The organism is Candidatus Methylomirabilota bacterium (genome assembly GCA_035709005.1).
GTDB lineage: Bacteria > Methylomirabilota > Methylomirabilia > Rokubacteriales > CSP1-6 > 40CM-4-69-5.
Genome location: DASTFB010000087.1, coordinates 224211 through 336420 on the forward strand (window position 1 = coordinate 224211; position 112210 = coordinate 336420).

The window sequence follows — 112210 nt, forward strand, 5'->3', positions numbered from 1 at the left end:
CGGTCCGGTTCGGGTTGCTGAGCGAGTATCTCGGTCGCACACCGTCGCACCGCGGCGGCGGCCCGTGATCGCTCCGCCGGGCGAGCGCCGCACCTCCCCGGGGGCGGGGCCACGATGGTACTCGCATCCCTACAACCGCGCCGAGCTGTATCGGCTGGCCGGGGCGCTGGGCCGGCTGCCACGCCGGCTACGGCTGCGTCTGGCCCGGGGGCTCGGCTCGCTCGCCTCCCGGCTGCTGCCCGCAGAGCGCCGGGTCGTCCGCCGCACGCTCGCGACGGTGACCGGCGCGAGCGGCTCCCGGCTGGACGCCCTCGCGCTCGGCGTCTTCCGGGAGTTCGCCATGTGCTTCAGCGACCTCGTCTCCACGAATCGCCAGCCGGCTGACCGGCTGGCCACGCTCGTGGGCTCGGTCAGCGGAACGGATGGCTTCGTCGATCACCGCGGGGGGCTCATCTCGCTCACCGCCCACGTGGGCAACTGGGAGCTCGCCGGCCGCCTGCTGGCGCGACGTGCGGCGCGGGCCACGCACGTCGTCGTGGCCCAGGAGGAAGGGCCTCAGCTCGAGCACTGGCTCCGACGCAACGGGGACGGCGTGCGCTTCGTGACGCGGTCCCGACCGACGGTCTCGCTCGGGCTGGTCGCCGCGCTCCGTCGCGGCGAGGTGGTGGCCCTACAGGGGGACCGCGCGCTCGGGACCCGCGGCGACGCGCTCGTGCCGTTCTTCGGGCGTCCTGCGCCCTTCCCGCTCGGCCCATTCCTGCTCGCCGGCGCCGTCGGCGTTCCGATCGTGCCGGCATTCTGCGTCCTGGACCCGAGCTTCCGGTATCGGGTCGTCTTGCCGGAGCCGCTCCACGTCACCCCGGGAAGCGAGCGCGAGGCGTTGACAGCCTGGGTGGAGCATCTGGAATCGATCGTGCGCGCTCACCCGACTCATTGGTTCAATTTTTTCGACATTTGGGATCCATTCAGTACGTGATCACATGAGCATTCGGGCCCCGGCGGTGGCAGGGCAAGCGGAAGCCGAGCGAGTAGCCTCGGCGCTCGCTCGCCTCCTGCCTGCCAGCCTGGTGCCCCTGTTCGACGCCTCGTTCTGTCGCTCCGGGAGCCTCTACGAGGAGTACGCCCACCGCTTGACCATCGACGTCTTCCGTCGCGCCGGACTTGAAGAGGCGGCGCGAGCGCCCGGGGACGCGGCCGAGATCTCCGCCCGGGCGGGCCTGGCTGGCGGAGCGTCCCTGACCGCAGTCGACTGGCTGCTCCGGCACCTGGCCGCGCGTGGATTGCTCGAGAGCATCGACGCTGACGGCTTCCGACGCTTTCGGCTCCGCCGGGCGTTGCCCGACCTCGATCCCGCCGATGTGGCCAGGGAGCAGCAGGCGCACGACGCGTCCTGGCTGCCCTCCTACGTGCTCGCGGAAGCGGTCGCCCACGATTATCCGGCCTTCCTGCAGGGCGAGCGAACCGGCGAGGAAATCCTGTTCTCCCCGGCGCGCTTTCCACTCTGGGTGGCGTACTTCTCCAACGACAACGGGCTGTACGCCATCAACAACCGCGTGGGCGCCGCCGCGGTGGAAGCATGGCTGCCCGCGGGCGGAGGCGCGATCCTGGAGCTGGGCGGCGGCCTGGCCAGCGGGGCCATCGCCGTGCTCGAGGCGCTCGAGCGCGCCGGGCGGCTGCCGGAGGTTCGCACGTATCAGTTCACGGAACTGGTGCCGCACTTCCTGCGGCGCGGCCAGCGCGCCCTGCAGTCCCGGTTTCCCGAGGCCGCGTTCCTGACCTTCGGCCGTCTGGACATGAACGCTTCGTTCCGCGAGCAAGGCGTGCCGCCCGGCGGCCTCACCGTGGTGTACGCCGTCAACACGCTGCACGTCGCGTACGACCTCGAGGCCACCCTGGGCCAAGTGCGCGAGGCCCTGGCGCCCGGCGGGCGTCTGGTCGTTTCCGAGTGCGTGCGCCCCCGGGCCGGGCAGCCGATCTATCCGGAGTTCGTGTTCAATCTCATGGAGACGTTCCGCGCCCCCCTCCTCCGCCAGCCCCACCGGCCCAACGGCGGATTCCTCACGCCGGAGCAGTGGACGGGGGCGCTCGAGGCCTCCGGCTTCCGCGACGTCTGCTGGCTGCCCGACCTCGTCCGCCTCCGCGACGAGTTCCCGGGCTTCTACGTCGCCGCCATCGGCGCGACACGGAGTTGAGACGGCGACTGCCGTCGCACCCCGCGTGAACGCGTGGTGTGCAGGGGTGCGTTGTGACACCCCGCGCGGATGGGGAGGTTTGGAGGGGGCGGTCTCCGCCCCCTCCAAGCTGAAGTCACTCGGCCGGAGGCAGCTCGTCGGCCCGCACGTACCCATCCAGGGCGGAGGGCCTGGGCCGGACCCGCAAGCGCGCGACCACGGGCAGATGATCGGAAGCCAGGCGGGCCCGCCGGCTCCGGTGCACATGGAATGTCTCGCCTTCCAGCTCCAGGTCCCAGTAGATTCGGTCGAGCCGGAACAGTGGGAACAGCGCGGGATGGGTCCGGCGCATCCGCCGCATCGGCGAGGAAAACTCGTGGCGCAGGCCTCGGGTCACCGGTCCCCGATGCCACTCGTTGAAGTCCCCCATCAGGATGCGAGGCCCTTCCAGCCGGGACGAGGCCCGGATGAAGTCGGCCAGGAGCGTGAGCTGGTCCCGGCGCTCGCGCAGGCTCAGGCCGAAGTGGCAATTGAAGACGTGCACGGTGCGCCCGCTGGCGGTCAGGTCGACCCGCAGGCAGGCCCGCGGCTCCCGGCGGCTGCATGACAGATCGCAACCGGCCCAGCCGAGCACCGGCAACCGCGTGAGCACCGCGTTCCCGAACGTGCCGTCGCGGTGTGGCCGGGTGACGCCCATGACCAGCGTGAGGCCGAGGCGTGAAGCCAGGTGCGCCGCCTGGTCGGCCCAGCCCGTCCCCGGTCGCCGGATGACCTCCTGGAGACCGATCAGGTCCGGGGAGATCTCGTCGATGACGTCGGCGATGCGGTCGATATCCAGGCGGCGATCGAGCCCGACCCCCCGGTGAATGTTGTAGCTGGCGACGACCAGTTGCACGGGCTAGCCCTCGTAGTAGGTCATGAAGTGCGAATAGAGCTGCACGGGGTGAGTGATGCCGGCGGGCACCGACGCGCCGGGCGGGCTGACGATGAAGGTGTGGAGCTCGTCGGCCGATGGTCCGGCGTGCGCTCCGGCCTCGGGGATGTAGCTGATAGTCCCGTCGGGCGCGTCGTTGCCGTAGATCACCAGGTCCCCGGCGCAGGGCATGGCCATGAGGTCGCGGATCCCCTGAGCAGCCAGGGCCCAGTCCTCTCGGCCCGCCAGCGGCCCCACCGGCTCATCGCCCACCAGATAGCGTTTCCCTCGCCACAGACACACCGGCCCCGCCGCGCTCCGGGCCAGCACGAAGCCGACGCCACGGTGGCGTGAGAGCTCTTCGGCCAGCGCCGGGAAGCGTTGCTCGACCATCTCCAGGCTGAGGGGCTGGTCGTCGTCGAGGAAATAGACGAAGGCGTTGGGGCCGGCGGCGATGACCCGCACCCCGCCTTGCTGGCGGGCTTCCGGAGTCTCCCCCAACGTCCACGGGAAGTCCTGCTCGAGGTAGTTCATGAACCGCTGGAAGATGCCCGGAGCCCTCTGGGTCCGGAAAGTCTTGAGGCCGGTGGCCAGCCGCCGGCGGCCCCGACGGACCGGGGCGGTGTCGATGGCGTCCCCGGGCAGGAGCTCGTCGAAGAACACGCGCTCGAAGGCACGGCCGCGGGAGAGGTTCTGGTAGGGGATCGAGGCGACCTGCCCGTGGTCGGACAGCACATACAGATGATACCGGTGCTCGGGGACGCGGCGGACGACCCGCCACAGCTGGTGGATCGAGCGGTCGACACGACGCAGCGCGTGCAGGGCGCGACGATGCCGTGGCCCGAAGGAGTGGGCAAAGACGTCGTAGTCGACGTAGTTGACATAGATCGCCCGGACGCCGGCGTAGAGGTCGCGCGCGGTCACCAGCGTGAAGAGCTCGCGCACCCAGACCGATAGCGCGATCTTCAGGCCCAGCCACCTCCAGCCCCGGGCCGTCTCGCCCACCGGGTCGGCGATCAGGCGCAACACGGCCCGGACGATCTCCAGGCTGGTCAACGTCACGCACTTGACGATCACCCACAAGAGGACGACGAAGGCCGACACCACCCGGAGCAGCCCGCTGCCGGTGGGGCGCTTCAGCATGGCGAAGTTGAACACGTTGTTGACGGCGCTGCCCGTGAAGACGCATCCGTACGCGCTGCCCTCGGCCAGGATCCCGAGCCGCCCCCGGGCGTGAGCGTCTTCGACGAGCGCGGCGTCGCCCCCGCGAGGGAAGTAGACGTCGGCGTGCCGGCGCTTGTCGTGGTAGTGAAAGCCGGGGATGTCCGGCCGGACTCCGTACATGGCAGCCATCTGAAACGCCGGTGTCGAGGTGGGCAGACCCACGGACATCGGCGTGAGGCGGTGGCCGTGGCGCTGGAGCAGCCGTCTCAGGAACGGCATGCGCCCCTGGGCCAGCGCCTGCTCCAGCACGGCACGAGACAGTCCGTCGATCTGGACGATGAGGAGACGCTGGCGGGGACTGGCCGCGGGCGCGGCACCGAGCCGCAAGCGCCGCACCAGACGATCCACCAGGCGCTGCAGTCTCAGGACCGGCTCGTCCAGCGACATCGTTTCCATTGTAAACTCCCCAGGAAGCAATGATCCCGCCCGCTGGTGAGATAATTCGTGGTAGATCGTCCGCGAGGTCACGGGGGAGCATCACCATGGCCGAGCACCCACTGCCAACTGGGGACGTCGAGGACATCGTCGAGGGGGCGGCCGCACCACCCTGGATGACGATCCTGCACAACTGCGACTGTCACACCTTCGATCAGGTCGTCAAGCAGCTGCAAAAGGCGATCGGCTGCTCGGAGGCCGAGGGCTGGGACATCGCCTGGCGCGTGCACAACACCGGTAAGGCCGTGGTCAAGATCGGGCCGGAACCGGAGTGTGTGCGGGTGGGCAACGTCCTGGCCGCCATCGGGCTGGTGGTCACCGTCGTCCAGTCCTGAGCCTGGGGCATCACACCCCCGTCGGCCGCTTGATGCGCAGCGCCACCCCGGGATCCTTCTCGAGCTGGATCGTGGTGTGATCGATGCCGAAGCGCGCGTGGAGCACCGCGTGAAGCTCGTCGAGCAGGCGCTCGCTCTCGGCCAGATCCTCGACCACCACGTGAGCGCTCATGGCTTCCCGCCCCGACGTCAACGTCCACACGTGCAGGTCGTGGATGCGCCGGACCCCGGCCACCTGCGTCATGGCCGCGCCGATCTCGTCCAGCTGCAGGTGGGGCGGCGTTCCCTCCAGCAGGACGTTGACGGCCTGCACCAGCAGGCGCCACGTCCGGGGCACGATGAACACCGCGATGGCGGCACTGACGAGGGGATCCACCAGCGTCCAGCCGGTGAGCAAGATCACGAACCCGGCAACCAGCACGCCCACCGAGGCCAGAGCGTCGGCCACCACTTCCAGATAGGCCCCCCGGATGTTCAGGCTCTCCCGGGCCCCCCGGCGTAGCAGCCAGGCCGAGAACAGGTTGACGCCCAGCCCCACCGTCGCGATGGCCAGCATGGGGACGGCCATGATGGCCGGCGGCGCGAACAGCCGCCGGTACGCCTCGGTCAGGATGACGCCCGCGATCACGAGCAAGATCAGCGCGTTGACGAGAGCGGCCAGGATCTCCACCCGGTAGTAGCCGAACGTCTTGGCCGGCGTCGGCGGCCGCCCGGCGATCCACACGGCGAAGAGCGCCAGGGCCAGCCCGCCGACATCGGTGAGCATGTGGCCGGCGTCCGCAGCCAGCGCCAGGCTGCTGGTCCAGATCGCGCCGACGGTCTCGACGAGCATGAACGCTCCGGTCAGAACCAGCACGGCCACGAGCCGGCGGCGCGAGCGGCCGGCGGCGGTCTCTCGGTGTTCGTGCATCATCGAACCGATCCTAACAGGCCGCTGAGAAGGCCCGGCGGGATCCTAGCACCGGCGCGGCCCGAGCCTCGCGGAGAGATCCCCTGCATCGTGCTGGGGCTGGTGGTGCTGACCGGCGCCGCGATCATCCGCTGGTGGGTGATCCGGACTCGACCCGACTGCTGTAGCGAGCTGGCGGCGCTCGCGCAGCCGACGCGCCGCCTCAAACCGCCGCGCGGGATCCACGTCGTTCATCCGTCGTGCCCGCCACATCTCGAAAATCAGCCGGGCCGTGCGCGGTCCACTATACAATAGCGGTCGGACCGGGGCCGCGGGCGGGGTTGCCGGCGTCCTGCTCGCGGTCTGGGAAAAAGGACAGGGCATGAACGGGGAACGAAAGCTGGCGTTGTTCATCGACTTCGAGAACATCGCCCGCGGGGTCAAGGAGGCGCAGTACAAGCAGTTCGAGATCAAGCTGGTGCTGGAGCGGCTACTCGAGAAGGGCAAGATCATCGTGCGCCGCGCCTATGCCGACTGGAGCCGCTTCACCGAGTACAAGCGCCCGTTTCACGAGTGGGCCATCGAGCTCATCGACGTCCCCCAGAGCCGCTACAGCGGCAAGAACTCCGCCGACATCCGCATGGTCGTGGACGCGCTGGACCTGGCCTACGGCAAGTCGCACATCGACGCCTTCGCCCTGGTCTCCGGCGACTCCGACTTCTCGCCGCTGGTCTCCAAGCTGCGCGAGAACGACCGCTACGTGATCGGGCTCGGAGTCAAGTCGTCCTCATCCGACCTGCTGGTGGCCAACTGCGACGAGTTCATCTTCTACGAGGACCTCATCCGGGACACCAAGAAGACGAACCTGTTGCGGGGCCTGCCCGAGAAGAAGGCCGAGGCCATGGCGCAGCTCATCGACGCCATCCAGGCGCTCCTGCGCGAGAACAAAGAAACGTTGTGGGGATCCATGGTCAAACAGACCATGATCCGCAAGAACCCCGCCTTCAACGAGTCCTATTACGGATACTCCACGTTCTCGAAGCTACTGGAGGATGCCGCCAAGCAGAAAATCGTCACCCTGGAGCGCGACGAGAAGAGCGGCACCTACGTCATCACTTCACTCACCGAGGAGAGCGGGCGGGCGGCCTAGGGGCGTTGCGCGATATTCGGGGCCAGCGTATTCTTGGCCCGCATGAACGACAGGGCGTGCGAATTCCGTTGTGGTCCCGAATCCGCTGTAGGTTCCGGCCGCTCTGCTCGGCGCCATCCGATCCCCGACCCATGGCCTTCGTAAGCGTCGCCACCCCCGACGAGATTCCCATCGGTCACGGTCTCCTGGTCGAGCGCAACGACCGCACGGTGGCCATCTTCAACGCCGGCGCCGGGCGCTTCTTCGCCTGCGCGGCTTCCTGTCCCCACGAGGACGGACCGCTCGCCGAAGGCTGGCTGGAAGGTGACGCGGTGGTGTGCCCCTGGCACGGCTTCGACTTCGATCTGGCCACCGGTCGCTGTCGCGTGGACGCCGACCTGGCGATTCCCGTCTATCCGGTCCGGGTATCGGCCGGCGCCGTGGAGGTCGACCTGCCGTGAGCCCGCCGGCGAGCAGTCTCTACGTTCAGGCCGCCGACCACCCGTGGGTCGAACGGCGGCCCGCGTGTTCTGGAAGATCCTCCGGGAGGAGGGCGACCGGCGAACGGTGCTCACCCGCTACGCGCCCGGCGCCACGATCCCCCGCCACCGGCACCTCGGCGAGGAGCAGATCTACGTGCTGGAGGGCAGCGTCGCCGACGATACCGGTACGTGCACAAACGGCAACTACGCCCGGCGACCGCCGGGCTGTATCCACACCGTGACCAGCCGCGCGGGCGCGCTGGTGCTCGCCGTGATGTCCGGCGGTACCGAGCGATGCTAGCTTCGCCCGGGGCGGCATCGAGGGAAACCGTGGCCGAACGCGCCGTCCCACACGTGCGAAAGTTTCTCGGGCAACGACTGCGCGCCCTGCGCAAGCAGCGGGGCCTGAGCCAGGAACGCTTGGGGCGAAAGTCCGCGCTCAGCGGGAAGTTCATCGGTGAAGTGGAGCGCGGCGAGAAATCGATCTCTGTCGACAGTCTGTATCACGTGGCGGTGGCGCTCGAGGTGCCGCTACGCCACCTGACCGACGTGCGGCCGGGCCGGCGGACTCCGGTGCCCAGCGAAGAGGCCGAGCGCCTCTTCGCGATGGTGTGCGCGCACCGGCGCCCCGGCGAGGTGCGCAAGGCCCTCGAGGTCGTCCGGGCCATGCTGGGAGGCGCCGCGTGATGGCCGTCAGCGGCGCCGAGGTGGATGAATGCTGACCAGCGAACACGTATGGGTCGGCATCGGGCTGCTCGGCCAAGCGCTGTTCTCGGCGCGCTTCGTGGTGCAATGGCTCGCCACCGAGCGCAAGCGGCGCAGCGTGGTGCCCCGTCAATTTTGGTACTTTTCGATCGGCGGCGGCCTCACGCTTCTGGCCTACGCGATCTATCGCGTCGACCCCGTGTTCATTCTCGGGCAAGCCGCCGGGCTTCTGGTGTACTCTCGCAATCTCTATTTCATTCACCGCTACGGCGGGCAGGCGGCCGAGGCCTGACGTGGCGGAAGGACAAGGAGCGGCAGCAACTATGATTTGGGCCCAGTGTCAGACCCGTCCGGTGCTGATGATTCCCGGCCCCACCGAGCTTCCCCCGCCCGTGATCCAGGCCCTCAACCGCCCGCCGGCGATCCACTACGACGACTCGTTCGACGTCGGCATGCTGGAGCCCACCACGCTGGCGCTCCGCGAGGTGTTCCGGACCCGCAACGAAGTGCTCCTCCTGCCGGGCTCGGGCCGGACGGCGCTGGAAGCGGGAGCCACCTCGCTCATCGAGCCGGGCGACCGCGTCCTCGTCGTCGGCGCCGGCCAGTTCGGCGTCCTGATGCGGGACATCATGAACCGGGCGGGCGCGGCCTGGTCCGAGTTCAACGTCGAGCTGGGCCGCCCGCTCGACCTGACGGCGCTGGCCGCGGAGGCCGAGCGGTTGCGGCCCAAGGCCATCACGCTGGTGCACAACGAGACCTCCACGGGCACCACCTACCCGGCCGCGCAGGTCGGGGAGATCGCGCGGCGCGTGGGCGCGTTGTTCATGCTCGACACCGTGTCGGCCCTGGCCGGCATCGACGTGCGCACCGACGAGTGGGGCGTCGACCTCAACATGACCGGCTCCCAGAAATGTCTGGCCGCCCCGCTCGGGCTGGCCCTGGTGTCGGTGAGCGCCCGGGCCTGGGAGGCCATGGAGCGACGGCGGCGGCCGTCCCACAGCTGGTCCTACGACCTGCTCCGGTGGCGCGAGCACTGGATCCCCGAATCGCGAGGCGGCCGGCTCAGCGAGGGCGCCCCCCGGCGGCAACCCGTCTCCATCCCCACGCACCTCACCGCCGCCATGCAGGCGGCCGTCCGGCTCATCCTCGAGGAAGGGCTGGGCCAGCGCTTCCGCCGTCACGAGGTGGCCGCCACCGCGCTGCGGGCCGGCGTGCAGGCCATGGGGCTCGACCTGTTTCCCGATCCGTCGCTGTGGTCGAACACCGTGTCGTGCATCAAGGTGCCCAAGGCGGTGGAGCCCGCGGCCGTCGTCGCCCACATGCGCGATCGGCACGGCATCCTCATCGGCACCGGGCTCGACAAGCTTCGGACCAGTACGCTCCGCATCGGGACGATGGGGATCACGGCCAGTCCGCTCTTCGTGCTGCCGACGCTTTCGGCGCTGGAGCTGGCGTTGCGGGACCTGGGCCACAAGAGCGACCCGGGCGCCGGCCTCGCCGCCGCCCAGCGCGTCTTCGCCGACGCCTGAGCAGAAACGCGCCTGAGGAACGGGCGTGACGCAGCCACACGCACCTAGAGCAGCCCACCCTCGGCCTGAACCGAGCTCGCGGCCCCCGCTACAAATAGTCATTCCCGACGACTTCCCGTCGGTATTCGAGGGAACCGTCGCGCACGACCGGGCCCGGCAACTGGGTGAGGTGCACGTCTACACCGCTCACGGCGCCGAGGACGAAGCCGAGCTGATCCGCCGTATCGGCCGCGCCCGGGTGGCGATCAACATCCGGGCTCACGCCCGGTTCACCGAGCCGGTCTTCGCGGCCTGCCGGAACCTCAAGATGGTCTCCATCTGGGGAACGGGCACCGACAACATCGACCTGGATGCCGCCGGCCGGCACGGCGTGACGGTCTGCAACACGCCGGGGATCAATGCGCGGGCCGTCGCCGAGCACACGCTGGCCCTCATGCTGGCGGTGGCCCGGCGGATCCCCCGGATCGATCACGAGGTCCGGGAAGGCCGCTGGCCGCGCGATCTGCTGACCCAGCTGCTCGGCAAGACCCTGGGCGTGTTCGGAACGGGGACGATCGGCGCCCGCGTCATCGAGCTGGGCCGTGCGATCGGCATGACGGTGCTGGCCTGGAGCCTGCGCGGCGAGCCGGACCGCATCGCGGCCCTGGGCGCCCGGGCCGCGGGTAAGGAGGAGATCCTGCGCGAGGCCGACGTCATCTCGCTGCACCTGCGCCTGGTCCCCGAGACCCGCGCCTTCCTCACCCGCAAGGAGTTCGGCCTTGTGAAGCGCAGCGCGATTCTCATCAATACCGCGCGGGGGGCGTTGGTGGAGCGCGACGCCCTGCTCGATGCGCTGAGCCAGGGCAAGATCGCCGGCGCCGGCCTCGACGTCTTCCACGACGAGCCCCTGCGGCCCACCGATCCCGTCCTCAAGCTGGACAACGTCGTGCTCTCGCCGCACAACGCCGGTCAGACGCCCGAGGTCATCCGGGACGGCTTGCTCCGCGCGGTGGAAAACATCGAGCACTTCCTCGAGGGCCGTCCCACCGACGTCGTGGTGGCTCCCGCCCGCTGAGTCCGGCCTACCAGCCGTGTGACGCGTACCAGTCGTAGATCTCTTCGCCGGTGGTAAGCCAGACGCCCTTGTGCTTCTTGATGTAGTCGTAGACCGCCTCGAAGTACTTGATGCGATGCGGGACGCCGGAGATGTAGGGATGCACGGCGATGGCCATCACCCGCGGGTTCCGGGCGCCCTCCGCGTAGAGCCGGTCGAACTGGTCTCGGCACCGCTGGAGCCACTCCGACGACGAGTGGTGCTGGATGATCATCATGGGGATGTCGTTCAGCTCGACGGTATAGGGTACCGACACGAGCCGCCGCGCCGTCGTGCGGATCTCGTAGGGCTGGTCGTCGTTGACCCAATCCGAGACGTACTCGATCCCTTCTTCAGCGAGCAGATCGAGGGTCTCCCACGTCTCGGTCAGCCCCGGGCCCAGCCAGCCTTTGGGCTTGCGGCCCGTGAACTTCTCGAGCGTCTGGACCGTGTCGCGGATGACGGCGCGCTGATCGGGCAGCAGGTGCATGGCTCCCTGGACCATCCCGTGGCCCATGAACTCCCACTTGGCGTCGAGCATAGCCTGGGCCACCGCCGGATAGGACTCGCAGACGTGGGCGTTGATCGCCGTGGTGGCCCGGATCTTCCGCTTGCCCAGCGCCTCCAGGAATCGCCAGAACCCGACCCGCATCCCGTAATCGTGCCAGGCCCAGTTCGGCACATCCGGGACGACGGCCACGCCCTGGGGCGTCGTGAGGTATTGGCGCGGCATCGGCTTTTCCGGGCTCCACTCCTCCACGTTGACGATGGTCCAGACGGCGATCCGGGCCCCTTTGGGGAGCTTCCAGGGACGGCGGTGGGCGATGGGAGAGTACGGAAAGCGCTCCGATGGCAGTTTCACAGGCCCCTCCTCGCGAGGCTTTTCGATCGACCGGGCCGCGCGGGCCTATAGTACAATCACGACCCGTGACTCCGCCCCTGGGCATCGACATCCACTCGCACTTCTACCCGGAGAGCTACCTCAGACTGATCGAGCAGGAAGGGGCGGCCGCCGGCGCCCGGATCGACCGCAGCCGCGGTGACGGCCCGGCCATCGTGCTACCCGGAGTCAGCACCCCGCCGCTCTCGCCCGCCTACTGGGATCTCGACCTGCGCATCAAGGCCATGAACCGGACGGGCATCGCGGTACAGGCCCTGTCGCTCACCAGCCCCATGACGTACTTCGCCAGCCCCAGCCTGGGCCGGCGCCTGGCCCAGGTCTTCAACGACGCCCTGGCCCAAGCGCATACGGCCTACCCCGATCGCTTCGTGGGCTGCGCCACGTTGCCGATGCAGGATCCCGCGGCCGCCGTCGCCGAGCTGGAGCGGTCGGCTCGGCTGTCGGGCGTCCGCGCCGTCTACCTGGGCACCAACATCGGGGGGCGGGAGCTCTCGGACCAGGCGTTCTCCGCGCTGTTCGAGCGCTGCCAGGAGTACGAGCTGCCGATCTTCCTGCATCCCCTCAACGTCGTCGGCAGCGCGCGCCTGGGGCCCTTCTACCTCAGCAACCTGCTGGGCAACCCGTTCGACACGGCGATCGCCGCGGCCCATCTCGTCCTGGGCGGGGTGATGGACAAGTTTCCCCGGCTGCAGATATGTCTGCCGCACGCCGGCGGAGCCCTGCCCTACCTCTTCGGACGGCTTCAGCACGGGCAGCGCGTACGTCCCGAGGCCCGCGATCGGGCCCGGCGTCCCTTCGGCGCCTATCTCCGGCGCTTCACCTACGACACGATCAGCCACTCGCCGGAGGCGCTGCGCTACCTCATCGGCCTCGTGGGCGCCGACCGGGTCATGATCGGGAGCGATTTCTGCTTCGACATGGGCTACGAGCGGCCGCGAGACATCGTCACCAAGCGGCTGGGGCTCAAGGCGGTGGACCAGGCGCGGATCCTGCGCGGGAACGCCGCCCGCCTGCTGGGCCTGGGGACGGGGTGAGGGGGCGCGCGGCCGGCGCCGGCCGCCGCCTGCCGGCGTTCCTGCCCATCAGGTTCCATCTCCACCGCAATATCCGGAAGTACCCGGAGCTCTTCGCGCGGGCTCGCTCCGTCCTGGACGCGGTCGGCCTGGCCGGCGAAGCCGACGAGGCGGTGCGCAACCTGTCCCACGGCGACCGGATCACCTGGCAGTGACGCCCCTGTGAAAGCCATGGTGCTGCGCAAGCTGGGTGGCCCGCTCGAGCTGGCCGACGTGCCCGTTCCCCGTATCGGCCCCAACGACGCGCTCCTCCGCGTGCGCGCCACCGGTGTGGGGCTCACCGTGGTCATCATGGTCGGCGTCCCTGGCCGGGTGACGTCCTTCCCGCGGATCCCCGGCCACGAGGTGGCCGGAGAGGTCGTCGAGGTCGGCTCCGAGGTGACCACCGTGCGGCCGAGGGACCGGGTCACCTGCCACTTCTATCTGACATGCCACGCCTGCGCCTACTGCCGGAGCGGGCGGGAAACGCTGTGCACGGCGTTTCGGGGCAACGTCGGGATGGCGTGCGACGGCGGCTATGCCGAGTACATGGCCATTCCCGCCGCCAACCTCGTGCGAATCCCCGACGGGGTGTCGGACGTCGAGGCGGCCCTGGCCGCCGACGCCATCTGCACGCCGTACCACGCCTGCCGCGAGGAAGCGCGGGTGGGCCCGGGCGACGTGGTCCTGGTCATCGGGGCCGGAGGCGGGGTGGGTATCCACATGGTGCAGATGGCCAAGCTCTGCGGAGGCTGGGTGATCGGCGTCGACGTGTCGGACGCCAAGCTGGAGATGGCCCGCAGCCTGGGCGCCGACGCCGTCGTGGACGCCCGCCGGGACAGCCTGGCCCGGCAGGTGCTGGCCTTGACCGACGGCCGGGGCGTCGACGCGGCGATCGACACGGTGGGATCGACGGAAACCCTGGAGGGTTCGCTGGCCTCGCTGGCCCGGGCCGGCCGCCTGGTCATCATCGGTCACCGCCCTCCCGAGGTCTTCGGGGTGGAGGCGACGTTCCGGGTCGATCCCGGGCTGGTCCTCACCCGCATGCTGGAGATCCACGGCTCGCGATACGTCTCGCTGGCCGAGATCGGCCAGACCCTCGAGCTGCTCCGCCAGCGCCGCATCAAGGCCATCGTGAGCCGAACGTTCCCCCTGGAAGGCGCCCAGGAAGCCCACGAGCTCCTTCGCCGGAACGCCCTGGTGGGCCGGGCCGCCCTGCTTCTGGATCGGTGATGCTCGAGGTGCGCGACATCCACACCTGTCAAGGACTGGAACGTGACCGGCTCAGCTGTGGGAGAACGAACCCGATCAAGTCCCGCTACCCGGGACTGGGAGGAGCGACGACATGAAGCGCGTCGGCATCATCGGCGTGGGCTTGCTCGGCACGGCGGTCGCCTCGCGCCTGCTGGAGGGCGGGTTCGACGTCGTCGGCTACGACACGCGGCCAGCGCAGCCGGCGGCGCTGGCGGCGCGGGGTCTCCGGCCGGCGGCCAGCCTGCTGGAAGCCGCGGCCGAGGCCGACGTGGTGTTCACCATCCTGCCCTCACTGGAAGCGGTGGACGCGGCGATACGAGGTCCCGGCGGGTTGCTGGAGACGGCCCCGCCCACCGCCACCATCGTGCAGATGAGCACGATCTCGCCGACCCTCACCCGGGCGCTGGGGGCCGCCGCCGCCCAGCGGGGTATCGGATTCCTGGACGCGCCGATGAGCGGGACCAGCGCTATGGTCGCCCGGGGGGATTGCACGATCTTCGTGGCCGGCGACCGCCCGCGGGCCGATGCCTGCCGGTCCGTCTTCGACGCCATCGCGCGCAAGACGATCTACGTCGGCGCTATCGGTCTGGCCACGCTGGCCAAGCTGGCCACCAATCTCCTCGTCGGCCTCAACACGGCGGCGGTCGCCGAAGCGCTGGTGCTGGGGGCCAAGGGCGGTCTCGACCCCGCTCAGCTCCTGGCCATTCTCAAGGAGAGCGCAGCGGGATCGCGCATGCTCGAGGTACGGGGTCCCCTGATGGTCAGCCACCGCTTCGAGCCCCAGATGAAGGCCGAGCTCTTCTTGAAGGACTTCAAGCTCATGCTCGAGGAAGGCCTGCGCGTGGGGGCCCCGCTACCGCTCACGAGCCTGACCGAACAGCTCACGGTGGCCACGGTGGCCGCCGGGCACGGCGGCGAGGACATCGCGGCGATCATCACGGCCCTGGAGCGAATGGCCGGCCTGGAGCGGTAAGGCTTCGCCGGCTACGCCCGGTCGCGATGATCGCCGGTGAAGCCAGCCTCGGGCGCCGCCGGCGTCCCGGGCTCCGGGATCGAGCTCAGGATGCGTCCCAGCCGCCGGGTCAGGGCCCGGCGGACCAGCGGCGAGAGCAGCATCAGCACGGCCAGCCCCAGGAGCGTGGCCGCGATGGGTCGCTCGACGAACACCATGAACTCCCCGTGGGAGTAGATGAGCGACCGCCGCAGGTTGGCTTCGAGCTGCGGTCCCAGGATCATGGCCAGCACGAGCGGAGCCGGCTCGAACTGGAACTTCCGCATCAGATACCCCAGGAGTCCGAAAATGACGGTGAAGCCCACATCCGTGGCATTGTTGTTGACGCTGTAGGCGCCCACCAGGACGAACATCACGATCAACGGAGCCAGCAGGGGGTAGGGAACCTGAAGCAGGCTCACCCAGAGCCGGATGAGGGGCAGATTCAGGATGAGCAGCATGAAGTTGCCGAGGTACATCGAGACGATCAGGCCCCAGAAGATCTCGGGCCGCTCCTGGATGAGGAGTGGGCCGGGCCGGATGCCGTGGATGAGAAGGGCGGCGAAGATCAGGGCGATGGAGGCGTTGCCGGGAATGCCGAGCGTCAGCAGGGGAATGAACGAGCTGGTGGCCGCCGCGTTGTTGCCGGCTTCCGGCGCGGCCACTCCCTCGAGCGCGCCCCTTCCGAATTGCTCGGGATGGCGGCTGAGCTTCTTTTCCAGGGCGTAGATCAGGAACGACGAAATGGTGGCTCCCCCGCCGGGCAGCACCCCGATCAGGAACCCGATCAGCGAGCCGCGGGCGATGGGCGCGGAGGCGGATCGCCACTCCTCGCGGCTGCCTAGCAGGCCGCTGATCTTGGCCTTGAGGATCTCGGGCTTGACGCTGCGCTCGATGTTGACGAGCGCCTCGCCGATGCCGAACAGCCCCATGGCCACGATGACGAACTCGAACCCCTCGGAGAGCTTGAAGAAGCCGTAGGTGAAGCGGGGGCTGCCCATGATCGGGTCCAGGCCCACCGTGCCGAGCAGGAGTCCCAGCGCCGCCATGCTGAGACCCTTGGCCATCGAGCCGCCGCCCAGATAGCCGACCATCATCAAGCCCAGGATCAGCAGCGCGCTGTTCTCGGGGGCTCCGAACCTGAGGGCGAACTCGGCGAGCGGCGGGGCCAGCAGCATCAGGCCCACGATGGCCAGCGAACCGGCCACGAACGATCCGATGGCGGAGATGGCCAGGGCCAGCCCGGCCCGGCCCTGACGGGCCATCTGATACCCGTCGATGCACGTCACGACCGAGGCGGCCTCGCCCGGGATGTTGAGCAGGATCGAGGTGGTGGAGCCGCCGTACATGGCGCCGTAGAAGATACCGGCGAGCAGGATGACGGCCGAGGTGGGCGGCATGCCGTAGGTGACGGGCAGCAGCAGCGCGATCGTGGCCGGCGGCCCCAGCCCCGGCAACACGCCGACGGCGGTGCCCACCAGCGCCCCCAGGAAGCAGTAGAAGAGATTGACGGGCGTGACGGCGACCGCGAAGCCGTGAGCCAGGCTGCCCAGGATCTCCACGACGGCTCAGCGCGCGAGGAAGCCGGCGGGCAGCGGGACGCCGAGCCACAGCCCGAAGAGCACGTACGATCCGCCGGCGGCGAGCAGGGCCATGCCCAGGGCCACCGGCCAGCGATGCGGCTCGGTCACCCGCAGCATGAAGAGGACGAGGCCGAAGGTGGCGAGGGGATAGCCGACGGTGTCGAGCGTCAGGGCGTAGACGGTGAGCAGCGCGAGCACGCCGACGACCTTGCCGAACCGACCGCCCTCGCTCTGCCGCGGCTCCCGGGCCTTCAAGAGAGAGTGGCCGAGCAGCACGATCGCGAGCGACCCCAGGGCCAGACTCACCCACCAGGGATAAAAGCCGGGCCCGGGGTTGCGGACCACGCCGTAGGGCAGAAGTCGCGCAGACTCCGCCACCCCGATGGCCGCGAACACCAGCAACGCCGAGGCCGCGACCGCGTCGCGTCCGGCCATCGTCACGAGGAACCGCCTACTTGGCGGCCTCGACGAGCTTGGAATGCTGCTCCCACTCCTCGCGCCAGGTCTTCGCGAAATCCTTGCCGGACTGGAAGCTGACCTCGTCGCCCAGGCTCTTGATCAGTCCCTTGAAGGACCGATCCTCGCTGAGCTTCCTGAACGCGGTCTCGAGCTTGTCCATGATCGGCTGCGGGGTGCCCTTGGGGGCCAGCACCGCCCGCCACATCGTGAAGACGACGTCGAGGCCCTGCTCCTTCATGGTAGGGACATCGGGGAAGCTCGGATGCCGCTTGACGTCGGTGTTGGCGAGGAGCCGCATCTTGCCCGCCGCGACCTGGGGCGTGAGCTGGGCGGTGAAGCCGAAGGTGGCGTCGGCGTGGCCGCCCAGGACGGCCAGTAGCGCGGGTCCACCGCCGTCGTGGGGGATATTGTTGTATTCGAAACCGGCAGCCTTGCCCAGCATCCGCATGGGCAGGTCGGCGGCGCCCCAGGGGCCGCTGTTGGCGAAGTTCAGCTTGCCGGGATTCTTCTTCGCGTACTCGACCATCTCGCCCAACGTCTTCCAGGGCGCGTCGCTCCGGACCGCGATGAAGGGCGCGCTGTAGTTGATCCGGCACACCGGCTGGAACTGGTCAGGGCCGATCGGCGCCTTCTGCACGAGGGCGAACGTGGTGTTGGGCCCCGTGCCACCGAACAGCAGCGTGTAGCCGTCGGGCTTGGCGCGGATCACGTGCCGCGAACCGACGGCGCCACCGCCACCCGGCCTGAGGACGACCAGCAACGGCTGGCCGAGGTGCTCGTGGGCGACGCTGGCCACGGCCCGGGCGGTGAGGTCGTGCGAGCCGCCGGGACCGAAGGGGAGCACCAGCTCGACCGGCTTGGTCGGGAACTCCTGGGCAGAGGCCGAGAGCCCCGAACCCAGAACCGCCACCAGCGCCATCAGCGCCAGCGTCAACGCGCGCTTGTGGGCCATGAACGCCTCCTATCACCGAGCAGGCTTTCCGCGTACGTGCGCATCAAGATAGTGGGCGCCGCCGTAGAATGCAATAAGGCTTGAGCGGGCCCACACGCTCGTATAGAGTGCCTGGCGCCTTGCCCAGAGGAGGTCGCCCCATGAACCGGATCGAGGTGGGCATCATCGGCACCGGCTGGATCGGCGAGATCCGGGCTCACACCTGCGCCCGTCACCCGCTGGTCGCCGGGCTCCACCTGGCGGAGATCGACGAGGCCAGACTGCGGCGGGTGGCGAGCGAGACGGGCGCCCGCACCGCCACCACGGACTACCGCGAGCTGCTCAAGCGCGAGGAGATCGACGCCATCATCGTCTCCACCACGCCGGAGACCACCCACTACCCGTTCACCCGCGATTGTCTGCTCGCGCGCAAGCACACCTTCCTGGAGAAGCCCATGGGGCTGGAGCTCAAGGAGGCCGACGAGCTCATGAGCCTGGCCCGGGAGCACGATCTCAAGCTCACCATCGGCTACACCCAGCGCTTCAACCCCAAGTACGCGTACGTCAAGAAGTGCCTGGACGACGGCACGCTGGGCCGGCCCGTCACCGCGCTGGTGAGCCGCAACGTCTCTCGCTCCATCGGCAACAAGATCGGCGGGCGCATCCGGCTGTCGCCCGCCGTGATGGAAGCCACCCACGACATCGACTTCATCCTCTGGTGTCTGCAGGGCGCGCGCCCGGTGCGGGTCTTCTCCCAGACCGTGTACCGCATCATGGAGCGCGCGCACGGCGTGCCCGACTGTCAGTGGATCGTCGTCACCATGGACGACGGCACCGTGTTCACCATCGGCGCCGGCTGGGCGCTGCCCCCCGGCTACCCGCACTTCTCCTCGGCCACCATCGAGTTCGTGGCCACCGAGGGGGCCCTGCTCATCGACGACAGTCACCGGGACATCGTGCTCAACACGATGAAGAAGGGCATGGTGCTGCCGCTCAGCACGATGCCAGGGGAGCAGGTCGGGCACGTGTACCAGGGCCCCATGGAGGCGGAGACGATCCACTTCATCGAAGCCGTGACCCTGAACCGGCCGCTGCTGGTCACGCCCGAGCAGGCACGCCAGGTGATGGAGGTGACGCTGGCTGCGGACCTCTCCGCGGAGCGTCACGCGCCGGTCAGCTTGCCGCTCGATAAGTAGGCGGCGACGACCTGGGATCGTTAGCTTGGAGGGGGGCGCTCGACGCGCCCCCCTCCAAACCTCCCCCGTTCACGCGGGGTGCGACCACCGTCGCCGTCTCCCCTCCAAACCTCCCCCATTCACACGGGGTGCGACCACCGTCGCCGTCTCCCCTCCAAACCTCCCCCGTTCACGCGGGGTGCGACACGGTCGCCGTTTCCGCAGGCCTAGTCTTTCCCCAGCTCGAAGGCGTCGTGGGCGTCGGCGTGCAGGTGCATGCCGGCGAGGCCGGCCGACTGCACGTCACCGCTGACCAGGTGCAGGCGGTTGCCGATGACGCCGCCGGCCAGGCCGTGGCGGGGCATCGGCATGCGCGGCAGCATGATCCAGCGGTTGGTGGCCGGCTCGTACGCTTCCAGGGCGCGAAACGCGGCCATCAGGCGGTCGTCCTGAAACTCGCCGCCGGCCACGTAGATCCGGTCGCTGTGGACGCCCCACGCCACCGCACTGCGGGCGGTCGGCATCCGGGCCCGGATGCCTCCCCACTGGTCGGTCGCCGGATCGTACTCCTCGACGATGTCCGTGTTGCTGGCCACGCTGATAAAGGCGGCGCCGATACGGCCGCCGATGACGTAGATCTTGTTGTTCACCACCCCGACGGCGGCGTGGTTGCGCGCCGTCGGCATGGGGCTGCGACCCCGCCAGGTGTTCGTGGCCGGATCGTACTCCTCCACCGTCCCCACCGAGCGATGGGGCCGCGCCGGATGCACGGCGGGCTCCGAAGAGCCGGGATGTGTGCTGGCGCCGCCGATCACGTAGACCTTCCCGCCCACGGTGGCCGCGACCGGCGATCCCCGCTTGCTGGGCATGGGCGCCAGCGCCTTCCACGAATCGTTGGCGGGGTCGTATTCCCAGGCGTTGTCGACCGGCACCCAGGCTGGCCGGCCAGCCTTCGGAGGCACGAACCCTCCGAACACATAGACCTTGCCGTTGAGCTCGGTGACCGCCACGTGATGCGAAGGCAGGGCCATCGGCTTTTTCTTGGTCCACTTGTTCTCGGCCGGGTCGTACTCGAAGACCAGCCCCCGGGGCTGCCAGCCCGGCGCCAGGCCGCCGAAGACGTAGAGCTTGCCGCCAGCGCTGACACCGTAGAGCTCCTCGGCGGGCTCGGGGAACGGGGCCAGCTTCACCCACCGGCTGGGCGCCTGGGCTTCCAGGGAAACGGCCCCTGTCACCGCGACGACGAAAACGAGGATTCCCACCAGTCGCACCATCATGGTTCCTCCCTGCCCGAAGCTCCGGCTGCCGCGCAGATCCGACAAGCGTACTCGTCCAGCGTGCGCGTGGTCACGCCGACCGCCCCGTGCTGGCGCCGGTTGTACTCCTCGGGCTCGAGCTCGGTCCGGAAGGCGTCGTTGAGCCGGTTGATCATGTTGAACAGCGCCGAGGCCATCGAGATCTCGACGATCTCGGCGTCGGAGAAGCGACGGCGCATCTCCCCCCAGGCCGCCTCGTCGTACCGGGCCGTGTTGCGGGTGAGGGCTTCGGCCCAGCGCAGCACCGCCCGCTCCCGGGCGTCGAAGATCGGGCCGCCGGCATCGTCACTCTGCAGGGCGGTGAACTCCGCATCGGTGAGGCCCAGGGCTTGACCAAGCACCCGGTTGTGCTCCGTTCAATAGTGACACCCGTTGAGGATGGACGTCTTGAGCACCGCCAGATTGCGCAGGCGAGCCGCCGAGACCGCGCCGGCCTGCGGTTGCCGCACCGCCGCGACCAGGGGAAGGAACCACCGGGCGAGGCCCGGACTGTGGGCAAGGATACGGAGCAGATTGGCCACTCGCCCCAGCATGGCCTCCGCCGCGTCGTACACGGCGCGCACGCCGGCCGTCGCTTCATCGTTGGCGATACCGCGGATGCGCTGGGTCATCGCGAGCGCAGGGAGGGGCTGCTCACGGCCGAGACAATAGCATAGACTAAGAGCGCGATGAACCAGGACCTCCGCAGCTTCATCGGCGATTACCAGCGGGCGTTCCCCGGCGAGGTGGTCCGCGTCACCGACCCGGTCGGCCTCGAGCACGACGTGATGGCCGTCGTCCTCGAATACGAGCGACGCCGGCGCTGGCCCATTCTGCTCTTCGAACACGTCCGTGGTCACACCATTCCCATTGTGGCCAACGTCGTGGCCAGTCGCCAGGCGCTGGCCTTCGCGCTCGGCGTCGCCCCCGGTGAGCTGGCCGCCGAGTACGCCCGCCGCATCAAAGAGCGCATCAAGCCCGTCGTCACCCCCGAGGCGCCCTTCCGTCACCATGTCGTCACCGGCGAGGCCGTGAATCTCGAGGCCCTACCCGTCCCGCTCTACTTCCCGGGCGACGTCGGACGCTACCTCACCGCCGGGATGTTGGTGGCGCGGGACCCGGACACGGGCGTGGAGACGGAGGGGTACCACCGCTTCCAGGTCAAGGGCCGCAACCGGATGGGCCTGAGTCTGCACTCGCGGCGCCGCATGTTCGAGTACCAGCGGCGGGCCGAAGCTCGCGGCGAGGCCCTGCCCTGCGCCGTCGTGCTCGGCCTGCACCCGCTGGTGTCGATGGGCTCCCTGGCCTACCCCCCACCCGACGTCGGCAAGTTCGAGGTCGTGGGCGGCCTGCTGGGCGAGCCGCTGCACGTCGCGCCTTGCGCGACGATCGACTTGCAGGTGCCGGCGACGGCCGAGATCGTCATCGAGGGCGAGATCCTGCCCGGAGTCCGGGAGCGCGAGGGCCCCTTCGGGGAATTCACCGGATACTTCTCGCAGCGCTCGACCGAGCACGTGTTCGTGGCCGGCGCCATCGCCATGCGCGAACGCCCCTGGTTCCAGTCCATCGGCTCCGGCCGGGCCGGCGACCACATCACGACGCTCGGGTTGGTTCGCGAAGCCGAGATCCTCAACGCGCTGAGCCGGGTCATCCCCAACGTGACGGCCGTGCATGTGCCTCTGTCGGGGACGTCCTCGTTCAGCGCCTACGTCGCCATCAAACAAGGCCGACCCGGTGAGGCCAAGCACGTGATCCCCATCGTGTTGGGGGTGGACCATTACCTCAAGTTCGTCATCGTCGTCGACGACGACATCGACGTTTTCGACGAAGCCGAGGTGTTGTGGGCGGTGGCCACCCGGATGCAGGCCGACCGCGACCTGGTGGTGATCTCGGGGAGCCTGGGCGCGCTGCTGGATCCCAGTGCCGACGACCGCGGCGTGACGGCCAAGCTCGGAATCGATGCGACCAGGCCGTTCGGCCGGCCCTTCGCCGAGAAGCTGCGCATGAGCCCGGACCGGATGGCCTGGGCCCGGGCGCTGGTCGACCGACTCTCCTCCTGACCCCTAGCGACCGACGCCCAGGCGCTGGGACATCGCCTGCGTGTTGCTGATGGCCCCCGCCAGCTCGTCCTCGCTCATGCCGCTGGCCCGGGCATCGTCGATGAACCGCCACAACCGCTCGCACAGCGCCTGCGCTTCGTGGCGGCTCCCCTCATGCGCCAGCCGATCGACCGGCGCGTGCCACGCATCGACGAGGTTCTCGAGCGCACGGGTCAGCGGCCGCCGGGTCTCCTCCAGACGATTGGGGCCTACGCTACCGAAGCGGAGCGCGCGCAGTAACGGCGGGATGGCCTCCTCGTACATGCCGCTCTCCAGCCACCGCATCCCGACCTTCGTATAGCTCCACCACAGTCGGCGCTCGAGCTCCTGCCGTCGCCGCTCGGGCAGCCCCTCCTCGGGGATGACCGCCAGGATCTCCTCGGCTCGCTCCAGCGTGGCCAGCGCCTCGGCCTCCTTACCATCCCGCATGCGGCGGAGGGCTTCGGCAGTGAGCTGCCCCACCTCGCCCCCGTAGGTTCCCGACAGCAGTTCCCTCAGGTTGGACTCGAGGTCGGCCGGCGGGGCGGGGATCGCGGCGAGCGCCTGCTTCATGACCTGCCGGGCCCGCTCGTACTCCTGCCGTTGGATCAGCTCCAGCGCCACGCGCTCGTAGGCCGGCCAGAGGGCGTCGCGGGCGGCGGCCTGAGCCGCTCCCAGGTCCTCGTCCCCGGGCACGATCTCCAGGCCCCGGTCGAGCCAGCCGAGCGCCTCGCGGATGGCAGCCAGGCGCTCCTGACCATCGGCCAGGCTGGGATTCTGCGCCCACGCGCTCCGCTCGCGGCCCATGCGCAACGCCAGCGTAGCCAGATGGCGCTCCCAGGTGGGACGCTCGGCGCCGGGGGCCGCGGCGATCGCCGCCTCGAACGCCACCCGGGCCGCGGCGGGCTCGCCCAGGGCCAGCCGGGCCAGGCCGAGCACACCCCACAAGCGCGCGGTGTCTTCGCCAGCTGCGCCGCCCTCCAGCGCGCCTGTGGCCTCGGTCACGACGTCGCTGAACTGCTGGCCCTCGTACAACGCATAGCAGCGCTCGACGGGTGGCCGGGCCGGCGGCGGCGGGGCGGCGGCGACGTCGGGCTCCGGCGCGACCTCCATCGGCGCCGCCGGGCTCAGGACGGGTTCAGGGGCAGCCGCCTCGGCGGCCACGGGGACGGCGTCGACCACGGGCAGGGCCTGGAATCCGCCGTCTGCAGCCGGGGCAGCCGCCGGCACGACCGGTTGCCCGGGCCGCGGGCCGGGCGGCACAGCGCCGAACGGCTCGGGGCGGTCGCTGAAGATGGGCCGCCGCGCGAGAACCTCGCGCACGGGATCGGTAGCGCGCGGCCGCAAGGGCACAGCACCGGTTCGGGCACGCCGCCAGGGGTCCCGCTCCGGCGCCCCGCGGCGGCCAGGATAGCGAGAGCGTGTCGGGGCGATCAACTCCAGCACCCCGAGGATCAGCAGGCCCACCGCCACCGCCGCTCCGATCAGGATGAGCGCTTCTTCGCTCAGCATGCCGGCTCGACGGGGCGGCCTTCCGCGATGGAGCGGTAAGCGGCCAGCACAACCGCCAGGTCGGCGCGGCCGGCGGCTCCGTCCATTTCCTCGGCCTTGCCCCGGACCGTGGCCTCCGCGAAGGCGGACAGCATCGCCTCGTAGCCGCGGACGTCACCCCGGGTCAGCCAGAGCCGGGAGCGTCGGCCGCCGCGGAGGGCCAGCCATCGCCCGCGATTGTCGGCGAAGCAGGTCGCCTGAGAGCCTGTCACCGTCGACCATTGAAACTTCGGAAGGCCTGGCGCTGCAAGTGAATTTGACAGGAGGCCAACGCCGCCTTCGTCGAGCTCGGCGAGCAGGCTGACCGCGTCCTCGCCGCCGAAGCCGACGAGCGTCTGCGGCGGCCGCAGGGCGAAGACCCGACGCACGCCCCCGCCCCACCAGCGCAGGGCGTGGACGTAGTGGATTCCCCCGTCGATCAGGGCGCCGCCGCCGGTCTGCTCGGCCTGCAGGCGCCACCCGGAGCGACGGTGGAGGCCGCGGGCCACCAGTTGGATCTCGCGTAGCGCACCGAGGACGCCACCGTCGAGGAGCGCCTTGAGCCGCCGGAAGGCCGGCATGAAGTGGAACTGCTCGGCGACCATGACGACCCGGCGGCTAGCCTCGGCGGCTGCGATGAGCTCGTCGGCCTCCTCCAGCGTCCGGGCGATCGGCTTCTCCACCAGCACGTGCTTGCCGGCGGCGAAGGCCAGCCGGGCATCGCTGAGGTGGCGATCGTGCGGCGTGCAAATCACGGCGCCGGCCGCGCGGGGATCGGCCAGGGCCGCTTCGTAGGATCCGTACGCCGCCACGGCTCGAAACCGGCGCGCGTATGCCCGGGCGCGCTCGAGGTCGCGGCTGGCGAAGATGATCGGCAGACCGAGCCGCCGGGCGGCGGCGGCGTGGCGCAGCGCGATCCACCCGCATCCCAGGATGACCAGCCCGGGCCCCGCCATGGGCCGAATGCTATCATTGGACCACGCACAAGGAGGGGGTATGCGCCGAGTTGCGGTGATCGGAGTCGGAGTGACGAAGTTCGGGAAGCACGAGCGCACGTCGGCGGAGCTCTTCGCCGAGGCCGCCCGTGACGCGCTGGCCGACGCCGAGCTGACGCCGGGCGCGGTGCAGGCCATCTACTACGGCAACGTCGTGGGTGGCGAGACCGAAAAGCAGCTCCACACGGGGCCTCAGGCCGCTTCGGTCCTGGGCATTCCGACCGTGCCGACCACGCGATTCGAGACCGCCTGCGCCTCCTCGCATGCGGCCTTCCGCCACGCCGTGATGGAGATCGGCGCTGGCCTGGCCGACATCGTCCTGGTCGGGGGCGCCGAGCGCGTGCTCAACGTGTCGACCGCGGAATCCACGGAGTACTTCGCTTACGCTTCCGACGCCGTGTGGGAGCAGCCGGCCGGCCTCACGTTCCCGGGCGTGTTCGCGCTCATCGCCCGCGCCCACATGACGAAGTACGGCACCACCGAGGAGCAGATGGCGCACGTGGCCGTCAAGAACCACCGACACGGGACGCTGAATCCCAAGGCCCAGTTCCAGAAGGAGATCACCCTGGAGCAGGTCATGAAGTCGGCGTACGTCGCCGACCCCCTCAAGCTCTACGACTGCTGCCCGTTCACCGACGGCGGCGCGGCGGTCGTGCTGGCCGCCGAGGACATCGCGCGCCAACGCCGGCGCGCGATCTGGGTGCTGGCCTCTGCGGCGGCCTCCGACTCTATGCTGATGCAGGACAAGCGTGACCTGGCCCGCGTGCCTGCCACCGAGCGCGCGGCCGCCGGGGCGTACCGCCAGGCCGGGCTCGGTCCCGAAGACGTGGACGTCGTCGAGCTGCACGACTGTTTCACCATCGCCGAGATCGTGGCCACGGAAGGCCTGGGCCTCTTCGAGCCGGGGACCGGTGGCATGGCGGCCGAGAAGGGCTGGACCAGCCTGAGCGGCCGGGTGCCCGTGAATACCTCCGGCGGTCTCAAGGCCAAGGGCCACCCGATCGGCGCCACCGGCGCCGCCCAGGTCGTGGAGATCGTCACCCAGCTCCGCGGCGAGGCGGGTTCACGGCAGGTCGAGGATGCGCGCGTGGGCCTGACCCACACGCTGGGCGGTAACACGGCCACCGTGCTCGTGAGCCTGTTCGGCCGTGAGTGAGTCCGGCATCACGATCAAGACCTTCTTCGACGGCGTCCGCGCCGGCACGCTCACCGGCATCCGCTGCGGCACCTGCGGCGAGCTGGCGATCCCGCCCAAGGAGTTCTGCCCGGCGTGCGGGGCGCGGCAGTGGCAGGCGGTGCCGCTGTCCGGCGAAGGCACGATCGCGTCGTACACGATCATCCGGGTCGCCCCGAGCCGGCACGCCGTCGACGCCCCCTATGCCATCGCCGTCGTCCGGCTCAAGGAAGGTGTCCAGTTGCTCGGACGCGTGGTCGATATCCCATTGGAGCACGTGGCCGTCGGCCTGCCCGTCTCCTTCCGCCCGCTCACGCGGAACGGCCACACCATCATCGCGTTCGGCCCCGCCTGACCGGCCCGGCCGGGGCGCGCACTCTTTTCCGAGGGCAGGCTGCCCAACCGGCCTTGCACTCTGTCGGCAGGCGATGTCCTTCGCCTGCGTCACCGAGCCTCGCGAACCAAATGCTCGGCTAAGCACTCAGCGCTCACGCCCGCCGCCGCAGCGGGTTTGGCCGGCTCCTTGCCCTCTCCGGGTGTGCATGAGCAGCTCGGCTGGCCGGGTCGGTCCCCTTTCGGCGTCGGTCGTCGTCGGCCTGTTGCTGGCTTGCCCCATCTCCGCTCACGCGTTCAGCCCGGTGTTCACCAGGCACTACGTCCGCGCGGCGGGCCCGCCGGTTGTCGTGGCCGACGTCTTCTCCGTCTGCGACCCCGGCGGCGCCTTCCATAATCGAGAACGCCCAGCGCACGAGGGCCGGATCAGCAGCGGCTCGATCGTCCTCGATGGACTCGAGGTCGTCGGAGAGAACGACTTCAATGCCCGCTTCTTTCGCCATTTCCACGATCCGCTCCAACCCTGGGGAGACCGCGGGTCTGACCACGCTCTTGCGGTTCGACTCCTCCGTCCACTGGATGCAGCGAGCCGATCAAGCCTGGTCGTGGCAGAACGCGCGTGATCGCTATTACGCCGCCCTGGTGTCGACGGTCACCAGTGCGGCAAGCCAGGGGCAGCGGGTGAAGGCATTCGCCGATACCTTCCGCGCCCTCGGCCAGGTCATGCACCTGGTCGTGGATGCCTCCGTGGCCGAGCACACCCGCAATGACATTCATCCCCTGGGCCCGCTCTACGGCAGCTATGAATACTGGGTCGAGGCTCAGCATGGGCTTCAGGCTCGGCGGCCGAGAGCACGTTCATCAACGACTTCCTCGTATTTCTGATCGGGTCCACGCCAGCCACTCTCCAACAACCCACTAACGACCCCCTGGCCCACGTGCCGATCGCCCGATTGATCGACACCGATACGTACACCGGTGCCGACCCATCCGTCACGGTTGGCCCGGCGATCGGCATTGCCGAGCGCCAATTTCTTCAGCGAGGACACGGGGACGGGCGCGCCCCTGGGTCGCCGCCATCCGTTTCTCTCCCTCGACCTGCTCGAGGCCTCGACCCACCCCGCCCCGCTCACCGGGCGGACGCGCAGCTATCGCAAGAAACAGGTCGATCGGCGAGCGGCCGCGCCGCCGACGGCGGAATCCCGGTGGATCCCGTCCTGGCCGAGTGCGTGCTGGAGGAGGCGGCGCGACAGGCGGGGATCCTGGAGCCACAGGCCGTGGCCTGCACCGACGAAGCCGTCTGGGCCGCCACCGCCCCGGAGATGCTGCCCCGGGCCGTCGTCTATCGGGGGCCGCTGGGCCTCGAAGCCGCCGCCGTCGTGCTCGGCACCGACGGTGATTTCCGGCCGGCGCGCCCGCCGGCATCTTGCCGGGCTGGCACGCGGGAACTCGGAGCGTGTCACCGGCGTTCGCCATCCGGCGCGAACACGACGAGAAGGCTGATGCTTTCCGCCCACTTGGCCCGTAAGCTACGGGCACTAGGGGTCTGGCCCACCCCTTGCTCCCTCGCGCGCGCGTGGATCCCCTCGCGCTTCCCTCACGCCCGATCGCCGCCGGGGAGGGCGAGCAAGCCGCGGCGGGGCTCGTTCAGTGAGCGTTACGCTGCAGCAGTCACCCCCGGCGGCGGGGCCGCGAGTCGCCGGAACCCACCGCCTGGTCTTCCGCGGCCGCGCCGGATCGCTGCTGGGCATTCACATCGTCAACGTCTTCCTCACCTTGCTGACCTTCGGGGTGTACTCCTTCTGGGCCAAGACCCGCGTCCGGCGCTACCTCTTCGCCCAGACCGAGCTCGATCACGATCGCTTCGCCTTCCACGGACGTGGTCTCGAAATGCTGATCGGCTTCGTCAAGGCCGTGATCCTGTTCGGCCTGCCGCTGGCCGCCCTCCAGTACGTGCCGCAGATCCTCGACGCCGGGCGCGCGACCACCGTGGCCGCCACGCTGGCCGCCTACGCGTTCGTGAGCGTGGTCATTCCCGTGGCCCGTACCGGCGCGCGCCGCTACCGGTTGAGTCGCACGTCGTGGCGCGGCATCCGGTTCTCCTTCCGGGGACGCACCGTGGACTTCGTCCGCATCTACGTGGCAGGCGCTCTGTTGAGCGGGCTGAGCCTCGGTCTCTACTACCCAGTGTTCGCCACGCGCAATCACGCATTTCTCGTCCAGCACTCGCACTTCGGCAATGCCCGCTTCGATTTCGACGGCCGGGGAACCGACCTCCTGGCCGACTTTCTTTACGCCCTGCTTCTGACCCTGCCCACCCTCGGTCTCGTCTGGTTCTGGTACGTGGCCCGGCAGCGGCGGTTCTTCTGGAATCACACGACCCTCCTCACCGCCCGCTTCCGCGCGACGGTGACCGGGTGGCGCCTGTTCCGGCTCAAGCTCGGCAATCTCCTGCTGATCCTGCTCACGCTCGGGCTGGGCTGGCCGTGGGCGACCGTTCGCATCGCCCGGTTCTGGTGCCGACACTTGACCCTCGAGGGGGCCGTCGATCTGGCCGCCATCCAGCAAGAGACCCAGGCCGCCTCGGCCACCGGCGAGGGCCTCCTCGGCCTCCTCGAGGCCGACCTCGACATCGGATGAGCTGGCGCGGCCACTACCTCGACGGCCGCCGGGCCAACCGCCGCGCCGCGACGGTCTGGGTGAGCCGGCGTGGCCTGGACATCACCACCGACGACGGGGCGAAGTACCACTGGCCGTTCGAGGAGATCCGGCAGACCCAGGGCGCCTACGCCGGTGAACCGGTGCGGCTGGAGCGCGGAGGCGATGCCGCCGAGACCTTGATCGTCGAAGACCTCACCATGCTCACCGCGCTGCGGGCGGCGGCGCCGAGCGGCCGGCGGTTTCACGATCCGCGCCGGCGCGGGCGTAGGGGCGTGCTCACGCTCGTCGCGGGAGTGGCGGCACTCGGGCTCGCCGGCGGCCTCTACACGTGGGGGATCCCCGTCATGGCCGGAGTGGCAACGCACCTCGTCCCCGTCACCTGGGAGACGAGGCTCGGCGACGAAGTGTTCACCCGTATCGTACGGCCTGAATCGCGGTGTACCGACGCGAAGCGGCAGCAGGCCATCGACGGCATCGTGGCCCGGCTGACCACTCCCCAGGGGACGGGGCCCTATCACGTGCGGGTCACGGTGGTCGACTGGGCCGAAGTCAACGCGCTCGCCCTGCCAGGGGGCAACATCATCATCCTGCGGGGCCTCCTGGAACGCACGGACACCCCGGAGATGCTGGCCGGGGTCCTGGCCCACGAGATGCAGCACATCCTGAGGCGGCACACCACGCGGGCGATCATTCAGCACGCCTCCACCGGTCTCATGGTCGCCGCCGTGGCGGGCGACGTGAGCGGCATGGTGACCTTCGCCCTCGAGGGAGCACGCGTAGTGGCCGCGCTGGGATACAGCCGGCGCGCCGAGGAGGAGGCCGACGTCGAAGGCTTCTACATGCTGCAGCAGGCGGGCATCGATCCCGCCGGCATGGTGGCCTTCTTCGAACGAGTGCTCGGCGCCGGCCGCGACGCGGAATCCGACGAAGACACCTGGCAGTATCTGTCCACCCACCCGGCGACGCGCTCCCGGATCGACCGCCTGCGGAATCTCCAGGCCACCGCGCCCCCGTCCACGCCGCGGCGCCTCGGCATTCGCGACTGGGCCGACATCAAGCGGATATGCGCCGGCGCCTGAGCGTCCTGCTGCTCGCCATCGCGATCATGGCGCTGTGGGGCGTCGCCTATCAGCGGCTGAGCGCGATGAGCAGCGCCTTCTTCCGGGTCTCGGGACCGGGCCTGCGCGGGCTCGCCCTGTACCTGCACGGCGACTGGGCGGCGGCCGCGCGCGCCTACCGCGATGGACTCCAGGCCTGGCGCCGTATCGAGTACGCCGACGATCCCTCGGGCGCGTTTGCGCTCACCGCCGGCGATCTGAGTGGCGCCGAGCGACGAGCCCGCACCACGCTGCGTCTGCTGCCCGCGGCCCTGGGACCCCGCACGACGCTCGGTGAGATCGCCCTCGATCGCAAACAGTACGCGGTCGCGCTTCGCCATTTTCAGGAGGTGCTGGACCGCGATCCGGACAATGTCGACGCGCTCCTGTTGTCCGCCATCGCTCGGGCCCGTCAGAGTGATGCCGGTGGCGCGATCGCCAGTCTGAGCCGGGGTCTGCGCCTGGGCAGCGCCGGCTCTCGCGCCACGCTCATGTTCCGCGTGCTGGAGCTGGCCGGCGACCTGGCGCCCCGACAGGGCTCTGCCCGGTCGCTGTGCCTGCTGGCTCATCTGCACCGCTATCTCCGCATCTTCGACGAGGCCCACGGCGAGATGGCCGTGGCCTACGCGACCCAGGCCATCGCCGCCGGCGACCGCCCCGCCGACGCCTACATGGCCCTGGGAATCGTGCACGACAAGCGCGGCCGCTACCGTGAGGCCCTGGCCGCCTTCGAGCGGGCGGTGACTGTCGACCCCCAGCACGCCGAGGCCTACCGCTGGGGGGCCCTGGAGGCCCAGCGGCTGCAGGAACCGATGCGCCAGTACCGCATGATCCGGGCGGCGTTCGAGGCGGCTCCCGATGATCCCTTCTATCTCGACCCACTCGAGGACGTTTTGCTGCGCAAGTTCGGCGATGCCCGCACCATGCTCGTGCTCATGCAGCGCGCGGTGGCGATCGACCCGGGCAACGCCTCGGCTCACGAGCGGCTGGCCCGCGCGGCCCAGGTCCTCGGCGAGCGTGAGCAGGCGGCCCAGCACGGCAAGCGCGCCGTCGATCTGCGGCGTCAGCGGAAGGACACGTGAGGCTCTCGGGCCCGATGCGTCAGCTGCTGGGTCGGCGGGTCTTGATGGCCGTGATCCTGGTCGTCCTGAGTGAGCACGGCCGGCGCGCCATGACCGCCTACCGGTTACCGGGTGAGTGGTTCGCGCTCGCCGCCGCCGCCGGGCTCGGATTGCTCGTCCTCGGTGTGCTGCTCGTCGTGGAGCGCGTGGTGACGGCCACGCCGTCCCGTGAGCTGCGCCCTCTGGCTGCCCATGCCGACACCTACGTCCTGCTGCTCGTCATCAACATGATCATCATCAGCTTCTTGTCCCCGGTCTTCCTGACCGCCGCCGAGACACCACTGCCGAGCCCCGTCGTGCAGCACGCCCTGGCCACGGCCGGCGCGTTGTCGGCGCGGGCGCTCCGCCTCGTGTTTCTCATGGGGGCCGGCGTTCTCGCCTTCGTCGCCCTGCTCGTCGTGCTGGAGCGGACGCTCGGCCGGCTGGCGCTGTTCCGCGCGGCTGGCCGGCTGCTGGATCGTCTGACCGCGACACTGCTGCTCCTCCTGTTCCTGGCCGGCGTGGCCCTCACGTACAACGGCATGTTCGACGCCTCGGCGCCCCAGGTCCGACGAGCCGAGATCGTCGCCTTCGGCGGTACGCAGTTGCCGTTCCCGCTGGGCCAATTCGCCTGGGCCGAGGTGCGCGATCGTCAGTCCCGAGGCCCGGCGGAGCGGATCGTCCTGGCTCCGGGTCGCGACGGGCTCTCGCTCGAGACCACACACCCGGGGCAGCCGATCCTCATCACCATGGGAACAGGCTGGTTGGGCATGCCGTGGGTCCGCACGATCACCGTGGATCACGAGGAGCACGCGCGGCAGGTGCTGGCCGCCCTGCCAACGGCGGCGGCGCTGCGCAAGACCGTCATCGCGACGCTCCGGCGGGAGCGGCGCTGGCAGGAGCTCCTGGCCCACGCTCGCGCGCACCTGCAGGAGTATCCGCGTGACCGCGACTACGTGCTGGCGCTCGCCAGTGAGCTTCAGGCCCACGGCCAGACCGCGGAGAGCGCCGCGCTTGCCCGTCTGGCGCGGCCATGATGCGAGCCCTGGGGCTGGCGCTGCTCGCCGTGCTCGTGGCGGCTCCGGTCTATGGTCAGCCCTACCGCTGGGTCGACGAGCAGGGCGGCGTTCATTACGCCGACCGCCCCCCCCACCCGGCGCCGCCCGGTCTCGAGAACCTGAATCCCGCCGCGCGGCGGCGGCAACCAAATCCCCCCGCAGCAGCAGCGCCCGCGCCTCCCGAGCCTGCGCCGGCGCCCGTGGCGATGCCAACTCACCGCACGCCGACGCTGCCGACCGCCCGGACGCTCCCCCCTGTGGTCGAGGCGAAACCGGAGCCGGCGAGCCCAGCCCCGGGGCCCCCGGCGCGGGAGGTGGGGGGCCCGGACAATCGTGACGTCGTCCGCGAGATCATGGATCTCGCCGGGATCGATCGGTACGTGGACAGTCTCGCGCGAGGCGCTCAGGGCGACCTCGCTCGACTGGCCTGGTCGACCCGCGAACCGGACGCGGCCTGGGAAGCCCTGGTTCCCGTCGTACGCCGCGACGTGCTGGCCGCGGCCACGGCCGCCGCGCTGGCCCGCCGGCTCGCCGGGGAGAGCGAGCACCTGGCCGGGCTGCTCGCCTGGCTGCGCTCGTCCGAGCACTCGAGGATCCGACAGGCCGAGATCGAGGCCGCCAAGCCGGCCAGCCACTCTCCTTACCGCCGGTTCGTCACCAGCCTGGTGGAGAACAACGTCAAGCTGCCGCATCTCTCCCTCATCCAGCAGCTGGAGCGGGCCGGACCGGGGGCCGATCGCCACCTCGCTCTGGAGCGCTCGCTGCGGCACGCCATGCAACGGGCGGTCGCCCCTCTCGCACTGCGCGCGGTCAACGACGGCGAGGACGACACCGACGCTCAGGCTGCCGAGCGCGCCCGCTTCTGGCGCGTGACCCGGAGCCTGTTCGCGTATCGTGGTCTGGGCAGCTCGCAGATCGAGGCCGCCGTTCGCTTCGAGCGCTCGCCGGCCGGCGTCTGGTTCACCAGGATCGCTTGGGAAAGCCTGGAAGAGGCGATTGTCGAGGTGGAGCAGCGAGCCACCCGGGCGATCACCTCGGTCGCGACGCGGTCACTGCCCCGGCCCTAGCCAGCAGGCGGAAGAGCCGCTCGCCGGTGACGGGCAGCTCGCTGATGGCGATGCCCATCGGCGCCAGAGCGTCTGCCACGGCGTTGGCGACGGCTGCCGGGGCACCGATCGTCCCGCCCTCGCCCACGCCCTTGAACCCGCCCAGCGTCGTCGGCGACGGGATCTCCAGGTGCACCACCTCCACCGAGGGCAGCTCGGCGGCAGTCGGGATCGGGTAGTCCATGAGGCTGCCGGTGAGTAGCTGCCCGTTGTCGGCGTACACGACCTCCTCCAGCAACGCGGCGCCGATGCCCTGGACGACCCCGCCGACAGCCTGACCTTCCACGATCAACGGGTTGATGATGCGGCCGCAATCCTCGACTACGAGATAGCGGAGTACGCGGGCCGCGCAGGTCGCCGCGTCCACCTCCACCACCGCCAGGTGCGTGGCGTTGGAGGCCGTGCCGAAGTACGGGTCGTAGAAGCGTGTGGCCTCGAGACCGGGCTCCAGGCCCGGCGGCAAGCGTTTACCCCCGGCGTACGCCGCCGCCGCGACCTGGGCCAGGCCCACCGCCCGATCAGCCACGCCGCGTACGGCGATGACGCCGTCCATGAGCTGCAGGTCGTGGGGCGCCACTTCGAGCTGGTGGGCCGCGATGGTCAGGGCTTTGTCGCGCAGGGCCCGCGCCGCGAGGATGGCGGCGCCGCCGCCGAGCACCGCGCTGCGGCTCGCGTAAGTGCCCGTGCCGTGCGGGCTCAGCGCCGTGTCGCCGAGCATGACGCGTACGTCCTCCACCCGGACGCCCAGCTCGGCGGACACCACCTGGGCCAGCGCGGTCTCGTGCCCCTGCCCGTGACAGGCCAGACCGAAGACGGCGGTGACGCCACCGCCGGGATCTATCCGCACCGTCACCCCTTCCGTCCCGGTGGCGATGTCGGCGCCGGGGGAGACCGGGATGGCCGAGCCCACGCCGGTCAGCTCCACGTACGAGGCGAGCCCGATGCCGAGGTGGCGCCCGGCGGCCCGCCCCCGCGCCTGCTCCAGGCGGAGGCTCTCGTAATCGGCCGCGGCGCAGGCGCGCTCGAGGGATTCCCGAAAGGCCCCGCTGTCCCAGACGATGCCCGAGGGCGAGCGATAGGGCAGCTCGTCGGCGCCGATCAGATTGCGCCGACGCATCTCCACGGGATCCATTCCGAGCCGGCGCGCAGCCCGGTCGAGCAGCGCCTCCATGACGAAGACGGAGACCGGGCGTCCCACGCCCCGGTAGGGCCCCATGGGCGCCTTGTTGGTGGCGACGCCCACGGCCTCGGCGTCGTAGTGGGGCACCCGGTAAGGCCCGGGGAGGAAGGACACGACCTGGATCACCTCGATGCTGGCCGTCCACGGGTAGATGGAGTACGCGCCGACGTCGGCGACGACCCGCGCCCGGAGCCCGCGGATCGTGCCGTCGGCATCGACGCCGAGCTGCGCGTCGATGATCTCGTCCCAGGCCTGGGTGCTGGCGAGCAGGTCCTCGCGACGATCGCTCACCCATGTCACCGGACGCCCCAGCGCCATGGTCAGCGCGCACACGGCGACCTCCTCGGGGTACACCACCGTCTTGACGCCGAAGCCACCGCCCACGTCGGGGGCCACCACCCGGATGCGCCGGGCCGGCAGGCCCAGCACCTCGGCCAGGGCATCGCGAACGATCCCCGGAACCTGGGTGGACGTCCACAACGTGAGCAGGCCTTCGACCGGGCGGTACTGGGCCAGGCACGCCCGATTCTCCATGGCCACGCCGGCGTGCCGGTGGAAGCGAAAGCGATCGCCCACGACCACGGCGGCGGCCTTCAGGGCGGTGGTCGCGTCGCCCTGGGTGAACCTGCGCGAGAGCAGCGTATTGGCGGCGGCCGTCTCGTGGACGAGCGGGCTCGACGGCGCCAGCGCCGCCTCGGCGTCGGCCACCACGGGCAGCGGTGCGTACTCCACGTCGATCAGGTCCAGCGCGTCCTCGGCCACGTAGCGGTTCTCTCCGACCACCACCGCGACGGCCTCACCGACGTATCGGACCTTGCCCCGGGCCAGGGCCGGGAACTCGGTCGGCCGGTAGCTCTTCATCCGTGACGGCGCCACCAGGGGCCGGACGCGCCCGCCGAGCTCGGCGCTCGTGACGCATGCGGTCACGCCCGCGGCCCGGCCCGCCCGTGACGGATCTACCCGGGTGATCGTCGCGTGCGCATGAGCGCTGCGGAGAAACGCAGCGTGCAGGGTGCCGGGCAGCAGGAGATCGGCGACGTACTGCCCCTGGCCGGTGAGAAAGCGCGCATCCTCCAGGCGCCGCAGCGGAGCGCCGATCATGCCCGGCACACTAGAACGGCACTTCGCTCCGCTCGTCTCTCACGCGCTTGGCTTTGTGGTCGAACCGCGGCAGCGTCCCGGGCTCGGTCAGCTCCACGCTGACCCGGATGCCGAGCCCCACCCGCAGCTCCTCCCCCAGCGCGCGCTGGAGCCCCTCCCGCTCCCCCCGGCCCAGCGACGGCGCCGGGTCGACGCGAACCAGGATGTCGTCGAGTCCCTCGGTGCGGCGGAACACGATCTGGAATTCGTCCACACCGCGCTGCCCGCGGACGATCTCCTCCACGCGGCGGGGATAGACGATGATTCCGCGCACCTTCTTCATGTCGTCCAGCCGGGCCAGCACGCCGCCCACGAAGGCGACCAGCGTACGGCCGCACGGACAGGGGGCATCGGCCAGTTGAACGATATCGCGCGTGCGATAGCGCACCAGCGGCATGGCCTTGCGATAGAGGCTGGTAAAGACCAGCTCACCCCGCTCGCCGGGCTTCACCGGCTGGTCGCGCTCGTCCAGGACCTCCGGGTAGCAGTAATCCTCGTGGACGTGCGTGAGCCCGCTGCGGGCGTCGCACTCGAACCCCCAGGCCGCGATCTCGGTGAGCCCGGGCAGATCGAAGGCTTGGGCGCCGAAGGCCGTCTCGATCCGGGCCTTGGTCGCGGGGATCGACGCGCCGGGCTCGCCCGTGTGCCAGGTGATGCGCACCTTGGTCTGCGTCGCCAGATCGATGCCCTTCTTCTGGGCCTGCTCGGCCAGGAACAGCGCGTAGGACGGCGTGCAACCGAGCACCGTGATGGGATACGTCAGCAGCGCATCGATCCGCTGGTCGGTCGACAGGCCGCCGGCCGGAAAGACCATGCACCCGAGGTCCTGAGCCGCGTAGAAGCCGGACCAGTATCCGATCCACGGTCCGTAGGAGAAGGCGGCCATGACCATGTCGGCCGGCCGAATACCGAAGGCCCACAGCGAGCGCGCATAGGAATGGTAGAACCGGTACCAGTCCTCCTTCGTGTCGACGAAGGCGAGGGGGCGGCCGGTCGTGGCCGAAGTCATGTGGACACGCAGGCATTGCTCGAAGGGGACGGCCAGGACCGTCCCCCACAGGGGATGCTCGGCCTGGTCCTGCTTCAGCTCATCCTTGCTGGTGAAGGGCAGCCGCGGCAAATCGTCCAGCGATCTGATCTCCTCGGGCTTGACCCCCGACGCATCGAGCTTTCGTCGATAGAACGGGCTGTGCGCGTAGGCGTGGGCCACTTGCTCGCGCAGCCGCGCTTCCTGGAGTGACCGGAGCGACTCCCGGGTCGCTGTCTCGATGTCGGGCTCGAGGTATCGTCCGCTCATCCGCCGGGTCCGCCCTGGGGGCGGCCGCCCCCGACTCTATCACGAGCCCGACGGCCGACGCGCCCCCGGGCGCGGGTCCCGGGGGCGCGTGGACGCGTCAATCAGCTACGGAAACGATCGGGAAACTGCCGGGCGATCGCGTCGGCCAGCGGATCGGCGATGGCTTGCATGTGGCCGGCGGCGGTGCGCAGCGCGGCATAGGCTCCGCCGGGATCCTTGGCCGCCAGCACGACTCCGAGCTCCATCCTTGTCCTCACGTCAGCCTCCCCGGCCTGCGATGGGCCAGGCCACCCTGTCCCCTGCGGCCGTGTTCATCCCTCTCTACGCGGGAAGCCCCGGCGTTGGATGTACGGGCGTCGTTGCCCCCGGAGACCGCTTCTGTTAGTGAAACGGGATTGGAACCGGGAGGGGTGGGAGGACTGGTTCTGGCCAGAGCGTCACTACCGACGTGATGACACACGGGGCAGAGCTGATCCGCGGGATGGCGAACGGCGACCGGAACGCCTTCGCACGCTTTTACGACCGTTATGCGCCGATGGCGTACCGGGTGGTCCGCGGCATCCTGCGCGAGCCCGCCGACGCCGCAGAGGTGCTCCAGGACGTCTTCTGGGAGGCCCGGGTCGGGCCTGCCAGCTACGACCCCCAGCGAGGAAGCCCCGAAGCCTGGATCGTCATGCGGGCCCGCACCCGGGCAATCGATCAGGTCCGTTCCGTGCGTAAGAGAACTGAGGTCTTCGGCGCGCCGCTGGGCGCGGCGGCGGCCGTGACCCCGGCCGAGCCGGGGGGCGACGTTGCCACCCGGGCGGCGGAGCGGGTCACCATGAAGACCGCTCTCGACGACCTGCCCGAGGCGCAACGGGAGATCATCGAGCTCGCGTACTGGAACGGCCTGACCCACGCCGAGATCGCGGCGCGCCTCGGGCAGCCGCTGGGGACGGTCAAGACGCGGATGCGGCTCGGACTGGAACGCCTAAAGGAACTTCTCAGGTCAGGCCATTGATGACCCACGAACCGTTCGACACACAAGCCGCAGCCTATGCATTGGGGGCCCTAGACGGAGAGGAGCGCTCGGCGTTCGAACGCCACCTGGCCGCCGGCTGCGACCGGTGTCAGGCCATGCTCCGCGAGTCGGCGGAGGCACTCGCCGCGCTCGCGGCCCAGCTTCCGCCTGCCCCGCCACCACTGGAGGTGCGGGCCGCGCTACTCCAGCGCATCGACGCCAACGCCGTGCGCCGCCAAGCCGCCGTTCTACCCCGGCGGAGGTGGCTCGCGTGGACGGCCACAGCCGTGGCCGCGATGCTGATCGGGGGGCTGGGGGTCGGTCTGCTGTTGGTGAATCGCTACGAGGCTCACCTGAGCAGCCTGGCCCGAGAGATCGATGCCGAGCGCACCCGGCTGGGAGCGGTCCTCCGCGAACGCGCCGCAGCGGAGGCGATCCTCGACCTCCTGCGCGACCCGGCCACCCGCCTGGTGGCCCTGCGAGGAGCTGGCCCGACCTCCCAGGCGGTGGCTCGCGTGGTCTGGCATGAGGCGATGGGGGGCTGGGTGCTCGTGGCCAAGCTACCGCCGGCACGGCCAGGCACCACCTACGAGCTCTGGACGTTCAGCCGAGGCCGTCCCAGCCCGGCTGGCGTCTTCGACGTGGACGCCGGCGGCTCGGCGATGCACCGTTTCGCCGCCACCGACCGTCCTGTCGAGGGCTTTGTCGTCACCCTCGAGCCCGCGGGCGGCGTGCCGGCCCCTACGGGCCCGATCGTCCTGGCGGCCCGCTAGCCTCGGCGCAGCACCGGCGCCGCCGCCTTCACCGCATTGACGATGCCCTGATAGCCGGTGCAGCGGCAGAGCACGGCGGAGAGCCCTTCCCGGATCTGGCTCTCGGTCGGATCGGGATGCATCTTCAAGAAATCCAGCGCGGCGAGCAGCATCCCCGGCGTGCAGAAACCGCACTGCAGGGCGTGGTGCTCGCGGAAGGCCTCTTGTAAGGGGTGCAGGCGTCCGTCCCGGGCCAGGCCCTCCACCGTGACGAGTTCGCTCCCGTCGGCTTGGACCGCCAGCATGATGCAGGAGCGAGCAGCCTCCCCGTTCACGAGGATCGTGCAGGCCCCACAGACGCCGTGCTCGCAGCCGACATGAGTCCCGGTGAGGCCGAGGTCCTCGCGCAGAAAGTCCACCAGCAGCTTCCGCGGCTCGCAGCGTCCCTCGCGGGGTGTGCCGTTGACGATCAGGCGGACGTTGATCGTATCCACTACTTGCCGTCCTCGATACGGGCGCGGGCCCGCTTCAGCGCTCGTGCGGTCAGCACCCCGGTGAGATGACGGCGGTAATCGGCCGACGCGTGGATGTCGGAGTCCGGCTCGACCAGCTCTCGGGCCCGGGCCGCCGCCGCATCGATGGCCTCGTCACCGAGGCCGTCACGCTCGAGGATCTCCTCGGCCGGCCACAGGCGGACCGGCACCGGGCTGGCGCCAGCCGTGGCGAGGCGGGCCCGGACGACGCGGCGGCCGTCCACGGTGACTACAGCCGCGATGCCGACGATGGCAAAATCACCGTGACGGCGCGCGAACTCTTCGAAGGCGTAGCCGGCCCCGGCCGGCGCGACCGGCAGCCGGACCTCGGTGAGGATCTCGTCGGGCGCCAGGGTCGTCGTCAGATAGGTCTGGAAGAGCTCCGAGGCTCGCACGGTTCGCTCGCCCCGGGGACTGCGGGCGACCACCTCGCCTTCGAGCGCCGCGAGCACCGCCGGGTACTCCGCCGCGGGGTCGGCGTGCGCGATGGAGCCGCCGATCGTTCCGCGGGTGCGAATGGGCAGGTGGCCCACCCAGCGGGTCGCCTCCGTCAGGAGGGGCAGGTGCTGGCGGATCACGGACGAGAACTCGACCGCCCGCTGGCGGGTCATCGCCCCGAATCTCACCTGCCCGTCCACCTGGCGGATGTAGTCCAGGGCGGTGATGCGGTTCAGGTCGATCAGCGCGGCGGGCCGGACGAGCCGGAAGTTCAAGAGCGGCATGAGGCTTTGCCCGCCGGCCAGCACCTTTGCCTCGCCCCGGTAGCGATCCAGCAGGCTCACCGCCTCCTCCAGCGTCCTCGGCGCGTGGTACTCGAAGCGCGGCGGCTTCATGGTCTCGCTGGCATCCTGGCGCTCGCCTCACGGATCATATGCCACAACCGGTCCGGCGTGATCGGCAGCTCGGTGATCCGCACCCCGAGCGGGGCCAGCGCGTCACTCACCGCGTTGGCGATCACCGCGGGAACCGTCATCGAGGAGGACTCGCCCAGCCCCTTGGAGCCGAGCGGAGTGAGCGGTGAGGGCGACACGACGTGCGCGATCTCGATGGTCGGGGCCTCGGTGGCGGTGGGCACCAGGTAGTCCATGAACGTGGCCGTCAGGAGCTGGCCGGTCTCGTCGTACCGTAGCTCCTCGTACAGCGCGCCCCCCAGGCCGTGGAGGGCGCCGCCGTAGATCTGGCCTTCGGCGATCATGGGATTGATGATCGTGCCGGCGTCGTGCACCGTCACGTATTCGAGAATCCTGATCCCGGCGGTCTGTGGGTCGACCTCAACGGCCATCACCTCGGCGATGAAGCCGTAGGTGTTGGAGGAGTTCACCCGGTCCTCGGCGTCCACGGCCTTGGCCACTGTGAAGCCGAAGACGGCGGTGGCCTGCAGTCCCGGCTCCATCCCCTCCGGCAGCGACTCGGTATGCCAGTGGCCACGCCCGGCCAGATCCTTGATGGAATACGCTGGCCCCTTGCCGTTCTTGCGGCGTACCGCGCCCTCGCTGAACTCCACCTGATCGGCCGGGACTTCCATGAGGTGCGCGGCGTACTCGCAGAGCTTGCGCTTGAGCTTGCGTGCGGCCAGGGCCACCGCGCTGGTGCCGACCGAGCCGAAGCGGCTGGAGTACGTGCCCGACGAGATCGACCACACCCGCGTGAACGTGTCCATCTCGTCGACCACGGTGACCTCGTCCGGGCCGACCCCCAGCTCATCGGCCACGATCTGGGCCACGATGGTCTGGTGCCCCTGTCCCTGCGGCGTGGTGGCCAGGATGGCGGTGATCCGCCCCAGGGGATCCACCTTCACCGTCGCTGCGTCCACCGCACCGGATTTGGGCAGATACTCGGGCTTGGCCCGAAACTGCGGGTCCAGCGCCGTCGCCACGTACCCCATATTGGAGACCGAGGGATCCACGGCCAACGCGATACCGATACCGAAGTATCGCCCTTCCGCACGGGCCTGGCTCTGGCGACGCCTGAGCTCGGGGTACTTGGCCAGCTCGAGCGCCTTGTCGAACGCGGCGACGTAGTCGCCGCTGTCGTAGAACCCTCCCGTCGGCGTGCGGTACGGCATCTGTTCGGGCCGCAGCAGGTTACGCCGGCGGATCTCGGCGGGGTCGAGCCCGAGGCGCTCGGCCAGGCGATCCATCATGCCTTCCGTCTCGAAGTAGAGGTGACCACAGGCGTAGCCGCGGTTCGGACCGGTCAGGCTCTTGTTGGTCATGACGACCGAGGCGTCGACCTCCAGGTGCTGAAAGCGGTAGGGGCCCACGAAATTGCCGGTAGGACGGAACGAGCACCCGGGCTCGGGGCTGCGGATGTAGCCTCCGACGTTGTCCAGCCACTTGAACCGCATGCCCAGCACGGTTCCGTCCCGACGGGCGGCGACCTCGCGGTCGGCGACCCGGTCGGTGCCGCTCGAGGAAGCCAGCAGGTGCTCGCGCCGGTCCTCGATCCACTTCACGGGCACCCCGGTCTTCATGGCGGCCAGCCCGATGAGCGCGATGTAGGGGTAGATGCTGCTCTTGATACCGAAGGAGCCGCCGATGTCGGTGGGCACGATGAAACGGAGCTTGTTCTCGGGGAGGCCCAGCACCCGCGCCGTGAGCGGGTGCATGATGAACGGGCCCATGAAGTTGGACCAGACCGTGAGCACGCCGTCCAGGGGGTCCCAGCGGGCGATGATCCCGTAAGTCTCGATCGGCGTCGAGCCGTACTTGGGGAACCGGAAACGCTCGCGAACGACGACGTCGGCCTCGCGAAAGGCCTGGTCGGGATCGCCGTAGACGAGCCGGCGGTGGCCGGCCAGGTTCGTGCCGACCGCCTCGTGCAACAACGGCGCCGCCGGCTCCAGTGCCTGCTCGGGATCGACGACCACTGGCAGCGGCTCGTACTGGACGCTCACCGTCTCGGCGGCATCCTCGGCCAGATACCGGTCGCGGGCCACGACCACCGCCACCGGCTCGCCCACGAAGCGGGCCTTGTCCGTCGCCGCGCAGAAGTACCGAACGGGCGCGGTGACGCCCACGGAGAACGGCCGGGTCGACTTGGCCACGTCTTCGCCGGTGACCACCCCGACCACGCCTTCCATGGCCAGCGCGGCAGCCACGTCGTAGCCCAGGATCCGGGCGTGGGCATGAGGCGACCGGACGATGGCCGCATGATGGACACCGCCGGTCGGCGGATGGTCGTCGATGAAGGCGGCGCGCCCGGTGAGCAGGCGCGCATCCTCACGGCGGCGGAGCGACCGGCCGATCCACCTCGTCGCCGCGCTCATCTCAGGCCGGCGCTCCGCGGAAGCGGTAGAGCCGCCGCGGATTCTCGGACAGAATCTGCCGCTTTTCGCCGTCGGTGAGGTCGGGTCGGTCACGCAGCTCTTTGAGCGACTGGGGATAGCTGTGGTCCCAGTGGGGGAAGTCGGAGGCGTACAGGATCTGGCTGGCGCCGACGTAGTCGATCGCCGCCCGGAGCAGCACCTCCTCGGCCTCGCAGGAGAAGTAGATGTTGCCGCCCTTGACGTACTCGCTCGGCCGCCGGGGCAGGCGCGGCGCCTCGACGTGGCCCCGCTTCTCGAACTCCTCGTCCATCCGCTGCACGAAGTAGGGTACCCAGCCGACCCCGGCCTCGAGGTAGGCGATGCGCAGGCGCGGGAACCGGGCGGGCACGCCCTCGAAGATCATCGAGGTGATCTGGCGCATCTGGCCGAACGCGTGGGACACGGTGTGCGCCTGGATGAACTTGGGAAACGGCTCTACCCCCAGCGTGCTCATGTCCGTGCCCGACGCGTGCACGCACACCGGCACGTCCAGCTCCTGGGCCGCCGCGTAGATTGGATCGAAGCGCGGGTGGCCCAGCAGGTACGGCCCGTCGGCAGCCAGCATGGCTCCCACGAAGCCATAGCAGGTGACGGTACGCCGGAGCTCGGCCACCGCTGCGGCCGGGTCCTGCAGGGGCAGCAGCGCGACGCCCCGAAGCCGCGAGCTCTGGCTCGTGAGCTCTTCGTGCAGCATGGTGTTGTAGGCGCGGCAGGTGGCCGCGGCCCAGTCGGGGTCGCGCAGGAAGGGCATGAACAGCCCGAGCGTCGGGAAGAGCACGCTCAGCGTCATGCCGCCGGCGTCCAGCGCTTCGTGCCAGGCCTTGACGTCGCCGGCCCAGTCGTGGAAGGCGCCGGTGAGGCGGCGATCCCAGCCGTCCTGGGGAAAGAACGGCGTGAGCAGCGGGCGCTTGCGGTACGGCTCCTCCAGATGGCGGGCGATCTGCTCCCACGTCTCGGTCACGTGCCCATCGGCGTCGATGATCTCCAAGCGCATGGTATCCCCTCCGCCGCCGGTGATGCGGTTTCGGCGCGCTCGCTCACCCCGGTGCGGGCCAGTCATCGCATGGGCGGGACCCGGCCGTCAAGCCGCTGGCGCACCGTGACAAGCTGGGGTAGCAGTGCTAATGTGCCCGTCCACTGGTGACACGACCCCCGCTCCTCGTCGTCTTCGTTGCCGTCGCGATCATCACGCTCGGCGTGACCGCGGGCGCTGTCATGTCCCAGCTCGGGCCCCAGACCGAGCGCTACGCCGAGGCCCGCATCCGGGCCAACGCCCCGGCCCACGGCCTGGCCGGGACGGCCGAGTACGACGACGAGGTGATCGCGCGCGCCGTCTACACGGCCGAGGCTGGCCTGTCGTTCCTGCATACCCACGCCATGGGGCTCGGACCGATCGTCCTCCTGGCTGCGACCGTGGTGGCCACCGTCGTGCGCGGCGTCCGACGGCGCGCCCTGCTGTACGGGCTGCTGACGGTGGGCGGCCTGTTCCCCTCCGGCTACCTGGTGTGCGCTCTGGCGGTGCTGGAGGCCGGACGCGACACCGGCATCGAGCTCGCCGAAGCCTGGGTGTTGACGCCACTGGGTGGCGGGATGATCGTCGGTCTCATCGTGCTGGCCGTTGTCCTGGCCGGCGGCGGGCGACAGTCCTCGGCGCCATGACCCAGGGGCGGCCCGAGGGCTGGCGGCTGCCCGCGGTGTCGGTGCTCCTGGTGGCCGTGCTGCTCATCGCCTGCGCCGAGGTCGGCGGCGCAGCCATGGCCCGGTTCAAGCTGGAGCTCACGCGCTGGGTGCGGGGGGAGATGCTGGCCCGACCCGACACCCACGGTCTCGTCGGGGTGCGGGATGTCGACGAGCAGATCATCGACGAAGCGCTCGTGAAGTTCGATGCCGGACTCCGGCTCTTTCATCTCCACGGCGAGGGCATGGGCGTCGTCATCCTGGCCACTACCATGGTCGCGGCCACCCTGGTGCGGTCGGCCGCCCTCCGCCGGACGATCGTCGGCCTCGTCACCGTGGGGGGCGCCGGCTATCCCGTGGGGTACCTCGTGTGGAGCGCGCTCATTCCCTATTACGGCGTCGAGACCGGCAAGCTGGTCGCGGAGTGGCTCGTGTGGATTCCGTTCGGCGGGGCCGCCCTCGTCGCCATGTGGCTGCTCACGGCCGTGGTGGCCACCCGCATGGTAGGCTAGCGCTCCTCGTCGCTCCCCTGCTGGTGGGCGCCGTCGGCGCCCTCACCGAGGTGACGACCCTGCGTCCGCTGTACCGTCGGGAGCCCCTCTATGGCCTCATCCTGACGTTCGGCCTGGCCCTGGTGTTCCGCGAGGGCGTGCGCCAAGTCTGGGGGGCGATATGCGGCGCATCCTGCCGCCGGTGACCGGCTCCACCCCCCTGCTGGGGATGACCTATCCCAACTACCGGCTGTTCCTGCTCGCCATGGCCTCTTTGCTGCTCGTCGGCATCTGGCTGTTCTTCACGCGCACGCGGGCCGGAATTCTCGTGCGGGCCGCCGTGCAGGAACGCCGAGATGCTGGATGGACTGGGCGTGAACGTGCCGCGTCTGTTCACGTTCACGTTTGCCGGCTCGGCGGCCCTGGCCGCCCTGGCCGGGCTGCTGCTGGCGCCGGTGTTCACGGTGTACACGCAGATGGCGTAGAGCTGATCCTGCTCGCCTTCATCGTGGTCATTCTGGGCGGCATGGGCTCGATGGGCGGCTCGGTGATCGCCGCCTTCGTCATCGGCGTCGCCCAGAGCGTGCTCACCCTGTGGATGAACCCGCAGCGGGTCGCCATCGCCATCTTCGGCATCATGATCCTCGTGCTCATCGTCCGCCCGCGGGGCTTCTTCGGGCGGGAGGGCGTCCTTGAATAGCCGCATCGGCTGGGGCGCGGTCGCCGTCTTCGGCGCGCTAGTCCTGCTGCCGCTCGTGCCGGGGATGACCCGGTACTACCTGCTCCTGGCTCGATCCCGACATGCGGACCGCCCAAGCCTGGCGGGTCACCGCACTGCCTGCGACGTTCATCATCCACCCCGGGGGCAGGTGGCCGGGATGGCGATCCGTCCGCGAGAAGAGCCCCGAGATGCGTGCGCTCATCGAGAGCCTGCTTCCTGCGCCGCTGGCCGGGGAAGCCGGATCGTAAAGGTCGAGCCCTTGCCCACCTGGCTCACCACCTGGATGGAACCGCCGTGCTGACGCACGATGCCCTCGCTGACGGCAAGCCCCAGTCCGGTGCCGTTGACCTCGGACTTGGTCGTGAAGAACGGCTCGAAGATGCGCTGCAGATGCTCGGGGGCGATACCGGGCCCGGTGTCGGAGAGCACCACGGCGACGTCATCCGCCGAGGCGCGAGTCTGTACGATCAGCAACCCGCCTCCGGGCATCGCCTGGACGGCGTTGTTCAAAATGTTGAGGAACACCTGCTTCATCCGTGCGGGATCGACTTCCACCGGCGGCAGATCCGCCGCGTATCGCTCCTCGATCGTGACGGGTATCACCCCTTGCAGGCGGACCAGGCCTACCGCCTGCCGGAGGACGCAATTGAGATCCGTGGTCTGGGGAAAGAACGGGCGCTGCCGGCTGAAGTCCAGGAGGTCGCGCACGATGTCCCGGGCGCGCGAGGCCTCGGTCACGATCAGACTGGCGTCGGCGTGGAGGGCACTGTCGCTCGGTAACTGCTCGACCAGCAGGGAGGCGAAGCCGAGCACGCTCGTCAGCGGGTTGTTGATCTCGTGGGCCACCTGCGCGGCCATCTCACCGATCGCCGCCAGCTTGGCGGCCTGAACGAGTTGGGCCTGGGTCTCCCGCAGCTCTCCCATTTTGCGGGTCACGCCTTCGTAGAGCCGGGCATTCTCGACCGCGATGGCCACCTGGCTGGCGACGATCTTGAGGAGCTGCTCGTCGTCCGTCTTGGTGCCGGCCGAGGTCAGCGTCCGGGCCGTCATGAGGCCGATGTCCCGCTGCTGGACCATCAGCGGGAGCGCCCACTCGGTCTCCCGCCAGTCGTCGGTGGCCTCCCCGAACGGCATGACCACAGGCCGCGGCGTGGCCCCCGCGTACGGGGCGACGACCTGCAAACGCTCCGGCTCGACCAGGTCCACGGTGAGGGCCGTGGCCCCGATGGCTCGCGCCAACTGCGGCAGCAGGCGCTCCAGCATTGTACGCACGTCGAGGGCCGAGGTGATGCCCTGTACCGCCGTGTGCAGAGCCTCCAGCTGCGAGGCCCGGCGGAACACGTGGTCGTTGAGCCTTTGCAGTTCTTCGATCTGGCGCACCATCCGGTAGACCAGTCGCTGGTTCAGCTCACGCAGGAAGGGCCCCTGCTCGCGCTCCTCCAGGCGTTCGCGCTTGCCGTGGAGAAACTCGGTCAACTGCTGGGCAAAGGTGTCCACGTCGAGGGGCTTCGTGATGTAGCCATCGCAGCCGGCGACGAGGGTTCGCTCGCGATCCCCGTTCATGGCGTGGGCGGTGACGGCGATGATCGGCGTGTTGCAGAGCACTGGGAACGAGCGCAGCGCCACCCCGACCTCGTACCCGTCGATCCCGGGCAGGTCGATGTCGAGCAGGATGAGCGCCGGCTCTTCGCGCAGGGCGGCGGCGATGCCGGCGAGCCCGTCCTCGGCCTCGATCACCTCGTACTGCTCGGCCGGCAGCAGCGCCCGCACGAGCATGCGGTTCTCCGGGTTGTCCTCGATGTTGAGGACCTTGATCGGCATCATCGGCCCACTCTCCCTGTCAGGCGAAGGAGAACCGCTCGGGGTGTGGCTCTTGCTGCCGTCGGGCTTCTAGCTCCTCGCGCAGGATGCCGAACACGATCACGTCACACCGGCGGCCGGCCTGGTAGCCGGCCTGGCGCAGGACACCTTCCTGCTGGAAGCCGTTGCGCTTCAGCGCGTTGATGCTGGGGGCGTTGTAATCGTAGACCTTGGCCTCGATCCGCTCCAGGGTCAGGATGTCGAGCCCCCAGGCACACATGAGCTTGCCCGCCTCGATGCCGCAGCCCTTTCCCAGGTCGCCACGGACGGCGATGATGGTTTCCAGGAAGGCGTAGCCTTCCCGCCGGTGGATGTTGAAGAGCCGCACCAGCCCCAGCGGCGCTCCCTGCTCCTCGGGCGCCGTGACGATGAAGGCCGCCTGCGTGGGGTCAGCCCGACAGGCTTCCAGGAAGCAGAGCGGCGAGGCCGCACGCCGATACGCCCGCAGGAATTCACTACCGGCCATGCGCTCGAGAAACGGGTCGTTGGCCCAGTGGCGCAGCGCCCAGCAGTCGCTGGGCTTCGGGAACCGCAGCCACACCCGCTCGCCGCGGGCGACCACGCGCGACTCCGCGCCCGCCTGCTCCACGAGTTCGGTCGGGGGTGTCATGTCAGTCGTCGTCCCCGCCCCGTCGAACGCGGCCTTCGCCGGTGGCGATGAAGTTCAGGTCCAGCCGAACGGTCGGCACCCCGAGCGAGTGCTCGTTCGCCTGCACCGTCTGCGGATAGACGTTCGGGTACTCGCCGAACAGATAGGAGGGCGGCGAGACCATGAGACAGTCGACGGGCTGGCCCGTGTCGAGGCAGCCTTCAGGTACGCCGTAGATGAAGGGAAGACGGAAGACCCCCGACACCAGCCCCCGGAGCCGGCGGCCTTGGAGGGGCCCGCCCCGCGCGCCTTCGGCCACCCATTCGCCACGCAGGCTGCCGAGAGGCATCCCCTCGACCAGCGCGGCCGACAGATCGATCTGCCCGTGGATCGAGCCGCGGGCGATCGCCCACTCGTAGCCGTCCACCGTGTTGTCGCCCTGGACGACAACGGAGAACGATCCCTTGACCGGGCCCTTGCCGTCGGCCAGGCTCAAGTTGTCCCAGGCGATGGCGACGACGCCGCACTTGTCCAGAGCGAGCGCGGCCGCCAGCTCGGCCGGGCAGAGCGCCGTGCCAGCCTCGATGGTACCGGCCAGCGCGGCCGTCGCCGTCCGGGTCCGGTACTCCGGACCTCGCCCACGGAGCTTCATGGTCTCGGTGACCTCGTACAGGGTGGCGTTCTGGGCGGCGGCCGCACCGGCGGTACCGAGCAGGATGGCGCCGGCTGTGGCCAGGCATCGAGCGAACGATCGGGCCCGATTCATGATGTCGCCTCCATGGCAGTGCCGACGTGCAGCTCGGCCGGGTCCGCGAGAATTCCCGGGGCCTCGTCGGTCCAACCCTCGGCGATGTCCAGCAGCCGTTCCCGGGAAATTCTCGAGAAGGCCGTGGCTGTGATCGGATCGAACTGTGTCCCGGCCCCGCGCTCGATCTCGGCCAGGGCCACGTCGAACGCGAGAGCACGACGGTAGGAGCGGTCCGAGGTCATGGCGTCGAAGGCGTCGGCCGTCGTCACGATGCGTGCCGCCAGGGGGATCGCTTCACCGGCCAGGCCGTCGGGGTAGCCCGTGCCGTCGTAGCGTTCGTGATGGTGGCGGACGGCCAGCGCTTCACGGTGCAGGAAGCAGAGCGGCTTGAGGATCTTGTAGCCGACTTCGACGTGATCCTTCATGATTTCGTACTCGTCGGCGCTGAGCAGTCCGGGCTTGCCGAGAATCGTATCGATGATGGCCAGCTTGCCGAGGTCGTGAAGGATGGCGCCGCGGCAGGCGATGAGCCGGTCCTCGGCTGGCAATCCCATCTCGGCCGCCAGCTCGGCGGCGTACAGGGACACCCGCGCCGAGTGGCCCTTCAGATAGCGATCCTTGGACTCGATCGCGTTCACGAACGCCGTGATCGTATTGACCAGGTTGCGCTCGGCGTCCTGCCCCAGACGCATGCGCTCCAGAGCCAGGACGGTGTTCTTGGCGAACCCCAGGAGCAGCTCCCGTTCATCGGGCAGGAACGCGCCGCGCGAGGCCGCGCGCCCCACCGCGAGCACCGCTTTCGTATCGGCGTTGAGGGAGGTGACGGCAGCCAGTGAGTGGTGGGGCTCCCCGGGGCGGCTCAGGGCCAGGGTTTGCACGCCGGGGCCCGCCTCGGAGCCGGCCAGGGCGCCACGGGTCCGTCTGAGTAGCTCGAGGGCCAGGTTGGCCTCACCGTGCTGGTGGGTTCGGACATGGCCGTTCCCATCGAGCATCAACAGCACGGCGGCATCCCCGGCCAGGCTGCCGAGGGTGTCGCTCAGGACGCGAGCGACGAACGCATCGGGCGAAGCCTCGCGCAGCGCCAGCTCGCCCATTCTGAAGAAGACCTCCAAACCGTGCTGTCGCCGGGCCAGCTCGTCGAGGAGCCCGGCGGGGCCCGTCGCCGTACGGCGCTGGCGGTCCGCCTGCTCGCGGACCCGTTGCACCAGCGCCCGAACCTCCTGGGCCGAGAACGGCTTGGCCAGGTAGTCGTGCGCGCCGTGGCGGAGACCGAACACTGCCGAGTCGACGGTGGGCGATCCGGTGATCAGCGCCACCGGCGTTTCGGGCTGGCGTGCCTTGACGGCGCGAAGTAAGTCCAGGCCGCTCAGTCCCGGCATCGTGATGTCAGAGATCACGAGGTCGAACTGATAACGGGCCACCAGGACGAGGGCCTCTTCGGCCGTCGACGCCGTCGACGTCGCGCAGCCCTGGCCGCCCAAGGCCGAAGTGATGAAGCGCAGGATGGGAGCTTGGTCGTCGACCACGAGAACGCGGAACTCGCTGCGACTCACTGGTTCGCCGCCAGTTGATCGAGGAACTCCTGCCATTGCCGGGACACTCCGCTCTTCGGGAAGCGCAGCGCCTGGAGTGCCGGATGGTTCACCATGCGCGTCTCCTCGACGCCCGGGCGCGCAGCGGGGAGCTTGGGCGAGGGGGCCGCCGGAGCGGCCTCCAGTCGCGGGCCCACGCCCAGGTCGACTGCGGCGTGCTCGATCAGGGCCGGCTCGACGGCGCGCATCGCCTGGGCGAGCAAGGCCTCCGCCATGTGACCGATCGGCTTGCTGGCATGGCCATTCGCCGCGTGACCGTTCGATGCATGGCCATTGGCCGCGTGGCCGTTGGCCCCGTAGCCGTTCGCGCCATGATCGTTCGCGGCGCGCCCGTTCAAGCCCGGTGTGCTGACCTTGTGGGCGTGTCCGGCCTTGGTGCTCGCCGGTGTATCCGTGTCCGAATCCGAGCCCTGAGGCGGCACACGAGATGGCCACGTTCTCGTGGGCTGAGCCGCCGATGCGGGCAGCACCGCGACCGCCGCCACTGCGTCCGCGAGGAAGGTCTCGGACCCGGGCTGGTTTTCGACATCCGGCACGATGGGCTCGGTCTCGGCGAGCGAACCGTTCGCCGGGACCGCGCCGCTGGTGGTCGTCGTATCCCCGACATCGGGGGTCTCGGCCAACTCGTGGCACTCCGGGTTGATCACGGACAGGCGCTCGACGAGGTCCAGGAAGTCCCCGGGCATCCGCGCGGCGACGAAGACGAGCCGTGGCGGTCGGGTCGTGGCGATAACCGCATCGGGATAGAGCTGCCGCATCCGCTCGGGGAAGGTCAGGCACCAGATGTACGCGTCGAGCGCCGTGACGAGCATCGGGACGTCGGCCACCTCGGCGACCGCGACCAGGACCGGCGTCTGTTTGTGGTCGACAGCCACCACGTCGACCATCGACCGCCCGAGACAAAGCGACGTCTCGAGAACCCTCAGACCCGGCTCGAGCGTCTCGAGGTGGGTGGCCACGAAGGAGCGCAACTGCTCCGGCGCGGTCTCTCGACTCTTCTTTGCGATCAGTGCCATATCCCTTCCCCTCAGTTGGCTGGTGGCCGCGCTCGTCTTCGACACGCAGAGGTACCGAGCAACAGCGATACCAAACCGACAACGCGCGGAAATCCGAGGGGTTCAGCGGGGGGACGGGCGAGCGATCTGTGACTTTCTCCCGGGAGATTCGACGGAGCGACGAGGAACTATTCAGCCGTTCGCACTACTCGGCTCACCGATCTTCTTCCGCAGGGTCTGGCGAGTGATACCCAGAATGCGCGCAGCCGCGCTGCGGTTGCCCTGGACCTTGGCGAGCACCGCACGGATGTGCGCCCGTTCGATGGCGTCCAGCGTGGCCAGCTCGGTGGGCCCGGCGGTCGACGTCGCCGGCTCGCTCGCGGCCGGCGGCACCGGCACGTCGGCCGCGTCGAGGACATCCCGCGTGGTGAGAATCACCATCCGCTCGACCACGTTCCGCAGCTCCCGGACGTTGCCTGGCCACGAGTACGCCTGCAGCTTCTGCTCGGCGGCCGGGGTGAAGTCTTTGACCAGCTTCTGGGACTCCCGGTTGGCCAGCGCCAGGAAGTGGCGAGCCAGCGTGACGATGTCCTCCGGGCGGTCGCGCAGCGGGGGCACGGTGATCGGAATGACGCTCAACCGATAGAACAGGTCCTCCCGGAATCGCCCCTCCCGGACCAGCGCGTCTAGCGAGCGGTTGGTGGCCGCGATGACCCGGACGTCGACCTTGATGTCCCGGGTGCCGCCCAGACGGCGGAAGGCCCGCTCCTGGAGCGCGCGCAAGAGCTTGGCCTGGCTCGCCGGCGCCATCTCACCGACCTCGTCGAGGAACAGCGTCCCCCGGTCGGCGTGCTCCATGAGGCCTTTCTTGAGCCCGACGGCGTCCGTGAAGGCGCCTTTTTCGTGGCCGAATAGCTCGCTCTCGAACAGCGTCTCGGTGATGGCCGCGCAGTTGAGCTCCACGAACGGGAAGGCCCGCCGGGGACTCTCGTAGTGAAGGGCGCGGGAGACCAGTTCCTTGCCGGTGCCGCTCTCGCCCAGGATCAGGATGGTACGGGCCTCGCTCTGGGCAATCTGGAGCACGGTCTTGCGCAGCTGCCGGATCGCCTCCGAGTCTCCCACCAGGGCGTCCACGCTTCGGCCACACTCGCGCTTGCTCAAGCGCGTCAGCTCCCGGTGTGCCTTGACTTCCTCCAGGGCCCGCCGAACGCTGAAGCGGAGCTTGTCCGGGTGCGTGAAGGGCTTTTCCAAGAAGTCGGTGGCGCCCTTCCGCATCGCCTCCACGGCCCGCTCCACCTGCCCGTAGGCCGTCATCATGATGACGCTAGCTTCGGGATGCCGGGACTTCAGCGTGTCCAGCAGCGTGAGGCCGTCGGCGTCGGGAAGGCGTAGATCGAGGAGGACCACGTCCGGCCCGATCTCGTCGGCCATCCGCAGACCGGCCTGGCCATTGTCCACGGTGTGGACCTCGACCTCGCCCTGCCCGAGAAGTCGGGTGAGAAGCGTGCGGGTCGCAAAGTCGTCGTCGATGACGAGCACCTGGTCCATTTGTGAAGAAACTGACCGGCTGGAGGCAACGTTGTCAATGAGTCGAACGCGCTAACGTCGGCGCCGCTTAGAATCCGGCATTTACTGGGACACTCGGTACTCTCGTCTCCTCCAACAGCGCTAGCGCCGCTTCGACGACCTGGATGGGCTTCACGAGGCGCAGACAGTTGTGGTGCCCTTGCGGACACACACTCTTGTAACAGTACTTGCACGAGACGTCCTGGGACAGCCCCCGGTGAGGAACTCCCCATGGGGTGTGCTGGGCCGGTCGAACGGGCCTTTTGTCAGGTGGAGAGGGACGCGCTCGGGGCTCACGCCACGAGACTGAACGGCAGGCCGTCGGTAGCTCTACTTGACCTCGGCCGGCCGCGTTGACGGCTCAGCTGGAGCGCCGACCGGCGGCCCGAGGACGAAGTCGCCTCTGACCGCCCGCGACAGCCGCTGAAGCGCCGGGACCGCCTGGCGAAGAGCTTCGTTGGCCGACCCGTAGGCCTCCCACCGGCTTTGCCAACTGCTCTCGATCAGCTCCCCGCTAGCGGCGTCGACGATCTCCCAGCACCAGAGCGGCGGGTCGGAAAGCAGGGCCGCTCGCACCGTGAGCCGCGCGCCGTGCTCTCTCCTCATCAACTTCGTTCCTTTCCACCGTCAGACGATCAAGGGGCGTCAGCGACTCGACGCTCATTCTCGTGGGCCGGGCGCGCGTTTGTCGAGGTCTGAAATGATTTTCCTGGGAATCTCCTTACCCTGTCCCGCCTGGAAGCCGCGGACGAGCGCTGGTGGTGACCGGCGAGACTCTCGAGGCGCAACGTGGTGGAGGGCGTGACGTCGCCTCCCAGAACGCGGCGGACGTGGCCGAGGGCCCGCTGCCGTTCCGCCGACCGCATGGACGCGACGCAGTCGGCAGGGACGATGATGCGGAAGTCGCGCATGTGCGCGTCAGCCGCGGTGAACAGGACACAGCTCTCGGTGGTCAGACCGGTGAGGATCAAGGTCTCGACACGGAGATAGGCCAGCAGCGTATCCAGGACGGTGGAAAAGAACCCCGAGTGCTTGGGCTTCAAGACGAAGTAGTCGTCGGGCCGAGGCCGAAGCCGCCGGACGAGCGGCCGTCCACGCACCCCACGAGCGAGGCAATGCTGGATCAGTCTGGCGAAGTTCGATTGCCAGCGGCCGAAGTTGTCGTTGACGTACACGGCCGGGATGCCGACGGCCTTCGCCCGCCGCTTGAGCGCGGCCAGTCGCTTCGCCATGGGCAAGGCCTGGACCAGGAGTTGGGCGCCGCCCTCGAATTGGAGGTCGTTGATGACATCGATCAGCAGCAGGGCGGCCCGCGCGTCGTCCGGTGCGCTGCCGTGGAGGTCGGCGTTCTTGGGTGGCGGTCGCCGTCGCACCGCTCAGGCGGCCGTCCCGCGGTCGCGGTTGTCGTCGGCCGGGCGGAGGTGATGCAACAGCGTCTCCCAGGCCAGGGGCTTGGTGAGCACGACGTCGGCCCCGGCCTCTCGCGCCTGCGTGAGGTAGGGCTCACCGAACCCCGTGATCACGATGACGCGCGGACGATGCTCGCTGGCGCTGAGCAGGTGGCGGATCAATGCGTGCCCCGGAATATCGGGCAGGCCGAGATCGGTCAAGAGGACGTCGGCATCGATGCTGGGGGCCAGCTCGAGGGCGGCGAGCCCCAGGCCCGTTGCCACGACGTCCATGCCCTCCGACAACAGGAGCACGGCCAGGGCCTCTCGTACTTCGACCGAATCCTCGACCAGTAAAACGCGCAGGGGACGACCCTATCCTTCCCTCACGGACGGGAAGGGTGAGACGCGCCGGCACAACGCCAGGATTTCATGCCGATTCCCACCCATCGAGCAGGTAGGCAGCAGAGTTCATGCCAGCGGGCCGCTCTCTTCACCGCCTGGAGGCGAATCTGTGGTAAGGAATACAAGGGCCTCCCTCAGGGCCCGTGGCGGCGGGTGGCAAAAATTTTTCGGTAGTGAGGGGTCGGGAGTAATGTCGAACGTGCTCGAGCACCTAGTGAAAGGAGGCGCCGATGGAGGATGACCTGGACGGGCGGCTGTCGGTCCGCGCTCGCCTGATCCCCGGGCGCCGCCTCTGGTGCTGGGAGATCGTCGACGCCCTGGAGGGCGAGGTGGTTGAGAGCAGTTGGACCGGACAGTGGAGCGGCTATTCGTCGCGCCAGGAGGCCATGGTCGCCGGGCTGAACCGGCTCCTCGAGAAGACCCGCGGCTCCCGGCGCACGCCGCGCCGAGCCGTGATCCCGCGGCGCCAGACCACGAGCGTGCGCGAGGATACCACCAGCCTGGAGGGGCTCCTGCGGCCGCGCCGCTGCCTCCTGGTCGTTCCGCGGTCCAAGCTCGAGCTCTATCAGTCTCTCAAGCGGTCATTCGCGGACAATGATCGAGTGGAAGTGATTCTCGATCGGCGCTTCGCCCAGCGCCGCGCTGCGACGGCAGGTCACGAGCCCGAGCGCCGCCGCGCCGACCGTCGCGTGCGGACGGCTACCGAGGCCGAGCTCCGGTCGGGACGATGGGCGCTGGTGGCAGTGTCCCCGCCGTCGTCGGATCCTCGGCAGGCCCGCCCGGCCTGACGCCGCCTCCCGCGGCCTTCATCTTCAGGGCGAGCGGTGGCTCCAGCGCCGCTTTCTGCCGGTGTCGGGCCTCCGCCAGCCCCTGCGAGCTGCCGTCGAGAAGCAGGTGGTAGATGTGCTCGGCGGCCAGGGCCGGGGGAATCAACACGTAATCGGCGCCCTCGGCGTACAGCCGCTCGGCGGCGGCCAGAGTATCCGCGGTAACGATGACCCGGGCAGACGGCGCGAGCCCTCGCACCTGTCGGAGCAGGCGGAGGTTGTCGGTTCCTTTCAAGAACCAGTCGGAGATGCTGGAGACCACGATGGCCGCCCGTTCGATACCGGTCTGCCGGAGAGTGTGGGCATTGGCGATATCACCGTAGTGGCAGGTGATGCCCTCTGCTTGCAGATGTTCGAGGGTCTCGGGGTTGAAATCAATGGCCACGATCCGTCGCTTCATGGCCGATCGATCGCGGTCCAGGTGCCGGAGCAAGGCCAGGCCCTCACGCGACACGCCCAGGAAGAACACGTCGTGCTCCGGAGGCCGGACGCGGTCGGGGGCATGCTCCGGCTGCGGCGGCCGCCGGCCCCGCCAGCGGGGCACGCCGGCCAGCGAAAGTCCCCGTGCGAACCAGGTGGCCAGCTGGTGGTTGAAGAGGATCGCATACGTCGAGATCACCGCGGTTCCCAGCAGGGCGTACAGCACCAGGGCGGCCAGCTCGGCGCTGACGTGATGGTAGCCCACGCCGAGGGCGACGATCACCAGCGCGAATTCGCTGATCTGGCCCAGGTTGATGGAGACGACGCCCGCCGTCCGCGTGTCCAGCCTCAGCAGGGAAAAGATGGGATACACCACGAGGAAGCGGCTCAACACGACGAACGCCGCCACCGCCGCCGTGAGTAGCAGCAGCCGGGGCGTCGGCGCCGGAATCTTCATGCCCAGGGCCACGAAGAACAGGGTGACGAAGAAATCGCGCACTCCGGACAGGCGGGCCACCACCTCCGTCCCGTACGGGAAGGCGGCGATGACCATGCCCGCGATCAGCGCGCCCATCTCCTCGGAGAGGCCCAGCGCGCTGGCGGTACCGGCCACCAGGAAACACCACCCCATGGCGGTGATGAGGACGAGCTCGTGAGAACGGGCCACGGCGCGGAAGAGCGGGGGCAGCACCAACCGGGAGAGGACGACCGCGGTGGCCACGAGGGCCATGCAGCTTCCCAGGGACGCCACCAGCGGCATCATCTGCAGCGCGTGAAGACTCGGCTGCAGCGCCAGGAACGCGATGGCCCAGAGGTCCTGAAAGATGAGGATGCCCAGGGTGACCCGTCCCGCGAACGTCGCCATCTCCAGCTTGTCGAAGAGCAGCTTGACCACGATGAGCGTCGACGACAAGGCCAGGGCCACGGCGAGGTACAGCCGGTCGAACGGGCCATCGGTCGTCTCGGTGAGCCAGCCGAAGGTCACCCAGGCCAGCGCCACCGAGACCGGGAACTGCAGCAACCCGCTGACCGCGATGGTACGCCCGGCCTGGACCAGGGTGGGCACGTTGATCTCCAGGCCGATGATGAAGAGCAGCAGGAGCAGGCCGATCGCCGAGATGAATTCGATACTCGCCTCGTCGGTGACGACGCGGGCACCGACGTGGGGACCGAGCACCGCGCCGGCCAGGATGTAGCCCAGGATCAGAGGCTGGCGGACGACCCGGGCCAGCAACGCGAACAGCGCCGCGGCGATGATGCTGATGCCGATTGCGGGCAGAAGATCGTGGCTCACCGTCGTCCTGCTCCCTTCGATCCTAGCGCGGGACGACGAACAGACTGGTTGCTTGATTTTGGCGATGCACGCCGGGATCGCGGCGGCACGCCGTGCATCCGGCACCCGAGCCCGGTTCGGGCGCGAGCGCAGCGAAATTGGCCTGTTGCGACTGCAGGCCGAGCCGCACGCGCGGGTGACTTCGCAGGCCACCGCCGCGACCCCGGACGCCTGGTCGGCCCGGTGGAGTTGAGGTGGAGAGCCGGCTTGCGCTACCCTAGCGCACCGCATGAATGAGGCCGAGCGCGCCGCGCGACCGCCCGGCGACGTCCTGGCGGGCATCAGAGTCCTGGACTTCGGGCGCTACATCGCCGGCCCCTACTGCGCCGCCCTGCTCGCCGACCTCGGGGCCGACGTCATCCGCATCGAGCGCCGTGGCGGCGGCGAGGACCGTTGGGTGGCGCCGGTGGGCGCGGACGGCGTCGGCGCGATGTTCCTCGTGATGAACCGCAACAAGCGCGCCATGACACTCGACCCCGCGCGCGCGGAGGGCCGCGAGGTCGTGCGGCGACTGGTGGCCACGGCGGACGTCGTCGTCGCCAACTTGCCGCCCGACGTGCTGCGCTCGCTGCGCCTCGACCTCGACAGTTTGCGCCGCGTGAAGCCCGACGTGATCCTGACCACCGTCACGGCCTTCGGGGCCGGCGGGCCGTGGAGCCACAAGCACGGCTTCGACGGTATCGGCCAGGTCATGTGCGGCTCGGCCTACCTGACGGGCACGCCCGCGCAACCGCTGCGGGCCGCCGTCCCCTGGGTCGATTTCGGGACGGCGTCGCTCGCGGCCTTCGGCACGCTGGCGGCGTTGATGGAGCGGCAGAAGACCGGCCGCGGCCAAAAAGTCGAGGGGGCCCTTCTCCGCACGGCCATCGCCTTCAACAACCCGACCCTGGTCGAGCAGCAGGTGATCCGGCCCAACCGTGTCGCCACTGTGAACCGTGGTCAGACGTCTGCTCCCTCGGACCTGTTCCGCACGCGCGACGGCTGGATCATCGCGTACGCCATCGGCGGGCCAATGTTCAAACGGTGGGCTGCGCTCATGGGGGAGGAGTTCTGGCTCACCGATCTCCGCTTCAAGGACGACCAGGCGCGCGGCGACCACGGCGAGCTCCTCTCGCGGCGGATGTCGGCCTGGACCGCCGAGCGCTCCACGGCCCAGGCGCTGGCCGAACTCGAGAAGGCCCAGATCCCGGCGGGCCCGCTCTACTCGCCACAGCAGGCGCTGGAAGACGCGCACATCCGCTCGGCCCGATTCCTGGAGGACATCGAGTATCCCGGGCTACCGCGGCCGGCGCCGCTGGCGCCCACGCCCGTCGATCTGTCTGAGACTCCCGGGCGCTTCCGGCACCGGGCCCCCACGCTGGGCGAGCACACCGATGAGATCTTGACCGAGCTGGGCTATCGTCCGGACGAGATCGACCTGCTGCGCGCCAGCAACGTCATCTGAGGCAGCGCGCCAGGGGGCTACGGGCTCGGCCCGTACCCCCTGGTTGCGTTGGAGCGGCCGACCGGATTCGAACCGGCGACGTCCAGCTTGGGAAGCTGGCATTCTGCCACTGAATTACGGCCGCGCGATCGTCTTATTCTACTCCGGCTGCGCCACGGCTGCCGGGCGTTCGGTCCGTACTGTAGGGGGCGGCCCGGTGTGAGTCAAGGTAGGCCAGCGCCTCTTGCCGGGTGCGCACCAGCCCGAGGTCCTGCGCCTCGCGCGCCCGGCCGAGGAGCCAGCCCACCGGGGGACCCGGGGGCAGGCCGAAGTGTGTCATGACGTCCTCGCCGCGCAGCAGCGGGGGCGCCGTCGCCGTCTGGCGCTCTCGCTCCCACCCCCGGAGCAGGTCACGGATCAGCGCGGCACGAGGCCAAACGGCCAGCGCCGACTGGCCACGTACAGCCGCGGCGTCGACGAGGGCCAGGAGCAAGAGGTCCCGCGTTTCCGGCCCCAGGTCACGATAGAAGCGGTAACGAGCGCGGGCCGTCACCTCCCCCGCTCCGCCCAGATGCATGGGCCTCAGATGGTGACGCACGAGTCGAGCCAGCACCGTGGTGACGGCGCGGGGCAGGCGCAGGCGCTCTCCGATCGCCCGCACGCTGGCTTCACCGAGCACATCGTGCCCGAAGAACCGGACGCGCCCGGCGACGAGGCGTCGCGTCTGGGGCTTGGCGACGTCATGCAACAGCGCGGCCAGCTTCAAGACGTGGCCACGGCCGAAGCCGCCGCCCAGGGGCTCCATGAGGTGCCCCCCCAGCTCTTCCCCGAGCGGCGTCAGGGCGTGCGGCCGGGCCACGACGAGATCGGCACCGCCCACCGCGCGCAGACAATGCTCGAGCACTGCGAAGCGGTGAGGCGGCGGCTGACGGGTGCCCCGCATGGGCTCGATTTCCGGCAGGACCACACCGAGCAGGTGAAGCCGATCGGCTCGCCTGAGCGCCCGCTCTGTGTCGGCCAGGCCCAGCAGGGCCGCCACCTCGTCGCGCACCCGCTCCGGCGACACGCGAGCCAGCCCGGGCGCGTGCGCGGCGATCGCCCGCGCTGTTGCCGGCGACAGCCGGAACCCCAGCGCGGCTTCCAGATGCACTCCCCGAAGCGTGCGCGCGGGATCCTGTTCCAGGACGCCCGGCGCGGGCACGCGCAGCCGGCGGGCCCGGAGATCCCTCAGCCCGCCGGTGGGATCGATGATCGAGGCCCGCCCCGAGGCGAGCAGCGTGCGGATGGACACCGCGAGGGCGTTGACGGTGAAGTCCCGCCCCGCCAGATCCTCCTCCAGGGTCCCGGCCCGATAGTCGGACATGTCGAGCTGCTGGCCGTCGACGATGACCCGCCCGGCACCACGCTCGGCGTCCAGGCATACGAACGCCCCTCCGAGACGATTGGCGACGTCACGGGCGATCGCCAGCGCGCGTGCCGGCACCGTCACATCGAGGTCGATCGACCCCGACCGTCCCAGACAGCCGTCGCGCACCGCCCCGCCGACCAGGACCGGTTCCAGCCGGCGACCCGCCGCCTCCAGCACAGCGCGCAGCAGCGCGACGTGCCAGGAGGTCAGCCGCTGGATGAGGAAGTCGCCCATGCCGGGCTCCCGGACACGAATCCCCCGTCGCTTCCCCCGGTCGAGACGGCGAGCCCGAAACGACGGACCTGCCAGAGCACGTTCCCGGCGGTCAGGGCCCAGGCCGGCGTGATCGGGCAGCCGGCCGCTCGGAGCGCGCGGGCCGTCCAGGAGTTGGAGTTGGTGAGCACATGATACCGGCCGGTGGCCAGGTAGAACGCGCCGCGCCCGTACACCGCCGGGGCCACCGTCACCAGCCGGCCGGCGGCGTCCCGAGCATACGCCTGGTGGATGAACCGCGTGAGCGCGTCGAAGCCGCGGGGCGAGAGCTCGATCGCCACGAGCGGGTTCCCTCGGAAGAACTCGACGACCGGCGGGTCGAAGCCGGCGACATGGAGCACGCTCGACTCGGACCAGAACGCCGCCTTGAGAGCCATGCCGCTGGTGCCGGTGGCCGCAGGATAGAACTCGCCGTCGCCCCAGCCGACCTCGATGAACCGGACCGGCCCGAGCTCGGCGCTCTCGGGCCAGATGCGCGTCGAGATGTCGGCGCGGCGAAGGGCCAGGCCGACATGCCAGCCATGACCGACCACCCACACGGTCTTGACGCGCTCGGTGGGAGCCGGAGGAAACAGCTCGGGCACGGGCCCCGCGCAGCCGCCGAGCAGCAGCGCGATCGCCGCCAGGCTGCCGACCCTAGAGCAGCTCCAGTCCCGTCGCGCCGATGCGGAACTCGGCGATCTCGTCACTCATCGAGCTCCCGCGGTGTTTGACCACGCACAGCATGCGGGCCAGGCGCTGGCCCACGCGCTCGCTGCCCATCACGATGACGGTGTTGGCGGTGGCTCCGATGTCCCCGGTGGCCACCTTGCGGGCCAGCAGGTCTTCCAGGCGCGTTTCCTCGGTCGTGACCAGCAGCAGCGTGGTGACCCGCGTGTGGTCGTAGCGGTGCGCATCGATGAAGTCACGGTGTTTCCACACGGGCAGACACAGCTCCATGCCCAGGATCTCGGCGTCCCGGTGGATCACCGTGCGATAGATCTCGTCGAACATGCGGCACTGGATCGACTCGGCGGGCGCGTCCATCGGCTCCACACCATCGACGACGACCCGCCGGCTGCCGGCCGCGAAGTGAAAATACATGAACGGCCGCACCGTATAGAGCGCGTGATTGTAGGCCGCTTTCCAGTTCCAATCGAACTCCCAGCCCCCGTCGGCGCTGGGCACCTGAAAGTCGCGCACACGGCCCACCCAGCGAAGCGCGTTGCAGTAGCAGGCCTGCAGCTGCCCGGGTGGGGGATAAGGCTCGGCCATGGGCGTCACCGTGTGCGTCCACGTAGCCAGCGGCCAGCTGAAGAGTCGGCTGGCGTACTCGTCGTGCTGCTGCGAGTCCCCCCGGCCGTTCATGTCGAGCACGATGCCGCGGGCACCGTCGGCGGGCAGACCGTGGTTGGCGAACGTCAGGCCCAGGTGCGTCTTGCCGATGCCGGTGGCCCCGTACACGACGGTCAGTGTACCGGGGAGCAGACCGCCGCCCAGCATGGCGTCGAGCCTGGCGAGCCCCGTGGAGACGCGCGCGGTCACGGGCGTGGATTCTACACCAGTGGGCGCGGTCCGCCGCCGACCCGCCCCTTGGTGACGAACTGCTTGTCGTACAGCATCCGCAGCTCGTCCAGAGTGGTCGCCTGGTCGGGAGCCTTGTCCTCGCGGATCCGGGTGATGCGCGCGAAGCGCAGGGCCAGCCCCGAGGGATACGTCGGGCTCTTCTGGATCTCGTTGAACTCGACCTCGACGACGACCTCCGGCCGTACCCGGACGGTGAAGCCGTCGTCGCTGACGGCCAGCGTCCACAGCTGCTCGGTCATGCCGGCGAACTCGCGATCGGTGAGCCCCTTGAACGTCTTGCCCACCTCGGCCCAGTGGGCCCCGCCGCGGACCGCCAGATGGTAGTTCGACAGCCAGCCCACCCGCCGGCCCGAGCCGCGGTCGGCAGCCACGATCACGCAGTCGACGGTCGCCACCGTCTTGAGCTTGAACCACCGCTTGCCGCGACCGCCCGGTTCGTACGGCGAGCGGAGGTCCTTGGCCATCACGCCCTCGTGACCGGCGGCCAGCGCTCGCGTGCGCACGACCCGCGCCTCCTCCATCGACCTCACGATGGCGCGCTCGGCGAGATAGCGACCGCCCGTCACCCGGGCCAGCGTCTCCCAGCGCCGCGCATAGGGCTCGTCGATCAACGACCGGCCCTCGGCCAGCAGGCAATCGAACAGGTGCAGCGACAGCGGCAGCTCGGCGGCCCGGGCCTCCACGTCGTGCACGCGCCGGAACCGTCGCATCAGCTCCTGGAACGGCAATGGCCGCCCGGTGGCGTCCAGCGCGATCACCTCGCCGTCGAGGATGACCGGGCTCCCGGTCAGGTCGCGCCGCGCCACCGCGGCCACGTCGGGCAGGCTCCGCGTCACATCGGACAGGCGCCGGCTCCAGATGGCCACGCGCTCGCCGTCCATGTGGAGCTGGATCCGGGCGCCGTCGTACTTGTACTCGAGCGCGGTCTGGCCGCCGTGCGCGGCGAGCACCTCGTCGAAGTCGGCGGCGGTCTCGGCCAGCATCGGCAGCAAGGGCACGAACAACCGCGGCCTGACGGCGGCCAGGCCAGCCGGCCCTTGCGCGAGGCCCAGCGTGGCGACGACCGAGAGATCGCCCAGAAACAGGGCCGCCCGGCGGGCCAGCGCCGGATCGGCGCCCGCGGCCTCGGCGATCGCCTCCAGGACGAGGCCATCCGACACCCCTGTCCGCAGCTCGCCGCCGATGATGCCAGCCAGCACGTCGCGCTCCGGTGGGGAGGCTCGCGCCACCAACGCGGCGAGCCGCGCGTCGCGCTGGCGTCTCACGCCGGGACCAGTAGCCTGGGCGACCTCGGCGAAGGCCGCAGCGACATCGCCCAGGGAGAGCGGGGCATCAGCGGGCGGCGTGTCGGCGGCGGGCGCGGCCCGATCGCTCCACCCCGGCAGACCCCGGACGTTGAGCACCCGGGGGTCGGAGGCGGGAAAGGGGCGGGCCGTGAGGAAGGCGACCGCCGTGCCAACCTCGTCCGGCGCCAGGGCCTTGAGGTAGCCGGCCACCAGCCGGCGCTTGTCGAGCCGGCCCGGCGTTCGCGCCAGGCGCTGGCACAACTTGGCAAGCTCGGCAAAATGGCTCATGCCACCACCAATAATTGACTTGCTCGCGGCGGGCAACCTACGCTCGACCTATGCCGCAAACGGTGTACTACGACGCCCGGTCGCCGGTCGCCGCAGATGCGGCCTCGACGCTGGCCGGCGAGTTCGAAGTACAACCGACGGTCCCCGGAGTGCCGATCCCGGCGATGCCGGCCGTGCTGGTCGTCGACGGCGACGTGGCCGATCCCCCGCCGCTGGCCCGGATGCACGTGATCGCCCTCGTGGCCCCGCCGGCCGGCGGTCCCTGGCCCGAGCACTGGTACGCCGTGCTGCCCCGCGGTGTGGGGCGGCCCATCCTGGCCCGCACGGTCGCCAGCGCCTTCGCCGACCTGGATACCGCCGCCGAGGTACGCCGGCTCGGTCACGAGCTGGCCGAGCTCAACGCGATCGGGATTCGGCTGTCCGCGGAGCGCCGACCCGACACCCTGCTGGAGCTCATCCTCGGCAAGGCCCGCGAGATCACGGAGAGCGACGCCGGCTCGCTGTACCTGGTGGAGGAGGAGCGCGACGCCGGCCGTCACCTGTTCTTCGCCCTGGCGCAGAACGACAGCGTCGACATCCCATTTCGTGCGGCGCGGCTGCCCCTGGACAACGCCAGCATCGCCGGCCACGTGGCCCTTACCGGCAAGACCGTGAACCTCGAGGACGCCTATCACCTTCCCCTCGGCTCCCCCTTCCACATCAACAAGGCGTTCGACGAGCAGATCGGTTACCGCACCAAGTCCATGCTCGTCGTGCCCATGCGCACGCCGCCCGGGGAGACCATCGGTATCCTCCAGCTGATCAACTGCAAGCCGGGAGGGCCGGGGCGACTGGTGGACCGCGACGACGTCGAGCGTCGCGTGCGGCCCTTCGGACCCCGGTACGAGGCGCTCGCCGAGTCGCTGGCCTCACAAGCGGCGGTCGCTGTCGACAACAGTCGCCTCTATCAGAGCATCCGGCGACTGTTCGAGGGCTTCGTGAGCGCGTCGGTGATGGCCATCGAGGCGCGCGACCCGACGACCTCGGGCCACTCCTTCCGCGTCGCCGAGCTCAGCGTGGCCCTGGCAGAGGCGGTGACCCGCTGCGCGCATGGGCGTTACGCCTCCGCGCGCTTCAGCTCCGACGAGATCAGGGAGCTCCGATACGCCGCGCTCCTCCACGACTTCGGCAAGGTGGGAGTCCGCGAGCACGTGCTGCTCAAGGCCAAGAAGCTGTATCCGGCGCAACTGGACGCCATTCGCCAGCGGGTCGCCCTGGCCAAGCGCGGCCTGGAGCTCCGCTGCGAGCGCGGCAAGCTCGACGCCCTCCTCCGGCGGGGCCCCGGCGACTATGCGGAGGACGCCGCCCGCCTGGAGTCCGAGCTGGCGGTCCTGGTGAGGGAGATCGACGCGGCGCTGGAGCACATCGAGCAGGCCAACGAGCCGGAAGTGCTCCCCCGGGAGACAGCCGCTCAGGTCGAGCGGCTGGCCCGGCGGGTCATCGAGGACTCGGCGTCGGGACCCCGGACCCTGCTCACGCCCGACGAAACCCGGGCCCTGCGTATCGCGCGCGGCAGCCTGACCGAGGAGGAAGTGCGCGAAATCCGCTCTCACGTCGTGCACACCTGGGAGTTCCTGGCCCGGATTCCCTGGACCAAGGAGTTCCGTCGCATCCCGGAGATTGCGCGGTCCCACCACGAGAAGCTGGACGGCTCCGGCTATCCCCATGGCCTGACGGGCGACCAGATCCCCCTGCAGTCGCGGATCATGACCATCGCCGACATCTTCGACGCGCTCACGGCCGGCGATCGTCCCTACAAGCGTGCGGTACCCGTCTCCCAGGCGCTCGCTATCCTGGATGAGGAGCGGCAGGCGGGCACCATCGATGGCGAGCTCGTGGACCTGTTCGTGAGCGCGCGCGTCTGGGAGCGCGCGCTACGCCACCAGCAGCAGTAAGAGCGCGCCCCAGGCGGCCAGCGCGGCGACCATCGACGCCGCACGGCCCAGTTCGCGGGCCACCTCCCGGACCGTCGCGCTCTGGGCGCGCCGGGCTGCACAACGACGGTGCTCGGTTCCGACCCACACGATGGCGGCCATGCTCAGAAACCGCGAAGCACGCCGATGACCTTACCGAGGATCTGCACACGACGCTTCGCCGGGTCCACCACCAGCGGCGTGAGGGCGCGGTTCTCGGGCTTGAGCACGATGCGCGGGCCGTCCCAGAGCAGTCGTTTGACCGTGGCCTCCCCTTCGCTGGTCTCGGACTCGAGCCAGGCGACCACGATGTCGTTCGGCTGGGCGGTGTCCTGACGGTGCACCAGCACCAGGTCACCGTCACAGATGTGGGCCTCGATCATGCTGTCCCCGCGCACGCGCAGCGCGAAGACGTCGTCGCCATCGCCGCCGGGCAACGCGCTGGCCGCCACCGGCAGATCGCCCTCCCGGTTCTCGGCGGCGAGCAGCGGTCGGCCGGCGGCGATCCGACCGAGGATCGGGACGCTGCGATAACCGGCCGCGGGCTCGGCCAGCGTGAGGGCCCGCGACGTGCGCCGCGTGGTGGTCCGGCGCTGTAGCATGCCCTTGCGCTCGAGCGCCCGCAGATGATCGAATGCCGCCCGAGGGGTGACGTGGAATCGCTCGCCGATCTCTCGGACGGTCGGGGGCACCCCGTGACGGCCGGAGAAGGAGCGGATGAATCCCAGCACATCGCGCTGCCGGCTGGTCAATTCGCGCATGTCGCCTCCGTGGACCAAGAGGCTACTCAACGCATGTTGAGCAAGTCAACCAAAATTTTTTGCGACTACTCCGGCTCCCACGGCTCGCAGACCGGGCATTCCCGAAAACCCTCGTCGCGCGCGTCGGCCACGCGCTTGAGGTAGACGCGCTCGATTTCCGGGATCCGGCCGATCCAGGAGCACTCGCGGCGATGAAAGAGCCGCGAGCCGCGCTGCGCGCAGTAGGGCTCGCCCGTGTCCGGCGTCGTCGGCGTCGTCGGGGCGACGTCGGGGTCCGCGAGCGGCGGCTCGGTCTCGGACGGCAGCGGGCTCGCGCCGGCGTCGGCGGAGACGGGCGGCTGGATCACGGGGTCGGGGTCGTTGATGTGGAGATTGGTTTCCACGGTGGAACGGAACTCGTCGCTGGCCCGGCGGAATTCCCGCATGGTACGGCCCACCATTCGCCCGAGCTCGGGCAGCTTCGAGGGGCCGAACACGAGCAGGGCGATGACGCCGATGACCAGAAGCTCTTGAAGCCCGATATCGAACATGGCGCCAAGGGTACCATCACCGCCCCGGCGCAGGGGAACCGCGTACCGGAACGCGGAAAGCCCGTTCTTCCTCGGGGCGGCCTGCGTCGTCGCGGCGAGGACTTACCCGCCGGTCCGGCCCGGGCATGAGAGTTGCTCCCGCTCCAGGGTGGTCGAGGAACGATGAGCGCGCTTCGCGTAGCCCGCGAGGACTTCCCTTACCCGATGAGGCCCCCCGCGCGCGGGTTAGGAGGCGATCACTTCGCGCAACTCCTTCCCCTTCTCGGCCCGCTCTTCCGGCGTCACCAGGCCGCACTGGACGATCTTGTACAACAGTGCCTTGTAGCTGATCTGGAGCAGGCGGGCGGCCTTGGCCCGGTTCCAGTGAACGCGATCCAGCACTTCCTTGATGGCGACCCTCTCGGCTTCGCGGGCGGCCTGACGGGCGATGTCCTTGAGGCTGATGACGCCCTCCGGGTTGAGGGTGGCTGCCGCCACCGCCACACCCGGCGTCGCGGGGCGAGGACCACGGTTGAGATGGGCCAGAACCTCCTGGTGCACCGGCCGCGCGCTGCCCAGCACGACGATGCGCTTCACCGCGTTCTCGAGCTCGCGGATGTTGCCGGGCCAGTGATACTCCATGAACAACCGCACCGTGTCCGGCGAGATCTCGATAGCCCGCAGATACTGGGCGTTGAACTTCCGGCGGAAGTGCTCGACGAGGACCGGAATCTCCTCGCGCCGCTCGCGCAGGGGTGGGACGCGGATCTCGATGACGTTGAGCCGGTAGTAGAGGTCCTCCCGGAACTGGTGGGCGCGCATGGCCGCCTCCAGATCCCGGTTGGTGGAGGCGATCAATCGGGCATCGGTGCCGATGACCTTTTCACCGCCCACGCGCGAGAACTCGCCGTCCTGGAGGACGTGGAGCAGCTTCGCCTGCAGGCGCAGCGGCATCTCCCCGATCTCGTCGAGCAGCAGGGTCCCACCATCGGCGGCCTCGAACTTTCCTGGCTTCTGGCGATAGGCGCCCGTGAAGGCACCCTTCTCGTGTCCGAACAGTTCCGACTCCAGCAGCTCGCTGGGCAGCGCGGCGCAATTGACCTTGAGGAACTGCCTGGCGGCCCGGGGCGAGAGCCTGTGAATCGCCCGCGCCACGATCTCCTTGCCCACGCCGCTCTCGCCTCGCAGCAGGACCGTGGTGTTCGTGCCGGCGACCTTGGCGACGAGATCACGGACGGGCTGCATCTTGCTGCTCATACAGAGGCTCAAGCCATCTGCGTTCATCGAGTCCCCCCGGCTCATAGTCGATTTGGTAATCCGTGCGCGTGACCGGGACTGCAGGGGTAATGCCAGGCGTTTTCCCAGGTGATTCTCGCGATGTTACAAGCACTTGGCTCCGAGCGACATCCTCGGCCGTGAACTGATTTGTAGAAACTTGCCCTATTCGATTGTAAGCCTTACTCCACCCTTCAGGAGGCCGCTCATGAGGATTTTGATCGTGGATGACGAACCACAGGTCGCCGAGGTCCTCGCCAGGTCCCTGGCCCGGGAAGGCCATCGGGCGGAGGTCGCGCACTCCGGCGAGGAGGCTCTCAAGCTCCTCGGCACCGCCGAACCCGATGCCCTGTTCCTCGACGTCTCGATGCCGGGCATGAACGGTCTGCACGTCCTGGCCGAGGTGAGACGGCGTCGTCCGACGCTACCGGTGGTCGTCATCACCGGCAACGCCACGCCGGAGCAGGTGGACGAGGTCAAGCGCCTGGGCGCCATCGACGTGATCGCGAAGCCCGCGCCGCTGACCCACTACCAGACGGCCCTGAGCCGTCTGGGTCGCCCGTCCTGATCCTCATGTCGACCGGACACGCTGCCCTGAGGCATCACCGTCGGAGCTCGTGCGACGCTACTCGATCGTGAATCGTACGACGATCGGATCGACGTCGGCAGCTTTCCGCTTCCGGTGGTGGCCACCTACCGCCTGACGAACGGGCTGGCCCCGGTCGCATCCCCACCGGTTTTTCCGTTCGCAGGTCGAGAAGATCGTGAGCGCCGCCGGCTCTCCCTCGCCGGCGATGTGATCCAGAACCGGATGGTCGTCGGCCATCGTTGGCACATGCTTTGCGGCCCCCGCTGCGTGAGCGGTTTTACAACGCTCGCCGACCGCCATGACCGTTGCCCAGCGACTCGCGTGCCTGGAAGGCGCCTCGGCGCTCGGTATTCTGGGCGTCAGTGCTGTGCCGTGGTTGCCCGCCGCGGCCAGCAGCCCCGGCGACTTCGCCTCCCCGGCGCTCGTCGTGCTCCTGACCACGCTGCCGCTGCGTGTTGCCGTCTACGCGCTGGCCAAGCGGCCGCCCTTCGCCGAGCGGGTGGTCATCATCGCGGTCGGCGCCCTGGCCCGTGAGCTGGCCGAAGCAGGCCCCGGCCACGGCCGGGCACACTCTGGGCCAATGACGACCGGCAGAGCGCATTCGGCACATCTCTTGCGAGAGGGACGGAATGTATGAACGAGCAGCACGCCCTCGTCGTGGAAAACGATCTCGACCAACGTCGCCGTGTGGTCGCTCAGCTCAAGCAGTGGGGCTACTCGCCCATCGCCGTGACCTCGGCCGAGGAGGCGCTGGAGATGGTGCCACACCGACGCGTTGCCCTGTCGCTGGTCGCCATCCGGCTCCCCGGCATGTCGGGCATCGAGTTTCTCCGCCGAGCCCAGGGGCTGGTGGAGTCGGGACCGGTGATCATGATCGTCGATCACGATCACAGCCCGCAAATCGTCGAGGCGATCCAGGCGGGAGCCGACAAGTTCCTGCGCCGTCCCTACACCGCCGAAGACCTGGGGCAGGCCATCAAGTCGACAGCGGGGTGCGCGACCCCGTCGGGACTCGCCATCTCCTCGGCATCGTCAGCAGCGGAGGCCCGCCTGGAGCGCGAGCTGGCGCTGCTGGTCAGCCCGCCGATGCGCGAGATCCAGGCGGTCATCGAGCAGGCCGCCCGGGCCGATGTCACCGTGCTCATCCACGGCGAGACCGGCGTGGGCAAGGAGCTCGTGGCTCGAGCAATCCACGCGCGCTCGCTCCGGCGCCGGGCGCCGTTCGTGAAGGTTAACTGCGCGGCGGTGCCCAGGGAGCTGCTGGAGTCCGAGCTGTTCGGGCACGAGCGGGGAGCCTTCACCGGGGCCCACCAGCGCAAGCCGGGGCGTTTCGAGATGGCCGACGGCGGCACCATGTTCCTGGACGAGATCGGCGAGCTGCACCCCGCTCTACAGGCCAAGCTGCTGCACGTGCTCCAGGACGGCGAGTTCTCGCGGGTAGGTGGCCGGAACAACATCAGGGTCGACGTCCGCGTGATCTGCGCCACCAACCGGGAGCTGGTGCGCGAAGTGGCGGCCGGACGCTTCCGGGAGGACCTGTTCTATCGCCTCAACGTCATCAGCATCCTGGTCCCCCCGCTCCGCGAGCGGCGCGAGGAGATTCCCGGGCTCGTGCAGTACTTCGCCCGTCGCTACGCGCGGCAGTTCAACTTCCCCGAGCCCGAGCTGTCGCCGGACTCCATGGAGGCCTTCGTCCGCTACAGCTGGCCGGGCAACATCCGCGAGCTCGAGAACTTCCTCAAGCGGATGATCGTGCTGCAAGACGCCACCCTGCCCCGCACGCTGACCGCCGTCCCGGTACGAGCCGGCGCCGAGAGCAGCGGCGAAACCTTCACGATGACCAACGAGCTCTCGCTCAAGGAGGTCTCCCGACGCGCGGTGCTGGAGGCCGAGCGCCAGGTGATCCGGCGGGCCCTCGAGCAGTGCCGCTGGAACCGCGTCAAAACAGCCCAGATGCTCAAGATCAGCTACCGGGCGCTGCTGTACAAGATGAAGGACATGGGCCTGAAGCAGGATTCGGCGGCAAGCTGAAATGTACCTGAGCTTCTACGGCCTCCTGGAGGCGCCGTTCGGTCCCACGCCGGACCCGCGCTTCCTCTTCCAGTCGGCTCGGCATCGGGAAGCGCTGGCCCAGCTCATCTACGGTGTGCGTGAACGCAAGGGCTTTCTCGTGCTCACCGGCGAGATCGGCACGGGCAAGACAACCCTGCTCCGGACCCTGCTGGAGAAGCTCGATGTCACCACGCCCGTGGCCTACGTCCACAACTCGGCGCTGCCCATGGAGGGCCTGCTCGAGTACATTCTTCATGATTGGGGCGTAAAGCCCCTCGGAACAAGCCACATCCAGCGTCTTATCGAGCTGAATGAGTTCCTGATCGAGCAGCATCGGCAGAGTCGGAGCCCGGTGCTCATGATCGACGAGGCCCAGAATCTCTCGCTCGAAAGCCTGGAGGCGATCCGGCTGCTCTCCAACTTCGAGACGACCCGCCAGAAGCTCATCCAGATTCTCCTGGTGGGGCAACCGGAGCTTGGGGACAAGCTGAACACGGCCGAGCTCCGCCAGCTCAAGCAGCGCATCGGGCTCAGGTACCACATCGGCGCGCTGAGCCCCGAAGAGACGCGGCTGTACATCCGGCACCGATTGCGGGTGGCCGGCGGCTCCGATACGGACATCTTCACCGACGCTGCCGTACAGAGCATCGGCGACTACAGCGGCGGCGTGCCCCGCGTCATCAACATGGTTTGTGACCATTGTCTGCTCAGCGGCTACGCCGACAGCAAACGTCGCATCGACCGGGCCGCGGTCGATGCGGCCGTGGAGTACCTGGAGGAGGGCGAACGTTCCACATGGCGCCGCAGTCGCCAGGCACGCCTGACCCCCAGCCGCGGCGCCGTGTGGGCGGCCCGCAGCGGCGTGGCCGTTCTGGTTGTGGCCTTGCTGGCGATGCTGGTGGTCGCTGTCAACGCCGTGGGCGGGCTGCCCTGACCGACGCGAGGTCTCGGGCACCTCGCTTGCACCCTGCATAAAGGGGACAAGCACGATGGACCTCTCTCGACGGTCCTTCCTCGGGGCTGCCGCCGAACGCCAGGACCACCCCGAGCGTGTGCCCGTACTGCTCGGTCGGCTGCGCCCCCCTGATCCACACCGTCGATGGCCACATCGTCGACATCGAAGGTGATCCCCGCAGCCCCCACAACGAGGGCACGCTCTGCCCCAAGGGCGCCGCGACTACCAGCTCCACGTGAATCCCAACCGCCCGACCAAGGTGTTGCACCGGGCTGCCGGGGCCACCGAGTGGGAGGTGTGGGATCTGGAGCGGGCGATGGACGGGGTGGCCGAGCTGGCAAAAAGGACCCGCGACGAGACGTTCATCGAGCGCCTGCCCCACGGCAAGCTGGTCAACATGACGCCGGCGATCTTTTCACTCGGCGGCGCCACCCTCGAGAACGAGTGGAAGGGCTACTGCCCGGTGTGCGGCGCCTGGCCCATCGTGGCCGAGGAGCTGGGGCTCGAGCGAGCGCGGCGCCTGCGCTGCCACCGCTGCGGCGCCGACTGGCGCGGAGACTGGCTGCGCTGTCCGTACTGCGGCGAGCGAGATCACACGCAGCTCGGCGGCCGGGGTCGAGACCTGCAGCCGTTGCCGCGGGTATCTCAAGGTCATGACGCGCCTGCAAGCCACGCCGCCCGCGGAGCTGGCTCTGGACGACCTGACCAGCGTCGAGCTCGATGTGGCCGCGCTCGATCAGGGCTACGCGCGGCCCCGGAGCACGGGGTACGCCCTCGCCGTCAACCTCGTGGAGGCGCCGCGGACTCTCGGCGCCATCCTGGGCTGGCGGCGGTGCGACACGACGGCCGACGCCATCGGCCTCGCCATCAAACGGGAGCTCCTGGAGGCGGCCGTGCGTGAGGATCCGGACGCCGACGCCTTCGAAGGATGGCTGCTCGACCGATGCCTCGCCGCCGCACGGACCAGGTCGACGGGCGGCGTGCGGGCCATGGCTCTGGAGATCCTCCACGAGTGGCGGCTGGCCGGGTCCCTGGCGACCTTCGATCAGTGGCTGGCCCGCGGCGCGCCCTCCGACGACCGCGGCTGAGCCGGCTCCGCCGCGGCCGGCTCTTCGCCGGCACGAGCGGCTACGTGTACGCGCACTGGCGGCGGCGCTTCTACCCGCGGGAGCTTCCCTCTCGAGAATGGCTCGCTTACTATGCCCAATACTTCGCCACCGTCGAGCTCAACGCTCCCTTCTACCGGCTGCCGACCGCGGCGACGTTCCGGCGCTGGCGCGAGCAGGCGCCGTCCGGCTTCGTCTTCGCGGTGAAGGCCAGCCGGTATCTGACCCATCTCAAGCAGCTCAAGGACCCGGGAGCGCCCCTGACCCTGTTTCTGCGACGCGCCCGGCACCTGGGTCCCGCGCTCGGGCCGGTGCTCTTCCAGCTCCCCGGACGGTTTCACCTGAATCTCGAGCGTCTCGAGGGCTTGCTGGCCGCGCTGGGCCGGCAGCGCCTGGTACATCCGCTGAGGGCGGTCGTCGAGGTCCGGCACCCCTCCTGGCTCGTTCCTCCCGTCTTCGAGCGGCTGCGACGGGCCGGAGTCGCCCTGTGTCTGAGCGACTGGCGCGAGGCGCCGGTCACCGACGTGCTGACCGCCGACTTCGTCTACGTCCGGCGTCACGGGCCCTCCAAGCGCTACGGCAGCCGCTACACGGATGCCGCCCTCGAGTCAGACGCCGCCGATATCCGTTGCTGGCTGAAGGGTGGCCGGGATGTCTACATTTACTTCAACAACGACGCCCGCGCCGACGCGGTCGCCAATGCCCGCACGCTCCTGGGACTCGTCCAACCCCCGGGCGGGATTTGTAAATCGGGGACTGGGCCACGTGAGGGTTGACGGCGTGGCCTTTGCACGGCAAAGAAGGCATGAGAACCCTCAAACTCGCCCAGCGACGCACGACCGATCTCTTTCCTGCGAAGTTCGGCATTCCCGCGAGATTCGGCCGGCCGGCCCGGTCACCCCGGACCTCCTCGATGGCGATGCCGCTGGCCCTCGGGCTCATCGCGTCGACGTTGTGGCTGGTGCTCCGGCGTTTCGGCCGCCGTAGCGGGCGCACCGTGAAGGACGTGATGATCGGCAACGTCATCAGCGTCGATTCTTCGGCGACCCTGGCCGAGGCGGCTCAGCTCATGCGTGACGGCAACGTCGGGGTCCTGCCGGTCGTGGAAGGCGGGCGGCTACGCGGGCTCCTGACGGACCGGGACATCGTCGTCCGGGCCGTCGCCCGGGGGCTGGATGCCCGCTCCACACGGGTTGCCGAGTGTGCGACGCCCGACATCGTGAGCGCGAAGCCCGAATGGTCGGCCGACGAGGCTGGCCGCGCGATGGCCCGTCACCAGATCGGCCGCCTGCCCGTGGTCGACGAGGACGGCCACCTGGTGGGCATCGTCACGCTCAGCTCGCTGGCGTTGCGCTCGCACGACGCCGAGCGAGCGCTCCACGCGGCCGAGCAAGTGTCCCGACGGTCGGCCCGGCACGCCTGAGCGCGCCGATGGAGTTTCCGCGCCGGCGGTGGCCTCGCCGGGCGGCCTGGGCCGGCCTCGTCGTCGTCGCGCTGGTGATCGCCGGCACCGTGGCGAGCATCCTCGTCGAGGAGCCACTGCGACGGCGCATCGAATCCGCGATGAACCGCCAGCTCGACGGCTACACGACCCGGATCGCCCGTCTGGACTTCCATCCCCTGGGATTCGCCATCGATTTCGAAGGGCTGGAGGTCACGCAAAACGCGCATCCCGACCCCCCCGTGGCGCGGATCGCGCGTATCACCGCCAGCGTGCACTGGCGCGAGCTGCTGCGGGGCGCCGTCGTGGCCGATTTCGAGATGGAGCAGCCGGCGCTGCACGTCGATCTGACTCACATCCGGCGCGAGGCCCGGGATGAGCGCCCCATCGACGAGCGCGGCTGGCAGCAAGCCCTGCAGGCGATGTACCCCCTCGAGATCAACGAGTTCCGAATACGGGACGGCCAGCTCACCTACGTGGACCAGGGCCCCGGCGAGCCGCTCCGGCTCACCGCCATCGACGCCCGGGCCACGAATATCCGCAACATCCGCTCGCCGGAGCGCGTCTACCCCTCGGAGCTCCGGCTACAGGCCGTCGTCTTCGACAGGGGTCGCCTGAGCCTGGAGGGCCACGCCGATTTCCTGGCCGACCCCCATCCCGGCGTGCTGGCGATGGTGCGGCTGGACGAGATCGAGCTCGACTACTTTCGCCCAGTCCTGGCCCGCTACCATCTCGCGCTGCGCCAGGGACGCCTCGCCGGGGTGCTCGACCTCGAGCATTCCCCCGCGCTCACGGCCGTTCACATCCACGACGCCGTCCTGCGCGGTGTCGAGGGCGACTACGTCCAGACGCCGCCGGCCGCCGCCAAGGCCAAGCAGGCCGTGCAGGCCGCGGCGCGCGAGGCCGAGGCGGCCACCAACCGGCCGGACCTGCAGCTCCGCCTGGACAGCCTGCGCGTGCTCGACGGGAATCTGGGGTTCGTCAACAAGACGCCGCGCGGCGGGGACTACCGCGTGTTCATCTCCGACCTCGAGGCCGAGCTGAAGAACTTCAGCAGCCACTTCACCGAGGGCACGGGCACGGCGCGGATCCGGGGGCGATTCATGGGCAGCGGCCGGACGACGGTGACCGCGAACTTCCGTCCCGAGCGCTCGGGACCCGACTTCGACATCGACGTGCGCATCGAGGATACGGAGCTGACCGCCATGAACAAGCTCCTCCGCGCCCACGGAAAGCTCGACGTGGTGGCCGGCTTCTTCTCCTTCTACTCGGAGCTCAGCGTCAAGAATCAGGCCGTGACCGGCTACGTCAAGCCGTTCTTCCGCAACGTGGACGTCTACGAGCCCGAGCAGGACGAGGACAAGGGGTTCTTCCAGAAGGTCTACGAAAAGATCGCCGGCGGGGTGGCCAAGCTCCTGGAGAACAAGCCGCGCGACGAAGTGGCCACGCAGGCGCCCGTGGCCGGCCCCGTGCAAGACCCCCGGGCCAGCACCTGGCAGGTCCTCGTCAATCTGGTGAAGAACGCGTTCATCGAGGCGATCCTGCCGGGCTTCGACCGCCAGCTGCGCCGGTCCTGACCCGGCAACACGCAGGCGCCGCGGGCCCGGGCATACTAGAGGCGTGGCCTCCCTGCGACGCCTCTTCGCTCGCCCCGGCTCCGGCGATCCCCAGCCCGGCCGCCTGAGCGGTCACCGCCGCTGGCGGGGCCCGCTGCGGTTCGTCGCCGTGGGCCTGGCCGTCACCGTCGCCCTCGGCGCGGCTGCGCTCGTCACCTACACGGCCGTCGAGCTGGCCCGGTTCCAGCGGGTGGAGATTCGGCGGACCACGATCGTGATGGCCACCGGCCAGCCGCTGGCGCCGGGGATGAACGTGCGGGCCCTCGATCTCGCCGGGACGTTGACCCGGCTGCGCTATCGGGAAGTGCGGTCGACGCCGACGAGCCCGGGACGACACCTCCGCCAGGCCGCCGCCTGGGACATCTACGTGCGGGGCGTCGCCGAAGCCGGGCCCCCGCGGCCCCGGCAACTGCGTCTCGAGCTGGACGGGGACCGGATCACCAGGATCCTGGACGACGGCGCGCCGGTGGCCGCGGCCAGCCTCGAGCCCGAAGTCATCACCAGCGTCGCCGACCGTCCCGGCGAGGACTACCGCCCGGTGCGGCTGGCCGACGTGCCGCTGGCGTTCCTTCAAGCCATCCTCGCGGCGGAGGATCACCGCTTCTTCGAGCATGCCGGCATCGATCTCAGAGGGCTCGCGCGGGCGTTCTGGGTCAATCTGCAAAGCGGCCGGGTCGCCCAGGGCGGCAGCACCATCACCCAGCAGCTGGTGAAGAATCGCCTGCTCGGGGCTCAGCGGACCCTCGGCCGAAAGCTGCGCGAGGCCTGGCTGGCCGCGGTGATCGAGTGGTACTACACGAAAGAGCAGATCCTCGAGGCGTACCTCAACGAGATCTATCTCGGCCAGCGCGGAGGGCTGGCCATCCGCGGGGTCGGGGCGGCCACACGCTCGTACTTCGGCAAGGAGGTGCACCAGCTCACGCTGTCCGAGTCCGCCCTGGTGGCCGGTATGGTGCGGGCGCCGAACAGCTACTCGCCCGTCCTCCACCCCCAGCGGGCCCGTCAGCGTCGCAACACCGTCCTGGGCCGGCTCCGCGAGCTCCAGCAGATCTCCGCAGCCGACTACGAAGCGGCGCGCCGCGAGCCGCTCCGGATCCGGCCGGCGCCGACTACCGGTCAGCTGGCGCCCTACTTCGCCGACTACGTGCGCGAGGAGCTCGAGGAGCGACTCGAGGGCGGGCTGGGCGGCGTGGGCAGCCGGGTCTTCACCACGCTCGACCCCGCGCTGCAGCGCTTCGCCGAACAGGCGGTCGTCCGGGGCCTGGAGCGGCTGGAGAAGGCTCGTCCCCGTCTGAAGCGGGCCGCGCCCAGGGAGCGCCTGCAAGCGGTTCTGGTCGCACTCGACCCCGCCACCGGCCACATCCGGGCCCTCGTTGGCGGCCGGGATTACGAGCAGAGCCAGTTCAACCGCGCGGCGTTCGCCCGCCGGCAGCCCGGCTCGGCGTTCAAGCCCTTCGTGTTCGCGGCGGCGCTCGGCCGGCTCCAGGGCGAGCCGGCCTTCACCGCCGCGACGTTCGTCGACGACGAGCCGCTCGCGGTCACCGTGGAGGGCGAGATCTGGAGCCCGCGCAACTATCAGGACCGCTACGAAGGGCGAGTGACCGTGCGGCGGGCGCTCGAGCAATCCTTGAACAGCGCAACCGTACGCATCGCGCTGGAGATCGGCCTCGACCGGGTGATCCGCGCGGCCCGCGCGCTGGGCCTGACCAGCCGGCTGGCCCCGGTGCCGGCCGTGGCGCTGGGCGCGTTCGAGGTCAGCCCGCTGGAGCTCGGCCGGGCCTACCTGCCCTTCGCCAACGGCGGCGTTCGGTTGGACCGAACGACGGCGGTCCGTTCCGTCCGCGATGCCGACGGCAGTCCCGGCGTCCTGGTGGAGCCGACCACGGCACAGGCCATCTCCCCCGCCGAGGCTTACGTGATGACCTCCCTTCTCCAGGGCGTCATCGCCTCGGGCACCGGGGCCGCCGCGCAGCCCCTGCAGGCCATGGGCGCGGTGGCCGGCAAGACCGGCACCACCAACGATGGGCGCGACGCGTGGTTCGTGGGCTACACGCCCAATCTCCTGGCTCTGGTCTGGGTGGGTTTCGACAGCGGCCAGGCCCACGGCCTGAGCGGCTCGGACGCCGCCCTGCTGATATGGACGGCGTTCATCCGCCAGGCGCTCGAGGCGTACCCCGCGCCAGGGTTCCCTACCCCCGCCGGCATCACCACGGCCAAGATCGACGTCGCCAACGGCAAGCTCGCCAGCCTCTTCTGCCCGGTGACCGTACGTGAGACGTTCCTCACCGGGACGGAGCCCGCGCCCTGCGACGAGCACGGCGTCCTGCCCGAACCCGTCGTGGAGTGGTGGCGCCGCTTCCGGGACTGGCTCGGACGCTGACTCTCATCGGAGGGGGCGACACACTGGCGCGCCCGCGGGGCGCGACGGCCCCCTCCGAGACCTCCCCCCAGGAATTGCGCCGGCTGAGGCGGCGCTCGAAAGCGGCTTAGGACCTCAGGCTGGCAGGCCGATGAGGGCGGCGAGCTCGGTGAAGGAACGCACCGTCACGTCGGCTTCGCTGGTCACCTCGGTGCCGTGCGGGGCGTAGAGGACGGTCGGCATTCCGACGGCGCGAGCTCCGCGGATGTCGGAGGCCAGGCCGTCGCCGACCATGGCGACCGCGGGGGCGGGCAGGCCCAGGCGAGCCAGCATCATCCGGAACAGAGGCGGCTCCGGTTTCCCGATCACCTCCGGCCGGACCCCGGCCGCCGTCGCGACGGCCCCGACGATGGCGCCACACCCCGGTAAGAACTCGCCCCCTTCCACCGGGAGGCGCGGGTCCAGGTTCGGCGTGACGAGCCCAGCGCCGGCGGCGGCGGCCCGGGCTGCGGCCGTGAGCCGCTCGTAGGTCAGGTCGAAGTCGTTGCCCACGGCCACCACCGTCGCGGCCCGCCACTCTTTGACGTCGATGAGCGCGTGGCCGGCGGCCAGGACGGCGTCGGCCATCTCGCGGGCGCCGATGACGAGCACGCGGCTACGACCCCAGCGCGCACCGATGACGTCGCCGATGATGTCCAGCGGCGTGAGGACGTGCTCGGCGACGCCCACGCCGAGGCGGTGCAGACGAGCCCGCAGATCAGCGCCGGTGGCGCGGGAGTTGTTGGAGAGAAACCCCAGCCGGCGGCCGCTGCTCCCCACGCCGTCCAGCAGCTCGCGCGCCCCGGGGTTGAGCACCTCGCCGCTCCAGACGCACCCGTCGAGGTCGAAGATGAAGCCGCGCAGACCGGCCAGCACGCCGTTCAATCGGCCGCCGTCCGCCGGAACTCCGCGATGGCCTCGGCGTACACCTCCTCGGTGCGCGCGGCCACGCGGGCCCACGAGAATCGCTCCTCCACGCGGCGCCGGCCGGCCTTGCCCATGGCCCGGGCCGCGCCGGGGTCGTCGAGCAGGCGGCGCAGCGCCGCGGCGAGCTCGTCGGGACGCCCGGGCGGCACAAGATAGCCCGTCGTGCCATCCTCGACCACCTCGAGGATGCCGCCGACGGCCGAGGCCACCACCGGCGTCTCGCAGGCCATGGCTTCCAGGTTGATGAGGCCGAACGGCTCGTACACCGACGGGCAGGCGAAGGCGACGGCATGACTGTAGAGCTGCGCCACGTCGTCCACGGGCACCATGCTGTTGATCCAGCGGACGTTGGGATGCTGGGGCACCGCCTGCCGCAGGCGCTCCTCGATCTCCGCCGTGTCGGGGGCCGACGCGCAGAGGACGACCTGGACGGAGGGCGGCAGCTTGGCCGCCGCGTCCAGCAAGTGGAAGATCCCCTTCTGGTCGGTGATCCGCCCGACAAAGAGCACGTACGGCGGGCGCACGCCATAGCGGTCCAGGGCGTCCCGCCGCCCGGTGCGGCGGAAGCGCTGGGGGTCGATGCCGTTGTGGATCACCACCACGCGCGCGGGATCCACGGCGAAGTGACGCTGGATGTCGTCGCGCATCTGGCCCGAGACCGCGATCACGCGATCCGCCGCCTCCACCGCCGTCTTCTCGATCCACGTAGAGAGCAGATAGCCGCTGCCAAGCTGGTCAGCCTTCCAGGGCCGCAGCGGCTCCATGCTGTGCAGGGTGACGATGAGCGGAATGCGGTACAGCGTTCTGATCCAGAGCCCGGCCATGTCGGCGTACCAGGTGTGGGCGTGGGCGACATCGGCATCGACCGGGTCACGGGCCATGGCCAGGTCGATGGACAGCGTCTCCAGCGCGGGCGCGAAGCGCGGCCCCTCGGGGCCGGCGGCCAGCCGCGGCCACGGCGCATAGCCGCGGACGACGATGCCCTCGGCCGACGCGGCCGACCGCTCGCCGAAGCAGCGGACCTCCACGGGCATGCGCTCGCCGAGAGCCTGGCTGAGCTGATCGACCACGACACCTGCGCCTCCATAGACGTGCGGCGGGTACTCGCGCGTGAGGAGAAGGGCTTTCACTCTCGTAGAATACCATCGGGCCCGTTCCCCAACGGCACGTCCATCTAGCTTACGCCAGCGGGATGGTGACGCTGCAGAGCAGCGATGGTCGGACCCACGAGTGTCGCGGCAACGACGAGACGTTGAAGGATCTGAAGGTCGGCGATCGCCTGGAGCTCGGTCTGCGGCAGCCGGCGCGCTGATCGGGGCGGCCCTCATTCGGTGGCCGCGTCGCTGCTCGTGTCGTCGGCCTCGTCCCAGCGCTCCAGTTTGCGGGAGACGGTCCGGGGGTCGATGCCGAGCAGCCGCGCGGTGAGGGTCTTGTTGTTCCGCGTCGCCCGCAGCGTCGCTTCCAGGAGGCGCTGCTCCACTTCCGCCAGCGGGGTTCCGATGCGGATGGAGAGCACGCCTTCGGGAAGCGGCGCGGCGCCGGCGATCTCCTCGGGGAGGTCGGTGACGTCTATCTGGGCGTCTTTGGCCAGCACCACCCCGCGCTCGATTACGTTCTCCAGCTCGCGCACGTTGCCCGGCCAGGAGTAGCCTTCGAGCCGCCGCCGGGCCTCGTCGGTGAAGCCCTCCAGCTTGCGATTGTTCTTGGCCGCATAGAGGTGCAGGAAGTGCTGGGCGAGGACGGGAATGTCCTCGCGGCGCTCGCGCAGCGGCGGTACGGTGATGGTGATCACGTTCAAACGGTAGTAGAGATCTTCCCGGAAGCGCTTCTCCCGGACGAGCTGGGCCAGGTCCTGATTGGTGGCGGCCACGATGCGGACGTCCACCCGGATGGTGCGGGTGCCGCCCAGGCGTTCGAACTCCCCCTCCTGGAGCACCCTGAGGATCTTGGGCTGGGTCACCAGCGAGAGATCGGTCACCTCGTCCAGGAACAGCGTACCCCCGTCGGCCAGCTCGAAGCGCCCTTCCTTCCGGCCGGCGGCGCCGGTGAAGGCTCCGCGCTCGTAGCCGAAGAGCTCCGACTCCAGGAGCGCCTCGGGCAGGGCCGCGCAGTTCACCGCCACGAAGGGGCCGTTGCGGCGCGGCGACCGCTCGTGGATCGCGCGGGCAACCAGCTCCTTGCCGGTGCCGCTTTCCCCCTGGATGCGCACGGTCGCCGAGCTGTTGGCCACCTGCTCCACCAGCGTCATCATGCGCCGGAAGGCCGGGCTCGTCCCGATGACCGCGCCCTGGCGGAGCAAGGCGTCCAGACGCTGCTGCAGCGCCCGGTTCTGCTCGATGAGGGCCCGGCGCTCCAGGGCCTGGCGGATCACCCGTTGCAGCTGGGCCCGCTGCACCGGCTTGGTGAGGAAATCGTAGGCGCCGTCCTTCATCGCCTTGACGGCCTCTTCGATGGTGCCGAAGGCCGTCAACAAGATCACGTCGACGTCGGGGGCGATCGCCTTGGCCGCGTGCAGGAGCTCGATCCCGCTCAGCCCGGGCATCTTGAGATCGGTGAGGATCAGGTCCACTCCGCCCGCCTGCAGCCGCTCCAGGGCCGCCTGGCCGTCGGAAGCGGCGACCACGCGGTAACCGTCGCGGTTGAGCGTCCGCTCCAGGCTCTCCCGCAGCCCGGGGTCGTCGTCGGCGACCAGGATGGTGGCGGGGTCAGACACGGGCCGGACTCTTGATGGGCAGCCGGAGCGTGAAGCAGGCGCCGCCACCGGGCCGATTCTCCCAGCGCAGGTCGCCCCCGTGCTCCTCGACGATCTGACGGGCGATCGACAGGCCCAGCCCCGTGCCCTGCGGCTTGGTGGTGAAGAAGGGCTCGAACAGCCGCTTGGCCACTTCGTCGGAGATGCCGGGGCCGTCGTCGCTGACGCTCACCTCGACGGCGTCACCCTCGCGCCGGCTGGCCAGCGTCAGCTCATGGCCTCGGGAGAGAGCCTCCAGGCCGTTCTTCACGAGGTTCAGGACCGCCTGGCGGAGCAACCCCCGATCCACCTCCATCATCGGCACCTGGGGGTCGGTGGCCACGCGCAGCCGCAAACCCTGGCGGGTGGCCACCGGGCGGATGAACTCGCCGACCTCCTCCACCAGGCCGTTGACGGATTCCTCCTCGAAGTGAGGCCGAGGGAAGCGGGCGAACGTGAGGTACTCCTCGGTGAGCGCATCCAGCGCGCGCACCTGGTCGCGGATGGCCGAGACCAGGGCAGGCGCCTCGTCGGAGTCGTGCCCCGGCCGGCTCCGCACGATGTCTTGCAGGATCTCGGCGTTGAGCTCGATGGCGCTGATGGGGTTGCGCACCTCGTGGGCCACCTTCAGGCTGAGCCGCCCGACGGTGGCCATGCGCTCGGCCACGATCAGCTCTTCCTGCGCCGATTGCAGGCGGTTGAGCGTGCCCGTCAGCTCGGTGTTGAGCCGCTCTACCTCCCCTCGCGCCCGCCGTTCCCGGTCGGCCACGAGGCCCAGCGTCATCGCCGGCAGGCCGAACATGCCGGCCAGCAGCACCCCCGGCGTCCAGCCGACCCACGGCGGCACCACGTGGGTCGCCAGCGTGTAGAGCCCGCCGGCCAGCAGGGCCGCGGTCAATCCCACCCAGGGCCCGAAGTAGTAGGCGTTTACGGCCACCAGCGGGAAGAAGAGGAGGTAGAAGAGGCTTTCGGCGGCGCCGGTCAGGCAGAGCAGCACGAACACCAGCAAGAGGTCGATGGCCAGCGCGCCGAGGAAGATGCCCCGCGTCGCCCTGGGGTTGATGGTCACCAGGGCGAAGATGCCGCTCTTATAGGCGGCGAACCAGAACACGAGCGAGTACAGATCGACCTGGTGGCGGGGGCGCAACGGCACCAGCCCGATGGTGGCGAGCCCTCCCACCATGGCCACGGCGAGGAGGACGGCGAAGACGCGCTCGTCGCCCTCGAGGAGTCGGAACGTCGCGTGCCACGGCTTGCGCTCGACGGTCACCACACCACGGCCTCGGGGCGACTATAGCACGCGGCCCCGCACCGGCCACGAGTGGAGCCGTCGGGTCAGGTACGGCGGTACTGCCGCCAGACGAGATAGCCGATCCAGCCGGCCAGCACCAGCAGCGCGTACAGCGCGAGCCAGCGCTCGATGCGGTGGACGTCGGACAGGACGCGTTCGAGCTGATCGGTGAAGAGGAACGCGATGCCGAAGCTCACCGGCACGCCGATGAGCGCGGCCGCGGTATCCGCCACGATGAACCGCCAGAACGGCACGTGGGCGATGCCGGCCGTGAGGAAGGCGGCGGCCCGCAGCCCGACCACGTGGCGGGCCGTGAAGAGGATCTTGACGCCGTGGCGATGATACGCGGCCTTCAGGCGCTCCTCGCGTTCCCGAGTGAGCACCCGTCGCACGGCGTGCCAGTCCAGGATCCGCTCGCCCCAGTGATGGCCCACCCAATACAGGACCGTGTCCCCGCTCAACACGCCGACCAGACAGACGGGCAAGGCGATCCACCAGCGGATCACCAGCTCCTGGGCCAGAACCCCGGCCGCCATGATCGGCCCTTCCTCGGGGATGGGCAGCCCCAGGCCGGTGGCGAACAGGACGAGGAACAGCCCCAGATACGTGAAGTGCTCGATCAGGTGCTGGACCATCGGCTATGGTCTATACACGATGTCGACGTCCCGGCGCGTCATTCTCCACACCGAGTCCTCGGTCGGCTTCGGCGGCCAGGAGATCCGGGTGCTGGGCGAAACTCGCTGGCTGCTCGACCACGGCTGGGGCGCGCTGATCGCCTGCCAGCCCGGCAGCCGCCTCCTGAACGAGGCGCAGGCGGCCGGGCTGCCCGTCGCGGCGATCGCCATGCGAAGCGCGCTCGACGTGCGGGCGGTGCTGGCGCTGGGCCGGCTCATGAAAGCCCGCGGGGTCCGCCTGGTACACACCCACAGCTCCATCGACAGCTGGGTGGCCACGCCGGCCGCCAAGTCGCTCGGGCTGCCGGTCGTGCGCGGGCGCCACGTCACCATCCCGGTCCTGCGTCGGCGCGCCCTCGTCTATCGGCTCGCCGACCGCATCATCACCAGCGGCGAGGCGGTCAAGCGGATGATCGCCGAGGTCGGCGTTCCCGCCGACCGCATCGAGGCGATCGCGGCCGGCTACGACCCCGCCCGCTTCCACGCTGACGTCTCCGGAAAACCGGTGCGGAACGAGCTCGGGCTCACCGGCCCGGTGGTGGGCCTCGTGGCGAACCTCCGCGGGTCCAAGGGCCACCGGTATTTCCTGGAGGCGGCCCGGCTCGTCCTGGCCCGACTGCCGGCGACGCGCTTCCTCGTGGTGGGAGACGGGGTCGCCTTCGACGAGGTCCGCGGCCTGGTACACGAGCTGGGACTGCAGTCGCAGGTGATCATGACCGGCTTCCGGCGCGACATCCCCGAGGTCATGGCGGCGCTGGACGTCCTCGTGCTGCCCTCGACCCGCTCGGAAGCGGTGTCCCAGGTGATCTTGCAGGCCCTGGCGCTGGGGACGCCGGTCGTGGGCACGACCGTCGGCGGAACACCCGAGGTAGTGCGCGACGGCGTGACCGGCCGGCTGGTGCCGCCGGCCGACGTTGACGCTCTGGCCGCCGCCATACTGGATCTGTTGCACGACTTGACGTCGGCTCGCGCGATGGCCCGGGCCGGCCAGGCGCTGGTCCGGGAGCGCTACACCGTCGATGCGACGATGGCCCGCACCACCGCGATCTACGCCGAGCTCCTCGGCTGAGCCGCTATTGTGTCGGTACGACCACCGGCGGCGGCGGGGGAGGGGGAACCTCGTCGCGCGCGCGCCGGTCGGCGGGCGGCACGCGGAACCGATCGTCGTCCCCCGGGGGGACCCGGAACCGGTCGTCGCCTCGCGGCGGCACGCGGAACCGGTCATCGCTGCCCGGTGGGATCCGGCCGGTGTCGGCGGCCGGGCCTGGCGTCGGCGAAGCCGGCGTCGTCGTCGCGCCCGCGCCGCCCGGAGTGCCGACCGGCGCACCGGGAGCCGGCGGCGCCCCGGCCGCTGCCGTCGCGCCGAGGACGATCAGGGTGGTGGCAACGAACGTGCAGGCTGCTCTCATCACGCCCTCCCTCGGCGTCTGCGAGGAGCAACTACGGTGCCGTCGCCGCTTCCGCGGGGCCGTGTGGTAACGTGATTCGAGGACAGCGATGATCGTTCACGTGCTCGCCGTCGACTACGACGGCACGATCGCCGAGGACGGGCGAGTGGCCGTCACGACGGAGGCGGCACTCCAGCGGGTCCGGGCCTCGGGCCGGAAGCTGATGCTCGTCACGGGCCGCTTGCTCCCCGACCTGCGCCAGGCCTGCCCCGGCGTGGACATGATGTTCGACGCGGTCGTAGCCGAGAACGGCGCGCTCGTCTACTTCCCGGGCAAGCGCGAGGTCCGCACCCTGGGGGCGGCCCCCGAGCCAGAGTTGCTGGAAGGCTTGCAGCGGCGGGGCGTCCGCGTCGACATCGGCAGCTCCATCGTCGCGACCGACGAGACCTTCGCCGAGGCCGCGCTGGCCGCCATTCGCGAGACGGGCGTGGAGCGGACGCTGGTGTTCAACAAAGGCTCGCTCATGCTCCTGCCCGGCGGGGTGACCAAGGGCACCGGGCTGACGGTGGCCCTGGCCGCCTTCGAGCTCTCATCCCACAACCTCATCGGAATCGGCGACGCCGAGAACGACCACGCGTTTCTCGCCATGTGCGAGGGCGCGGTGGCGCTTGCCAACGCCGTGCCGGCCCTGCGGGAGCGCGCGGACCATGTCACGCGCGCTGCGGCCGGAGCCGGTGTCGTCGAGTTCGTCGAAGAGCACGTCCTCACCGACGCCGTCGGGTTCATCCCCCACCTGGCGCGCCACGAGCTCCACGTGGGCCGGGCCGACGGCGGTGAGCCGGTGGCGCTGCCCGCCCACGCGGCCACGCTCCTCGTCGTCGGCCCGTCGGCCAGCGGCAAATCCACGCTCACCGGCATCCTGGTCGAGCGACTGACCCAGACCGCGCGGGCCTTCTGCCTGCTCGACCCCGAAGGCGACCACGAATCGCTGGCCGAGCTGGAAGGGGTGGTCGTCCTCGGTGGCAAGCCCGAGCAAAGCCTGCCCACCGCCGAGGAGCTCGGCCAGCTCCTCCGCCGGCCGCTGGGACGCCTGGTCCTCAACCTGAGCCACCTCACGATGGCGGAGAAGGTGGCGTACGCCACGCAGGCCCTCGGCGCGGTGGCCGGGGTTCGGAGCGCCCACGGCCTGCCCCACTGGCTCATCGTGGACGAAGCCCACCACATCGTGCCGGCCGAGGGCTCCACTGCGGTCGAGCTCCTGCCCATGGCCGGCCATTCGCTGGCGCTCGTCACCCTCACGGCCGATCTGATCGCCCGCGAGGTGCGGCAGGCCGTCGGCATGGTGGCCTCCACCGACGCGGAAGCGTTCCGGCAGGCCTTGCACACGCTGGCGACCGACCGGGCCGATCCCCAGCATGCGCCGGGCATCAGCCCCGAGCTGCAGCGCGGCGAGGCCCTGCTCGCCACGCTCGGCGAGCAGCCGTCGCGCACAGTCAGGTTCCAGGTCGACCGGCGCGAGGCCCAGCACCGTCGCCACGTGCGCAAGTACGCCGAGGGCGAGCTGCCGCCCGATCGCAGCTTCTACTTCCGCGGCCCCCAGGGCGCCCTGAATTTGAGGGCGGCCAACCTCAAGCGGTTCTGCGAGCTGGCCGAGGGCGTCGACGAGGCGACATGGTCGTATCACCTCGCCCGGCGTGACTACTCGACCTGGATGCGGGACATGATCAAGGACGCGCAGCTCGCCGACGAAGTCGCGGCGTTCGAGGGCAACGGGGACTGGCCGCCCGCCGACGCGCGGCGGCTCGTGCTGGAGACGGTGCGGCGGCGCTACGCCGTGTGAAGCGAGCCGCGTTCAGCAGGGCCGCGCGGTGAAGCGCCGGAGGACGCCGCGGGCCCGCCGGCCCGCGGTGTCGATCGCGAACCCGGCCGCCTCCACGAGCCGCTCGGTCTCCCGGTTGGGATGACAGCCGCCGGTCAGCCGGGTCCACAGCGGCTGCAGCCGATCTTGCAGGAGGGCCTTCCACGGCGTCGCGGATCGGACGTGCTCCAGCATCCGTAGCTGCCCACCGGCGCCGAGCACCCGACGCGCCTCGCCGAGGGCCCGGGCGGGATCGGCCACGCTGCAGACCGCCAGGCCGCTCACCACGGTGTCGAAGGCGCCAGCGCGGAACGGCAACGCCTCGGCTCTGGCCTGAACGAGCAGTACTGCCGGCGCCCGGCGCCCCGCGCGCTGCAGGGCGTCCCAGGCGGGATCCAGCGCGATGGTTCGGAGGCCGGGGGGCATCAGCGGAAGGTTCCGGCCGGTCCCCGAGCCGAGGTCGAGGGTGCGCCCGCGGGCGCCGCCGGCAAGCCAGCGGCGCCACCGGCCCAGCCCGCCCAGCTCGCAGAACGCGCACAGCGCGTCGTAGAGCCAGGGGATCTGCTCGATGCCACGCACCGGGTCAGGCGGGGAACACCACCAGGGCGCCCGTGTAGTTGTGGAAGAAGTTTCGCCGGCCGATGGGCGCGAACTCCCCGTTGCCGAAAAAGCCGACCAGCGGGAACTCGCCCAGGTGGGCCCGGATCAGGCTGACGTCGTGGTCGGGCACGTCGAAGAGCCCGCGGCCGCGACCCGCGCAGTTGAAGTAGCAGCCGAAGGCCGGCGGCTGGCCCTTCAGCGCTCGAGCCACCTCGCGCAGCGCGGTCGCCAGGTCTTCGCGCGAGGCCGCCGCGTCCCGGAGCTGGAACTGGATGGTCTGCCCCACCCGCACCGGCTCGGCGACGGCGATGGCGCCTGTGCCCGCGTCGGCGCCGAGCAGGTTGCGGACGAGGAAATCGCCGCGCTCCAGCGGAGACTTGGCGGAGTCCATGGCGAGCCCGGCGAACAGGCCGGCGCGCTGGGCGCGCGCCGCGCCGTCCGGGGTCGCCCGCACGGCCTCTCGGAGGACCTCCAGTGGGGGCCGGCCAGCGATCTGGATCACCGTGTTGCCTTCGGCCCGGGTGATGACGTAGGGCTCGCCGATGGGAACGCATCCCTGGGCGACCCCGATGATGGATCGCGGTCCCGACAGCGCCACCCCGGCCAGACTGCCCTGGACGACCTCGGTGTTGACCAGCTCGAACAGCGGCGTCCCGGCGGCGACACCGCCGACGACGGGCACGAACCCCAGTTCGGCCCGGGCGCCGTCGAGCAGCGCGCGGGGATCGAGGCCGGCGACGTCGGCCAGCACCAGGAGGCAGCCGCCCTCCGCGAGAGTGGCACCGGCCTGTCGGGCCAGCTCGGCGCCGACGTCGGCGGGATCGGCGAGGTCGCGGACGAGGACGGGCTTCGCCACCAGGCGCGGGTCGCGGACCACCAGCACGGCCACGGCCGGCTCATCCTCGACTTCCCGCCGCTCGGTCAGCACGCCAGCGCCGCTGCAGCCGACGACGACCCGGGCGCCGGTGACCCGCCGGACGGCGTGGAGCAGCTCGTGAGCGGCCGGGTAAGCATCCCCTGTCGTGAAGACGAGCGCGAGGTCGGCGTGGTCGGCGCCGGCAGACGCCATGGCGGCCAGCGCCGCATCGATCGCCGCCGCCGCCGGCGATGGTCCCAGGCCGAGCCCGGCGCCGGCGGCGGCCAGCAACCGCTCAGTCGCCAACGTCCTCGAGCCGGGCCAGGCGAGCGCCCGCGTCCTTCATGACGTCGAGCGCGCGCGCGCCGTCGCCCGGCGTGACATCCACGGCGGCGACGGCATCCTCCAGGACGACGACCTCGAAGCCCTCCTTGAGAGCGTCGAGCACGGTGGCCTTGACGCAGTAGTCGGTGGCCAGCCCCCCCACGAAGAGCCGGCTCGTGCCATGTGCGCCGAGCGCAGCCGCAAACGGCATCCCGTCGGCGGTCTCGGCCTGGAAGCACGAGTAAGCGTCCAGCTCGGGGTCCATGCCCTTGGAGACGATCTCGGTGCCTGCTGGCAGCACGAGATCGGGGTGGAATTCGGCGCCCGGCGTGCCCTGCACGCAGTGCGGCGGCCAGGCGCCGCCGTAGGCCTTGAAGTGCCGGGTCCGCGCCGGATGCCAGTCCCGCGTGGCGAAGACCGGAGCGCCCCGTCGGGCGAAGCGCTCGGCGTAGCGGTTGAGCGCAGGGACGACGCGGTCGCCGTCCTTGATGCCCAGCGCCCCGCCCGGGCAGAAGTCGTTCTGGACGTCCGTGATCACGAGGGCGTCACGCGCGGGGTCGATGGGGAACGTCATCATCCCTCCCTCGCTCGGATCGTAGCACGCCAGTCGCGTTCGGTCAGACGGCCTGGCCCGGGTAATAGCAGGCGGCCAGATGTCCGTCGTCGGTCTCGGTCAGCGGCGGCTCGGCCTCCGCGCACTTGGGCTGGGCGATGGGGCAGCGCGGCTGGAACCGGCAGCCTGGCGGCAAGTCGATCGGGCTCGGGATCTCCCCCTTCAGCGTGGCACGAAGCTCGAACTCGGGAGCTTCGCCGCGCATGCGAGGGAAGCTGTGAAGCAGGGCCACGGTGTACGGATGCCGGGCCCGCCGAAAGATCATGTCCGAGGTCCCGAGCTCGACGATGCGCCCCAGGTACATCACGGCCACGGTATGGCAGAGATACTGGACGACGCCAAGGTCGTGCGCGATGAAGATGTACGTCAGCCCCATCTCGGTCTGGAGATCGCCGAGCAGATTCAGGATCTGGGCCTTCACCGATACGTCGAGACCCGATACCGCTTCGTCGGCCACGAGGAGCTCGGGGTTGACGGCGATCGCTCGGGCGATGGCGACACGCTTGACCTGGCCGGCGCTGAACTCGTGCGGGTACCGATCGGCCACCTTGGGATCGAGCCCCACCCGCTCCAGCAACTCGCGCACGCGAGGCTCGCGCTCGGCTGGCGCGCCGATGCGGTGTACGTTCAGCGGCTCGCGCAGGATCTGGCGAACCGTCATCCGCGGATTCAGGGACGTGAATGGATCCTGGTAGACGATCTGGACCCGACGCCGATAGGCGAAGAGGTCCTGGCCGCTCAGGCGGGCCACGTCGGCACCGTCGAAGAGCATCTGCCCCTCCGTCGGGGCGATGGCCCGCATCACCAGCCGGCCGATCGTGGTCTTGCCGCACCCCGACTCGCCGACGAGACCCATCGTGCGGCCCCGCTCGATGTCGAGGTCCACCCCATCGACCGCCTTGACCACTCGCGGAGCCGGCGGCCGCAGGACGTTGTGGAGCGTCACCGGCGCCCTCACGACGAAGTGCTTGCGCAAGCCGCGCAACCTGAGGAGGACGTTAGCCGGCAGCGCGCTCATGCTCCTCGACCTTCCAACAGGCGACGCGGTGGCCCGGACCGGTGGCGTGCAGTGCCGGGCGCTGGCGCGCGCAGTGCTCATCCTTCTCGGGCCACGGGCAGCGCGGGTAGAAGCGGCACCCGGGCTCGTACTCGGCCAGGGGGGGTAGATGCCCGGGGATCGGCTCCAGACGCCGTACGCCCAGCCGCGGCACCGAGCGCAGGAGGCCCTGGGTGTAGGGATGGCGGGGCCGGCCGAAGACGACGTCGACCGGCCCCTCTTCCACCACCTGCCCGGCGTAGAGCACGAGCACGCGCTGGCACATGTGCGAGATGACGGCGAGGTCGTTGAAGATGAAGACGACGGCCGTGCCGAGCTCCCGCCCGAGATCCCGGATCAGTTCGAGGATCTGCGCCTGGATCGTCACGTCCAGGGACGAGGTCGGTTCGTCCGCCACGAGCAGGCGCGGCCGGCATCCCACCCCCATGCTGATGACGACGCGCTGGCGCATCCCCCCACTGAACTGGTGCGGATAACTGGCCAGGCGGCTCTCCGGAGAGGGGATGCCCACGCGCCGGAACAGGTCCACCACCCGGTGCAGCGCCGCCCGACGTCCCAGCCCCAGGTGCAGCTCGAGTGGCTCGGCGACCTGCGCCCCCACCCGGAACACCGGATTCAGGGCCGAGGTGGGGTCCTGGAAGATCATGGCGATGTCCTTGCCGCGTATTCGCGCCAGGGCCGCCTCGTCCAGGGTGTTGAGATCGGTGCCCTGGAAGAGGACGCGGCCGCGCACGCGCCCCGGCGGGCTCGGGATGAGCGCCAGCAGCGCGTCGGCCAGCACGCTCTTGCCCGCGCCCGACTCCCCCAGGATGCCGAGCGTTTCTTGCTCTCCGAGCTCGAAGCTCAGCCCGTCGAGGACGTTCACCAGGCCGGCAGGGGTCTGGAAGTCGACCCTGAGGTTCTCGACCCGGAGCACGGGCGGGGCGACCACCGGCGTGCTCACGCGATCTGCGCCTTCGGATCCAACGCGTCGCGGAGCCCGTCGCCGAAGAGGTTGAGCCCCACGATGATCACGACCAGGGCCAGGCCCGGGAAGCCCGAGATCCAGGGCGCCATGACGATGAACCCGCGGCCCTCGGCGATCATGAGGCCGAGATCGGGGTCCGGGGGCGGCACGCCCAGGCCCAGGAACGACAGGCCGGACTCCAGCAGGATGGCCACGGCCAGGTTCAGCCCGAACTGCACGATGATCGGCGACAGCACGTTCGGCAACAGATGCCGGAAGATGACTCCGGCAGCCCCGACACCCATCAGCTGGGCCGCTTCCACGAACGGCTCGCTCTTGATGTTCAGCACGTCGCCCCGCGTCACCCGCGCGAACATCCCGGCGAAGGTGGCGGCGAGAGCCAGGATGACGTTTTGCAGGCCGAGGCCCAGGACGGCGATGAACGCGATGGCCAGGACGAGCGGCGTGAACGCCAGCAGACCGTCCACGACACGCATGAGAATGGCGTCCACCAGCCCCCCGTAGTGCCCGGCCACCAGGCCCATCAGCACCCCCACCACCATGGCGATGCCCACCGACGCGAAGCCGACGATGAACGAGATGCGAGCGCCATAGAGGATCCGGCTCAGCATGTCGCGCCCGAAGCTATCGGTGCCCAGCCAGTGCTGCCAGGACGGTCCCTGGAACGCCGCCGTGTGATCCTGCTGAAGCGGATCCCACGGCGCCAGCACCGGGGCCAGAATAGACACCACGACGAACAGGGCGACGATCACGGCCCCGGCCACGGCCCCGCGGTTCGCGCAGAACCGCATGAGCATGAGCCGCCGCGGTGTCACCCGGCGTTCCGGAATAGCGGCGGCCGTCGTGGCCGTGTCGATCGCCCGGGCCACCACCTACGCCTCCCGCACCCGGGGATTGAGGTGCCGGTACAGGACGTCGACGAGCAGGTTGATCAGAATGAACATGATGGCGATCACCATGACCGTCGCCTGCACGAGATGGTACTCACGGTTGAGCACGGCGATCGTCACCAGGCGGCCGATACCGGGCAGGGCAAAGACCGTCTCGGTCATCACGGCCCCCCGCAGCATCCCGCCGAGCTGCAGGCCGACCACCGTGACGACGGGGATCAGCACATTGCGCAGGGCGTGCTTGTAGACCACGGCCCGGCCCTCCACTCCTTTGGCCCGCGCCACCTTGATGTAGGGCTGGTTGAGCACGTCCACCAGGCTCGACCGGGTGATGCGGGCGATCAGCCCCGCGTACCAGGCGCCCAGCGTGAAGGCCGGCAGGATCATGTGCACGAGGCTGCCGCCCAGGTCCTCGGTGGGCCCGATGTAGCCCATGGTCGGGAACCACCCGAGGGAAACCCCGAAGATCCAGATCAGCACGATCCCCAGGTAGAAGGATGGAAAGGAGTTGAAGAAGATCGCCAGCCCCATGCCGACGTAATCCACCCAGGTGTTGCGCTTGAGGGCGGCCAGCACCCCCGACGGGATGGCGATCACCAGCGCGAACAGGAGCGACCACACGCTCAGGTAGATCGTCACCGGCAACGCGTCGTTCAGGACGAGCTTCGTCACGGCGGCGCCCGAGATATACGAGGTGCCCCAGTTGCCTTGCACGAACCGCCACACCCAGATGAGGTACTGCACGACGACCGACCGATCCAGCCCCAGCTCCCGGCGCAACTTGGCGTACGACTCGGGGTTGAAGTCCGCCCCCAGCATGACCGTCACCGGATCGCCGGGGGCCATCTTCATCAAGGCAAACACGAAGACCGAGATCACGAACAAGAGAACGGCGGTGTGCAGGAGACGCTGGAGCGCGTACTGGAGCATGGGGCCGCGGCGCGCGGCGGGCGGCGGGCCGCCCACCGCGCGGAACGCCTCCTACAGGTGCACGGCGTGGAACCGCATCGAGTCCGCCGGGATGTACTTGAACCCGTGCACCTTCTTGCTCAGGGCCTTGAAGACCTTGAAGTGACCGATGAAGGCGCAGGGGGCGTCGGCGGCCAGCAGCGTATCGGCCTTGTCGTAGAGCGCCTTGCGCTTGGCCACGTTGGGCTCGAACTGCGCCTCGGCCACGAGCCGGTCGAACTCCTTGTTGCTGTAGCCCACGAAGTTCCACGGCTTTCCGGTGACCCACTCGGGATAGATGGTCTCGTCGGGGTCGAGGTCGGCCACCCAGCCTTCGTCGTACATCTGGAAGTCGCCGGTGTTCCGCTTCTTGTGCCAGGTCGCCTGTTCGTAGAGCTGGATGCGCACCTTGATGCCGATCTTGGCCAGCATCGGCTGCACGAGCTCGGCCATGCGCGGGCCCACGCCGCCGGAGCCCGTGTACTGGCCCACGACCATCCATTCCACGTCCACGTCGCCCTTGTACTTCGATTCCGCCCGCAAGGCCTTGGCCTTGTCGAGGTCGAAGTGCTGGGCTCGCCGGGAGGAGCACTGGTCGGCGTTGTAGAAGTCGCTCATCGGCGGGGAGATGGCGCTGCAGGCCGGGATGGCCCCGCCGAAGTAGGCCTGCTGGATGATAGGGCCGCGATCGACGGCGAAGGCGACCGCTTGACGCAGGGCCTTGTCGTCGAAGGGAGGCCGCCGGTTGTTCATCCCGATGAACGTGTAGTTCCCCTCGACGCCGCCGAACACCTGGACATTGGGGTTCTTGTCCATCATGGGCAGGAACTGGAACGGGATGAGGTTCAGACCGTCGATCTCGCCGGCCATCAGGGCCCCCACCGCGGTGGAGCTCTCCCGGATGAGCAGGATGGTCACGCGGTCGAGGTACGGCAGCGGCTTGCCGTCGGTCCCCCGCTCCCAGTAATCGGGGTTCCGCTCCAGGACGATCCGGTCGTTCTCCACCCACTGCGCGAAGCGGAACGGTCCCGTGCCCACCGGGTTTCGGCCGTACGCCCGCCCGTGCTTGGCGACGGCTTTGGGGCTCACGATGGTACCAGCCCGTCCCGTGGAGCCGGTCCACGCCACCGGCAGGAACTGGTACGGCCGCTTGAAGGTGATCCTGAGCCGGTACTTGTCCTGGACCTCCACCTTGTCGAGGTCAGCGAGCTTCCACCCGTGCGGCGATTTCACGTTGGGATCGCGCAGACGTTCCTGGTTCCACTTCACGGTCTCGGCCGTGCACTCCTCGCCGTCGTGGAACTTCACGCCACGGCGGAGCGTGAGGAGGTGCGTCACCGGGTTCGGCATGTCCCACTTCTCCATCAGGTCCGGCACGAACGACACGCGCTTGCCGTCGTACTCCACCTTCAGGATGCCGTTGTAGATGTTGTCGTGAATCTTGATCGCGCCCAGTGAAGAGGTGAAGTGCGGGTCCAGGGTATCGACCGTGTCGATCCAGGCGATCCTGAGCTGGCCGCCGCGCTTCACCGATTGGGCCCGGGCCGGCCGCCCGCCGCCCAGCCCGACGGCCGCCGCGCCGGCCGCGCCGGCGAGCAACTGGCGGCGCGTGAGGAGCTCTGCGCCGATCGCATCGGCAAGACGTGCGATGTGGTTCTCGCCTCTGCCACCCATATCGGCTCTCCTTTCCCAGGAGCACCATGCCGCCGATCGTGCTATCGCTCGACGGAAGGGCGCCGCGACGGGCAACGCTGCTCGGAGGTGTCCGCGAACTTGGGCGGCACCTTACGAGGTGGCACCGGCGTTGTCAATAGCGCCAGGCAGGCAGCGAGGCCCGCTCGCGGTGTTTATCTCAGGTAGGCGCGGAGGCCGGTCAACGAGATGAGGTCGTGGTAGCGCTGCTTGAAGTGCTCCCAGAAGCGGTGCATGCTCCGATATTCCTGCAGCCGGTCGAAGAGCAGCAAATCGACGGCGGCGCTGTCGATCCAGTCGATGTCCTTCCGGTACCCGAGGACCAGGGCCACGCCGGTCGCCGCGACGAACCGCGCGATGCGCGCCTGCTCGATGTTGAGAGTGGCGCAGCTGCCGAAGTGCACCACCCAGTTAGTGAACCCGGTGTCCATGAAGGTGGCGAGCTTCTCGATCTCGACCGGCGCCTGATCCAGCACGAGCTGGCCGGGCTTGCCGTGACAGGACAGGTACAGGATGCCGTAGCCGCGCCGGTGCTTGAGCTTGTTCAGGTTGTACTCGAGCTCTTCCTCGGTGTTGCAGGTCAGGTAGGCCCACTTGACGTCGTTCACCCGCTGGCTGAGCTCGAGCAGCGGCACCACGCTCAGCCGGGACTCGATGTTGCCGTCCCACAACGTCTCCAGGCAGGCAATCTTCTTGCGGTGGCTGGTGGCCCGTCCCACGTCTAGCGGCGGCTCCCCGCGGGGCGGCACTCCTGCAGGCTCGCCGCGAACGCGTCCACCACTCCCTTGATGTCCAGCGCGGTGAGGGTACCCATGGTGGAGACGCGGAAGGCATAGCGACGCAGGTCGCCCTGCCCGGCGTAGATGATGTACCCGCGGCCCTTCATGGCGTCGTGAAGCGTCTCGTAGGTCAGGCCGGGGGGCAGGCGAAACGTCGTGAGGATATTGGAGCGGGCCCCCTCGGCTACCAGCACCTCGAAGCCCAGCCGGGCCATCCCCTCCCGGAGGATCCGGGCGTTGTCGGCGTAGCGGGCGATGCGCGCGGCCACGCCTTCGCGCTCCAGCTCCACCAGGGCTTGCTCCATCGCGTGCAGCACCTGCACGGCGGGGGTGAACGGTGTATTGTCGGCCTCCTGCTGCACCCAGTGCCCGTGCAGATCGAGATAGATGCTGCGGGGCGATCGTCCCCCGAGCGCCTCCACCGCCGCGCGGCGCGCCAGCACGAAGGACACGCCGGGGATCCCGCCCAGGCATTTGTTGGCGCTGGCCGTGACAAAGTCGAGCCCGTCCTGGCCCAGCGTGATCGGCTCGCCGAAGAGCGAGCTCATGGCGTCCACCACCACGCGCCGGCCCTGACCCGCCGCCGCCAGTACGATCTCGCTCACGGGGTTGAGCAGTCCGGTCGTCGTCTCGTGATGCACGACGGCCACGTGGCTGATGCTCGGGTCGGCACGCAGCGCCCGCTCGAGGTCGGCCGGCACGACCGGCGTGACGTTGTCGTACGTCAGGGCCTGGGCGCGGATGTGGTGGGCCCGGGCGATCTTCAGCATCCGGTCGCCGTACACGCCGTTGTCCACGACCAGCAGCGCCCGCTCGGGCGGCACCGCCGAGCAGATCGCCGCCTCCACCGCCGCCGTGCCCGAGCCCGTGAAGAGGATGGCGGTCCAGTCCGGCCCCCCGCCGGCCAGCCGGACCAGTCGCTCCCGGCACGCCTGCATGATGCGGAAGAACTCGGGTTCCCGGTGGCAGAGGTCGGGCATGACGAGCGCCTGCCGCACCGTGGACGTGGTGTTGGCGGGACCCGGGTTCAACAGGATCCACTCTCTCTCGGGCATGCCGGCGGGCCTCCTGCAGGCGGTTTCCGTGATCCTGGCTATGATAGCCTGGAGGCCCGACCGGAGCGGCAAAGCAGATAGCGGAGGACATGCCGATGGTACTGAGGCTCGCCCTCTCCCTGGGGCTGCTGCTCGCGCACCTGGGTGGGTGCGGCTGGCCGGCGAGCCAGGTCGGCCCGGCGGTCGCCCACCCCAGCGTCCGGGTCGATACCGTCGAGACCGAGGACGCTTACGCGACCCAGTGCCGGGCGGGCGTCTGCGCTACCCTGCAAGTGACCCGGTCGCGGTTCTCACACGGCGCCGTCTCGACCCTGCTCTTCTTCTCCGCCTACGACCAGCGCGGCCGGGCCATTCAGATCCCCGGCTTTCCGTCGGGCTTCACCGGCATCGCCAGCGAGCAGTTCGTCGTGAGCCCGCAGGGTACGCGGGCGACCCTGAACTACGCCGGCGTCTCGGTGACCTGGCGGGCCAACGCCAAGGTCCGGAAGAGGATCGACAACGGCCCATCGCGCTCGCGGGTGTCCGAGCGCGAGCAGCAGGTGAGCGCGGACGTCAGGGGAGCGGTGGGGCCGATCGTCTTCGACCCGGCGGCCCCGCGACAGCCCCGCGACTTCGGCTCCGCCTTCCTGACCATGCGCCAGACCGTCAGCCGGACGCGGGTGAAGTGAGAAGTGGGGCATTGCGCTCTTCGCCGGGCGGACAGAAGAAGTCTGCGCCGCGGAACCCAGGAACGATGACGCAAGCGCGGCAGGAAAGGCGTGTCACGGCCGGGGGCTGCCGGAGCCTGCTCCGGCAGCCCTCCGCGGCGTGACTACTCGAGCGCCCGGGCCTGCTGTCGGTTCACGTGCCACAGCACGAGGTGGTACTGCGGCTCGCCGGAGCCAGGATGGGGATAGATCGAGATGTGTTCGATGCGCCGGTCTCCGCCGTCGAGCCCCGCGAGACCCGACCGTAACTCGGAAGCGGGCAGTGTGTAAACGGTGGCGACGCGCTGGCCGGCCTTGTTGTAGGCGGCGAACCGCCCATAAGAGGGGGCCTCAGCCTCCATCCGGCTGAACTTCAGGGGCGTCGATGGTGGCGGCGCTGCGCTGGCCAGGCCCATCTGGCCGGGTTGAGGGGACGTCCGCGCAGAGGCGGCGGGTGACATCGCGGCGGCGGCGGCCGCCTCGTCTCGCTTCGCCGTCACCAGGACGAGATTGCTCGTCATCGGCTTACCGTCGGCGGCCATGCGCGCTGCGTCAGTGATCCGCTGACGCTCGCTGTCATTACTGGTGACGCCGGTGACGAACACGGAGCCGTTGCTGGTATCGACGTCCACGCGGGTCAGGCTCCCGATCTGCGCGGAGGCAACGGCGGCTTTGACCTTGGCGGTTGTCGTCTTGTCGTCGATCCATTGCCCGGCGCTGCGCCCGGTAACGGTACGGCATCCGGCGAGGACGATGAGGACTATCACGAGGACTGCGGTCGAGCGGGTCGCTCCTGGCATGGCGTCCTCCTTGAACGGGGGTGGAGTAGGGCGTATGCAAGGCGGCGGCCATCGACTGCCCGGGGAGGAGCCCCGACCGCTGTACTGACGTAGACGGCGGCGATCATGCATGAGCGTCCCGTCGATAGAAAGTCATTCGGCTCGAGGATGCGGCGGGCAAGGTGGAGCCGTGAACGCAGCAAAGGACCGGCCCCGGCGAAGGCATGTGTGTCCTCGGTGCGGGAGTCGCGCAATCGCTCAGGCGCACAGGCGCGGCGTGCTGGAGAGGCTGGTGTTGCGCCTCGTCGCTCGCCGGGTCTATGAATGTCTGACCTGTACATACCGGTTCTACGACCGTCCCAGCGCAGCCTAGGGTTCAAGGGTGCCCGTGGGCCCGGTTCGGCCGGCCGCACACGGGATCGCTTCTCAAGGGTGGTAGAGCATCCAGTAGATCAGGACGCCGGTCACCGATACGTAGAGCCAGACCGGGAAGGTCCAGCGCGCGATCCGCCGGTGGCGGGAGAACTGCCCGGTGAGCGCCCGGTAGATCGTCGTCAGGGCCAGCGGCACGATCACGGCGGCCAGAACGATGTGGGAGACGAGCAGCCCGAAGTACACGGGGCGGATCCAGCCCTGACCGGTGAAGGGGCGGGAGCCGGCATAGTAGTGATAGATGACGTACGTGGCCAGGAACAGCGTGGACACGCCGAACGCGCTCAGCATGCATACGAGGTGCGCCGCCACCTGGCGGCGGCGGATGAAGACGTAGCCGGCCGTCAACAGCACCGCGCTCGTCGCGTTGAGGGCGGCGTTCAGCGGGGGCAGCGCGGACACATCGATCGTCCCTCCCGGCTCCGGCTGCCGACCCAGCAGCAGCACGGCGAGCGCCGCCACCACCCCGGCCGACACCAGGCCGATGACGGAGAGGGCCAACCGCTCGTTCATCGAGCCTGCCCGCGGAAGGCCTCGCCGAAGTGTTCCAGCCCGCGCAGCAGCGCGATGGGCGCCGCCTGGCCCAGACCACACAGCGAGGCCAGTTGAATCGTCTCGGCCAGCTCGCGCACGCGCGCCTCCGCCTCCGCGCTCGCGGCCAGCTCGTCCACCATCGCGAGCAGCCGCGGCAACCCCTCGCGGCACGGCGTGCACTTGCCGCAGGACTCGTTGGCGTTGAACGCGATCAGGGCCTTGACGATCTCGACCACGGAGGCGCCCTCGGGCACGGCCACGATACCGCCGGTGCCGGGCGAGACGCGGCCGCGGGGCTCCATCGGTACATCCAGCAGGCCGGCAGGAACGATGCTGCCCGAGGGCCCGCCCACCACGGCGCCCCGCAGCCGCCCCCCGTCGGTCAGGCCCCCGCCGATGACCTCCAGGAGCGTGCGCAGCGTCACGCCGTTGCGCACCTCGACCACGCCGGGGCGTTGCAGCGGGCCCGATAGTCCGAAGACCTTGGTCCCCGGCGCCTGGGCAGTCCCCAGGGGGGCGAACCATGCGCCCCCGCGGGTCACGATGGCCGGCACGGCGGCCAGCGTCTCCACGTTGTTGATGACGGTCGGCCGTCCCCACAGGCCGGCCTCCACGGGAAACGGCGGCCGTGTTCGCGGCTGGGCTCGACGCCCCTCGATCGACTCGAGCAGAGCGGTCTCTTCCCCGAGCACGAAGCCCCCAGCCCCCCGGCGCAGCTCGACCTGGCAGGCGAAGGCGCGACCGAGCACGCGGTCGCCGACGATGCCCGCCACCCTGGCCTGGGCCACCGCCCGGGCCAACCGTCCGGCGGCCGCCCCGGCCTCGCCGTGTACGTAGAGGACCGCCCGCGAGGCGCCCGAGGCATACGCGGCGAGCAGGACACCCTCGAGCACGAGATGAGGATCCGCTTCCATGATGTGGCGATCCTTGAAGATTCCCGGCTCGCCCTCCTCGCCGTTCAGCACGACATACCTGGGCTGGCCGGCAGCCGCTCGGCAGGCCTCCCACTTGAGCGCCGCCGGAAAGAAGGCGCCCCCGCGCCCTTGCAGGCCCGCCGCCCTCACCGCCTCGATCACGTCGGTGGGCGAGCCGTCCAGGGCCTGGGCGAGCGCCGCGTAGGCGCCAGCCAGGAGCGCGTCGTCCAGGCTGGCGGGGTCGAGGAGACCGGCGCGGGCCAGGACGACCCGCTCCTGCGCCTCCCAGAACGGATGGCTCCTGGCGGGCACGAGCCCGCGCCACGGCCCGTCGGCCCACACCACCCCGCTGAGCCCTGCGGCGCGGAAGTCGCCGCGCTCGGAGGCGAGCTGATCGAGGAACACCCCCACCGCGCGGGCCTCGAGGCGCTCGACCACGGACCGCGGCCATCCGGGAGCGCGGAGCTCCACGAGGGGCGCCGCGTAGCACATGCCGTTGCACGCCCCCTCCAGCACGTCGATGTCGAGGCGGCGGCGGCGCGCCTCACTGCTGAGGGCCCGCCACAACTCCTGCCCGCCGACGGCGCGGCCGCACGTGCCCGCCTGAACGAGCAGCCGCGGGCGGGATGGGTGTGCCGAACGGGCCTGCTCCACGAGGGCCGCCACGTACTCGCGCGCCGTGCTCGCTCGGGGGACAACCCGCGCTGGCGGCGATGCTTCGGCGGCGCTCTCGTGGCGGCGCCCGTAGGCGAACCAGCCGTCCAGGCCGCTGACCTGGGCCTGGGGCACGCGACCGTAGAGCGCCCCGTCGACCTCGACCAGCGGCGCCATCGAGCAGGCGAAAAGACAGTCGGCGGCCTCGAGCGTCAGCTCGCGGCCCTCGCCGGCCTCGCCGGGGGTCGCCTTCCGCTGTCCCGCGATGCCGTCGAGGAGCGCCCGGCCGCCCGCCAGCGCGCAGGACACACCGGTGCAGACCCGGACGTGGTGACGGCCGTGAGGCGCCAGCCGAAGCTCCGGGTAGTGCGTGGCGACCCCCCACACCTCGCTGACGGGGACGCGCAAGTGCCCGGCCACCTCGGCCAGCGCCGATTCGGACAGGGTCCCGAGCGCATGCTGCACGGCCTGCAGGGCGGGCAGCAACCACTGACGCTCGCGCGGAAAGCCCGCCAGCACCCGCGCCGTCGTGTCGGAGGCGACCGCCACCTGGCCGCTCAGCCGCGCGCCCGCGAGGGCAGCGGCTCCACCCGCACGGCGCAGACCTTATACTCGGGGATCTTGGAGCCGGGGTCGAACGCCGGGTTGGTGAGGAAGTTCGCGGCCGACTCCGCGAGCTTCACGAACGGCACGAAGATGGCGCCCGGCTGCACGGCGTCGGTGAGCCGGGCCCGACCTGTCAGCTCGCCGCGGCGCGAGGTGACCTTGACGGCCTCGCCCTGCGCGATTCCCAGGCGTTCGGCGTCGGCCGGATGGATCGCCACCTCGAGATCGGGCGCCAGGGCCAGCAGGCCGGCGACGCGCCGGGTGATGGTTCCCCCGTGCCAGTGATAGAGGAGCCGACCGGTGTTGAGGATCAGCGGATAGCTCTCGTCAGGCAGCTCCGCCGCCGCGGCGGTTTGCTGCGCGGGGACGAACCGGCCCTTGCCGCGCGGAAAGGACTCCGCGTAGAGGTAACGGGTGCCCGGGTGGTCGGCGCTCGGACACGGCCACTGCAGTCCGCCTTCACGATCCAGCCGGGCATGGGACAGGCCGGCCAGGAACGGGACCAGCCGGGCCATCTCGTCGAGGATCGCCGCCGGCCCGGAATACGTGAACTGCCGGTCGCAGTCGAGACCGAGCCGGCGGCCCAGCCGCTTGGCCAGCTCGGAGGTGATCCACCAGTCGGGCCGAGCCAGCCCGGGCGGCGCCAGCGCCTGGCGCACGCGCTGGACCCGACGCTCGGAGTTCGTGAAGGTGCCTTCCTTCTCGGCGAAGGAGGCGGCGGGCAGGAACACGTGGGCTCGCTCGGCCGTCTCGTGCATGAACAGGTCCTGCACGACCAGCAAGTCGAGCTGGCCGATCGCCTTCTCGGCGTGGTGCAGATCCGGCTCGGAGAGCAGCGGATTCTCGCCCACGATGTACATCGCCCGCACGTCGCCGCTGAGGCAGGCCTCTACCATCTCCGTCACCACGAGTCCGGGACGCTCCGGGGGCCGCACGCCCCAGGCGCGCTCGAACGCGTCCAGGGTGGAGGCGGCGTAGGTCTGATAGCCGGGCAGGTTGGTCGGAATGCAGCCGGCGTCGCCGCAGCCCTGGACGTTGTTCTGGCCCCGCAGCGGGGAGACGCCGGATCCCGGGAACCCGAGCTGCCCGGTGACCAGCGCCAGGTTCAACAGCGCGTGAGCATTGTGCAGGCCGTTGACGTGCTGGGTGATGCCCATCCCCCACACGAGGCAGGAGCCGGCGAATGGGGGACGGGCGTACCAGCGGGCGGCCTGCCGGATGTCGGCGGGCGCGACGCCGGTCAGGCGCGAGGCGTAGTCGAGCGTGAACGGCTCCAGCGACGCCCGCCAGGCCTCGAACCCCTCCGTGCGAGCACGGATGAATTCCGCGTTGGCCAGCTCCTCGTCGAGGATCACCCGGGCCATCGCGTTGAAGAGGGCCACGTCCGTGCCCGGGCGGTTGGCGATCCAGAGATCGGCCTGGTTGCAGAGCTCGATGCGCTTGGGGTTGACCACGACGACGCGAGCGCCACGGCTCATGGCCCGGCGGAAGCGGATAGCGATCACCGGGTGGTTGGCCGAGGCATCCGCCCCCACGATGAGCAGGCACCCGGCCTCCTCGTAGTCCACGTAGGAATTCGAGGTCGCCCCGGAGCCCATCGAGGCCAGCATCGCCTCGACGGACGGCGAATGGCAGAGCCGCGTGCAGTGGTCGACGTTGTTCGTGGCCATCACGGCGCGGACCAGCTTCTGCACGACGTAGCCGTCCTCGTTGGTGGCCTTGGCGCTGGCCAGCGCGGCGAAGCGCCCGCGATGGCGGGCGAGCCCGTCGGCGGCCGTGTCCAGGGCTTCGTCCCAGGACACCTCGCACCAGCGCCCGTCGCGCTTGACGAGCGGCGTCGTGATCCGGTCTGGCGCGTGCACGAAGCCGGTGCCGAAGCGCCCTTTCACGCACAACGTGCCCCGGCTGGAGTGATTGCCCGGCACGTCGTCCGTCATCAGCGCCAGGCGACGATCCGCGCGCACGCCCAGCACGATCCCACAGCCCACCCCGCAGTAGGGGCACGTGGTCTCGACACGGCCGGCGATCTCGGCCGGAGCCTCTTTCGGCCGCAGCGCCCCGGTGGGACAGGTGGCCACGCACTGCCCGCACGACGTGCAGACGGACGAGGCCAGCGCCCCGTCGCCGGCCACCCCCACCTTCATGCGGTGGCCGCGTCCCAGCAGGGCGATGGCGCCGATGAGCTGGACGTCGTCGCAGGCGACGGTGCAGCGGCCGCACAGGATGCAAGCCTCGCGGTCGAGCACGAAGAACGATTTGGAGTCGTCGACCGCGAAGCGGTGGAGCGGCGCCGGCGTCGGCCCGCTCAGGGCATGGCGGGCGCACGCCTCACCGAGTTGGCCGAAGCCATCGCGGTCGGGACCGGACGTGAGCATCCCCCGCGTGAGCCGCAAGACGCCTCCCCGGACGCGGACGACGTCCGGGTCGTTCGTGCTCACGACCATTCCGTCCCGAGCCGGCAGATGACACGCCGCCGGCGTCCCCCGCACGCCCTCGACGCGGACCAGGCAGGTGCGGCAGGCGCCCAGCGGGGGACGATCGGGATCCTTGCACAACTGGGGCAGCGCAATGCCGAGGGCGTTGACCGCGTCCAGCACGGTCGCGCCGGCGGGCACCTCGACCGCGCGGCCGTCCACCGACAGCTTCATGCCGGTATTGTAAATCACCATCCGGGGGTCTCCGGCCCGCGTGCTACCCTCGGCCCGACACGCCAACCGGTGGTCGAGACAGCAAGGAGGCGCGCATGCGAGGGATCTGGGGCATCGATCCAGGTTGGGGGATCACCGCCGTGCGCCTGGCGGTCGGCGTCATCGTGCTGGTGGCGGGCTGGGCGAAGCTCATGGTCGGGATGGACGAGGTCACCGCCAGCTTCGCGCAGATGGGCATTCCGGCCCCGGGCGTGACGGGGCTGTTCGTCATGCTCGTGGAGATCGTCGGCGGGGCCCTGCTGATTCTGGGAATCGCGACACGCTGGGTCGCGCTCGTCTTCGCCATCGAGTTCCTCGTCACGACGCTCTATGTGAAGATCCCGGTCGGGCTCGCCGGGGCGCGGCTCGACATCATGCTGCTCGCCGGGAACATCCTGCTCTTTCTGGCCGGTCCCGGACGTGCCGCGGTCGACGCACTCTGGCTGGAGAAGCCAGCGACGCACGGCGCGCGCCGCACGGCCTGACCGGCAGCCGGAGAGTCAGGGCCCGCCGGTCTTCTCCTCGGTGACGAGCCCGGCGGTCGCCTCGAACTGGCCGGGCAACGGCAGCTGGGCGTGGAGGACGCCGCCGTCCGCCGGGCCCGGGCCTCGTCGGGGGCCCTGCACACCGTCAGCTCGGCGTAGCGCGGCTTCCCGCGGCCGCCCACCGCCTGGAGCTTTCTTGACCAGCTCGCGATCGGGCCCGGTCGTGATGAGCCCGTCGGCCGTCCGGCCGGCCAGTTGCGCCCCCTTGAAACCCGCCGCCCTGTGTAGATCTACCGGGCCGGGGCCTGATGGGACAAAGCTGATATCCTAGGCGCTGCATGGGCCCGGCCCTGATGGTCGCCTTGGGACTCGTCGTGGCGGCGCTGGCGGGGTGCGCCTCGTCCAGCAGCCAGGGCTTGCTGACCCTCGTCTCCCAATCGGCAACGCGCGGAATTCAGTTCGGTCACATTCGCCCAGGCGAACCATTGGTGACGCTCGTCGTGACCCAGGACCGGAGCGTGGTATGGAGTGAGTGCGCCGATGCGGGAGTGGCCGGTGGTCCGCTGCTCGGGTGTCAGCGGAGTCACGTCGTCCACGTTACGGCGGGACGAGCGGTGCAGGCGGTGAAGATCGTGCGGTATGCCGACGTGTTGCCCTCGCCGTTGGCGTTCGAGATCGAGGCCCACGAGTTGTGCCACGCCATCGCGGCAATTCAGTCCCTCGACGACCCGTGCCACACCGACCCGGCCGGGAGCATCAACTCCACCCGGGAGGTGACGCCTGAGCGCCATCTCCCGGGCTTGGAACGCTAGTGGGTGCGCCCGCGCGCGGTCGGACGATCAATCGTAGAGGCAAAAGCCAAATCCCGTCCCGACGGTGGGCTCGTAGTGCCCCCCGCAGGGTGGCAGGGGTTCGCGCGACCCCCGGACGACCCCGATGCCCGACGGCCCAGAAAGACCGCCACCAGCACTGACGAGACCTCCGCCTCCGCCGTCAGCACTTCCACCGCTGTCGCCAGCTCCCGCACCACCGCCCGAAGCGCTGCCCCCACCGCTGCCGCCGCTTCCCGTGCCGCCGGTGCTTGCGTCGCTGGAGCTCCCACCCGTGCCGCCGGTGCCGCCGTCGCTTGAGCCTCCACCCGTGCCGCCGGTGCCGCCACCACCGTGGCCGCCGTCACCACCACCGACGCCGCCTCCAGAAGTGGACCCGACGCCCTCTCCGCTGTTCCCGCCACCGGCACTGGCGCCGGGCCCGCTGCCGTCTTTGCCCCACACCAGACCGGGATCGACGGCGACGGGGAGAATGACGACCAGAGCGACGAGCGCTCGCACCAAAAATTTGAATGTGACCGGCCAATGGAAATTCATATGCTCCCTCCTTAGCTCGTGAACCAGTAGCCTCTCTTCATGAGGCACTTTTTAATGCCGTAGGCCTCGTACGCGTCGGTTGCTTCGAACTTGAACCGGCCGTCTTCGGCCAGGCTCGTGATGTGGGCGCCGCCCGGAGCGCAGTCTGCAAAGTCATCGAGGGTCCGTGTCTGCTGGGCAGTGAGGCCACAGCCGCTTATCAGAGCAACCGCCATCATCGTCAACAGTGCCCGCGCAATCATCGTCATCCTCCCGTCGGCGAATCCATAGCCAAGATCCTAGGCCACATGGTGGTCGCCCCTTCAGCTGGCGACCGCAGCTCGCATCGGGCTGGAGATAGTGCACACGGCGCACCAAATGGTCGACGCCGGCCAAGTCTCGCAATTGGCCGGAAACCCTGACGTTCGGCGCGACGGACACCACCATCACACCCCGCGGCCAATTCGCTCGTGATATGCGCTATTCAGAACCGGATAGTCGGCGCCCGGAATGGCTCGCGAGAAGCCGCCAAGGCTGCCTTCTTGGAGGCCCAGGCGACGATCCCCTGGGGATGCGCACCTGCAGCCTCGAAAGATCTCGCTCCTCGATTCACGCCTCAAATACAATCTCTACCCGTGGCTATGGATCATTTCCGCTCACCATCCGCCGCGTCTAGACCGATGCGTAATCTGCCCGCCCATACACGGCGGCAGGTGACCAGGCCCCGGCTCCTTTCGGGTTGCGGCCATCCTCATCGCACTGAGCGCCATATCAGCCACGACGATGAGGGCCGAGGCGGCTGCCATCTCGTCAGCCATGCGAGCTGGCGTCGTGGAGCACTCGTCACGCTACTTCGCCGGCCCGGGCGTTTGGAGCATTCTTCGGGAATGTAGGCGGCGGTGGACACAGCGTGGAAGATCGTGGACCGCTAGACCGCCCCGCTTCACAAGGAGCACGGCGACCAGATCCGCGGGCGGCGCAAGTCCCGCGGAACCTGAGGTCGACCGCAAACCCAGTTCGCACTTCGCCGGCGGACCTCGTCGCGCTGTTCGGCAAACCCGTACCTCTGTCGAGCCTCATCCTCGTGGCCGGGAGCCTGCTCATCGTCCTTTTCGCGCGGTCCGGCACGGCGGCCGAGGCCTGGGCCTTCGCCCCGCTGTTGGTCGCCCTCGCCGCGATCGCCGTTCTCGACGTGACCGCGCGGCGCATCCCCGACATCATCACGCTACCCGGACTGGCCTATGCGCTGCTCCTGGCTGTGCTGCTCCATAAACCACCTCTCGCTCGATCACTTCTCGGTGTCGTGATCGCCGGCAGCCTTGCCCTTCTGCTCTCGCTTGTCAGCCGACGACGGTTCGGTGGCGGTGACGTCAAACTGATGGTGGTCCTCGGGGCGGCGCTGGGCTGGGAAGGCGCCGTGGCGGCGTTCGTGGTCGCACACGCGGCAGGCGCCCTCGTTATCGTAGGTTTCCTCGTTGGGTGGCGACGATGGCCAGATGATCGCTTTCCGATCGGCGCCCTCATCGCCGTGGCCGGCGCCATGATCGGGGCGATACGGGGCTGAACGAGCATCGTCACGCGGCGGCAAGAGGAATCTGTATGGTCGCCACATCCCCTGTGAGAGCATATTCGCTGTGAGACCGTCGTCGTCGGTGGGGGGACGATGGGGCTGGTGTGTCGCTGCGGTGTGTGTCGCCGCCGTGATGTTGGCGGCTTGCCGCACCGGCGACAAAGACCGCGCTGCGGCGACAGCGCCCGCCTCGGTGTCCCCTCCGAAGCCGGCGGTTGCCGGCCCCCCCGAGTGGAGGCCGGGTGACCGGTGGGTCTACGAGTGGACGAGCGGTAGCGAGAGCGGCATCAAGACGGTGGACGTGATGGAGACACGAGAGGTGAACGGCGTCCGCTACTACGTCGTGCGCCTGAGCGACGTCGATCATTACTACACGTCTGAGCTCCACTGGGCGGCCGCCATCCGGAACTCGACCGTCGAGGCCCGGATGGTGCCGCCGCACCCCTGGTTCGTCTGGCCGCTAGCGGTGGGCCGTCGCTGGGGCTACCAGGGAACGTGGGAAGACCGGGGGGTGGCGCGTCCCGTGAACGACACCTTCGCCGTCGTCGCGATCGAGCCGGTGGAGGTACCCGCTGGCACATTCCGGGCCGTGAAGCTAGCCCGCGAGAGCTCTGGGCAAGCCCTCGATGAATATTGGTACGTGTCGGCGGTGCGTTCTTACGCCCGTTGGATCGGCAAGCGAGGCGACGTCACTTTTGAGGAGCGCCTCCGCGAGTACCGCGCTGCGCCGCGGCTGATTCCGGAGTCCGAGCCTCCACGGCCCTAGCCCGGCGCACCAGAACCCCGCCCAGCAGCGTCAATCGCCATCGCCGTGACATCGCTACGGTCGAACGGCTCTGCGTTCATCGCGGCCGCAACCTGAGGACCCAGTTCTCCGAGTCGAGAGTCACCACATAACGCGAGAGGAAGCTGTTTCCGAGGATACCGACCTCCCGGAGGTCGGCCGAGCCCAGCACCACCGCCGGAACGTTCGTGGCCTCCACGTCCCCCAGCCGAATGGACGAGATCCACACCAGCGGCCCCGACGTCCGTCCGTTCGCGGTCTGCAAATTCACGATCCGCGCGTCGCGCGGAGATCGTATGTCGAGCGCTTCTGCCAGCTCCGGGGACAGGGTGCACCAGGTCGCGCCGGTGTCGATCATGAACCAGGTCGTGCGCGAGTCGTTGAGGGTGACCTCGACCCACCAGACCCCGCCTGCCCTCTTGAGGGGCACGGCGATGACATCTCCGTCGGTGGAGGGCGCTGCTCGCCGTTTCAGTAGTGGCATGAGTGCCCGTATGCCGTCGGTCGCGGCCGCGGCGAGGCCGGCCGAGGGCTTCAGTGCCAGTGTGGTTTCGTACGCCTGAACGGCCTCCGACCAGCGCTCCAGCCGCGTGAGGGCAACGGCCCGATGATAATGGAACAGCGGCTCCCGAGGCTGACGCGCGATGGCTCCGGCAAACAAGCGCTCGGCCGTCGCGTAGTCTCCCCGAGCGTACGCGGCTTTTCCTGCCTCGTTCAGGTCTTCGATCGTCGCCGCGCCGGCGCCGCCGGCTCCGAATGCAACCGCCAGCCCGAGCACCATCAGTTGCAGAACCATCGCGTCAGCCCTCCTTGAGGTGCCGGAACGCAGCGACCACCTCGAAGTCTTGAGCAAAACGCTCGAGCGCCTCACCCGTCTGCTGGATTCGCTCTCGCTCGATGCAGCCCAGGAACTCGCCGGCCATCCGGAGATGCTTGATCCTGGTTGGATCGATCTTCATCAGGCGTGCCGCGGTGGCGTCCACGGCGACGCTGTCCTCGCCGAAGATCAGGATGCCGGCCGACCGCGGTTCGCCCTGGATGGGACCGTTCCCTTCCATGCCGACGATCCCGTCCACGATCGCGAAGCGGGGCATCGTCAACGTACTGTTGATATCCACGATGCTCTCGTCGACGCCGGCCCAGTGAAGGACGTTCTTCGGCCAGCCGTAGACCGCTCCCGGTATCGTGCCGAACATGTTCTTCATCGAGAGCGTCACACCCGCCCAGTGATGCGTCTTCAGCTTCGGTATCGAGACGACCAGATCCGCCTTCACGACGGTCTCGGGAAAATAGAGACGGCGTAGTGTCGTGAACCAGCTGTTCAGCCGCAGTGGTCTGACATCGTCGGTGTTGAGGTCGATGTAGCGGATGCGATGATCCCGGAGAATCGACTGGAGGCCAGAGGCCTCGAGCAGATATTCGTTGTCGCGCCGATGCCCGGGCCCTTCGGCCACCAGCACCTCGCGGGCTCCCAGCCGCCGGAAGGCCTCGATCGCCGCCGCGACGACGGCGGGATGCGTGTTGATGGCTCCCTCGGGGTCGAACTCGACGAAATTGGGCTTGAGGAGTACCCGCTTGCCCTGGACATTGAGGTGGAAGAGTCGGATCCCCTGAAGGACCGTGTCAACCAGAGGATGCGCGTAGCTGCCAGCAGCGAGGATGGCCACCCTCGATTCCGGCGCACGCCGATATGCGGAACGTGCCCACCGGGACTCCCTCGAACGTATGGGGAGGCCCCCGATCGCCGGGGTCATCAGTGAGGCTTGGAGGAAGCGCCGACGATCCATCATCGAGTGAAGTGGAAGGGGCCGGGCCCGTCACTCAATGCCAGCAACGCCAGCGCCATCGTTCTTGTCTCGCCAAGGAACCCCGTTCTCCGGAAGAGGCGCATGAGCCGCCGCCGCCATGCCGTCACCGGCTGCGCATAAATCGAAAGACAGAGAATCGCCCAGCTCAGGGCGAGGCCCGAAACGAGCTCCCCGGTCATGGCGACGAGCCTGGCCAGGCTGAGTTCATTTGCGGTGGCGGCGCGACGGTTCTGAAGCGCGATCAAGGCCAGGGCCGTCGTCTCGGGGTACGGCGGCAGCCAGACGCCAAAGGCCCTGGGGTTGCCGTAGTTCCAGCCTCCGCCGTCGGACATGCGATCGTACAGCAATTGCTCGCCTTCGTGGATGCGTGCGCTCGCCGATTCCAGCTCAACCGGGTTGAGACTCCGGAGAGCGATCAGCGAATAGGCGGTGGGCTCGACCCAGCTGAAGGCATCGGGCGTCCACGACCAGGCCGTGAGATCGGGGTTGAGCTCCACAGTCATCCTCGTCGGCGCCACCCGGTACAGGACTGACGCCAACCAACCCAGACGTCGACCCCGCTGCCCGAGCAGCCATCGGGCTCCCTCCCGCGCGCGCCGCCGGTGCGTCTCGAACGGCGCCAGGCCCAGCACGGCGAGCGCGGTGGCCCAGGACGGGGCGTCGACGTCGCGCCGAATCGGCCAGCTTCCGTCCAGTTTCTGGGCAGTGAGGAGCCAGGCGACCCCGCGGTCGATACACGCCTGAGGTGCACTCGCCTTCCACGTCGTCAACGCGACCACGGCAAGCGCCGTCGCCTCGGTATTGCTCTGCCGATCCGGAGTTGCTCCCCAGCCTCCATCGCTGTTCTGGGTCCTGACCAGGAAGTCGATCACCTCGTCAATCATCGGCGGAGCCCATGTCGGCCCTCGGTCCAGATCACCCCCTCGGGCATGCGGAACTTGGTGACCGTATCGACGCTTTCGACGCGCCCGGTAAACCAGTCATCCTGCTCCCAGATGACGCCCCACGGCAGAAGCACGCGGCCGAGGAGCAGCGGTCCGGCGCTCTCCGTCACGATCGGTCTTGACACCAGCGGGGCCAACTGCCCCGCCCGCGGCAGATAGAGGGTCGCGATGATCTCGCCGGCCGGGCCCGACCCGCGGTGGCGCAGAATGAACGAGTACACGCCAGGTTTGGGCCGGCGGAAATAGAAGGCTTGGGTCGAGCCCTCGTTGAGCCAGGTCACCGCGCGCAACGGGAACGTCCGGACCGGGGCATCGAGTCGGTCAGGATTGGACCGCCAGCGGGCCGTGAGATCGACCTGAACCCCGGCGTGGCCCCGTGGCCAATCGATCATCACGATGCCGAACTCGCTGCTGGAAGTCGAATGCACGGCGACGGTCGAGGTCCGATGCGCCGTTGCGCCATCGGCGTCGACCTCGGCGTGGATGTGAAGCGTCGAACCGGCGATGACGAGGGCCTGACGAAAGCGCCCGGACTGAACGGGCACGGCGATCCGCCGATCGTTGGCGACGAGCCACACCCTGGAGACCGAGGCGTCCTCCACCTCGCCTTCCACGACGACGATCGGCGGATCGTCGGGCGCGAGCCTCAGCCCATTCGCCGGGCTGGTGATGGCGATGCGCCTCGTCCTCGGCCAGACGACGGAGTCGCCTCGGCCCGGCCCACCGCTCGGCGGTGGCGCTTCCGCGATGCGGACGGCGGGGTCCGACGAGGGTCCGGCGATCTCCTTTCCCGGGGCATGGGGCAAGGGCATCGGCTCTGGCAGGGTGGGCGCAGGCTGCGGCACATCGACCTTCCGAGGCGCGTCCGGAACTGAGAACTCCGGAGGCGTTGGACCTTTCGAGGGTGCGGGGAACGTCTGGGCTTCGCTGCCCGATGCCACCGTCGGCGACGGTG

General features: G+C 69.8%; 114 protein-coding genes, 1 tRNA gene and 2 pseudogenes (1 of these 117 running past the window's edge). 51 read left to right on the forward strand and 66 right to left on the reverse strand.

Annotation, left to right across the window (positions count from 1 at the left end; translation table 11 throughout):
* The 3 genes in view from VFR64_16165 to VFR64_16175 are tightly spaced (at most 4 nt apart) and all read left to right on the forward strand, a layout consistent with a single transcriptional unit that may run on beyond the window.
* A protein-coding gene (locus VFR64_16165) for a class I SAM-dependent methyltransferase (GenBank protein ID HET9491275.1) crosses the window boundary here: on the forward strand, nucleotides 1-68 show its end. The gene continues 682 nt to the left of window position 1, outside the view; only the last 68 of its 750 coding nucleotides appear in the window; the start codon falls outside the window, past its left edge; its stop codon occupies nucleotides 66-68.
* Nucleotides 65-976 (forward strand): lysophospholipid acyltransferase family protein, encoded by a 912-nt coding sequence (locus tag VFR64_16170; GenBank protein ID HET9491276.1) that lies wholly within the window; start codon nucleotides 65-67, stop codon nucleotides 974-976. The genes VFR64_16165 and VFR64_16170 overlap by 4 nt, the downstream gene beginning before the upstream one ends.
* A gap of 4 nt (nucleotides 977-980) precedes the next feature.
* On the forward strand, nucleotides 981-2192 hold the full coding sequence (locus VFR64_16175) for a class I SAM-dependent methyltransferase (GenBank protein ID HET9491277.1): 1212 nt from the start codon (nucleotides 981-983) through the stop codon (nucleotides 2190-2192).
* Nucleotides 2193-2307: 115 nt separating this feature from the next.
* On the opposite strand, the gene VFR64_16180 is transcribed toward VFR64_16175, so the two are convergent.
* Both VFR64_16180 and VFR64_16185 read right to left on the reverse strand, forming a co-directional pair.
* Nucleotides 2308-3066, reverse strand: a complete 759-nt coding sequence (locus tag VFR64_16180; GenBank protein HET9491278.1) for an endonuclease/exonuclease/phosphatase family protein — start codon at nucleotides 3064-3066, stop codon at nucleotides 2308-2310.
* 3 nt (nucleotides 3067-3069) lie between these two features.
* Nucleotides 3070-4695: an alkaline phosphatase family protein gene (locus tag VFR64_16185; GenBank protein ID HET9491279.1), complete on the reverse strand. Its 1626-nt coding sequence runs from the start codon at nucleotides 4693-4695 to the stop codon at nucleotides 3070-3072.
* A gap of 95 nt (nucleotides 4696-4790) precedes the next feature.
* Between VFR64_16185 and VFR64_16190 the strand changes: the two genes are divergently transcribed.
* Complete coding sequence (locus VFR64_16190) at nucleotides 4791-5078, forward strand: ATP-dependent Clp protease adaptor ClpS (GenBank protein HET9491280.1); 288 nt, start codon at nucleotides 4791-4793, stop codon at nucleotides 5076-5078.
* A 10-nt stretch (nucleotides 5079-5088) separates the two neighbouring features.
* On the opposite strand, the gene VFR64_16195 is transcribed toward VFR64_16190, so the two are convergent.
* Nucleotides 5089-5991, reverse strand: a complete 903-nt coding sequence (locus VFR64_16195; GenBank protein HET9491281.1) for a cation diffusion facilitator family transporter — start codon at nucleotides 5989-5991, stop codon at nucleotides 5089-5091.
* A 358-nt stretch (nucleotides 5992-6349) separates the two neighbouring features.
* Between VFR64_16195 and VFR64_16200 the strand changes: the two genes are divergently transcribed.
* The 7 genes from VFR64_16200 (at nucleotide 6350) to VFR64_16230 (ending at nucleotide 10866) form a co-directional block, all read left to right on the forward strand.
* Nucleotides 6350-7117: an NYN domain-containing protein gene (locus VFR64_16200; protein ID HET9491282.1), complete on the forward strand. Its 768-nt coding sequence runs from the start codon at nucleotides 6350-6352 to the stop codon at nucleotides 7115-7117.
* A 131-nt stretch (nucleotides 7118-7248) separates the two neighbouring features.
* Complete coding sequence (locus tag VFR64_16205) at nucleotides 7249-7557, forward strand: nitrite reductase (NAD(P)H) small subunit (GenBank protein HET9491283.1); 309 nt, start codon at nucleotides 7249-7251, stop codon at nucleotides 7555-7557.
* Nucleotides 7558-7621: 64 nt separating this feature from the next.
* Entirely contained in the window at nucleotides 7622-7879 is a 258-nt protein-coding gene (locus VFR64_16210; GenBank protein HET9491284.1) for a cupin domain-containing protein, read from the forward strand.
* Nucleotides 7880-7908: 29 nt separating this feature from the next.
* Nucleotides 7909-8265: a helix-turn-helix transcriptional regulator gene (locus VFR64_16215; protein ID HET9491285.1), complete on the forward strand. Its 357-nt coding sequence runs from the start codon at nucleotides 7909-7911 to the stop codon at nucleotides 8263-8265.
* 28 nt (nucleotides 8266-8293) lie between these two features.
* The gene (locus VFR64_16220) at nucleotides 8294-8575 is read left to right on the forward strand and encodes a lipid-A-disaccharide synthase N-terminal domain-containing protein (GenBank protein ID HET9491286.1); all 282 of its coding nucleotides are present in this window, start codon (nucleotides 8294-8296) and stop codon (nucleotides 8573-8575) included.
* 31 nt (nucleotides 8576-8606) lie between these two features.
* The gene (locus tag VFR64_16225) at nucleotides 8607-9812 is read left to right on the forward strand and encodes an alanine--glyoxylate aminotransferase family protein (GenBank protein ID HET9491287.1); all 1206 of its coding nucleotides are present in this window, start codon (nucleotides 8607-8609) and stop codon (nucleotides 9810-9812) included.
* A gap of 169 nt (nucleotides 9813-9981) precedes the next feature.
* Nucleotides 9982-10866 (forward strand): NAD(P)-dependent oxidoreductase, encoded by an 885-nt coding sequence (locus tag VFR64_16230; protein ID HET9491288.1) that lies wholly within the window; start codon nucleotides 9982-9984, stop codon nucleotides 10864-10866.
* A gap of 7 nt (nucleotides 10867-10873) precedes the next feature.
* Here VFR64_16230 and VFR64_16235 read toward each other — a convergent pair whose 3' ends face one another.
* Nucleotides 10874-11746, reverse strand: a complete 873-nt coding sequence (locus VFR64_16235) for a polysaccharide deacetylase family protein (GenBank protein HET9491289.1) — start codon at nucleotides 11744-11746, stop codon at nucleotides 10874-10876.
* A 65-nt stretch (nucleotides 11747-11811) separates the two neighbouring features.
* On the opposite strand from VFR64_16235, the gene VFR64_16240 reads away from it, so the two are divergent.
* The 4 genes from VFR64_16240 (at nucleotide 11812) to VFR64_16255 (ending at nucleotide 15064) form a co-directional block, all read left to right on the forward strand.
* A complete protein-coding gene (locus VFR64_16240) occupies nucleotides 11812-12819 on the forward strand; it encodes an amidohydrolase family protein (protein HET9491290.1) in 1008 nt (335 codons plus the stop codon).
* A complete protein-coding gene (locus VFR64_16245) occupies nucleotides 12816-13013 on the forward strand; it encodes a hypothetical protein (protein ID HET9491291.1) in 198 nt (65 codons plus the stop codon). The genes VFR64_16240 and VFR64_16245 overlap by 4 nt, the downstream gene beginning before the upstream one ends.
* A gap of 16 nt (nucleotides 13014-13029) precedes the next feature.
* Nucleotides 13030-14070 carry a zinc-binding dehydrogenase gene (locus VFR64_16250; protein ID HET9491292.1) on the forward strand — a complete coding sequence of 347 codons (1041 nt, stop codon included), beginning with the start codon at nucleotides 13030-13032 and terminating at the stop codon, nucleotides 14068-14070.
* 112 nt (nucleotides 14071-14182) lie between these two features.
* Nucleotides 14183-15064: an NAD(P)-dependent oxidoreductase gene (locus tag VFR64_16255; protein HET9491293.1), complete on the forward strand. Its 882-nt coding sequence runs from the start codon at nucleotides 14183-14185 to the stop codon at nucleotides 15062-15064.
* Nucleotides 15065-15075: 11 nt separating this feature from the next.
* Here the strand turns inward: VFR64_16255 and VFR64_16260 are convergent, their stop codons facing one another.
* From VFR64_16260 to VFR64_16270, 3 genes are read right to left on the reverse strand one after another with little or no spacing between them, the layout of a single operon-like run.
* Nucleotides 15076-16644, reverse strand: coding sequence for a tripartite tricarboxylate transporter permease (locus tag VFR64_16260; protein HET9491294.1), 1569 nt, complete (start codon nucleotides 16642-16644; stop codon nucleotides 15076-15078).
* Nucleotides 16645-16650: 6 nt separating this feature from the next.
* Complete coding sequence (locus tag VFR64_16265; GenBank protein HET9491295.1) at nucleotides 16651-17100, reverse strand: tripartite tricarboxylate transporter TctB family protein; 450 nt, start codon at nucleotides 17098-17100, stop codon at nucleotides 16651-16653.
* Between the two features lie 16 nt (nucleotides 17101-17116).
* On the reverse strand, nucleotides 17117-18076 hold the full coding sequence (locus tag VFR64_16270; GenBank protein ID HET9491296.1) for a tripartite tricarboxylate transporter substrate binding protein: 960 nt from the start codon (nucleotides 18074-18076) through the stop codon (nucleotides 17117-17119).
* Nucleotides 18077-18216: 140 nt separating this feature from the next.
* Between VFR64_16270 and VFR64_16275 the strand changes: the two genes are divergently transcribed.
* A complete protein-coding gene (locus VFR64_16275; protein ID HET9491297.1) occupies nucleotides 18217-19251 on the forward strand; it encodes a Gfo/Idh/MocA family oxidoreductase in 1035 nt (344 codons plus the stop codon).
* Nucleotides 19252-19457: 206 nt separating this feature from the next.
* Here the strand turns inward: VFR64_16275 and VFR64_16280 are convergent, their stop codons facing one another.
* From VFR64_16280 to VFR64_16290, 3 genes are read right to left on the reverse strand one after another with little or no spacing between them, the layout of a single operon-like run.
* On the reverse strand, nucleotides 19458-20507 hold the full coding sequence (locus VFR64_16280; GenBank protein ID HET9491298.1) for a kelch repeat-containing protein: 1050 nt from the start codon (nucleotides 20505-20507) through the stop codon (nucleotides 19458-19460).
* Complete coding sequence (locus VFR64_16285; GenBank protein HET9491299.1) at nucleotides 20504-20887, reverse strand: hypothetical protein; 384 nt, start codon at nucleotides 20885-20887, stop codon at nucleotides 20504-20506. The genes VFR64_16280 and VFR64_16285 overlap by 4 nt, the downstream gene beginning before the upstream one ends.
* A 15-nt stretch (nucleotides 20888-20902) precedes the next feature.
* Entirely contained in the window at nucleotides 20903-21157 is a 255-nt protein-coding gene (locus VFR64_16290) for a hypothetical protein (GenBank protein ID HET9491300.1), read from the reverse strand.
* Nucleotides 21158-21214: 57 nt separating this feature from the next.
* On the opposite strand from VFR64_16290, the gene VFR64_16295 reads away from it, so the two are divergent.
* Nucleotides 21215-22585 (forward strand): UbiD family decarboxylase, encoded by a 1371-nt coding sequence (locus VFR64_16295; GenBank protein HET9491301.1) that lies wholly within the window; start codon nucleotides 21215-21217, stop codon nucleotides 22583-22585.
* Between the two features lie 3 nt (nucleotides 22586-22588).
* Here VFR64_16295 and VFR64_16300 read toward each other — a convergent pair whose 3' ends face one another.
* Nucleotides 22589-24115 (reverse strand): hypothetical protein, encoded by a 1527-nt coding sequence (locus VFR64_16300; GenBank protein HET9491302.1) that lies wholly within the window; start codon nucleotides 24113-24115, stop codon nucleotides 22589-22591.
* Complete coding sequence (locus VFR64_16305; GenBank protein ID HET9491303.1) at nucleotides 24109-25089, reverse strand: Gfo/Idh/MocA family oxidoreductase; 981 nt, start codon at nucleotides 25087-25089, stop codon at nucleotides 24109-24111. Before VFR64_16305 ends, VFR64_16300 begins: the two co-directional genes overlap by 7 nt.
* A 40-nt stretch (nucleotides 25090-25129) precedes the next feature.
* Between VFR64_16305 and VFR64_16310 the strand changes: the two genes are divergently transcribed.
* The 8 genes from VFR64_16310 to VFR64_16345 all read left to right on the forward strand — a co-directional run bounded on the left by VFR64_16310 (nucleotide 25130) and on the right by VFR64_16345 (nucleotide 33618).
* Complete coding sequence (locus VFR64_16310; protein HET9491304.1) at nucleotides 25130-26284, forward strand: thiolase domain-containing protein; 1155 nt, start codon at nucleotides 25130-25132, stop codon at nucleotides 26282-26284.
* Entirely contained in the window at nucleotides 26277-26657 is a 381-nt protein-coding gene (locus VFR64_16315) for a Zn-ribbon domain-containing OB-fold protein (protein HET9491305.1), read from the forward strand. The genes VFR64_16310 and VFR64_16315 overlap by 8 nt, the downstream gene beginning before the upstream one ends.
* Nucleotides 26658-27118: 461 nt before the next feature.
* Entirely contained in the window at nucleotides 27119-27520 is a 402-nt protein-coding gene (locus VFR64_16320; GenBank protein ID HET9491306.1) for a hypothetical protein, read from the forward strand.
* 765 nt (nucleotides 27521-28285) lie between these two features.
* Nucleotides 28286-29275, forward strand: a complete 990-nt coding sequence (locus VFR64_16325; protein HET9491307.1) for a DUF898 family protein — start codon at nucleotides 28286-28288, stop codon at nucleotides 29273-29275.
* On the forward strand, nucleotides 29272-30375 hold the full coding sequence (locus VFR64_16330) for a M48 family metallopeptidase (GenBank protein ID HET9491308.1): 1104 nt from the start codon (nucleotides 29272-29274) through the stop codon (nucleotides 30373-30375). The genes VFR64_16325 and VFR64_16330 overlap by 4 nt, the downstream gene beginning before the upstream one ends.
* On the forward strand, nucleotides 30360-31475 hold the full coding sequence (locus VFR64_16335; protein HET9491309.1) for a tetratricopeptide repeat protein: 1116 nt from the start codon (nucleotides 30360-30362) through the stop codon (nucleotides 31473-31475). Before VFR64_16330 ends, VFR64_16335 begins: the two co-directional genes overlap by 16 nt.
* A gap of 14 nt (nucleotides 31476-31489) precedes the next feature.
* Nucleotides 31490-32530 (forward strand): hypothetical protein, encoded by a 1041-nt coding sequence (locus VFR64_16340; GenBank protein ID HET9491310.1) that lies wholly within the window; start codon nucleotides 31490-31492, stop codon nucleotides 32528-32530.
* Nucleotides 32527-33618, forward strand: coding sequence for a DUF4124 domain-containing protein (locus VFR64_16345; GenBank protein ID HET9491311.1), 1092 nt, complete (start codon nucleotides 32527-32529; stop codon nucleotides 33616-33618). The genes VFR64_16340 and VFR64_16345 overlap by 4 nt, the downstream gene beginning before the upstream one ends.
* Here VFR64_16345 and VFR64_16350 read toward each other — a convergent pair.
* The 3 genes from VFR64_16350 to VFR64_16360 all read right to left on the reverse strand — a co-directional run bounded on the left by VFR64_16350 (nucleotide 33581) and on the right by VFR64_16360 (nucleotide 37519).
* Nucleotides 33581-35938 (reverse strand): xanthine dehydrogenase family protein molybdopterin-binding subunit, encoded by a 2358-nt coding sequence (locus VFR64_16350; GenBank protein ID HET9491312.1) that lies wholly within the window; start codon nucleotides 35936-35938, stop codon nucleotides 33581-33583. The genes VFR64_16345 and VFR64_16350 overlap by 38 nt on opposite strands.
* Before the next feature lie 10 nt (nucleotides 35939-35948).
* Nucleotides 35949-37274 carry a phenylacetate--CoA ligase gene (locus VFR64_16355; protein HET9491313.1) on the reverse strand — a complete coding sequence of 442 codons (1326 nt, stop codon included), beginning with the start codon at nucleotides 37272-37274 and terminating at the stop codon, nucleotides 35949-35951.
* Between the two features lie 101 nt (nucleotides 37275-37375).
* The gene (locus VFR64_16360; GenBank protein ID HET9491314.1) at nucleotides 37376-37519 is read right to left on the reverse strand and encodes a hypothetical protein; all 144 of its coding nucleotides are present in this window, start codon (nucleotides 37517-37519) and stop codon (nucleotides 37376-37378) included.
* A gap of 206 nt (nucleotides 37520-37725) precedes the next feature.
* On the opposite strand from VFR64_16360, the gene VFR64_16365 reads away from it, so the two are divergent.
* Entirely contained in the window at nucleotides 37726-38274 is a 549-nt protein-coding gene (locus VFR64_16365; GenBank protein ID HET9491315.1) for a sigma-70 family RNA polymerase sigma factor, read from the forward strand.
* Nucleotides 38274-39047, forward strand: a complete 774-nt coding sequence (locus VFR64_16370) for an anti-sigma factor (GenBank protein ID HET9491316.1) — start codon at nucleotides 38274-38276, stop codon at nucleotides 39045-39047. Before VFR64_16365 ends, VFR64_16370 begins: the two co-directional genes overlap by 1 nt.
* Here the strand turns inward: VFR64_16370 and VFR64_16375 are convergent.
* From VFR64_16375 to VFR64_16390, 4 genes are read right to left on the reverse strand one after another with little or no spacing between them, the layout of a single operon-like run.
* Nucleotides 39044-39520 (reverse strand): (2Fe-2S)-binding protein, encoded by a 477-nt coding sequence (locus tag VFR64_16375; protein ID HET9491317.1) that lies wholly within the window; start codon nucleotides 39518-39520, stop codon nucleotides 39044-39046. The genes VFR64_16370 and VFR64_16375 overlap by 4 nt on opposite strands.
* Nucleotides 39520-40392 (reverse strand): xanthine dehydrogenase family protein subunit M, encoded by an 873-nt coding sequence (locus tag VFR64_16380; GenBank protein ID HET9491318.1) that lies wholly within the window; start codon nucleotides 40390-40392, stop codon nucleotides 39520-39522. The genes VFR64_16375 and VFR64_16380 overlap by 1 nt, the downstream gene beginning before the upstream one ends.
* Entirely contained in the window at nucleotides 40389-42827 is a 2439-nt protein-coding gene (locus tag VFR64_16385) for a xanthine dehydrogenase family protein molybdopterin-binding subunit (protein ID HET9491319.1), read from the reverse strand. Before VFR64_16385 ends, VFR64_16380 begins: the two co-directional genes overlap by 4 nt.
* A gap of 1 nt (nucleotide 42828) precedes the next feature.
* A complete protein-coding gene (locus VFR64_16390) occupies nucleotides 42829-43860 on the reverse strand; it encodes an amidohydrolase family protein (GenBank protein ID HET9491320.1) in 1032 nt (343 codons plus the stop codon).
* Nucleotides 43861-44006: 146 nt separating this feature from the next.
* Here VFR64_16390 and VFR64_16395 point away from each other — a divergent pair, with 146 nt between their 5' ends.
* From VFR64_16395 to VFR64_16410, 4 genes are read left to right on the forward strand one after another with little or no spacing between them, the layout of a single operon-like run.
* On the forward strand, nucleotides 44007-44525 hold the full coding sequence (locus VFR64_16395; GenBank protein HET9491321.1) for a hypothetical protein: 519 nt from the start codon (nucleotides 44007-44009) through the stop codon (nucleotides 44523-44525).
* Entirely contained in the window at nucleotides 44522-45055 is a 534-nt protein-coding gene (locus VFR64_16400; GenBank protein ID HET9491322.1) for a hypothetical protein, read from the forward strand. The genes VFR64_16395 and VFR64_16400 overlap by 4 nt, the downstream gene beginning before the upstream one ends.
* A 23-nt stretch (nucleotides 45056-45078) precedes the next feature.
* A complete protein-coding gene (locus tag VFR64_16405; GenBank protein HET9491323.1) occupies nucleotides 45079-45240 on the forward strand; it encodes a hypothetical protein in 162 nt (53 codons plus the stop codon).
* Nucleotides 45216-45734, forward strand: a complete 519-nt coding sequence (locus VFR64_16410) for a hypothetical protein (protein HET9491324.1) — start codon at nucleotides 45216-45218, stop codon at nucleotides 45732-45734. Before VFR64_16405 ends, VFR64_16410 begins: the two co-directional genes overlap by 25 nt.
* A gap of 37 nt (nucleotides 45735-45771) precedes the next feature.
* Here VFR64_16410 and VFR64_16415 read toward each other — a convergent pair whose 3' ends face one another.
* The 11 genes and pseudogenes from VFR64_16415 to VFR64_16465 all read right to left on the reverse strand — a co-directional run bounded on the left by VFR64_16415 (nucleotide 45772) and on the right by VFR64_16465 (nucleotide 54859).
* Complete coding sequence (locus tag VFR64_16415; GenBank protein ID HET9491325.1) at nucleotides 45772-45957, reverse strand: hypothetical protein; 186 nt, start codon at nucleotides 45955-45957, stop codon at nucleotides 45772-45774.
* On the reverse strand, nucleotides 45954-47579 hold the full coding sequence (locus tag VFR64_16420) for an ATP-binding protein (protein ID HET9491326.1): 1626 nt from the start codon (nucleotides 47577-47579) through the stop codon (nucleotides 45954-45956). The genes VFR64_16415 and VFR64_16420 overlap by 4 nt, the downstream gene beginning before the upstream one ends.
* A 16-nt stretch (nucleotides 47580-47595) precedes the next feature.
* Nucleotides 47596-48225 carry a GNAT family protein gene (locus VFR64_16425; protein HET9491327.1) on the reverse strand — a complete coding sequence of 210 codons (630 nt, stop codon included), beginning with the start codon at nucleotides 48223-48225 and terminating at the stop codon, nucleotides 47596-47598.
* A gap of 1 nt (nucleotide 48226) precedes the next feature.
* Complete coding sequence (locus VFR64_16430) at nucleotides 48227-48970, reverse strand: hypothetical protein (GenBank protein ID HET9491328.1); 744 nt, start codon at nucleotides 48968-48970, stop codon at nucleotides 48227-48229.
* Nucleotides 48967-50505 (reverse strand): HD domain-containing phosphohydrolase, encoded by a 1539-nt coding sequence (locus VFR64_16435; protein ID HET9491329.1) that lies wholly within the window; start codon nucleotides 50503-50505, stop codon nucleotides 48967-48969. The genes VFR64_16430 and VFR64_16435 overlap by 4 nt, the downstream gene beginning before the upstream one ends.
* Nucleotides 50502-51560 (reverse strand): hypothetical protein, encoded by a 1059-nt coding sequence (locus VFR64_16440; protein HET9491330.1) that lies wholly within the window; start codon nucleotides 51558-51560, stop codon nucleotides 50502-50504. The genes VFR64_16435 and VFR64_16440 overlap by 4 nt, the downstream gene beginning before the upstream one ends.
* A 171-nt stretch (nucleotides 51561-51731) precedes the next feature.
* Nucleotides 51732-53087 (reverse strand): sigma-54 dependent transcriptional regulator, encoded by a 1356-nt coding sequence (locus VFR64_16445; GenBank protein ID HET9491331.1) that lies wholly within the window; start codon nucleotides 53085-53087, stop codon nucleotides 51732-51734.
* A 67-nt stretch (nucleotides 53088-53154) separates the two neighbouring features.
* Nucleotides 53155-53349 (reverse strand): annotated as a pseudogene (locus VFR64_16450) (glycosyl transferase).
* 86 nt (nucleotides 53350-53435) lie between these two features.
* On the reverse strand, nucleotides 53436-53711 hold the full coding sequence (locus VFR64_16455) for a hypothetical protein (GenBank protein ID HET9491332.1): 276 nt from the start codon (nucleotides 53709-53711) through the stop codon (nucleotides 53436-53438).
* Nucleotides 53712-53740: 29 nt separating this feature from the next.
* Complete coding sequence (locus tag VFR64_16460; protein ID HET9491333.1) at nucleotides 53741-54478, reverse strand: isochorismatase family cysteine hydrolase; 738 nt, start codon at nucleotides 54476-54478, stop codon at nucleotides 53741-53743.
* A 3-nt stretch (nucleotides 54479-54481) separates the two neighbouring features.
* The gene (locus VFR64_16465) at nucleotides 54482-54859 is read right to left on the reverse strand and encodes a response regulator (protein HET9491334.1); all 378 of its coding nucleotides are present in this window, start codon (nucleotides 54857-54859) and stop codon (nucleotides 54482-54484) included.
* A gap of 269 nt (nucleotides 54860-55128) precedes the next feature.
* Here VFR64_16465 and VFR64_16470 point away from each other — a divergent pair, with 269 nt between their 5' ends.
* A complete protein-coding gene (locus VFR64_16470) occupies nucleotides 55129-55686 on the forward strand; it encodes a hypothetical protein (GenBank protein HET9491335.1) in 558 nt (185 codons plus the stop codon).
* Here VFR64_16470 and VFR64_16475 read toward each other — a convergent pair.
* Nucleotides 55598-57439 carry a cation:proton antiporter gene (locus tag VFR64_16475; GenBank protein ID HET9491336.1) on the reverse strand — a complete coding sequence of 614 codons (1842 nt, stop codon included), beginning with the start codon at nucleotides 57437-57439 and terminating at the stop codon, nucleotides 55598-55600. The two genes, VFR64_16470 and VFR64_16475, sit on opposite strands and share 89 nt — an antisense overlap.
* Before the next feature lie 268 nt (nucleotides 57440-57707).
* Between VFR64_16475 and VFR64_16480 the strand changes: the two genes are divergently transcribed.
* On the forward strand, nucleotides 57708-58922 hold the full coding sequence (locus tag VFR64_16480) for a CoA transferase (GenBank protein ID HET9491337.1): 1215 nt from the start codon (nucleotides 57708-57710) through the stop codon (nucleotides 58920-58922).
* Between the two features lie 49 nt (nucleotides 58923-58971).
* Here VFR64_16480 and VFR64_16485 read toward each other — a convergent pair.
* The 5 genes from VFR64_16485 to VFR64_16505 form a co-directional block, all read right to left on the reverse strand.
* Nucleotides 58972-59046: transfer RNA gene (locus VFR64_16485), tRNA-Gly, on the reverse strand.
* A 9-nt stretch (nucleotides 59047-59055) separates the two neighbouring features.
* Nucleotides 59056-60543, reverse strand: a complete 1488-nt coding sequence (locus VFR64_16490) for an HD domain-containing protein (protein ID HET9491338.1) — start codon at nucleotides 60541-60543, stop codon at nucleotides 59056-59058.
* The gene (locus tag VFR64_16495) at nucleotides 60516-61271 is read right to left on the reverse strand and encodes a DUF2459 domain-containing protein (protein HET9491339.1); all 756 of its coding nucleotides are present in this window, start codon (nucleotides 61269-61271) and stop codon (nucleotides 60516-60518) included. Before VFR64_16495 ends, VFR64_16490 begins: the two co-directional genes overlap by 28 nt.
* A complete protein-coding gene (locus VFR64_16500) occupies nucleotides 61219-62106 on the reverse strand; it encodes an ATPase domain-containing protein (protein ID HET9491340.1) in 888 nt (295 codons plus the stop codon). The genes VFR64_16495 and VFR64_16500 overlap by 53 nt, the downstream gene beginning before the upstream one ends.
* Nucleotides 62107-62117: 11 nt before the next feature.
* Complete coding sequence (locus VFR64_16505; GenBank protein ID HET9491341.1) at nucleotides 62118-63722, reverse strand: ATP-dependent DNA ligase; 1605 nt, start codon at nucleotides 63720-63722, stop codon at nucleotides 62118-62120.
* A gap of 50 nt (nucleotides 63723-63772) precedes the next feature.
* Here VFR64_16505 and VFR64_16510 point away from each other — a divergent pair, with 50 nt between their 5' ends.
* Entirely contained in the window at nucleotides 63773-65656 is a 1884-nt protein-coding gene (locus VFR64_16510) for an HD domain-containing phosphohydrolase (GenBank protein ID HET9491342.1), read from the forward strand.
* Here the strand turns inward: VFR64_16510 and VFR64_16515 are convergent.
* From VFR64_16515 to VFR64_16530, 4 genes are all read right to left on the reverse strand, one after another.
* On the reverse strand, nucleotides 65636-65785 hold the full coding sequence (locus VFR64_16515; GenBank protein HET9491343.1) for a hypothetical protein: 150 nt from the start codon (nucleotides 65783-65785) through the stop codon (nucleotides 65636-65638). The genes VFR64_16510 and VFR64_16515 overlap by 21 nt on opposite strands.
* Before the next feature lie 14 nt (nucleotides 65786-65799).
* Nucleotides 65800-66435, reverse strand: a complete 636-nt coding sequence (lexA, locus tag VFR64_16520; GenBank protein ID HET9491344.1) for a transcriptional repressor LexA — start codon at nucleotides 66433-66435, stop codon at nucleotides 65800-65802.
* Nucleotides 66436-66500: 65 nt separating this feature from the next.
* Nucleotides 66501-66965 (reverse strand): twin-arginine translocase TatA/TatE family subunit, encoded by a 465-nt coding sequence (gene tatA, locus VFR64_16525; GenBank protein HET9491345.1) that lies wholly within the window; start codon nucleotides 66963-66965, stop codon nucleotides 66501-66503.
* Between the two features lie 225 nt (nucleotides 66966-67190).
* A complete protein-coding gene (locus VFR64_16530) occupies nucleotides 67191-68201 on the reverse strand; it encodes a sigma 54-interacting transcriptional regulator (protein HET9491346.1) in 1011 nt (336 codons plus the stop codon).
* A 241-nt stretch (nucleotides 68202-68442) separates the two neighbouring features.
* On the opposite strand from VFR64_16530, the gene VFR64_16535 reads away from it, so the two are divergent.
* Nucleotides 68443-68787, forward strand: a complete 345-nt coding sequence (locus tag VFR64_16535; protein HET9491347.1) for a response regulator — start codon at nucleotides 68443-68445, stop codon at nucleotides 68785-68787.
* 57 nt (nucleotides 68788-68844) lie between these two features.
* Here the strand turns inward: VFR64_16535 and VFR64_16540 are convergent, their stop codons facing one another.
* The gene (locus tag VFR64_16540) at nucleotides 68845-69045 is read right to left on the reverse strand and encodes a hypothetical protein (GenBank protein ID HET9491348.1); all 201 of its coding nucleotides are present in this window, start codon (nucleotides 69043-69045) and stop codon (nucleotides 68845-68847) included.
* A gap of 61 nt (nucleotides 69046-69106) precedes the next feature.
* Here VFR64_16540 and VFR64_16545 point away from each other — a divergent pair, with 61 nt between their 5' ends.
* The 9 genes and pseudogenes from VFR64_16545 to VFR64_16585 all read left to right on the forward strand — a co-directional run bounded on the left by VFR64_16545 (nucleotide 69107) and on the right by VFR64_16585 (nucleotide 78358).
* Complete coding sequence (locus tag VFR64_16545) at nucleotides 69107-69445, forward strand: hypothetical protein (protein ID HET9491349.1); 339 nt, start codon at nucleotides 69107-69109, stop codon at nucleotides 69443-69445.
* A complete protein-coding gene (locus VFR64_16550) occupies nucleotides 69442-70839 on the forward strand; it encodes a sigma-54 dependent transcriptional regulator (GenBank protein ID HET9491350.1) in 1398 nt (465 codons plus the stop codon). Before VFR64_16545 ends, VFR64_16550 begins: the two co-directional genes overlap by 4 nt.
* Nucleotide 70840: 1 nt before the next feature.
* On the forward strand, nucleotides 70841-71794 hold the full coding sequence (locus tag VFR64_16555) for an AAA family ATPase (GenBank protein HET9491351.1): 954 nt from the start codon (nucleotides 70841-70843) through the stop codon (nucleotides 71792-71794).
* A 98-nt stretch (nucleotides 71795-71892) separates the two neighbouring features.
* A pseudogene (locus VFR64_16560) lies at nucleotides 71893-72263 on the forward strand (formate dehydrogenase).
* 142 nt (nucleotides 72264-72405) lie between these two features.
* On the forward strand, nucleotides 72406-72903 hold the full coding sequence (gene fdhE, locus VFR64_16565) for a formate dehydrogenase accessory protein FdhE (GenBank protein ID HET9491352.1): 498 nt from the start codon (nucleotides 72406-72408) through the stop codon (nucleotides 72901-72903).
* A gap of 44 nt (nucleotides 72904-72947) precedes the next feature.
* Nucleotides 72948-73697: a DUF72 domain-containing protein gene (locus VFR64_16570; GenBank protein ID HET9491353.1), complete on the forward strand. Its 750-nt coding sequence runs from the start codon at nucleotides 72948-72950 to the stop codon at nucleotides 73695-73697.
* 29 nt (nucleotides 73698-73726) lie between these two features.
* On the forward strand, nucleotides 73727-74344 hold the full coding sequence (locus VFR64_16575; protein ID HET9491354.1) for a CBS domain-containing protein: 618 nt from the start codon (nucleotides 73727-73729) through the stop codon (nucleotides 74342-74344).
* Nucleotides 74345-74352: 8 nt separating this feature from the next.
* Nucleotides 74353-75939, forward strand: a complete 1587-nt coding sequence (locus VFR64_16580) for a DUF748 domain-containing protein (GenBank protein ID HET9491355.1) — start codon at nucleotides 74353-74355, stop codon at nucleotides 75937-75939.
* Between the two features lie 43 nt (nucleotides 75940-75982).
* Nucleotides 75983-78358: a PBP1A family penicillin-binding protein gene (locus VFR64_16585; GenBank protein ID HET9491356.1), complete on the forward strand. Its 2376-nt coding sequence runs from the start codon at nucleotides 75983-75985 to the stop codon at nucleotides 78356-78358.
* Between the two features lie 114 nt (nucleotides 78359-78472).
* Here VFR64_16585 and VFR64_16590 read toward each other — a convergent pair whose 3' ends face one another.
* From VFR64_16590 to VFR64_16610, 5 genes are all read right to left on the reverse strand, one after another.
* On the reverse strand, nucleotides 78473-79252 hold the full coding sequence (locus VFR64_16590; GenBank protein ID HET9491357.1) for an HAD-IIA family hydrolase: 780 nt from the start codon (nucleotides 79250-79252) through the stop codon (nucleotides 78473-78475).
* A 5-nt stretch (nucleotides 79253-79257) separates the two neighbouring features.
* On the reverse strand, nucleotides 79258-80433 hold the full coding sequence (glgA, locus tag VFR64_16595; GenBank protein ID HET9491358.1) for a glycogen synthase: 1176 nt from the start codon (nucleotides 80431-80433) through the stop codon (nucleotides 79258-79260).
* A 194-nt stretch (nucleotides 80434-80627) separates the two neighbouring features.
* Nucleotides 80628-82016, reverse strand: coding sequence for a sigma-54 dependent transcriptional regulator (locus VFR64_16600; protein HET9491359.1), 1389 nt, complete (start codon nucleotides 82014-82016; stop codon nucleotides 80628-80630).
* Nucleotides 82009-83307: an ATP-binding protein gene (locus VFR64_16605; protein ID HET9491360.1), complete on the reverse strand. Its 1299-nt coding sequence runs from the start codon at nucleotides 83305-83307 to the stop codon at nucleotides 82009-82011. Before VFR64_16605 ends, VFR64_16600 begins: the two co-directional genes overlap by 8 nt.
* 62 nt (nucleotides 83308-83369) lie before the next feature.
* A complete protein-coding gene (locus tag VFR64_16610) occupies nucleotides 83370-83960 on the reverse strand; it encodes a DedA family protein (protein ID HET9491361.1) in 591 nt (196 codons plus the stop codon).
* Nucleotides 83961-83979: 19 nt separating this feature from the next.
* On the opposite strand from VFR64_16610, the gene VFR64_16615 reads away from it, so the two are divergent.
* A complete protein-coding gene (locus tag VFR64_16615; GenBank protein ID HET9491362.1) occupies nucleotides 83980-85068 on the forward strand; it encodes a glycosyltransferase in 1089 nt (362 codons plus the stop codon).
* 4 nt (nucleotides 85069-85072) lie between these two features.
* Here VFR64_16615 and VFR64_16620 read toward each other — a convergent pair whose 3' ends face one another.
* The gene (locus VFR64_16620) at nucleotides 85073-85408 is read right to left on the reverse strand and encodes a hypothetical protein (protein ID HET9491363.1); all 336 of its coding nucleotides are present in this window, start codon (nucleotides 85406-85408) and stop codon (nucleotides 85073-85075) included.
* 88 nt (nucleotides 85409-85496) lie between these two features.
* Between VFR64_16620 and VFR64_16625 the strand changes: the two genes are divergently transcribed.
* Nucleotides 85497-87227 carry an HAD hydrolase family protein gene (locus tag VFR64_16625; protein HET9491364.1) on the forward strand — a complete coding sequence of 577 codons (1731 nt, stop codon included), beginning with the start codon at nucleotides 85497-85499 and terminating at the stop codon, nucleotides 87225-87227.
* 12 nt (nucleotides 87228-87239) lie between these two features.
* Here the strand turns inward: VFR64_16625 and VFR64_16630 are convergent, their stop codons facing one another.
* The 10 genes from VFR64_16630 to VFR64_16675 all read right to left on the reverse strand — a co-directional run bounded on the left by VFR64_16630 (nucleotide 87240) and on the right by VFR64_16675 (nucleotide 97026).
* Entirely contained in the window at nucleotides 87240-87824 is a 585-nt protein-coding gene (locus tag VFR64_16630) for a class I SAM-dependent methyltransferase (protein ID HET9491365.1), read from the reverse strand.
* Nucleotides 87825-87828: 4 nt separating this feature from the next.
* Nucleotides 87829-89007 carry an FIST N-terminal domain-containing protein gene (locus VFR64_16635; GenBank protein HET9491366.1) on the reverse strand — a complete coding sequence of 393 codons (1179 nt, stop codon included), beginning with the start codon at nucleotides 89005-89007 and terminating at the stop codon, nucleotides 87829-87831.
* The gene (locus VFR64_16640) at nucleotides 88997-89602 is read right to left on the reverse strand and encodes a nicotinamidase (protein ID HET9491367.1); all 606 of its coding nucleotides are present in this window, start codon (nucleotides 89600-89602) and stop codon (nucleotides 88997-88999) included. Before VFR64_16640 ends, VFR64_16635 begins: the two co-directional genes overlap by 11 nt.
* Before the next feature lie 40 nt (nucleotides 89603-89642).
* On the reverse strand, nucleotides 89643-90656 hold the full coding sequence (locus VFR64_16645; protein HET9491368.1) for an oligopeptide/dipeptide ABC transporter ATP-binding protein: 1014 nt from the start codon (nucleotides 90654-90656) through the stop codon (nucleotides 89643-89645).
* On the reverse strand, nucleotides 90637-91638 hold the full coding sequence (locus VFR64_16650; GenBank protein ID HET9491369.1) for an ABC transporter ATP-binding protein: 1002 nt from the start codon (nucleotides 91636-91638) through the stop codon (nucleotides 90637-90639). The genes VFR64_16645 and VFR64_16650 overlap by 20 nt, the downstream gene beginning before the upstream one ends.
* On the reverse strand, nucleotides 91635-92531 hold the full coding sequence (locus VFR64_16655) for an ABC transporter permease (protein ID HET9491370.1): 897 nt from the start codon (nucleotides 92529-92531) through the stop codon (nucleotides 91635-91637). The genes VFR64_16650 and VFR64_16655 overlap by 4 nt, the downstream gene beginning before the upstream one ends.
* Nucleotides 92532-92534: 3 nt before the next feature.
* Nucleotides 92535-93518, reverse strand: a complete 984-nt coding sequence (locus VFR64_16660) for an ABC transporter permease (protein ID HET9491371.1) — start codon at nucleotides 93516-93518, stop codon at nucleotides 92535-92537.
* 15 nt (nucleotides 93519-93533) lie between these two features.
* Complete coding sequence (locus VFR64_16665; protein ID HET9491372.1) at nucleotides 93534-95174, reverse strand: ABC transporter substrate-binding protein; 1641 nt, start codon at nucleotides 95172-95174, stop codon at nucleotides 93534-93536.
* A 173-nt stretch (nucleotides 95175-95347) separates the two neighbouring features.
* Entirely contained in the window at nucleotides 95348-95911 is a 564-nt protein-coding gene (locus VFR64_16670) for a DUF6642 family protein (protein ID HET9491373.1), read from the reverse strand.
* Between the two features lie 2 nt (nucleotides 95912-95913).
* Entirely contained in the window at nucleotides 95914-97026 is a 1113-nt protein-coding gene (locus tag VFR64_16675; GenBank protein HET9491374.1) for a 2-aminoethylphosphonate--pyruvate transaminase, read from the reverse strand.
* Between the two features lie 95 nt (nucleotides 97027-97121).
* Between VFR64_16675 and VFR64_16680 the strand changes: the two genes are divergently transcribed.
* Nucleotides 97122-97694 (forward strand): hypothetical protein, encoded by a 573-nt coding sequence (locus tag VFR64_16680; protein HET9491375.1) that lies wholly within the window; start codon nucleotides 97122-97124, stop codon nucleotides 97692-97694.
* A gap of 143 nt (nucleotides 97695-97837) precedes the next feature.
* Here VFR64_16680 and VFR64_16685 read toward each other — a convergent pair whose 3' ends face one another.
* The 4 genes from VFR64_16685 to fdhF form a co-directional block, all read right to left on the reverse strand.
* The gene (locus VFR64_16685; protein HET9491376.1) at nucleotides 97838-98512 is read right to left on the reverse strand and encodes a BON domain-containing protein; all 675 of its coding nucleotides are present in this window, start codon (nucleotides 98510-98512) and stop codon (nucleotides 97838-97840) included.
* A gap of 405 nt (nucleotides 98513-98917) precedes the next feature.
* Nucleotides 98918-99436, reverse strand: coding sequence for a DUF420 domain-containing protein (locus tag VFR64_16690; GenBank protein ID HET9491377.1), 519 nt, complete (start codon nucleotides 99434-99436; stop codon nucleotides 98918-98920).
* Nucleotides 99433-101574 (reverse strand): NAD(P)H-dependent oxidoreductase subunit E, encoded by a 2142-nt coding sequence (locus VFR64_16695; protein ID HET9491378.1) that lies wholly within the window; start codon nucleotides 101572-101574, stop codon nucleotides 99433-99435. Before VFR64_16695 ends, VFR64_16690 begins: the two co-directional genes overlap by 4 nt.
* A gap of 8 nt (nucleotides 101575-101582) precedes the next feature.
* Nucleotides 101583-104279, reverse strand: coding sequence for a formate dehydrogenase subunit alpha (gene fdhF, locus VFR64_16700; protein HET9491379.1), 2697 nt, complete (start codon nucleotides 104277-104279; stop codon nucleotides 101583-101585).
* Between the two features lie 95 nt (nucleotides 104280-104374).
* Between fdhF and VFR64_16705 the strand changes: the two genes are divergently transcribed.
* Entirely contained in the window at nucleotides 104375-104803 is a 429-nt protein-coding gene (locus tag VFR64_16705) for a DoxX family protein (GenBank protein HET9491380.1), read from the forward strand.
* A gap of 15 nt (nucleotides 104804-104818) precedes the next feature.
* Here VFR64_16705 and VFR64_16710 read toward each other — a convergent pair whose 3' ends face one another.
* Nucleotides 104819-104944, reverse strand: coding sequence for a hypothetical protein (locus VFR64_16710; protein ID HET9491381.1), 126 nt, complete (start codon nucleotides 104942-104944; stop codon nucleotides 104819-104821).
* Between the two features lie 347 nt (nucleotides 104945-105291).
* Here VFR64_16710 and VFR64_16715 point away from each other — a divergent pair, with 347 nt between their 5' ends.
* From VFR64_16715 to VFR64_16725, 3 genes are all read left to right on the forward strand, one after another.
* A complete protein-coding gene (locus VFR64_16715) occupies nucleotides 105292-105615 on the forward strand; it encodes a hypothetical protein (protein HET9491382.1) in 324 nt (107 codons plus the stop codon).
* Between the two features lie 1618 nt (nucleotides 105616-107233).
* Entirely contained in the window at nucleotides 107234-107713 is a 480-nt protein-coding gene (locus VFR64_16720; protein ID HET9491383.1) for a prepilin peptidase, read from the forward strand.
* 199 nt (nucleotides 107714-107912) lie between these two features.
* On the forward strand, nucleotides 107913-108485 hold the full coding sequence (locus VFR64_16725) for a hypothetical protein (GenBank protein HET9491384.1): 573 nt from the start codon (nucleotides 107913-107915) through the stop codon (nucleotides 108483-108485).
* Nucleotides 108486-108561: 76 nt separating this feature from the next.
* On the opposite strand, the gene VFR64_16730 is transcribed toward VFR64_16725, so the two are convergent.
* The 4 genes from VFR64_16730 to VFR64_16745 all read right to left on the reverse strand — a co-directional run bounded on the left by VFR64_16730 (nucleotide 108562) and on the right by VFR64_16745 (nucleotide 112100).
* A complete protein-coding gene (locus tag VFR64_16730) occupies nucleotides 108562-109299 on the reverse strand; it encodes a retroviral-like aspartic protease family protein (GenBank protein ID HET9491385.1) in 738 nt (245 codons plus the stop codon).
* A 4-nt stretch (nucleotides 109300-109303) separates the two neighbouring features.
* Nucleotides 109304-110170, reverse strand: coding sequence for a DUF362 domain-containing protein (locus tag VFR64_16735; protein ID HET9491386.1), 867 nt, complete (start codon nucleotides 110168-110170; stop codon nucleotides 109304-109306).
* Between the two features lie 119 nt (nucleotides 110171-110289).
* Complete coding sequence (locus VFR64_16740) at nucleotides 110290-111195, reverse strand: prenyltransferase/squalene oxidase repeat-containing protein (protein ID HET9491387.1); 906 nt, start codon at nucleotides 111193-111195, stop codon at nucleotides 110290-110292.
* Nucleotides 111192-112100 carry a hypothetical protein gene (locus VFR64_16745; GenBank protein HET9491388.1) on the reverse strand — a complete coding sequence of 303 codons (909 nt, stop codon included), beginning with the start codon at nucleotides 112098-112100 and terminating at the stop codon, nucleotides 111192-111194. The genes VFR64_16740 and VFR64_16745 overlap by 4 nt, the downstream gene beginning before the upstream one ends.
* Nucleotides 112101-112210: the final 110 nt, after the last annotated feature.

What these genes read in the sequence shown, in the direction of transcription:
- VFR64_16175 (HET9491277.1), top strand. Translation starts at nt 981, where the DNA reads ATGAGCATTCGGGCCCCGGCGGTGGCAGGGCAAGCGGAAGCCGAGCGA.
- VFR64_16185 (HET9491279.1), bottom strand. Translation starts at nt 4,695, where the DNA reads ATGTCGCTGGACGAGCCGGTCCTGAGACTGCAGCGCCTGGTGGATCGT.
- VFR64_16190 (HET9491280.1), top strand. Translation starts at nt 4,791, where the DNA reads ATGGCCGAGCACCCACTGCCAACTGGGGACGTCGAGGACATCGTCGAG.
- VFR64_16195 (HET9491281.1), bottom strand. Translation starts at nt 5,991, where the DNA reads ATGATGCACGAACACCGAGAGACCGCCGCCGGCCGCTCGCGCCGCCGG.
- VFR64_16200 (HET9491282.1), top strand. Translation starts at nt 6,350, where the DNA reads ATGAACGGGGAACGAAAGCTGGCGTTGTTCATCGACTTCGAGAACATC.
- VFR64_16205 (HET9491283.1), top strand. Translation starts at nt 7,249, where the DNA reads ATGGCCTTCGTAAGCGTCGCCACCCCCGACGAGATTCCCATCGGTCAC.
- VFR64_16220 (HET9491286.1), top strand. Translation starts at nt 8,294, where the DNA reads ATGCTGACCAGCGAACACGTATGGGTCGGCATCGGGCTGCTCGGCCAA.
- VFR64_16225 (HET9491287.1), top strand. Translation starts at nt 8,607, where the DNA reads ATGATTTGGGCCCAGTGTCAGACCCGTCCGGTGCTGATGATTCCCGGC.
- VFR64_16250 (HET9491292.1), top strand. Translation starts at nt 13,030, where the DNA reads ATGGTGCTGCGCAAGCTGGGTGGCCCGCTCGAGCTGGCCGACGTGCCC.
- VFR64_16255 (HET9491293.1), top strand. Translation starts at nt 14,183, where the DNA reads ATGAAGCGCGTCGGCATCATCGGCGTGGGCTTGCTCGGCACGGCGGTC.
- VFR64_16265 (HET9491295.1), bottom strand. Translation starts at nt 17,100, where the DNA reads ATGGCCGGACGCGACGCGGTCGCGGCCTCGGCGTTGCTGGTGTTCGCG.
- VFR64_16270 (HET9491296.1), bottom strand. Translation starts at nt 18,076, where the DNA reads ATGGCCCACAAGCGCGCGTTGACGCTGGCGCTGATGGCGCTGGTGGCG.
- VFR64_16275 (HET9491297.1), top strand. Translation starts at nt 18,217, where the DNA reads ATGAACCGGATCGAGGTGGGCATCATCGGCACCGGCTGGATCGGCGAG.
- VFR64_16280 (HET9491298.1), bottom strand. Translation starts at nt 20,507, where the DNA reads ATGATGGTGCGACTGGTGGGAATCCTCGTTTTCGTCGTCGCGGTGACA.
- VFR64_16290 (HET9491300.1), bottom strand. Translation starts at nt 21,157, where the DNA reads ATGACCCAGCGCATCCGCGGTATCGCCAACGATGAAGCGACGGCCGGC.
- VFR64_16295 (HET9491301.1), top strand. Translation starts at nt 21,215, where the DNA reads ATGAACCAGGACCTCCGCAGCTTCATCGGCGATTACCAGCGGGCGTTC.
- VFR64_16300 (HET9491302.1), bottom strand. Translation starts at nt 24,115, where the DNA reads ATGCTGAGCGAAGAAGCGCTCATCCTGATCGGAGCGGCGGTGGCGGTG.
- VFR64_16305 (HET9491303.1), bottom strand. Translation starts at nt 25,089, where the DNA reads ATGGCGGGGCCCGGGCTGGTCATCCTGGGATGCGGGTGGATCGCGCTG.
- VFR64_16310 (HET9491304.1), top strand. Translation starts at nt 25,130, where the DNA reads ATGCGCCGAGTTGCGGTGATCGGAGTCGGAGTGACGAAGTTCGGGAAG.
- VFR64_16320 (HET9491306.1), top strand. Translation starts at nt 27,119, where the DNA reads ATGCCCGCTTCTTTCGCCATTTCCACGATCCGCTCCAACCCTGGGGAG.
- VFR64_16330 (HET9491308.1), top strand. Translation starts at nt 29,272, where the DNA reads ATGAGCTGGCGCGGCCACTACCTCGACGGCCGCCGGGCCAACCGCCGC.
- VFR64_16335 (HET9491309.1), top strand. Translation starts at nt 30,360, where the DNA reads ATGCGCCGGCGCCTGAGCGTCCTGCTGCTCGCCATCGCGATCATGGCG.
- VFR64_16340 (HET9491310.1), top strand. Translation starts at nt 31,490, where the DNA reads ATGCGTCAGCTGCTGGGTCGGCGGGTCTTGATGGCCGTGATCCTGGTC.
- VFR64_16345 (HET9491311.1), top strand. Translation starts at nt 32,527, where the DNA reads ATGATGCGAGCCCTGGGGCTGGCGCTGCTCGCCGTGCTCGTGGCGGCT.
- VFR64_16350 (HET9491312.1), bottom strand. Translation starts at nt 35,938, where the DNA reads ATGATCGGCGCTCCGCTGCGGCGCCTGGAGGATGCGCGCTTTCTCACC.
- VFR64_16355 (HET9491313.1), bottom strand. Translation starts at nt 37,274, where the DNA reads ATGAGCGGACGATACCTCGAGCCCGACATCGAGACAGCGACCCGGGAG.
- VFR64_16360 (HET9491314.1), bottom strand. Translation starts at nt 37,519, where the DNA reads ATGGAGCTCGGAGTCGTGCTGGCGGCCAAGGATCCCGGCGGAGCCTAT.
- VFR64_16365 (HET9491315.1), top strand. Translation starts at nt 37,726, where the DNA reads ATGACACACGGGGCAGAGCTGATCCGCGGGATGGCGAACGGCGACCGG.
- VFR64_16370 (HET9491316.1), top strand. Translation starts at nt 38,274, where the DNA reads ATGACCCACGAACCGTTCGACACACAAGCCGCAGCCTATGCATTGGGG.
- VFR64_16380 (HET9491318.1), bottom strand. Translation starts at nt 40,392, where the DNA reads ATGAAGCCGCCGCGCTTCGAGTACCACGCGCCGAGGACGCTGGAGGAG.
- VFR64_16385 (HET9491319.1), bottom strand. Translation starts at nt 42,827, where the DNA reads ATGAGCGCGGCGACGAGGTGGATCGGCCGGTCGCTCCGCCGCCGTGAG.
- VFR64_16390 (HET9491320.1), bottom strand. Translation starts at nt 43,860, where the DNA reads ATGCGCTTGGAGATCATCGACGCCGATGGGCACGTGACCGAGACGTGG.
- VFR64_16400 (HET9491322.1), top strand. Translation starts at nt 44,522, where the DNA reads ATGACCCAGGGGCGGCCCGAGGGCTGGCGGCTGCCCGCGGTGTCGGTG.
- VFR64_16410 (HET9491324.1), top strand. Translation starts at nt 45,216, where the DNA reads ATGCGGCGCATCCTGCCGCCGGTGACCGGCTCCACCCCCCTGCTGGGG.
- VFR64_16415 (HET9491325.1), bottom strand. Translation starts at nt 45,957, where the DNA reads ATGAGCGCACGCATCTCGGGGCTCTTCTCGCGGACGGATCGCCATCCC.
- VFR64_16420 (HET9491326.1), bottom strand. Translation starts at nt 47,579, where the DNA reads ATGATGCCGATCAAGGTCCTCAACATCGAGGACAACCCGGAGAACCGC.
- VFR64_16425 (HET9491327.1), bottom strand. Translation starts at nt 48,225, where the DNA reads ATGACACCCCCGACCGAACTCGTGGAGCAGGCGGGCGCGGAGTCGCGC.
- VFR64_16430 (HET9491328.1), bottom strand. Translation starts at nt 48,970, where the DNA reads ATGAATCGGGCCCGATCGTTCGCTCGATGCCTGGCCACAGCCGGCGCC.
- VFR64_16440 (HET9491330.1), bottom strand. Translation starts at nt 51,560, where the DNA reads ATGGCACTGATCGCAAAGAAGAGTCGAGAGACCGCGCCGGAGCAGTTG.
- VFR64_16445 (HET9491331.1), bottom strand. Translation starts at nt 53,087, where the DNA reads ATGGACCAGGTGCTCGTCATCGACGACGACTTTGCGACCCGCACGCTT.
- VFR64_16455 (HET9491332.1), bottom strand. Translation starts at nt 53,711, where the DNA reads ATGAGGAGAGAGCACGGCGCGCGGCTCACGGTGCGAGCGGCCCTGCTT.
- VFR64_16470 (HET9491335.1), top strand. Translation starts at nt 55,129, where the DNA reads ATGGAGGATGACCTGGACGGGCGGCTGTCGGTCCGCGCTCGCCTGATC.
- VFR64_16480 (HET9491337.1), top strand. Translation starts at nt 57,708, where the DNA reads ATGAATGAGGCCGAGCGCGCCGCGCGACCGCCCGGCGACGTCCTGGCG.
- VFR64_16490 (HET9491338.1), bottom strand. Translation starts at nt 60,543, where the DNA reads ATGGGCGACTTCCTCATCCAGCGGCTGACCTCCTGGCACGTCGCGCTG.
- VFR64_16505 (HET9491341.1), bottom strand. Translation starts at nt 63,722, where the DNA reads ATGAGCCATTTTGCCGAGCTTGCCAAGTTGTGCCAGCGCCTGGCGCGA.
- VFR64_16510 (HET9491342.1), top strand. Translation starts at nt 63,773, where the DNA reads ATGCCGCAAACGGTGTACTACGACGCCCGGTCGCCGGTCGCCGCAGAT.
- lexA (HET9491344.1), bottom strand. Translation starts at nt 66,435, where the DNA reads ATGCGCGAATTGACCAGCCGGCAGCGCGATGTGCTGGGATTCATCCGC.
- tatA (HET9491345.1), bottom strand. Translation starts at nt 66,965, where the DNA reads ATGTTCGATATCGGGCTTCAAGAGCTTCTGGTCATCGGCGTCATCGCC.
- VFR64_16530 (HET9491346.1), bottom strand. Translation starts at nt 68,201, where the DNA reads ATGAGCAGCAAGATGCAGCCCGTCCGTGATCTCGTCGCCAAGGTCGCC.
- VFR64_16540 (HET9491348.1), bottom strand. Translation starts at nt 69,045, where the DNA reads ATGGCCGACGACCATCCGGTTCTGGATCACATCGCCGGCGAGGGAGAG.
- VFR64_16545 (HET9491349.1), top strand. Translation starts at nt 69,107, where the DNA reads ATGACCGTTGCCCAGCGACTCGCGTGCCTGGAAGGCGCCTCGGCGCTC.
- VFR64_16550 (HET9491350.1), top strand. Translation starts at nt 69,442, where the DNA reads ATGAACGAGCAGCACGCCCTCGTCGTGGAAAACGATCTCGACCAACGT.
- VFR64_16555 (HET9491351.1), top strand. Translation starts at nt 70,841, where the DNA reads ATGTACCTGAGCTTCTACGGCCTCCTGGAGGCGCCGTTCGGTCCCACG.
- VFR64_16575 (HET9491354.1), top strand. Translation starts at nt 73,727, where the DNA reads ATGAGAACCCTCAAACTCGCCCAGCGACGCACGACCGATCTCTTTCCT.
- VFR64_16580 (HET9491355.1), top strand. Translation starts at nt 74,353, where the DNA reads ATGGAGTTTCCGCGCCGGCGGTGGCCTCGCCGGGCGGCCTGGGCCGGC.
- VFR64_16610 (HET9491361.1), bottom strand. Translation starts at nt 83,960, where the DNA reads ATGGTCCAGCACCTGATCGAGCACTTCACGTATCTGGGGCTGTTCCTC.
- VFR64_16615 (HET9491362.1), top strand. Translation starts at nt 83,980, where the DNA reads ATGTCGACGTCCCGGCGCGTCATTCTCCACACCGAGTCCTCGGTCGGC.
- VFR64_16620 (HET9491363.1), bottom strand. Translation starts at nt 85,408, where the DNA reads ATGAGAGCAGCCTGCACGTTCGTTGCCACCACCCTGATCGTCCTCGGC.
- VFR64_16625 (HET9491364.1), top strand. Translation starts at nt 85,497, where the DNA reads ATGATCGTTCACGTGCTCGCCGTCGACTACGACGGCACGATCGCCGAG.
- VFR64_16640 (HET9491367.1), bottom strand. Translation starts at nt 89,602, where the DNA reads ATGATGACGTTCCCCATCGACCCCGCGCGTGACGCCCTCGTGATCACG.
- VFR64_16645 (HET9491368.1), bottom strand. Translation starts at nt 90,656, where the DNA reads ATGAGCGCGCTGCCGGCTAACGTCCTCCTCAGGTTGCGCGGCTTGCGC.
- VFR64_16665 (HET9491372.1), bottom strand. Translation starts at nt 95,174, where the DNA reads ATGGGTGGCAGAGGCGAGAACCACATCGCACGTCTTGCCGATGCGATC.
- VFR64_16675 (HET9491374.1), bottom strand. Translation starts at nt 97,026, where the DNA reads ATGCCCGAGAGAGAGTGGATCCTGTTGAACCCGGGTCCCGCCAACACC.
- VFR64_16680 (HET9491375.1), top strand. Translation starts at nt 97,122, where the DNA reads ATGGTACTGAGGCTCGCCCTCTCCCTGGGGCTGCTGCTCGCGCACCTG.
- VFR64_16685 (HET9491376.1), bottom strand. Translation starts at nt 98,512, where the DNA reads ATGCCAGGAGCGACCCGCTCGACCGCAGTCCTCGTGATAGTCCTCATC.
- VFR64_16690 (HET9491377.1), bottom strand. Translation starts at nt 99,436, where the DNA reads ATGAACGAGCGGTTGGCCCTCTCCGTCATCGGCCTGGTGTCGGCCGGG.
- fdhF (HET9491379.1), bottom strand. Translation starts at nt 104,279, where the DNA reads ATGAAGCTGTCGGTGGACGGCCGCGCGGTCGAGGTGCCCGCCGGCGCG.
- VFR64_16705 (HET9491380.1), top strand. Translation starts at nt 104,375, where the DNA reads ATGCGAGGGATCTGGGGCATCGATCCAGGTTGGGGGATCACCGCCGTG.
- VFR64_16730 (HET9491385.1), bottom strand. Translation starts at nt 109,299, where the DNA reads ATGGTTCTGCAACTGATGGTGCTCGGGCTGGCGGTTGCATTCGGAGCC.
- VFR64_16740 (HET9491387.1), bottom strand. Translation starts at nt 111,195, where the DNA reads ATGATTGACGAGGTGATCGACTTCCTGGTCAGGACCCAGAACAGCGAT.